99 protein-coding genes and 2 pseudogenes (2 of these 101 running past the window's edge) are annotated in these 115,343 nt (G+C 74.6%); 53 read left to right on the plus strand and 48 right to left on the minus strand.

From position 1 onward, the window contains the following. Positions 1–344, plus strand: partial view of a hypothetical protein gene (locus tag FB458_RS16660; RefSeq protein ID WP_141849493.1) — the end only. 3,970 nt of this gene lie to the left of the window's left edge; the window shows 344 of its 4,314 coding nt (coding positions 3,971–4,314); the start codon falls outside the window, past its left edge; it ends in the stop codon at positions 342–344. A 14-nt stretch (positions 345–358) separates the two neighbouring features. Here FB458_RS16660 and FB458_RS16665 read toward each other — a convergent pair whose 3' ends face one another. The 12 genes from FB458_RS16665 to FB458_RS16720 form a co-directional block, all read right to left on the minus strand. Beyond that, entirely contained in the window at positions 359–1,168 is an 810-nt protein-coding gene (locus FB458_RS16665) for an MBL fold metallo-hydrolase (protein ID WP_141849494.1), read from the minus strand. A 106-nt stretch (positions 1,169–1,274) separates the two neighbouring features. Then, a complete protein-coding gene (locus FB458_RS16670) occupies positions 1,275–6,497 on the minus strand; it encodes a peroxidase family protein (RefSeq protein WP_141849495.1) in 5,223 nt (1,740 codons plus the stop codon). 156 nt (positions 6,498–6,653) lie between these two features. After that, entirely contained in the window at positions 6,654–9,299 is a 2,646-nt protein-coding gene (locus FB458_RS16675) for a PKD domain-containing protein (RefSeq protein WP_141849496.1), read from the minus strand. A 122-nt stretch (positions 9,300–9,421) separates the two neighbouring features. After that, positions 9,422–11,653 (minus strand): multicopper oxidase family protein, encoded by a 2,232-nt coding sequence (locus tag FB458_RS16680; protein WP_141849497.1) that lies wholly within the window; start codon positions 11,651–11,653, stop codon positions 9,422–9,424. Positions 11,654–11,794: 141 nt separating this feature from the next. Next, on the minus strand, positions 11,795–14,002 hold the full coding sequence (locus tag FB458_RS16685; RefSeq protein ID WP_141849498.1) for a chemotaxis protein CheA: 2,208 nt from the start codon (positions 14,000–14,002) through the stop codon (positions 11,795–11,797). Beyond that, positions 13,999–14,295, minus strand: a complete 297-nt coding sequence (locus FB458_RS16690) for an STAS domain-containing protein (protein ID WP_170185713.1) — start codon at positions 14,293–14,295, stop codon at positions 13,999–14,001. The genes FB458_RS16685 and FB458_RS16690 overlap by 4 nt, the downstream gene beginning before the upstream one ends. After that, positions 14,292–14,660 (minus strand): response regulator, encoded by a 369-nt coding sequence (locus FB458_RS16695; protein ID WP_141849500.1) that lies wholly within the window; start codon positions 14,658–14,660, stop codon positions 14,292–14,294. The genes FB458_RS16690 and FB458_RS16695 overlap by 4 nt, the downstream gene beginning before the upstream one ends. A 46-nt stretch (positions 14,661–14,706) precedes the next feature. Continuing rightward, entirely contained in the window at positions 14,707–15,774 is a 1,068-nt protein-coding gene (locus FB458_RS16700; RefSeq protein WP_170185714.1) for a methyl-accepting chemotaxis protein, read from the minus strand. Beyond that, entirely contained in the window at positions 15,771–16,922 is a 1,152-nt protein-coding gene (locus tag FB458_RS16705) for a protein-glutamate methylesterase/protein-glutamine glutaminase (protein WP_246061297.1), read from the minus strand. Before FB458_RS16705 ends, FB458_RS16700 begins: the two co-directional genes overlap by 4 nt. Position 16,923: 1 nt before the next feature. Continuing rightward, entirely contained in the window at positions 16,924–17,772 is an 849-nt protein-coding gene (locus tag FB458_RS16710; protein ID WP_211356074.1) for a CheR family methyltransferase, read from the minus strand. Next, the gene (locus FB458_RS16715) at positions 17,769–18,368 is read right to left on the minus strand and encodes a chemotaxis protein CheW (protein ID WP_141849502.1); all 600 of its coding nucleotides are present in this window, start codon (positions 18,366–18,368) and stop codon (positions 17,769–17,771) included. The genes FB458_RS16710 and FB458_RS16715 overlap by 4 nt, the downstream gene beginning before the upstream one ends. 8 nt (positions 18,369–18,376) lie before the next feature. Next, the gene (locus FB458_RS16720; RefSeq protein WP_211356075.1) at positions 18,377–20,389 is read right to left on the minus strand and encodes a methyl-accepting chemotaxis protein; all 2,013 of its coding nucleotides are present in this window, start codon (positions 20,387–20,389) and stop codon (positions 18,377–18,379) included. Positions 20,390–20,546: 157 nt separating this feature from the next. On the opposite strand from FB458_RS16720, the gene FB458_RS16725 reads away from it, so the two are divergent. Next, complete coding sequence (locus tag FB458_RS16725) at positions 20,547–21,428, plus strand: oxygenase MpaB family protein (protein WP_211356076.1); 882 nt, start codon at positions 20,547–20,549, stop codon at positions 21,426–21,428. Between the two features lie 71 nt (positions 21,429–21,499). Then, entirely contained in the window at positions 21,500–22,549 is a 1,050-nt protein-coding gene (locus tag FB458_RS16730) for a metallophosphoesterase family protein (RefSeq protein ID WP_170185715.1), read from the plus strand. 96 nt (positions 22,550–22,645) lie between these two features. Here FB458_RS16730 and FB458_RS16735 read toward each other — a convergent pair whose 3' ends face one another. The 3 genes from FB458_RS16735 to FB458_RS16745 all read right to left on the minus strand — a co-directional run bounded on the left by FB458_RS16735 (position 22,646) and on the right by FB458_RS16745 (position 27,911). Further along, the gene (locus tag FB458_RS16735; RefSeq protein ID WP_141849503.1) at positions 22,646–23,980 is read right to left on the minus strand and encodes an FAD-dependent oxidoreductase; all 1,335 of its coding nucleotides are present in this window, start codon (positions 23,978–23,980) and stop codon (positions 22,646–22,648) included. 18 nt (positions 23,981–23,998) lie between these two features. Continuing rightward, the gene (gene treS, locus FB458_RS16740; protein ID WP_141849504.1) at positions 23,999–26,272 is read right to left on the minus strand and encodes a maltose alpha-D-glucosyltransferase; all 2,274 of its coding nucleotides are present in this window, start codon (positions 26,270–26,272) and stop codon (positions 23,999–24,001) included. A 106-nt stretch (positions 26,273–26,378) separates the two neighbouring features. After that, positions 26,379–27,911 carry an MFS transporter gene (locus tag FB458_RS16745; protein WP_246061299.1) on the minus strand — a complete coding sequence of 511 codons (1,533 nt, stop codon included), beginning with the start codon at positions 27,909–27,911 and terminating at the stop codon, positions 26,379–26,381. 75 nt (positions 27,912–27,986) lie between these two features. On the opposite strand from FB458_RS16745, the gene FB458_RS16750 reads away from it, so the two are divergent. Next, on the plus strand, positions 27,987–29,723 hold the full coding sequence (locus tag FB458_RS16750) for an AMP-binding protein (protein WP_211356077.1): 1,737 nt from the start codon (positions 27,987–27,989) through the stop codon (positions 29,721–29,723). Positions 29,724–29,799: 76 nt separating this feature from the next. Here the strand turns inward: FB458_RS16750 and FB458_RS16755 are convergent, their stop codons facing one another. From FB458_RS16755 to FB458_RS16765, 3 genes are read right to left on the minus strand one after another with little or no spacing between them, the layout of a single operon-like run. Beyond that, positions 29,800–31,866, minus strand: coding sequence for a DUF5107 domain-containing protein (locus tag FB458_RS16755; protein WP_141849506.1), 2,067 nt, complete (start codon positions 31,864–31,866; stop codon positions 29,800–29,802). Then, positions 31,863–32,438: a universal stress protein gene (locus FB458_RS16760; RefSeq protein WP_141849507.1), complete on the minus strand. Its 576-nt coding sequence runs from the start codon at positions 32,436–32,438 to the stop codon at positions 31,863–31,865. Before FB458_RS16760 ends, FB458_RS16755 begins: the two co-directional genes overlap by 4 nt. A gap of 5 nt (positions 32,439–32,443) precedes the next feature. Beyond that, positions 32,444–33,904 (minus strand): MFS transporter, encoded by a 1,461-nt coding sequence (locus tag FB458_RS16765; protein WP_246061301.1) that lies wholly within the window; start codon positions 33,902–33,904, stop codon positions 32,444–32,446. A 303-nt stretch (positions 33,905–34,207) separates the two neighbouring features. On the opposite strand from FB458_RS16765, the gene FB458_RS16770 reads away from it, so the two are divergent. Continuing rightward, on the plus strand, positions 34,208–35,500 hold the full coding sequence (locus FB458_RS16770) for an ROK family transcriptional regulator (RefSeq protein WP_141849508.1): 1,293 nt from the start codon (positions 34,208–34,210) through the stop codon (positions 35,498–35,500). Positions 35,501–35,546: 46 nt separating this feature from the next. Here FB458_RS16770 and FB458_RS16775 read toward each other — a convergent pair whose 3' ends face one another. Then, a complete protein-coding gene (locus FB458_RS16775; protein WP_141849509.1) occupies positions 35,547–36,590 on the minus strand; it encodes a formylglycine-generating enzyme family protein in 1,044 nt (347 codons plus the stop codon). Positions 36,591–36,599: 9 nt separating this feature from the next. Beyond that, positions 36,600–37,394, minus strand: a complete 795-nt coding sequence (locus FB458_RS16780; RefSeq protein ID WP_141849510.1) for a DeoR/GlpR family DNA-binding transcription regulator — start codon at positions 37,392–37,394, stop codon at positions 36,600–36,602. A gap of 77 nt (positions 37,395–37,471) precedes the next feature. On the opposite strand from FB458_RS16780, the gene FB458_RS16785 reads away from it, so the two are divergent. Genes FB458_RS16785 through FB458_RS16795 form a run of 3 tightly spaced genes read left to right on the plus strand, consistent with a single transcriptional unit; the run spans position 37,472 to position 40,409 of the window. Beyond that, positions 37,472–38,389 (plus strand): SIS domain-containing protein, encoded by a 918-nt coding sequence (locus FB458_RS16785; protein WP_141849511.1) that lies wholly within the window; start codon positions 37,472–37,474, stop codon positions 38,387–38,389. A 23-nt stretch (positions 38,390–38,412) separates the two neighbouring features. Continuing rightward, entirely contained in the window at positions 38,413–39,357 is a 945-nt protein-coding gene (locus FB458_RS16790; protein ID WP_211356078.1) for an ROK family protein, read from the plus strand. A 59-nt stretch (positions 39,358–39,416) separates the two neighbouring features. Further along, positions 39,417–40,409 (plus strand): 1-phosphofructokinase family hexose kinase, encoded by a 993-nt coding sequence (locus tag FB458_RS16795; RefSeq protein WP_246061303.1) that lies wholly within the window; start codon positions 39,417–39,419, stop codon positions 40,407–40,409. 6 nt (positions 40,410–40,415) lie between these two features. Here FB458_RS16795 and FB458_RS16800 read toward each other — a convergent pair whose 3' ends face one another. Further along, on the minus strand, positions 40,416–41,645 hold the full coding sequence (locus FB458_RS16800; protein ID WP_141849513.1) for an N-acetylglucosamine-6-phosphate deacetylase: 1,230 nt from the start codon (positions 41,643–41,645) through the stop codon (positions 40,416–40,418). Between the two features lie 113 nt (positions 41,646–41,758). On the opposite strand from FB458_RS16800, the gene FB458_RS16805 reads away from it, so the two are divergent. After that, positions 41,759–44,239, plus strand: coding sequence for an FUSC family protein (locus FB458_RS16805; RefSeq protein WP_141849514.1), 2,481 nt, complete (start codon positions 41,759–41,761; stop codon positions 44,237–44,239). On the opposite strand, the gene FB458_RS16810 is transcribed toward FB458_RS16805, so the two are convergent. Then, positions 44,206–45,051 (minus strand): helix-turn-helix transcriptional regulator, encoded by an 846-nt coding sequence (locus FB458_RS16810; protein ID WP_141849515.1) that lies wholly within the window; start codon positions 45,049–45,051, stop codon positions 44,206–44,208. The genes FB458_RS16805 and FB458_RS16810 overlap by 34 nt on opposite strands. A gap of 48 nt (positions 45,052–45,099) precedes the next feature. On the opposite strand from FB458_RS16810, the gene FB458_RS16815 reads away from it, so the two are divergent. Further along, positions 45,100–45,561, plus strand: coding sequence for a DUF2000 domain-containing protein (locus FB458_RS16815; RefSeq protein ID WP_246061305.1), 462 nt, complete (start codon positions 45,100–45,102; stop codon positions 45,559–45,561). 334 nt (positions 45,562–45,895) lie between these two features. Here FB458_RS16815 and FB458_RS22100 read toward each other — a convergent pair whose 3' ends face one another. After that, on the minus strand, positions 45,896–46,027 hold the full coding sequence (locus FB458_RS22100) for a hypothetical protein (RefSeq protein ID WP_281286132.1): 132 nt from the start codon (positions 46,025–46,027) through the stop codon (positions 45,896–45,898). Positions 46,028–46,085: 58 nt separating this feature from the next. Here FB458_RS22100 and FB458_RS21660 point away from each other — a divergent pair. Beyond that, positions 46,086–46,473 (plus strand): annotated as a pseudogene (locus FB458_RS21660) (aldehyde dehydrogenase family protein); the annotation flags it as partial. Here FB458_RS21660 and FB458_RS16825 read toward each other — a convergent pair. Further along, a complete protein-coding gene (locus FB458_RS16825) occupies positions 46,443–47,306 on the minus strand; it encodes an IclR family transcriptional regulator (RefSeq protein ID WP_141849516.1) in 864 nt (287 codons plus the stop codon). The pseudogene FB458_RS21660 and the gene FB458_RS16825 sit on opposite strands and share 31 nt — an antisense overlap. Before the next feature lie 24 nt (positions 47,307–47,330). On the opposite strand from FB458_RS16825, the gene FB458_RS16830 reads away from it, so the two are divergent. The 5 genes and pseudogenes from FB458_RS16830 to FB458_RS16850 all read left to right on the plus strand — a co-directional run bounded on the left by FB458_RS16830 (position 47,331) and on the right by FB458_RS16850 (position 53,498). Beyond that, the gene (locus FB458_RS16830) at positions 47,331–48,653 is read left to right on the plus strand and encodes a DUF6986 family protein (protein ID WP_141849517.1); all 1,323 of its coding nucleotides are present in this window, start codon (positions 47,331–47,333) and stop codon (positions 48,651–48,653) included. Further along, positions 48,654–49,868: a glycerate kinase gene (locus FB458_RS16835; protein WP_246061307.1), complete on the plus strand. Its 1,215-nt coding sequence runs from the start codon at positions 48,654–48,656 to the stop codon at positions 49,866–49,868. Beyond that, positions 49,865–51,202 (plus strand): allantoinase AllB, encoded by a 1,338-nt coding sequence (allB, locus tag FB458_RS16840; protein ID WP_141849518.1) that lies wholly within the window; start codon positions 49,865–49,867, stop codon positions 51,200–51,202. Before FB458_RS16835 ends, allB begins: the two co-directional genes overlap by 4 nt. A gap of 79 nt (positions 51,203–51,281) precedes the next feature. Beyond that, positions 51,282–52,127, plus strand: a pseudogene (locus FB458_RS16845) (bifunctional allantoicase/(S)-ureidoglycine aminohydrolase); the annotation flags it as partial. Between the two features lie 15 nt (positions 52,128–52,142). Beyond that, positions 52,143–53,498: a M20/M25/M40 family metallo-hydrolase gene (locus FB458_RS16850; RefSeq protein ID WP_141849520.1), complete on the plus strand. Its 1,356-nt coding sequence runs from the start codon at positions 52,143–52,145 to the stop codon at positions 53,496–53,498. A gap of 111 nt (positions 53,499–53,609) precedes the next feature. Here FB458_RS16850 and FB458_RS16860 read toward each other — a convergent pair whose 3' ends face one another. Next, entirely contained in the window at positions 53,610–53,795 is a 186-nt protein-coding gene (locus FB458_RS16860) for a DUF5703 family protein (RefSeq protein WP_141849521.1), read from the minus strand. Positions 53,796–53,836: 41 nt separating this feature from the next. Between FB458_RS16860 and FB458_RS21665 the strand changes: the two genes are divergently transcribed. After that, positions 53,837–54,340 (plus strand): hypothetical protein, encoded by a 504-nt coding sequence (locus tag FB458_RS21665; protein ID WP_211356079.1) that lies wholly within the window; start codon positions 53,837–53,839, stop codon positions 54,338–54,340. Between the two features lie 34 nt (positions 54,341–54,374). Here the strand turns inward: FB458_RS21665 and FB458_RS16870 are convergent, their stop codons facing one another. Together FB458_RS16870 and FB458_RS16875 are read right to left on the minus strand one after the other, a co-directional pair. Then, positions 54,375–56,015: an HNH endonuclease signature motif containing protein gene (locus tag FB458_RS16870; protein ID WP_141849522.1), complete on the minus strand. Its 1,641-nt coding sequence runs from the start codon at positions 56,013–56,015 to the stop codon at positions 54,375–54,377. Positions 56,016–56,115: 100 nt separating this feature from the next. Next, on the minus strand, positions 56,116–57,060 hold the full coding sequence (locus FB458_RS16875; protein ID WP_141849523.1) for an aldo/keto reductase: 945 nt from the start codon (positions 57,058–57,060) through the stop codon (positions 56,116–56,118). A gap of 73 nt (positions 57,061–57,133) precedes the next feature. Between FB458_RS16875 and FB458_RS16880 the strand changes: the two genes are divergently transcribed. Both FB458_RS16880 and FB458_RS16885 read left to right on the plus strand, forming a co-directional pair. Next, entirely contained in the window at positions 57,134–58,183 is a 1,050-nt protein-coding gene (locus tag FB458_RS16880; protein WP_141849524.1) for an LLM class F420-dependent oxidoreductase, read from the plus strand. A gap of 322 nt (positions 58,184–58,505) precedes the next feature. Then, a complete protein-coding gene (locus tag FB458_RS16885) occupies positions 58,506–59,360 on the plus strand; it encodes an undecaprenyl-diphosphate phosphatase (protein ID WP_141849525.1) in 855 nt (284 codons plus the stop codon). Positions 59,361–59,432: 72 nt separating this feature from the next. Here FB458_RS16885 and FB458_RS16890 read toward each other — a convergent pair whose 3' ends face one another. Genes FB458_RS16890 through FB458_RS21440 form a run of 6 tightly spaced genes read right to left on the minus strand, consistent with a single transcriptional unit; the run spans position 59,433 to position 63,453 of the window. Further along, entirely contained in the window at positions 59,433–59,891 is a 459-nt protein-coding gene (locus FB458_RS16890; protein ID WP_141849526.1) for a MaoC family dehydratase, read from the minus strand. A 10-nt stretch (positions 59,892–59,901) separates the two neighbouring features. Further along, positions 59,902–60,912, minus strand: coding sequence for a magnesium/cobalt transporter CorA (gene corA, locus FB458_RS16895; protein WP_141849527.1), 1,011 nt, complete (start codon positions 60,910–60,912; stop codon positions 59,902–59,904). Then, on the minus strand, positions 60,909–62,255 hold the full coding sequence (locus FB458_RS16900) for a DUF2254 domain-containing protein (RefSeq protein ID WP_211356080.1): 1,347 nt from the start codon (positions 62,253–62,255) through the stop codon (positions 60,909–60,911). Before FB458_RS16900 ends, corA begins: the two co-directional genes overlap by 4 nt. A gap of 11 nt (positions 62,256–62,266) precedes the next feature. Further along, positions 62,267–62,701 (minus strand): PRC-barrel domain-containing protein, encoded by a 435-nt coding sequence (locus FB458_RS16905; protein ID WP_141849529.1) that lies wholly within the window; start codon positions 62,699–62,701, stop codon positions 62,267–62,269. After that, a complete protein-coding gene (locus FB458_RS16910) occupies positions 62,702–63,289 on the minus strand; it encodes a PRC-barrel domain-containing protein (protein WP_141849530.1) in 588 nt (195 codons plus the stop codon). It abuts the gene before it with no gap. Continuing rightward, positions 63,286–63,453, minus strand: a complete 168-nt coding sequence (locus FB458_RS21440; RefSeq protein ID WP_170185717.1) for a hypothetical protein — start codon at positions 63,451–63,453, stop codon at positions 63,286–63,288. The genes FB458_RS16910 and FB458_RS21440 overlap by 4 nt, the downstream gene beginning before the upstream one ends. Positions 63,454–63,531: 78 nt before the next feature. Here FB458_RS21440 and FB458_RS16915 point away from each other — a divergent pair, with 78 nt between their 5' ends. Genes FB458_RS16915 through mshC form a run of 4 tightly spaced genes read left to right on the plus strand, consistent with a single transcriptional unit; the run spans position 63,532 to position 67,036 of the window. Then, positions 63,532–64,320 carry an MSMEG_4193 family putative phosphomutase gene (locus tag FB458_RS16915; RefSeq protein WP_141849531.1) on the plus strand — a complete coding sequence of 263 codons (789 nt, stop codon included), beginning with the start codon at positions 63,532–63,534 and terminating at the stop codon, positions 64,318–64,320. A 20-nt stretch (positions 64,321–64,340) separates the two neighbouring features. Next, positions 64,341–64,880, plus strand: coding sequence for a DUF3090 domain-containing protein (locus FB458_RS16920; RefSeq protein WP_141849532.1), 540 nt, complete (start codon positions 64,341–64,343; stop codon positions 64,878–64,880). A 16-nt stretch (positions 64,881–64,896) separates the two neighbouring features. Continuing rightward, positions 64,897–65,745 carry an SCO1664 family protein gene (locus FB458_RS16925; RefSeq protein WP_141849533.1) on the plus strand — a complete coding sequence of 283 codons (849 nt, stop codon included), beginning with the start codon at positions 64,897–64,899 and terminating at the stop codon, positions 65,743–65,745. A gap of 22 nt (positions 65,746–65,767) precedes the next feature. Beyond that, a complete protein-coding gene (gene mshC, locus FB458_RS16930; RefSeq protein WP_141849534.1) occupies positions 65,768–67,036 on the plus strand; it encodes a cysteine--1-D-myo-inosityl 2-amino-2-deoxy-alpha-D-glucopyranoside ligase in 1,269 nt (422 codons plus the stop codon). Between the two features lie 53 nt (positions 67,037–67,089). On the opposite strand, the gene FB458_RS16935 is transcribed toward mshC, so the two are convergent. Continuing rightward, complete coding sequence (locus FB458_RS16935) at positions 67,090–67,941, minus strand: PAC2 family protein (protein WP_141849535.1); 852 nt, start codon at positions 67,939–67,941, stop codon at positions 67,090–67,092. A 117-nt stretch (positions 67,942–68,058) separates the two neighbouring features. Between FB458_RS16935 and FB458_RS16940 the strand changes: the two genes are divergently transcribed. Next, the gene (locus FB458_RS16940) at positions 68,059–68,772 is read left to right on the plus strand and encodes an HAD family hydrolase (protein WP_281286111.1); all 714 of its coding nucleotides are present in this window, start codon (positions 68,059–68,061) and stop codon (positions 68,770–68,772) included. 12 nt (positions 68,773–68,784) lie between these two features. Here FB458_RS16940 and FB458_RS16945 read toward each other — a convergent pair whose 3' ends face one another. From FB458_RS16945 to metH, 6 genes are all read right to left on the minus strand, one after another. Beyond that, positions 68,785–69,687: a RecB family exonuclease gene (locus tag FB458_RS16945; protein WP_141849536.1), complete on the minus strand. Its 903-nt coding sequence runs from the start codon at positions 69,685–69,687 to the stop codon at positions 68,785–68,787. A 474-nt stretch (positions 69,688–70,161) separates the two neighbouring features. Beyond that, positions 70,162–70,698: a hypothetical protein gene (locus FB458_RS21445; RefSeq protein ID WP_170185718.1), complete on the minus strand. Its 537-nt coding sequence runs from the start codon at positions 70,696–70,698 to the stop codon at positions 70,162–70,164. A gap of 11 nt (positions 70,699–70,709) precedes the next feature. Continuing rightward, the gene (locus tag FB458_RS16960) at positions 70,710–71,129 is read right to left on the minus strand and encodes a hypothetical protein (RefSeq protein ID WP_141849537.1); all 420 of its coding nucleotides are present in this window, start codon (positions 71,127–71,129) and stop codon (positions 70,710–70,712) included. Positions 71,130–71,194: 65 nt separating this feature from the next. Beyond that, positions 71,195–71,806: a hypothetical protein gene (locus FB458_RS16965; RefSeq protein ID WP_141849538.1), complete on the minus strand. Its 612-nt coding sequence runs from the start codon at positions 71,804–71,806 to the stop codon at positions 71,195–71,197. Next, on the minus strand, positions 71,803–72,153 hold the full coding sequence (locus FB458_RS16970; protein WP_141849539.1) for a hypothetical protein: 351 nt from the start codon (positions 72,151–72,153) through the stop codon (positions 71,803–71,805). Before FB458_RS16970 ends, FB458_RS16965 begins: the two co-directional genes overlap by 4 nt. 41 nt (positions 72,154–72,194) lie before the next feature. Further along, entirely contained in the window at positions 72,195–76,028 is a 3,834-nt protein-coding gene (gene metH / locus FB458_RS16975) for a methionine synthase (protein ID WP_246061309.1), read from the minus strand. Between the two features lie 139 nt (positions 76,029–76,167). Between metH and FB458_RS16980 the strand changes: the two genes are divergently transcribed. From FB458_RS16980 to FB458_RS17015, 8 genes are all read left to right on the plus strand, one after another. Next, positions 76,168–77,328: a site-2 protease family protein gene (locus FB458_RS16980; protein ID WP_141849541.1), complete on the plus strand. Its 1,161-nt coding sequence runs from the start codon at positions 76,168–76,170 to the stop codon at positions 77,326–77,328. A 161-nt stretch (positions 77,329–77,489) separates the two neighbouring features. After that, a complete protein-coding gene (locus FB458_RS16985; protein WP_246061312.1) occupies positions 77,490–78,035 on the plus strand; it encodes a single-stranded DNA-binding protein in 546 nt (181 codons plus the stop codon). A 71-nt stretch (positions 78,036–78,106) separates the two neighbouring features. After that, positions 78,107–79,237, plus strand: a complete 1,131-nt coding sequence (locus FB458_RS16990) for a tRNA (adenine-N1)-methyltransferase (RefSeq protein ID WP_281286112.1) — start codon at positions 78,107–78,109, stop codon at positions 79,235–79,237. A 61-nt stretch (positions 79,238–79,298) separates the two neighbouring features. After that, the gene (arc, locus tag FB458_RS16995) at positions 79,299–81,134 is read left to right on the plus strand and encodes a proteasome ATPase (RefSeq protein WP_141849542.1); all 1,836 of its coding nucleotides are present in this window, start codon (positions 79,299–79,301) and stop codon (positions 81,132–81,134) included. Between the two features lie 145 nt (positions 81,135–81,279). Continuing rightward, positions 81,280–81,654, plus strand: coding sequence for an ArsR/SmtB family transcription factor (locus tag FB458_RS17000; RefSeq protein ID WP_141849543.1), 375 nt, complete (start codon positions 81,280–81,282; stop codon positions 81,652–81,654). Then, on the plus strand, positions 81,651–82,133 hold the full coding sequence (locus FB458_RS17005; protein ID WP_141849544.1) for an SRPBCC family protein: 483 nt from the start codon (positions 81,651–81,653) through the stop codon (positions 82,131–82,133). Before FB458_RS17000 ends, FB458_RS17005 begins: the two co-directional genes overlap by 4 nt. Position 82,134: 1 nt before the next feature. After that, positions 82,135–82,563, plus strand: a complete 429-nt coding sequence (locus tag FB458_RS17010) for a VOC family protein (protein WP_141849545.1) — start codon at positions 82,135–82,137, stop codon at positions 82,561–82,563. A gap of 143 nt (positions 82,564–82,706) precedes the next feature. Beyond that, positions 82,707–83,699: a hypothetical protein gene (locus FB458_RS17015; protein ID WP_141849546.1), complete on the plus strand. Its 993-nt coding sequence runs from the start codon at positions 82,707–82,709 to the stop codon at positions 83,697–83,699. On the opposite strand, the gene FB458_RS17020 is transcribed toward FB458_RS17015, so the two are convergent. The 3 genes from FB458_RS17020 to FB458_RS17030 all read right to left on the minus strand — a co-directional run bounded on the left by FB458_RS17020 (position 83,680) and on the right by FB458_RS17030 (position 86,185). Continuing rightward, positions 83,680–84,075 (minus strand): DUF3054 domain-containing protein, encoded by a 396-nt coding sequence (locus FB458_RS17020; RefSeq protein ID WP_141849547.1) that lies wholly within the window; start codon positions 84,073–84,075, stop codon positions 83,680–83,682. The genes FB458_RS17015 and FB458_RS17020 overlap by 20 nt on opposite strands. A gap of 23 nt (positions 84,076–84,098) precedes the next feature. Further along, complete coding sequence (locus tag FB458_RS17025; protein WP_141849548.1) at positions 84,099–85,076, minus strand: ribose-phosphate diphosphokinase; 978 nt, start codon at positions 85,074–85,076, stop codon at positions 84,099–84,101. A gap of 92 nt (positions 85,077–85,168) precedes the next feature. Continuing rightward, on the minus strand, positions 85,169–86,185 hold the full coding sequence (locus FB458_RS17030) for an alpha/beta hydrolase (protein ID WP_170185719.1): 1,017 nt from the start codon (positions 86,183–86,185) through the stop codon (positions 85,169–85,171). Between the two features lie 51 nt (positions 86,186–86,236). On the opposite strand from FB458_RS17030, the gene dop reads away from it, so the two are divergent. Genes dop through prcA form a run of 4 tightly spaced genes read left to right on the plus strand, consistent with a single transcriptional unit; the run spans position 86,237 to position 89,750 of the window. After that, a complete protein-coding gene (gene dop, locus FB458_RS17035) occupies positions 86,237–87,763 on the plus strand; it encodes a depupylase/deamidase Dop (RefSeq protein ID WP_141849550.1) in 1,527 nt (508 codons plus the stop codon). 48 nt (positions 87,764–87,811) lie between these two features. Then, the gene (locus FB458_RS17040) at positions 87,812–88,018 is read left to right on the plus strand and encodes a ubiquitin-like protein Pup (protein ID WP_141849551.1); all 207 of its coding nucleotides are present in this window, start codon (positions 87,812–87,814) and stop codon (positions 88,016–88,018) included. Then, a complete protein-coding gene (prcB, locus tag FB458_RS17045) occupies positions 88,015–88,842 on the plus strand; it encodes a proteasome subunit beta (RefSeq protein WP_141849552.1) in 828 nt (275 codons plus the stop codon). The genes FB458_RS17040 and prcB overlap by 4 nt, the downstream gene beginning before the upstream one ends. Continuing rightward, positions 88,839–89,750 carry a proteasome subunit alpha gene (prcA, locus tag FB458_RS17050; RefSeq protein ID WP_141849553.1) on the plus strand — a complete coding sequence of 304 codons (912 nt, stop codon included), beginning with the start codon at positions 88,839–88,841 and terminating at the stop codon, positions 89,748–89,750. Before prcB ends, prcA begins: the two co-directional genes overlap by 4 nt. Positions 89,751–89,807: 57 nt before the next feature. Here prcA and FB458_RS17055 read toward each other — a convergent pair whose 3' ends face one another. Together FB458_RS17055 and FB458_RS17060 are read right to left on the minus strand one after the other, a co-directional pair. After that, entirely contained in the window at positions 89,808–90,818 is a 1,011-nt protein-coding gene (locus FB458_RS17055) for a DivIVA domain-containing protein (RefSeq protein WP_141849554.1), read from the minus strand. A gap of 185 nt (positions 90,819–91,003) precedes the next feature. Beyond that, complete coding sequence (locus FB458_RS17060; RefSeq protein WP_141849555.1) at positions 91,004–92,038, minus strand: Rossmann-fold NAD(P)-binding domain-containing protein; 1,035 nt, start codon at positions 92,036–92,038, stop codon at positions 91,004–91,006. 83 nt (positions 92,039–92,121) lie between these two features. On the opposite strand from FB458_RS17060, the gene pafA reads away from it, so the two are divergent. The 3 genes from pafA to FB458_RS17075 all read left to right on the plus strand — a co-directional run bounded on the left by pafA (position 92,122) and on the right by FB458_RS17075 (position 95,117). Beyond that, complete coding sequence (pafA, locus tag FB458_RS17065) at positions 92,122–93,483, plus strand: Pup--protein ligase (RefSeq protein WP_141849556.1); 1,362 nt, start codon at positions 92,122–92,124, stop codon at positions 93,481–93,483. 117 nt (positions 93,484–93,600) lie between these two features. After that, the gene (locus tag FB458_RS17070; RefSeq protein WP_170185720.1) at positions 93,601–94,662 is read left to right on the plus strand and encodes an FKBP-type peptidyl-prolyl cis-trans isomerase; all 1,062 of its coding nucleotides are present in this window, start codon (positions 93,601–93,603) and stop codon (positions 94,660–94,662) included. A gap of 68 nt (positions 94,663–94,730) precedes the next feature. Beyond that, the gene (locus tag FB458_RS17075; RefSeq protein ID WP_141849558.1) at positions 94,731–95,117 is read left to right on the plus strand and encodes an FKBP-type peptidyl-prolyl cis-trans isomerase; all 387 of its coding nucleotides are present in this window, start codon (positions 94,731–94,733) and stop codon (positions 95,115–95,117) included. A 96-nt stretch (positions 95,118–95,213) separates the two neighbouring features. On the opposite strand, the gene FB458_RS17080 is transcribed toward FB458_RS17075, so the two are convergent. After that, positions 95,214–96,311 (minus strand): DUF3866 family protein, encoded by a 1,098-nt coding sequence (locus FB458_RS17080; protein ID WP_425460854.1) that lies wholly within the window; start codon positions 96,309–96,311, stop codon positions 95,214–95,216. Between the two features lie 31 nt (positions 96,312–96,342). Here FB458_RS17080 and FB458_RS17085 point away from each other — a divergent pair, with 31 nt between their 5' ends. The 7 genes from FB458_RS17085 (at position 96,343) to FB458_RS17115 (ending at position 105,059) form a co-directional block, all read left to right on the plus strand. After that, a complete protein-coding gene (locus FB458_RS17085; protein WP_141849560.1) occupies positions 96,343–97,350 on the plus strand; it encodes a helix-turn-helix transcriptional regulator in 1,008 nt (335 codons plus the stop codon). Further along, complete coding sequence (locus tag FB458_RS17090) at positions 97,347–98,369, plus strand: helix-turn-helix transcriptional regulator (protein WP_246061314.1); 1,023 nt, start codon at positions 97,347–97,349, stop codon at positions 98,367–98,369. The genes FB458_RS17085 and FB458_RS17090 overlap by 4 nt, the downstream gene beginning before the upstream one ends. A gap of 11 nt (positions 98,370–98,380) precedes the next feature. Beyond that, a complete protein-coding gene (locus FB458_RS17095; protein WP_141849561.1) occupies positions 98,381–98,701 on the plus strand; it encodes a hypothetical protein in 321 nt (106 codons plus the stop codon). A gap of 33 nt (positions 98,702–98,734) precedes the next feature. After that, positions 98,735–99,127, plus strand: coding sequence for a Sec-independent protein translocase subunit TatA (tatA, locus tag FB458_RS17100; protein WP_141849562.1), 393 nt, complete (start codon positions 98,735–98,737; stop codon positions 99,125–99,127). An 80-nt stretch (positions 99,128–99,207) separates the two neighbouring features. Next, positions 99,208–100,041, plus strand: a complete 834-nt coding sequence (gene tatC / locus FB458_RS17105; protein WP_246061316.1) for a twin-arginine translocase subunit TatC — start codon at positions 99,208–99,210, stop codon at positions 100,039–100,041. 26 nt (positions 100,042–100,067) lie between these two features. Beyond that, positions 100,068–100,988 carry a diacylglycerol kinase family protein gene (locus tag FB458_RS17110; RefSeq protein ID WP_141849563.1) on the plus strand — a complete coding sequence of 307 codons (921 nt, stop codon included), beginning with the start codon at positions 100,068–100,070 and terminating at the stop codon, positions 100,986–100,988. A gap of 162 nt (positions 100,989–101,150) precedes the next feature. Then, a complete protein-coding gene (locus tag FB458_RS17115) occupies positions 101,151–105,059 on the plus strand; it encodes a DUF11 domain-containing protein (RefSeq protein ID WP_141849564.1) in 3,909 nt (1,302 codons plus the stop codon). Positions 105,060–105,146: 87 nt separating this feature from the next. Here FB458_RS17115 and FB458_RS17120 read toward each other — a convergent pair whose 3' ends face one another. Beyond that, positions 105,147–105,758 (minus strand): flavin reductase family protein, encoded by a 612-nt coding sequence (locus FB458_RS17120; RefSeq protein WP_141849565.1) that lies wholly within the window; start codon positions 105,756–105,758, stop codon positions 105,147–105,149. A 17-nt stretch (positions 105,759–105,775) separates the two neighbouring features. Here FB458_RS17120 and FB458_RS17125 point away from each other — a divergent pair, with 17 nt between their 5' ends. Then, the gene (locus FB458_RS17125; RefSeq protein WP_141849566.1) at positions 105,776–108,673 is read left to right on the plus strand and encodes a DEAD/DEAH box helicase; all 2,898 of its coding nucleotides are present in this window, start codon (positions 105,776–105,778) and stop codon (positions 108,671–108,673) included. A 100-nt stretch (positions 108,674–108,773) separates the two neighbouring features. On the opposite strand, the gene FB458_RS17130 is transcribed toward FB458_RS17125, so the two are convergent. After that, positions 108,774–109,265: a MarR family winged helix-turn-helix transcriptional regulator gene (locus FB458_RS17130; protein WP_141849567.1), complete on the minus strand. Its 492-nt coding sequence runs from the start codon at positions 109,263–109,265 to the stop codon at positions 108,774–108,776. Positions 109,266–109,350: 85 nt separating this feature from the next. On the opposite strand from FB458_RS17130, the gene icmF reads away from it, so the two are divergent. The 6 genes in view from icmF to FB458_RS17160 are tightly spaced (at most 46 nt apart) and all read left to right on the plus strand, a layout consistent with a single transcriptional unit that may run on beyond the window. Next, the gene (gene icmF / locus FB458_RS17135) at positions 109,351–112,614 is read left to right on the plus strand and encodes a fused isobutyryl-CoA mutase/GTPase IcmF (RefSeq protein ID WP_141849568.1); all 3,264 of its coding nucleotides are present in this window, start codon (positions 109,351–109,353) and stop codon (positions 112,612–112,614) included. Beyond that, positions 112,611–113,111: a thioesterase family protein gene (locus FB458_RS17140; protein ID WP_170185721.1), complete on the plus strand. Its 501-nt coding sequence runs from the start codon at positions 112,611–112,613 to the stop codon at positions 113,109–113,111. Before icmF ends, FB458_RS17140 begins: the two co-directional genes overlap by 4 nt. After that, positions 113,108–113,899: a helical backbone metal receptor gene (locus tag FB458_RS17145; RefSeq protein ID WP_141849570.1), complete on the plus strand. Its 792-nt coding sequence runs from the start codon at positions 113,108–113,110 to the stop codon at positions 113,897–113,899. The genes FB458_RS17140 and FB458_RS17145 overlap by 4 nt, the downstream gene beginning before the upstream one ends. A 46-nt stretch (positions 113,900–113,945) precedes the next feature. Further along, the gene (locus tag FB458_RS17150; RefSeq protein ID WP_141849571.1) at positions 113,946–114,356 is read left to right on the plus strand and encodes a TOBE domain-containing protein; all 411 of its coding nucleotides are present in this window, start codon (positions 113,946–113,948) and stop codon (positions 114,354–114,356) included. Positions 114,357–114,395: 39 nt separating this feature from the next. Then, on the plus strand, positions 114,396–115,190 hold the full coding sequence (gene modA / locus FB458_RS17155) for a molybdate ABC transporter substrate-binding protein (protein WP_141849572.1): 795 nt from the start codon (positions 114,396–114,398) through the stop codon (positions 115,188–115,190). Further along, positions 115,187–115,343: the 5' end (the start) of an ABC transporter permease gene (locus tag FB458_RS17160; RefSeq protein WP_141849573.1), read on the plus strand. 722 nt of this gene lie beyond the right edge of the window; only the first 157 of its 879 coding nucleotides appear in the window; the start codon lies at positions 115,187–115,189; its stop codon lies beyond the right edge, outside the window. The genes modA and FB458_RS17160 overlap by 4 nt, the downstream gene beginning before the upstream one ends.

The following is a 115,343-nucleotide window of genomic DNA, read 5'->3' on the forward strand; positions in this document are numbered from 1 at the left end:
CCCTCACCATCCCGGGGGAGGGAACCTACACCGTCGACCCGGCCACCGGGCGGCTCACCTTCACCCCCGTGGCCGGCTTCACCGGGTCGGCCCGCCCCGTCGACTACCGCGTGACGGACGCCTACGGGCAGAGCACGACGTCCACCTACCGGGCCACGGTGGTGCCGTCGGCGGCGCCGGCGCCCACCCCCGCGCCCGTACGACGCCCCGCCCCCGTCCCCGTCCACGCCCCCGCCCACGGTCTGCCGCACACCGGCGCCGACCTCGCCCCGCTGCTCGCGCTGGCCGCCGGTCTCGTCCTGCTCGGCTCGACCCTCACGGTGGTGGCGCGCCGGCGACGCTGAGCCGGCTGCGTGGCTCACTCCATGAGGTCCACCCGCTCGCCGGGCGCGACGGCCCGCACGCCGTCGAGCCCGGCGTCGCGGGCGCGGTCGAGGAAGTCCTCCAGCGGCGAGGCGAAGACGCCGTAGTCGCTGTGGTGCACCGGGAGCGCGCGTCGGGGCCGCACCCGGCGCAGCGCGTCCACGCCCTGCACGTCGTCCATCGTCACGGTGTGCAGCAGCACGCGCGTGCCGCCGAGGTGGACGACGGCCGTGTCGAGGTCGGGGAACCGCGCGTGCACCTCGTCGAGGTGGGGCCCCGTGAGGGTGTCGCCGGTGACGTAGACGCGGTGCCGCACCTCATCGCCGACCCGGTGCTCGAGCACCGTCCCGATGACGGGCGGCAGCAGCCGGCCCATGACGCCGCGGGCGTGGACCGCCGGGACGGCGACGACCCGGACGGACTCGCCGGAGCCGGGCGGACCGTCGACGACGGTGTCCTCCCACGGCTCGAGGGCCCGGGTCGTGAAGCCCCACGACCGCAGCCGCCGGGCGGCCGGCCCGGTCGTCACCACCGGCGCCTCGCGCGGAAGACCGCGTCGGGCGACCCGGTCGAAGTGGTCGCCGTGCAGGTGCGAGAGGAGCAGGGCGTCGTACGGCGGCAGCTCGTCCACCCCGAGCGCGGGCTCGGTGAGGCGCCGCGACCACAGGCCCTTGCCGAGGTAGGCGCGCTGTCCCCGGTGCAGGAAGTTCGGGTCGGTCAGCAGGGTGAGCGAGCCGAGCTCGATGAGGGTCGTCGCGGTCCCGACGAAGGTCAGGGCCGCCGTGCGGGTCGCGGTGTCGTCCATCAGGTCTCCCAGGCAGGGTGACGGCGGTCCGTCACGGGAGCACCCCCTGCCCGCCCCGGTGCGCGCGCACACCGGGGCGGGCCCCCTCATCCCCCGGTCGCGCGCCTCATTGCGCGACGACCGCGTTCGAGCGGTCGGAGGCCAGGCCCGTGCCGATCGCGTTGGTGGCGCGCACCTCGAAGCGGTACGTGCCGGGGGGCAGCACGACGAACGTCTTGCGCAGCGTCGCGGCGACGGTGACCGTGACGGGGGTGCCGACCGGGGTGACGCCGTCGGCGTCCATGAGCAGCGCGGTCACCTGGTAGCCGGTGATCTTGCTGCCGCCGGTCGAGGCCGGGGCGAGCCAGGTGGCCAGCGCCGACACCTCCCCACCGACCACGCCGGGCGCGGCGTTGCCGATGACCGGTGCACCGGGGGCCGTCTTGGGGGGTACGGCCTTGATGCCGCTCGTCGCGGTCGACCCCTTGCCGACGCCGGCGGCGTTGACCGCCTTGACGACGAAGGTGTACGTCGTCCCGCTGACGAGCCCGCCGATCGTCGCCGACGAGACCGCCCCCTGCACCGTGTCGGTCCGCACGAGCACCCCCGAGACCCGCACGAGCACGAGGTAGCTCGTGATCGGCGACCAGCCGTTCGCCCCCGGGGTCCAGCTGAGGGTCACCGACTGCACGCCGCCGACCCCGGTCACCCCGGTCGGCGCGGCCGGCACGGTGTAGGGCACGACCGGCGCGGAGACCGGGCTGACCAGCGTCCCGCTCGCGGTGAGGCCCTGCACCTGGAAGGTGTACGGCGTCCCGGCCGTCAGCTTGGAGACCTGCAGCGTGGTCGTCGTCGCCGGGACCGTCGCCGTCGCGACGACGGCGCCCCCGGTCGACGTGAGGACGGTGTACGACGTCACGGGGGAGGTGTTGCCGACGGGCGGAGCCCAGGCGAGGCGGGCGCTCGTCGTCCCCGGGACGGCCGTCGTGATCGTCGGGTAGGCCGCGACGGGCAGGGTCGCCACGTCGACGCTCTGGTCGGAGAAGCGCAGCTTCTCGACGTGGAACAGGGTGTCGCTGCCGTCGGAGACGGTCTGGCCGGCGACGAGCGGGCCGGTCTGCGTGACGGTGACGCGGTCCCCGGTCGGGACGATGCTGTAGCTGCCGCGGGGTCCGGAGAACACGGCGGTGTCGACGGCGGTGGGGTCCGACGGCGTGATGATCTCGCGCACGGTGACGAGGTGGCCCGGCGGGACCAGTCCCGCCCCGACGGCCTGCTGCAGCGTCATGCCCGCGGTCCCGGGGCCGAAGGTGCCCGACGTGGCCGGGTGCTCGACGAGGTCGGTCGTCCCGGTCTCCGTGGCCGGGTCGGCCGGGTCGGTCCGCACGCTGATCCGCACCTGGAGGGCCTTGTCGCCGTCGATGACGTCGTTGCCCCCGCGACCGGTGATGGTGTCGCTGCCGGCGCCGCCGAGGAGGATGTCACCCTCGCCCCAGACCGGGCCCGAGAGCGGGCAGCGCCCGGCGGCGGAGCGGGCGACGACGGCGCCGAGGTCGCCGGTGAGCGGCTGCGGCAGCAGCGCCGACAGCCCGGCGATGCGGTCGACCCCGGCCTGGTCGAGCACGTCGCAGCCGAGGAGCCCGGCGCCGCCGACGGTGCGGGGCACCGTGTTCGTGCCGCCCAGGACGTCGTCGTACGGCGACCCGGAGTCGCCCTCGACCTCCTGCCACCGGTCGCGGTTGGCCGTGATCGGGATCGGCAGACCGGCCTGCGCGTTGTTGATGTTCATGTCGTCGTTGGCCGGGCCGGCGTCGTACTGGTGGGTGGCCCAGTCGAACCCGGCGGCTCCGACGTTCCGGTCGATGCCGGTGGACTGGGCGATGACGTCGTCGCCACCCTCGGCCTCGTTGTCGTTGTCGCCGGACTGGCCGATGAGGACGTCGTGGCCCGGGGCGAGCTCGCCGGGGTCGTCGAGGAACGGCGCGCCGTGGTCGCCCTGGAGCAGGTCGACGCCCTGCCCGCCCTCGATCCAGTCGTCGCCGCCGTCACCGAAGACGGTGTCGGCGCCCTGCCCGGCGACGACGTAGTCGTTGCCCGGTCCGGCGAAGGTCTCGTTGTCGTTCGCGCCCCCGTTGATCAGGTCCTGACCGTCGCCGCCGAGGAGGATGTCGTTGCCGAGGCCCCCGTCGAGGTAGTCGTCGCCCGGCCCGCCCTTGAGCGTGTCGTTCCCACCCGAGTCGGTGACGATGTCGTCGCCCTCGCCGGCGAGGACGACGTCGTCGCCGCCGGAGCCGTCGACGACGTCGTTGCCGGCGCCGCCCCAGACGGTGTCGTTGTCGTTGCCGCCGACGACCCGGTCGACGCCCGCCGTCCCCTGGTAGACCGACTGCCCGTTGATCCCGGGCTTGTCGACCGTGTTGGTCTGCCGGTAGGACAGGGTGCCGTCGGGGCTGCGCACGAGCAGCCTGCTCTCGTCGCAGTCGGTCGTCGACGGGTCGTCGGCGACGCCCGCCCCGAGCTGGGCGAAGCCGGCCGCCGTCCCCGCCAGGTGCGCGAGGTCGAAGCGGCAGTCGGCCGTGGCGAAGGAGTCGGCCTTGAGCGCGCGGGTGCCGTCGGTGTTGCGCTGCACGAGCTCGGCGAACGAGTTGCCCTCGAGCTGGCTGCGCAGGTTCAGCCCCACGGTGCGGGCGATGTAGTAGAACCGGTCGCCGTCCTGGAGCGCCTCGAGCTGGCTCTGGAAGACGTAGTTGAAGGTGCTGCCCAGCAGACCGCCGAAGAGGTTGGTCTGCTCGGCCAGCCCGCCCACCCACAGGTCGACGTCGTCGACCCCGGTGGTCGTCACCCCGGCCGGGGTGCTCGCCCACGCGCCGGTGCCGAGCAGGAAGTCGGTGGCGTCGAGCGGGGTGGGGTCGCCGGGGGCGGGGGCGACGATGGCGCGGGCGGCGGCACGCTTGGCCGCCACCGTGGTGGCGGCGACGACGGTCGGGTGGTGGCCGTAGGCGGCCACGAGGTTGACCAGCGTCTCGGGGTGCTTGAGGTGCTGCCCGAGGTCGCTCCAGCTGGTGTACGGCGTCAGCTGCCCGTCGGAGGTCTTCGCGTAGAGCTGGCGACGGACCTCGTTGAGCCGGGGCAGGCCGACCTCGCGGCCCCGGGCGATGTTGAGCGTGGCCAGGTCGAGCGGCAGCCCGAGCAGGTTGTTCCGCAGCGTCTCGGTGACGAACTCGTCGAGCTCGTTCCCGACCTGGTCGGAGGAGCCCATCATGATCGCCCCGGCAGCCTTCTCGGGCGTGAGGGTCCCGGCCGCGCCGCCGTCGAAGTAGGTGGGGGGCGACAGGAACGCGTCGAGCAGCGGGAGGGACGCGTCCGTCTTCGTCACCGTGCCGTCGGGCGCGACGTCCTCGACCCGGCGGGCGACGACGTCGTCGAGCATCGAGTGGCCGAAGCGGTAGACGGCGGAGGCGAACTCGGCCGACACCCGCGGGTCGATGTCGGGGGAGTAGGCGTGGAACGGCTTGATGAGCGGCTGCATCTTGCGCGCGAACTCCTCGAAGACCGTGTGCTGGTACTCCATCTCGGTGACGTAGCGGGCGGCTTGGAACAGCCGCTCGCCGTACCCGTAGCCGGAGCCCGACGAGGTGTCCTGCCACGCGGCGAGCGCGGCCACGCCGGCCGGGCTGGTGTCGCCGTGCAGGGTCGCGTCGATGTCGTCGACGAGCCGGTCGTGCTCGGAGTGGAAGACCTGGTGCACGGCCGACAGCGCGATGTTCTCGTTGCACCGGCCGTCGCCGCAGGCGAAGTGGGCTCCCAGCAGCTCGTCGTCGTACGTGCCCGCGGGCTGCGGGTCGGCGGCGGTCGAGACGGTCGTGTCCGCGTCGGCCACCGGGGGGACGGGTGGGGTCGCCGGGTTGTGGTCCGTGTCCTGGGGCGACGGGTCGGCGTCGTGCGCGATGTCGGTGACGAAGGGGGCGCCGACGTGGAGGACGTCGGCGGGGACGGCGACCGGTGCGGCCGTGTCCCCCTCGACGAGCCCGGAGGCCGTGACGTACTGCGGCAGCCCGCGGGCGGGCCCGGGCAGGAAGCGGCCGTAGGGGTCCGTGGCGATCATCGGGACGTCCAGCACGTCCGCGTCCGTCAGGCGCAGCCCGAGGAGCCGGGCCGCCTGGTCCTTGACCGAGGCCCAGGTGGCCAGCCCGGAGCGCCCGTCGGGGGAGCCGGGGTAGGTCTGACCGGCGCCGAGACCGCCCAGCAGGCGGCCGGCCGCCACGGGACGACCGGCGCCGTCGCGCGCGTACTCGCGCAGGAAGACCTGGTGCGAGGCGTGCGAGGCGTAGGTCTGGCTCTGGTCGACCCACGGGGTGTCGGTGTTCGAGGCGTCCGGCACGTCGTCGGCGGTGCCGAGGGCGCCGTCGGGTCCGGGCTGGACCGAGCCGCGGGTGAGGACCATGAAGCGCCGGCTCGCCGGCAGGTCGTCGGCCGTGCCGAGCACGTGGTCCGGCCCGGCGACGAGCGGGTCGTCCGCCTTGAGCGGCACGAAGACCGTCCCGCCGCCCTTGGTGGTCTGGTCCAGGCCGTGGTCGAAGAACTGTCCGAAGAACGTGAACAGGCTGTTGTACGGCGGCGACAGGCCGACGTCGGTGGTGATGTTGGGGATGAACAGCGTCTGGTGCGACGGGGTGCAGCCCGCCGGGACGCCGGCCACCGGCGGGACCGCGTCGAGCTGCGGGTCGGTGGTGCACGGCACCGCGGTCGGGGCGGCGCTCTGCGCGCGCACCGGGTGGCCGGCGGCGGCGACGGCGGCCGGGTTGGCGCTCGTCTGGTCGACGACGAGGTTGCTCACGACGCGCGGTTCGGCGTCGACGACCACGTTGCCGGGAGCGGTCTGCGCGTACGACGTCGCCCCGGGCGGACCGACGGGGAAGGATGCGGTCACCGGGTCCGCGGCGCGGAACGACGGCGTCGTCAGCCGCGGGAAGGTCGCGTCCGCGGCGCCCAGCCCGGCGTTGCCGGCCTTGAGGTTGTTGCACGTCCCGTCCACCGTCCGCAGCCCGTACGGCGTCACGGTGTCCGGGACCTGCTCCGCGTCGGGGATCCCGTCGCCGGGCTGGTTGAGCAGGGTGCCGCAGGGGTTGGCCGGCGTCCGGGTCATCGAGTGCCGCTCGGCGATCTTGATCTGCTTGAGGATGTAGGCGAGGTCGCCGGTGGTGACGGTGAAGCCCTGGCCGACCGGGGCGGTCGTGGCCCGGGCGGGCAGGAGCCCGGCCTGCGCGAGGAGCACGGCACCGGTGAGGACCGCGCCGACGGCGGCGCGCGCGGGACGGGAGCGGCGGGGCGATCGGGTGGAGCGCGGCATGTCGACCTGCCTTGTCGGTGGACGGACGTCGGTGGCGTGGTGACCACGGTCCCGGTCCGACCTTGAGGATTGCTTGCGCGGACGGCCGGGAGCCCCGGTCGCACGAGGCGACCGGGGCCCCCGGGTCGAGGGCGGCTCGTCAGAGCCGACCGGTGGTCACTGCCGGATCGTGGTGAGGGGCGACGGCGGGCTGGTGCCGATCACCGCCCCCACCCCGTTGAGGGCCTTGACCGTCAGCGGCTGCTGCGAGCAGGGGGTGGCGTACGTGCCCCCGAGCTTGCAGGCCGGCGGCGGTGCGCCGACCGCGGTGACCGTGAACGACCCGGGCGCCACGACCGAGACCGTGAGCCCCGCCGCGCCGAGGGTGGCCGGGTCGAACACCGTGCCCGTCTCCGTGAGGTACGGCAGCAGCTTCATCGACGAGACGGTGACGTCGGTCGAGGTGGCCGTGATGACCAGGCGCTGCTTGCTCGTGCGGTACACGTTGTTGAGCGTGATGTTGACCGGCACCGACGGTGCGACGTTGACCTTGACCGTCGTCGGCGACGAGGTGCCGTTGGCGTTCGTGGCCGTCACCGAGTAGGTGTACGTCCCCGCCACCGTCGGCGTGAACCGCAGGGTGGAGGTGCCGGTGGCCGTCCCGGCCGACGGGGTCTGGGTGAGGACCGGACCGGCCGGGCCCGCCGTCTGGGTCCACGTCCAGGTGGGCGCGGGGACCGCCGGGCTGGTCGCCGTGAGGGTGACGAGCGCCCCCGCGGTGACGTTGAGGTCGGTGATCGGGTTGATCGACGGCGGAGGGGCCGGCGTGACCGTGAGCTTGGCCGTGGTCGTCTCCACGCCGCACGGGTTGGCGGCGCTGAAGGTGACGACGTAGTCGCCCGCGGGGATCCCGACCGCCGACAACGTCGGCGTCGTCGTCGTCGCCCCGGTGAGCGCGCCGGTCAGGGAGGCATCGCCGGCGATCGTGCCGACCGTCCACTGGAGAGTGACCGGCGTGGTCACGCCGTCGGCGACGCTGCCGGACAGCTTGAGCGAGCCGCCGTTGGCCACCGAGAGCGGCGCCCCGTTGATGGCGGGGGCCGGGCAGGTGCGCACCGGGGGCGGGACGCTGCTCGGCCACGGTCCGAGCACCCCGGCGAGGGTGCCGGTGACGCTCGTGTAGCCGCCGTAGGCGAGGAACGGGATGGTGTTGAAGTTGTTCTCCGGCACCGCGGACCCGGGGACGTTCTCCGGGAAGATGTACTCCCCGATCGGGGCGTGGTACTGGCCCCAGTAGATCCCGTTGGCGTAGGTCGTGGCGCCGAGGGTGCCGGGGACCTGGCTGCCGGGGTTGGGCACGAGGCCGCCGGGCTGGTACTGAGAGTGCCCGTCGACGACGGCGCGCACCTCGCGGGTCACCGGCAGGAACTGCCCGGCGGCGGGCGGCGTGCAGGCCTTCGTCGTGGCCACGGCCGCGGTGCACGGGGGCCGGAAGCGCCAGCGGCCGCGGACCGCCCCGGTCGGCGGGCCCTGGTCGGGCAGGACGGTGCCCCAGTCGCGGTCGCTCGTGGCCCCGGTGGTGGGGTCGACGTCGACGCCGTACAGGCGGATGAGGCGCGACTCGTCGGTGCTCATGCCCTCGATCCGGGTGCGCACCGCCGCCTCACCGGCGCCGAAGACCGTCAGGCCGCCGGTGCCGAGGAGGGAGACCTCGACCGACACGTAGGCCGGGTCGACGCCGGGCGCGGTGTAGATGCCGAGGCTGGCGGTGATGGTGTGCGCCGACACGTAGCTCGTCCCGGCGGCGTCCTTCTCGAGGCTGCCGGCGAAGCTGACGAAGTCGCCGATCTCGAAGGGGGCCTGCTTGCGCGGGTCGGCGCAGGTGCCGCGGACGCAGGTGTTGCTGTCCACGTTGGCCGGGGTGTCCATCCGGAAGAGGGTGTAGTAGCCGCCCGCGACCGGCAGGGCGACCTGCGGCGTGATGCCGGAGGTGTCCTGGCCCGTGTAGACCGGCCGGTTGGCCTGGGGGCACTGCGGGTCGTCGGGGTTGCCGGCGACGGTCGGGTCGGCGGTCACGCGCGGCAGGCACATGGGGAAGCCGGTCTCGGCGAGGATCGTCGGGTTGTCCTGGTCGACCTGGAAGCGGTCGTCCGGGGAACCTGCGCGACCGTAGCGGCCGCTGCCCGACGTCCCGTGCTCGTCGAGCGCGGTCGGGTTGCCGGGGTCATTGATCCGCACCCGGGTCCCGGTGCCCTGCACCCCGAGCCGACCGCCGACCTCCATCTCACCGACGGAGTAGTCGATGTAGCTGATGTAGCCGGTGCCGGTGTTGAGGTCCTGCTGCGAGATGTGGACCAGGCCGGCGACGTACCGGTCACCGGTGCCGTCGATGACCCGGTTGCCGATGACGTTGACCTCGTAGGTCGTCGGCGGCTTCGGGTCGTCCTCGAGCGCGAGCCCGCTGCTCCCGGCCGTCTTCCACGGGTCCGGCGCGTGGGTGAAGAGCTCCTGCCAGGTGAGGGCGCTGGCGGGGAGGATGGCGATCGTCTCCCGGGGGATGACGATGGAGTGGCCGTTGACCTTGAGCACCCCACCGGAGTGCGGGTCGTCGGGGGTGTCGAGCGTCGCCGACTGGATGAAGCCGGTGATGTCGAACTGGGTGCTCGTCGCGAGGGTGGGCAGGACGGCCGCCGGGGCGAGGGCCCCCACCGCGCCGGCGCCCGGCCCGCTGGCAGCCAGGGCCGTGCCCGCGACGAGGACCCCGAGCGCCGTGAGCAGGCGACGCCGCAGGGGTGGATGGGGTCTGGGTAGGGGTCGGAGCATGGCGGGTCGCCTTCTTCCTTGGGTGGGGTCCTGCCAGGGGTGCTGCCAGGGGTGCTGCTGTGGTTGCTGCTGTGGTTGCTGCATGGACCGCTGCGTGCGCGCCGTCGCGCGCCCCGCCCACCTCACGTGATCTCCCAGCCGAACATCATGGCGTGGTCCTCGTGGGCGAGGTTGTGGCAGTGCGCGACGTAGGGACCGGTGAAGTCGCGGAAGCCGCGGTAGACGATCACGGACTCACCGGGGTCGAGGGCGACGAGGTCCTCGCGCGAGACGTCGTCGGGGTGGTCGGAGGTGCCGGCGGCGGTGACGTCCTTGCCGTCCCGCATGACCGTCCGGTGCTCCTCCATGTGCAGGTGGAACGGATGGACCCAGCCACCCCCGCCGTTGCGGATCTCCCACAGGTTGAAGCTGCCCTTGGGCTGCGACGCGGGCAGGACCTGCCCGGCCGGGTTGACGAGGCTGGTGGCGACGGCGTTGGGGGTGAAGGGCGAGCCGTTGACGAGCCACTCGACCTCGCCGCCCCCGGACCCGCGCTGGACCTCGAAGACGAGCCGGTTGTCCAGCAGGCTCTGCCAGTTGCTCGGCAGCGGGGGCAGCTCGCGCAGCGGCGTCATCGGCGACGGCATCACGCTGTTGTCGACGGCGGCGTCGCCGATGACGAACTTGAGCACGGGGACCATGTAGGCCGGGTCCGGGGTCGAGCGCGAGCTGTTGGTCCACATCCGGCCGTCGGGCATCTTCATGACGTTGGTGAGGTAGACGACGTCGCCCTTGGTCGTCGGGGTCCCGTCCTGGTAGCGGGTGAAGTCGATGATGACCTCGCGCCGCTTGGCCGGCCACAGCTCGAACGAGTCACGGGTGATCGGGAACGGCAGCAGGCCGCCGTCCGAGGCGATCTGGGTGAACTGCATGCACTGCTGGCCGTCGGGGATGCGGTACTGCCCCTCGAGCTCGGTGTTCTGATAACCCAGGCTCGCCGACGACCTCGGTCCCCGCGTCGAGCTCATGAGCTTGAACTCGTAGATGCGCGAGACGGACGCGTCGAGGAAGCGGAAGCGGTACTTGCGGCGCTTGACCTTCATGACGGGGTACGCCGTGCCGTTGACCGCGAAGATGTCTCCCACGAAACCGTGGTTGGGCATGTGCTTGTAGAAGCTCTTGCCCCACCACTCGGGGTGCGTCGCGGGGTTGTGCGCCTGGGGGAAGTCGCCCTGGGTGTCGTGCACGTCGAGGTGGGTCGTGACGCCGTCGTCGAGGCGGACGTCGGAGAAGACGAGCGGGACGTCGTACAGGACGTCGAAGGCGCCGTCCGGGCGGTTCTTGCGCACGCCGGGCAACCGCAGCCCCTGGCGCTCGTCGCCCATGTCCATCCCGTTCTTCGGGTCGTAGATGGGGTAGATGCCGACGAGGCCCTTGTAGACGTTGGACCCGGTGTGGTCCATCCGGTGGTCGTGGAACCAGAAGAAGCTCTGCTTCTCGCGGTCGTCGCCGCCGGCGGGCCAGTTGAGGTAGAGGTTGTCGACCCACATGCCCGGCAGGTAGCCGCTGAGCTTGGGCCCGCGGGTCATCGAGTAGTGCGGGTTGCCGTCGCTCTCGGGGGCGGTGTGCGCGTTGTGCAGGTGCGTGAGGAAGGACCAGTCGGGGGCGCCGAAGTCCTGACGGTCCAGGCCGAGCGGGTTCTGGTCGAGCTGGTTGACGAAGCGCACGAGGGCCGGGCGGCCGTACTCGGCGTTGATCCGCGGACCGGGGAAGGTGCCGTTGAAGCCGTAGATCGTGCTGGGGGGCAGCGTCCGGCGGGTCCCGGCGGCGTACGTCGCCCCGGCGGCGTCGAAGGAGACGGTGGGCTTGCCGAAGGCGTTGATCGGCAGCACCTGGGACGTCGTGAAGCTGTGCTGGCCGACCTTCACCTCGATCTTGTAGACGATCGGGTCGACCGAACCGACCTGGCTCGGCCACAGCTGGTGCTGCTCGTTGCCGAGCGAGTTCTGCTGTCCCGAGCCGGGGCCGGGCGGCTGGGCCCACGCCGAGTACTCCAGCCGCGACGTCGGTGCGAGGGCCTGCGGCACGGGCAGCGGGTCGCGGAAGGGGGAGACGATGAGCGGGCTGGTCGGGAACATCTCGAGGTAGAGGGCGTCGCCGACGATCGTCGACGCTGCCGCGAACGCGCCGTCGGCCGTCAGCAGTCCTCGCTGGGCGAGGAACGGGTTCGCCGCGTTCTGCCAGCCGGCGACCGCCAGGCCCAGGCCCCCGGCCGCGCCGAGACGCAGCAGCGTGCGCCGGGCGACGCCGCTGCTCGGCGGCTCGAGGTCCGGCGGCGCGACCAGGCCGGCCGTGTCGTCGAGGTGAAGGGTCATGGCGGTCCTCCGGCGGAGAGTGGTGGTCTCGCGCCGAGCGTGACGAGCCGACCCTGAGGAAACCTTGGACGGCGGCGCTACGCGCGCGTGCGTCCCCGGCCCCACAGGGCCGAGGACGCACGGGAGGGTGTGTGGTCGGGTTCAGGAGGCGACGGCCTGCGGCCTGCGTGCCGGGGCGGTCGAGGGCGGCCGGGTCGTCGAGGCGTGGCGCACGAGCGCCGGGACGTCGAGGATCAGCGCCACGGCGCCGTCCCCGAGGATGGTGGACCCGCCGATGCCCTCCGCGCCGGCGAAGAGCGACCCCAGCGGCTTGATGACGGTCTGGAACTCGCCCCTGAGCGTGTCGACGACGAGCCCGGCCTTCGAGCCGGCGCACTCGACGACGACCACGTTCTCCCGCCGGGGGGTGAGGCCGTCCACGTCCAGGACCCGGCGCAACGGGATGAGCGGGAGCACCTCCCCCCGCAGGTCCATGTAGTCGCGGCGCAGGCCCCCGGGTGGCAGCTCGACGCACTCGAGGACCTGGCTCAGGGGGACCACGAACGTCGTCGCTCCGACCCCCACCATGAACCCGTCGATGATGGCCAGGGTCAGGGGCAGGCGGATGCGCACCGTGGTGCCCTCCCCGGGGCGGCTGTCGATGTCGATGGTGCCGCGCAGCGCCGACACGTTCCGCTTGACCACGTCCATCCCGACCCCGCGCCCGGAGAGGGTGGAGACGGACGACGCGGTCGAGAAGCCGGGCTCGAAGACGAGGGCGAGGACCTCCTTGTCCGACAGCTGGGTGCCCGGCTCGACCAGCCCGCGCTCGACGGCCTTGGCGTGGACGGCGGCGACGTCGATGCCGGCGCCGTCGTCGGCGAGCTCGACGACGATCGCCCCCGAGTCGTGGCGGGCGCGCAGCTCGAGCGACCCGCGGCGCGGCTTGCCGAGCGCCACCCTCCGCTCCGGGGACTCCAGTCCGTGGTCCAGGGCGTTGCGCACGAGGTGCATGAGCGGGTCGCCGATGTGCTCCACGAGGGCCTTGTCGACCTCCGTCTCCCCGCCGGTGACGGTCAGCGCGACGTCCTTGCCCAGGGACGCGCTGACGTCGCGGACCACCCGGGTGAAGCGGCTGAGCGTCGAGCCGATGGGGACCATGCGCAGCCGCAGGGCGTCGTCGCGCACGTCCTCGATGAGTCGCGTCACCTCGCTGACCGCGGCGCTCAGGGCCTCGTCCCCGCTGCGGGAACCGAGGCCGGCGACGGCACCCGCCCCCGCGATGACCAGCTCGCCCACGGTGTCGATGAGGCGGTCGAGGCGGGCGGCGTCGACCCGGATCGTCCGGACCTCCGAGGTCTCCGCCGTCCGCTGGGGTGCGGACCCCACGCGCGCGGCGGTGGGGGAGGGCCGGGCCGCGGCCCCGGGCGACGCGGTCGGCTCGGTCGGCTCGGTCGGCGCGGTCGGCGCGGTCGGCGCGGCCGACCCTGGGGTGTCCGTCCCGGCCGGTGCGGGACCGAGCAGCGCCGATCGGACGACGTCCTGGTGCGGTGCGAAGGACTCGACCAGGTCGTCGTACGCCGCCGTGGCCCCGGTGTCCCCGGTGTCCCCGGTGTCGCCGGGGTCGCCCTCGAGGACGCGGATGTCGCTCTCGTCGCGGACGAACTCGAACACCGCGTCGACCTCGTCGGGGCTGCGGTCGGTGCGCAGGGTGACGAGGAAGGCGAGGTAGGTCGACTCGGGGTCGAAGGAGTCGCCGCCCGGCAGGAAGGGGGCGAGGGTGCGCACCTCGACGACGTCGCCGAGGCCCGACAGGTAGTGGATGAACGACAGGGGGTCCATGCCGCTGCGCAGGCAGTCCGGCCCGAAGCGCAGGCTGAGCCGCAGGAGCCGTGGGCCCAGCGGGCTCGGCGCGTCGTCGGCCGCCGTGTCCGGGGACGTCGGGGGCGCCGGCTCGGCGCCCTGCGCGGAGGACAGGTGCTCGAGCTCGGCGACCAGCCGCCGTCCCGTGGCGGACTGGGCGTCGGACAGCTCCTGAGACCCGCCGGCGGCCGAGTCCAGGAGCGTCGCGATGTGGTCCTTGCAGGGCAGCAGCACGGTGATGAGGGCGGGGGTGACCGCGACCTCGCCGGCGCGCACCCGGTCCAGCACGGTCTCGAGCACGTGGGTGAACGCCACGACGTGCTCGAGCCCGAAGAGCCCGGCCGAGCCCTTGATGGTGTGGGCGGCCCGGAAGATCGAGTGGACGACGTCCTGCGTGTCCCCGCCGCGGTCGAGGTCGAGCAGGCCCGCCTCCATCTCCTCCAGCAGCTCGCCGGCCTCGACCAGCAGCGTGGCGAGCGCGTCGGCCATCTCCTCCTCGAGCGTCATCGCACGTCCACCGAGCCGAGCCGCGTCGCGTCCAGGCCGACCGACGCCAGCACCCGTCCGGCCTCGTCCGACGGCTCGACGGTGAGCCGCACGCCCCGGCCGTCGGCCTCCCGGGCCACCCAGATGAGCACCTGCAGGCCGGCGGTGTCGAGCTCCGTGACCGCGCGGAGGTCGAACCGCAGCGACTCGGGGGCCGTGTCGAGGGCCGCGGTCAGCCGGGTGACGGTCTCGGCGGCGTAGGCGATGGTGAGCTCTGCGTCGACGCCGACCGTGGCGCTCCCGCCGCCGGTCACGGGGCGACCAGCTTCGACACGGCGGCCAGCATCTGCTCGGGCCGGAACGGCTTGACGACCCAGGCCTTGGCGCCGGCGGCCTGGCCCTCCGCCTTCTTGTCCTGGGCGGACTCCGTGGTCAGCATGATGACGGGCGTGAAGCGGTAGCCGGCCAGCTTCTTCGCCTCCTTCACGAAGGTGATGCCGTCCATCCGCGGCATGTTGACGTCCGAGATGATGAGGTTGACGCGGCGCCCGTCGAGCTTGGACAGGGCGTCGCTGCCATCCGTCCCCTCGATGACGTCGTAGCCGGCACCCCGCAGGGCGATGCCCACGACCTGCCGCACGGACGGCGAGTCGTCGACGATCAGGATGGTCTTGCTCATCGGGTCCCCCTCGGGAGATCGGTGTCGTGACGGGTGGGAGGGCGGGCTAGAAGAAGGTGATGTCGCAGTCGTCGGCCGCAGGCGCGGGCCCGGCCGTCCCTCCGGGGTGGGCGAGGTGCTCCTCGGCCATCGTGTAGCTGCTGCGCAGCTGCTCGAGCAGCTGCTCGACGTCCACCGGCTCGAGCGCGGCGGGTCCCGCGCCCTGGGCCCGCTCCAGGACCTGCGGGAAGGCGTCGATGCCGTCGCTGACGTGGCTGAGCTTCTGGCTCACCCGGTCCTGGAACTGGAAGTGCACCAGGGACTCGGCGATCTCGCGCCGGATGCTGTCGGCCGTCGCGCCGAGCTCGGCGGAGGAGCCCTGCAGGGCCTCGACGAAGCGTCGCAGGTCCTCGAGCACGCGCTGGACGTTCCGGTTGGCGTCGTCGACGATGGTCGTCTCGACGACGGCCGTCTCCTCGGCCATGGCCAGCGCCCCGCTGATCGCCTCGCTGACCTGGTCGACCATCTGCTCGATCCGCTGTCCCGTCGCCCCCGAGAGGTCGGCGAGCTCACGCACCTCGATGGCCACGACGCCGAAGCCGCGGCCCGCCTCCCCGACCCGCGCCGCCTCGATCGCGGCGTTGAGCGCGAGGAGGCGCGTCTGCGAGGCGATCTTCGCCACCTCGACCGTCATGGCCCGCATCTGGTCGTTGACGGCGATGAGGGCGCGCAGGCCCTCGAGCGTGCGCCTCTTCTGCTCGACGGCGCTGTTGAGGGCGGCGACGACCTCGTCGAGCGCCTCGCGGCTGCTGTGGAAGATGCTGTCGTCCCCCTCGCTGACGCTCGCGCGTGAGGCCCGCACGGAGACCTCGAGCAGCTCGGCGATGCCGGCGAACTTCGCCGTCAGCTGTGTCACCGACTCCTCGGAGTGCCGTCGCGAGTCCTCGATCTGGGCCGCCCAGACGGGCGTCACCTGCTGCCCGAACTCGCTGAGGCTGCGCAGGTAGGCCCCCACGGGCCCGGCGTCGACGACGGCGGCCTGGGGGACCCGGTGACGGCCGCGCCCGACCAGGTAGCCCGCGAGCGCTCCGACGGCGAGGGCCAGCACCGCCGCGACCACCGCGAGGGCCGTCACGACGCGCTCGCGAACTGCTGCATGACCCGGCCCACGTCGCCGAGGGCGACCTCCTGCTCGACGGCCCCCATCCCGCGGGCGGCGAGGGGCATGCCGTAGACGACGCAGCTCGCCTCGTCCTGGCCGAGCGTCCGGGCCCCGGCCTGCCGCATCTGCAGCAGCCCGCGCGCCCCGTCGTCCCCCATCCCCGTGAGGATGATGCCGAGCGCGTTCGGTCCCGCGTGGTGGGCGACCGACCCGAAGAGCACGTCGACCGACGGCCGGTGACGGTTGACCCGGGGGCCGTCGTCGATCCGGGCCCGGTACTGGGCACCGTCCCTCTCGATCCTCAGGTGCCGGCCCCCGGGGGCGACGAGGGCCCGGCCGGGGAGGACGCGGTCCCCGTCGGCGGCCTCGACCACCTCCGTCGAGCAGACGGAGTCGAGCCGCGCGGCGAAGGCCGCGGTGAACTTCTCGGGCATGTGCTGGGCGATGACGATGCCCGCGCCGATCCGGGGCAGGGCCGTGAGCACGACCTCGAGCGCCTGGGTGCCCCCGGTGGAGCAGCCGATCGCGACGACGCGCTCGGTCGTGACCTCGAGGGCCGGGGCGCCGACGCGGTCGCCCGTCCGGGCGCCCGGGGCGGCGGTGGAGCGCGGGGCGGGCCGGGATGCGTGCGACGCCAGGGCCACCGAGGCGGCCTTGACCCGGCGCATGTCGCCCGCGGCCGCCGACTTGATGGTGGCGACGAGGTCGGCCGACTCCTCCTGGAGGAAGTGCTTGAGCCCCTCCCTGGGCTTGGCCACGACGGCCATCGCGCCGGCGGCCATGGCCCGCATCGACGTCGTCGCGTTCTCCTCGGTGAGGGTGGAGCAGATGACGACCGGCGTCGGGCGCACGGCCATCAGCCGGCGCAGGAAGGTCAGGCCGTCCATGCGTGGCATCTCGAGGTCGAGGACGACGACGTCCGGCCAGTCGCGGTTCATCCTGGCCATGGCGAAGATCGGGTCGGCGACGCTCCCGACGACCTCGATGCCGGGGTCCGCGGAGAGGACGGCCGTGAGGACCTGCCGGACGACGGCCGAGTCGTCGACGATGAGCACCCGCGTACGGGTCGTCCCGGCCGTCCGGCCGCGGGTGGTGGCGGGGGTGGACCCGATCGCGGACACGTCAGACCTGCTCTCGTCGGCGGTAGACCGAGGGCGCGAAGCTCTCGAGGGTGGTCTCCAGCCCCATGAGGGTCTCGGCGTGGCTGGTCAGCAGGTAGCCGCCGGGCCGCAGCGTCGTCGCCACCCGGTCGACGACCTGGCGCTTCGTGTCGCTGCTGAAGTAGATGAGGATGTTGCGCAGGAAGACGACGTCGAACGTCCCGAGGTCCGGCAGGGGCCGGGTGAGGTTGAGCTGGCGGAAGGTGACGCGCGAGCGGAGGCCCGCGTCGAACGTGAAGAACCCCTCGTGCTCCCCGCGACCGCGCAGGCAGTAGGCCGTCCGCAGGTGCCCGGGCACGCGCTGGGCCGCCTCGATCGGGTAGAGCCCGCGCGCGGCCGTGTCGACGATGCGGTGGCTGAGGTCGGACCCGAAGACCTCCCAGAGACCGCTGGGGTCGTGCTCGGCGAGGGTGAGGGCGATCGAGTACGCCTCCTCGCCGCTCGAGCTGGCGGCGCTCCAGACCCGCAGGGGCCGCTGACCGGCGACGGAGGGCAGGAGGCGCGGCAGCATCTCGAAGTGCTGCGGCTCGCGGAAGAAGTACGTCTCGTTCGTGGTCATGAGGTCCAGGGCGATCCGGGCCTCCTCGCCCCTGCCCCCCGAGATGAGGGCGAAGTACTCCTTGTAGCTGGCCGCCGAGTGGTGCCTCAGCCGGCGATCGAGACGGCTCATCACCAAGGCCTGCTTGCCGTCCTTCAGCTCGATCCCGGTCCGGCCGCGCAGGAACGTCGTGAACCACGCGAACTCCTCGGGGGTGATCGGGATGCTCACCCCGTCCTGGATCCCGACGTGCACCGTCTGCGCCGGCGTCACAGCTCGTGTCCCGGCTCGGGCGCGCCGGTGACGGCGGGCGTGGGGTCCTGCATCGCCAGGACGCGGTCGATGTCGAGCACGACGGCGAAGTCCCCGTCGAGCCTGGCCATCCCGCTGATGAACCCGGTGCGCGGACCGGCGCCGAAGCTCGGTGGGCCCGCGATGTCGTCGTCGCCGAGCTGGACGACCTTGCTGACCGCGTCGACGAGGATGCCCACCCCGAGCGCGACGTCCGCGCCCGGGCCCTCGCCGTCAGCCACCGGCGTCGGCAGGCGGCCCTCGACGACGAGGATGGCGGTGCGGCGGGCGACCTGGGTGACGCCCTGGCCGAACCGCGCCGCGAGGTCGAGGACGGGCAGGACCCGTCCACGCAGGTTGATCACCCCGCGGATCGCGGACGGCATCATCGGGACCACCGTGAGCGGCCGGAACCCGATGATCTCGGTGACCCGCATGATGTCGAGGGCGTAGACCTCGTCGTGCAGGGTGAAGGTCAGGTAACGCCCCGCGGCGCTGCGCGGGGTCGGGTGGTCGCTCGTCGAGGCGCGGCCGACGAGGGGGTCGGTCGCGACCGCGGGACCGGTCGTGGAGGTCATGGTCGCCCTCAGAAACGCTCGAAGGCGGCGTCGTCGAGGTCGAAGGCCGCGTCGGAGTCGCGGGTCAGCACCGGCAGCGGGCTCGTGCGGACGAGGGGCTGGGCGGCGGCCGGGGCCAGCGCACGGCGTGCGGCTCCACCCGCGGTCTCGACGGTGAAGAACCGCATGAGCTCGCGCAGGCTCTGCGTCTGGCTCGACATCTCCTCGGCGGTGGCAGCGAGCTCCTCGCTGGAGGCGGCGTTCTGCTGGGTGATCTTGCTGATCTGGGCCATGGCCAGGCTGATCTGCGCGGCGCCGCTCGACTGCTCCGACGAGGCGGCCGAGATCTCCTGCACGAGGTCGGAGGTGCGTCCGATGCTGGGGACGATCTGACCCAGGAGCGTCCCGGCGCGCTCGGCGGTGCGCACGCTCCCCGTGGCCAGCTCGCCGATCTCCTCGGCGGCGACCTGGCTGCGCTCGGCCAGCCGGCCGACCTCGGTGGCGACGACCGCGAAGCCTTTCCCGTGCTCGCCGGCGCGAGCGGCCTCGATCGTGGCGTTGAGGGCGAGCATGTTGGTCTGGAAGGCGATCTCGTCGATGATCGCGATCTTGCTCGCGATCGTCTTCATGGCGGCGACGGTCTCCTCGACCGCGCGGCCCCCCTCGTTGGCCTCCTGGGCCGCCGTGGTGGCGATGCCGTCGGTGACGCTGGCGTTGTCGCTGTTCTGGTTGATGCTGGCCGCCATCTGCTCGGCGCTGGCGCTCGTCTCCTCCACGCTGGCGGCCTGCTCCGTCGTCGCCTGGGACAGGGACTGCGACGCCCCGCTGATCTGGGCCGAGGCGTTGCCCAGCTGCTCCGTCGCGTTGATGACCTCGCGGACGGTGTCCGCCAGTCGCAGCACCGTGCTGTTGGCGGCCACCCGCAGCTCCTCGAGCTGACCCCGGTACGGCGTGGCGACTGTCTGGGTGAGGTCGCCGCGCTCGATGGCCTTGAGCACCCGGCCCACCTCACCGACCGGCCCGATGACCGCGTCGAGCGTGGCGTTGACGCCCTCGACCACGGCTCGGAAACCGCCGTGGTGCCGCGAGACGTCGGCCCGCACGTCGAGCCGACCCTCGACCCCGGCCGCGGCGAGCGCGCTCGCGTCGGTGACGAGGCTCTGGAGGTTCGCCCGGACCTGCTCGACCGTGTCGTTGATGAAGGCCTTCTTGCCCGGCAGCTGCGGCATCGGGGCGTCGAAGTCGCCCTCCCCGAAGGCCTGGAAGACCGCCATCGCCTGCTTCTTCACGGCGATGTGGCTGCCGACCATGTTGTTGACGCCCTGAGCCATCGTGCGGAAGCCGCCGTGGAACCTGGTCGTGTCGATGACGACGTCGATGTCCCCGGCCTCGTGCGCGGTCGACATGGCGTCCATGTCGGCGATGAGGCCCCGCAGGTTGGTGCGCACCTGCTCGATCGTGTCGTTGATGAAGGCCTTCTTGCCCGGCAGCTGCTCCAGGGGCGCGTCGAAGTCCCCCTCGCCGAAGGCGGCGACGACGGCCATGGCCTGCTTCTTCACGGCGATGTGCGCGCCCACCATCTCGTTGACGCCTCGGGCGATCGTCGCGTAGCCGCCCCTGAAGGCGGCGGGGTCGACGACGACGTCGATGTCGCCGGCCTCGTGCGCGGCCGCCATGGTCGCCATCTGCTGCGTGAGGGCGTGGGCGCTCGTGTCGACGGCCACGAGGGCACGCCGTGCGGCGGTGAGCGCCTCGTCGCCGGTGGTGTCGAGGGCGACGGCCACCTGGGCGGCGCCGAAGTCACCGTCCGCCAGGTGCCCGGCCGCGACGGCGAGGCTCGCGAGCCCGGCTCGCCGGCGCCCGGCCGGTCGCAGCACCCCGACCCACAGGAGCAGGGTCTGCGCGACGGCGGCCACGGCGGCTACCGCCACCGTCACCGCGGGGTAGAGCCTCGCGCTGGCGACCGCGCCGACCAGCAGGAGCAGGCTGCCGGCCAGGACGAGGAGCTCCGGACGGGTCACGGAGGGGTGCCGCGGGTTCATGTGCGACGGCCTTTCGGTTCGATGGCGGAGCGTCGTGCCGGCCTACGGACAACCGTTCAGGCTATAGGCACGTACTGCGCACGTGTCATCGGACAAGCCGCTCGATATATGAGCGGAAAATCTCGCGCATACCTCGGCCGCCATCTAGGCTCAGCACGTGGGTCCCGCCCGTCTGGTCGCCACCTTCCTGCCGCCGCTGCCGCGCGAGCACTGGCGGCGCCGTACGGACGCGCTCGACCCCGAGACGTCGTACGAGCAGGTCGTGCGGGTGGTCGCCCAGCACGAGTTCCCGTGGGACGTCCAGCAGGCGCTGTCCTTCGCGCTCTTCCGCACGTACGCCGTCCCGTCGATCGGCGGGCTGCTGCACGAGACCCGCGCGTTCGCCGACGACGCGCAGCGCCGGCACGACGACACGGTGCTGCTCCTCGCGGCGCCGCTGGAGTCGGGGCTGGACTCGGGGGAGGGGCGGGCCGCGGTGCGGCGGATCAACCGGCAGCACGGGCACTACGACATCGCGGACGAGGACCTGCGCTACGTCCTCGCCGCCTTCGTCGTCACCCCCGTGCGGTGGCTGGAGCGGTACGGCTGGCGGCGGCTGACCGACACCGAGGTGCGCGCCAGCGTGCGCTACTACCAGCGGCTCGGCGCGCTGATGGGGATCCCCGACCTCCCGGCCGACTACGCGGGTTTCGCCCGGCTGCTCGACGACCACGAGGCGGAGCACGTGCGCCCCGACCCGCGCACGCGCGAGGTCGCCGACGCGACGATGGACCTGCTCTGCTCGTTCTACCCGCCGCCGCTGCGCCCGGCGATGCGGCTGTTCTCCGTCGCCCTGCTCGACCCGCACCTGCGCGACGCCTTCGGGTACGACGCCCCGCCGCGCGCCGTCGTCGCCGCCGCCCACGCCGGGCTGCGCCTGCGCGGGCGCGTCGTACGGTGGCTGCCGCCCCGGCGGCTCCCGCGGCTGACGTCCGACTCGTCGCGGATCCGCAGCTACCCGGGCGGTCACCTCGTCGAGCAGCTGGGCGCGATCCCCTGAGACGGGTCTGAGAGCCGCCTGTTCACCTCCTGGACGAGCGGGCGCCACGTGCGCCGACGAGGATCGCGGGCATGCGACGTCACCTCACCCGCCGTCCCCGCCGCCTCGTCGGCACCGCGCTGCTCGCGGCGGCCGCCCTGGTCCCCACCGCCCTGTCGTCCGCGACGGCGCAGGCCGCCCCGACCGCCTCCGGCCCGCGCGACAGCTTCGCCGTCATCGGCGACCTGCCGTACGGCGACGAGGAGCTGGCGCAGCTGCCGGGCTGGATCCGGGACCTCAACCGGGCGCAGCCGATGTTCACCCTGCACCTGGGCGACATCAAGAGCGGCTCGCAGCGGTGCGACACGTCGTACTTCCAGACCATCCGCGCCGCCTTCGACACGTTCCGGGCGCCGCTGGTCTACACGCCGGGCGACAACGAGTGGACCGACTGCCACCGCGAGAACAACGGCGGCTACGACCCGCTGGAGCGGCTCGCGACGGTCCGGGACATCTTCTTCGACCGCCCCGGCGTCACCCTCGGGCAGCGGCCGATGACCGTGACGAGCCAGGCCTCGCTCGGGCTGCCGGAGAACGTGCGCTTCCGCAAGGACGGCATCTCGTTCGCGGCGCTGCACGTCGTTGGCTCGAACAACGACCTCAAGCCGTGGGACGGGATCGGCCACACCACCGCCACGCGCCTGCAGAAGGCCGAGGAGCGCTACCGGATGGCCGCGACGCTGCAGGAGGTCCAGCAGACGTTCGCCGACGCCCGGGCCCGGGGCGACCGCGCCGTCGTCCTGTTCCAGCAGGCCGACATGTTCGACCCGACGTACACCCCGGCTCCGGAGGACATCTCCGCCTTCACGCCGCTGGTGCGGCTCATCGTGCGCGAGTCGGCGCGTTTCGACGGCGAGGTCTACCTGCTCAACGGCGACAGCCACCTCTACAACGCGGACCGCCCGGTCGCGACCGGCTCGGTGTGGCTCGAGCGGTACGGCGTCTCCGGGTCGGCCGACAACCTCCAGCGGCTCACCGTCGACGGCTCCGACCAGGCCGGCCAGGACTGGCTGCGGATGACCGTCACCGCCCCCGGCACCACCCCCGCCCTCACCTGGGAGCGGGTGCCCTACTCCGGCTGACGGCGAGCTCGGGACGGCGCTCCGCCGGAGAACGTTGACCTTCACCGGACAACGGTTCTCCGGCGGGGCCGGACATTATCGGGCGACCCGATAAAGTCAACGTCCCTTCAGAGCGCGGGTGACGGCGTTGGCGACGCGTCGGCCGGAGACCATGGCCCCCTGCAGGGACGGGGTGTCGACGTGGTCGCCGGCGACCCACAGGCCGTCGCCGCGCGACTGGCCCGCGCGCAGCGAGCGGTCGGGGGTGCTGACCGGCAGGGCGTGCGGCAGGTCGTGGGCGACGAGCAGCTCCCAGCCGGCGGCCTCGGAGGTGTCGGTGCGCCAGAGCCGGGCCAGCTCGGACCGCACGCGCGCCTCACCCACGGACCCGTCGTCCGCCCCTCCGCGACCGTGCACGGTCGTCGCCTCGACGAGCAGACGGCCCGGCGGGGCGTACGACGGCGCGACGGCCGAGACCACCGCGGTGTTGACCACCGGGCCGCGCCGGGCGTCGACGAGCAGGACGCCGTCGCCGCGCCCGGGCCGCTCGGCGTCCGTGCCCGGGTCGGGCAGCGAGAACCACCACGTCGTCAGGCCGCCCGCGGCGGGGGCCGGACCGAGCCCGAGCCGCTCGGCGCCCCACCCGTCGGTGGCGACGACGACGTGCCGCCCGCGGTACTCCCCGTCGGAGGTCTCCACGACCCCGGGCCGCACGGCGCGGGCCCGCACCCCGAGCCGGGCCGGCGCGCGGAGCCGTCCGGCCAGCTGCTGCGGGATCGCCCCCATGCCGAGCGTGGGCACGGCCGGCGCGCCGAGCGCGAAGCTGCGGGCCACCAGCCGTGCGTAGGCGTCGGACGTCGCGGCCAGCCCGCCGTCGGCGAGCACCCCGGCGAGGAACGGCTCGAGCACGTGCCGGCGCAAGGGCCCGTCGACCTCGAGGGCGTCGAGCCGCCGCGCGAGCGTCGCGTCGCGACCGCTGCCGCCACGACGCCGTACGGCGGCCGGCCTCGCCAGGACCGGCGCGACCCACCGGGCGAGCCCGGCGACCTCGCGCCCGAGGGCGGGGAGCGACCCCGGGTGCGCCGCGCTCAGCCGGGCGAGGGTCCGCGCGGTCGGACCGGCCGAGCGGGCCAGGGCCGCGGCGGACCGCACCGGGTCGGCGAGCACGAGGTCCCCGTCGTCCGTCCACACCCGTGCGCCGCGCGGGAAGGCCCGCAGCCGCAGCGCCTCGAGGTCGAGGTAGCGGCGCGCGGCCGGGTAGGCGGGGTTGAGCAGCTGGAACCCGACGTCGCAGCGGTGCCCGTCGACGACGTCGGTCGCGACCCGACCCCCGACGCGGTCGCCCGCCTCGAGCAGGACGGTGTCGACCCCCCGCGACTGCAGCGTCGCCGCCGCGACGAGACCGGCCAGGCCGGCCCCGACGACGACGACGTCCGCGTCACCATCACCCACGGTGGTAGGCCACCCGGGTCAGCCACCCACGACCGGGATGCTCGTCGTGACCGGCTCGTAGTCGACCGGCGGCTGGCACAGCAGCGCCACGCCCTCGTGCGGGCCCAGCTCGACGTGCAGGCTGTGCAGGTCGTCCACCTCGCCGTACGACGTGTCGTCGAGCAGCTCGGTCACGGCGCTCCCGGGTAGCAGCGTCGCCGACTGGACGGTGCCCGAGATGCGCTCCCCGGAGAAGTTGAGGACGGTCACCTGGGTGCCGGCGTCGACCTCGTGGATCATGACGATCATCCCCTTGTGCGACACCTGGGGGATGTCGAGCTGGCGCCCCGTGGCGATGCCGTAGCGCGAGCGGACGGCGAGGATCCGCGCCAGCCGCGAGGCGAACGAGGCGGGGTCGTCGAGCTGCGCGGGCAGGGCGCCGTACAGCGTCGTGCCCTTCGGCATCTTCGAGGTCGACTCCCGCGCGCTCGGCTGGTAGTCCATGAGGTCGTACGCCGACCGGTGGATCCACCGGGTGTCGCCGTCGCGGATGAGGTCGGCGACCTGGCTGCGCTCGAGGGTCAGCGCGCCCACGAGGTCCCACCCGGAGAGGGCGAACACGCCCGGCTGCCAGGCGTTGTACATCGCCAGCAGCAGGTGGGCCTGCTTGATCCGCTCGACGTCGTCCTCCTCCAGGCCCCCGAGCTCGGGGTAGCCGAGCGACGCGGCGATGACCGTCGCGGTCGTCGAGGCGATGCCGTTCTGGACGAAGGCGGCGTTGTACGGCCCGTGCGCGCCGGTGAGGGCGTCGGTCAGCTCGGAGCGCACGAGGACGGCCAGGTCCGCGCCGGTGATCTTGCGCCGGCGGAACCGGTAGAGGTCGGCGGCGTGGACCGCGGCGAAGTGGACCAGCTCGTAGGTCATCTCGTCGTGGTTCTGCAGGGCGTGCACGAGCGAGGCCGCCTCGACCCCGGCGCGCCGGGCGAGGTTCATCGTCAGCCGCAGGAACTCCGTGTCGCCGGTGGCCAGTGCGTGGTGGTACGCCGGCCGGGTGACGAAGTCGTACGACAGGTCGGCGCCGCGCTCCTGCTGGTCCTTGATGTCGTCGATCGAGAGGTTGAGCTCCTGGAAGGTGAAGCCGCCCACCTTGCGGACCATGCTCGCGATGAGCTGGTTGGCCGCCTCCGACAGCGGGTGGCCCTCGGACCACGCGGGCCCGCCCTCGACGCTCTTCTCGACACCGAGGAAGCCGTTGGCGTCCAGCCGCAGCGCCCCGCTGCCGAGGTCGCTCAGCGAGTGCAGGGCGTCGCCGATGACCAGCCGCATCGCGGCGAAGGTCGGGTCGAGCCAGTTGAGCGACGGCTGGCCCTCCTTGAAGTAGTGCAGGTAGACCCAGCGGTGCTCCTCGCCGTCGGGGCCGAGGACGGGGGCGGTGGCCGACCAGTTGGTGTCCTTGACGCCCGGCTCGTAGAAGATGACCCGCTGGAGCTCGCCGACGATGTAGCCGGCGCTCGAGAGCCGGTCCTCCTGCTCCTTGTCGAGGTTGGCCGAGTCGCGGCCGCGGGGGACCTTGGGCAGCAGGTTCCAGTCCTCGCGCGGGATCTCGACCATGTGGTAGATCCCGGGGTAGTCGCCGACCTTCATCTCGGCGAGGCGGAAGTCAGCGCCCTTTCCGGTGTGGCCGGGGACGATGTCGTCGATGACCGTGCCGTCGTGCGCGGAGGCCACCTCGCACATGGCCCGGAACTCGTCCTCGGTGCCGAACTGGTCGTCGATCTGGGTGCTGATCCGGTCGAAGTGCCCGTCGATGCTCGGGGTGGTCTCCCAGCCCGAGAGGCCGCCGGCCTTCTTCACCGGCCCGGTGTGCAGGGCCGTGATCCCGATGTGCTGGAACGCGTCCCACAGGTCCTCGTCGCCGAGGGTGCCCAGGAAGGAGGTGCCCGGCTTGGTGATCATGGAGATCGGGTAGGCCGTGAACCACACCGGGGCCTTCTCGATCGCGGCGCGCGCGTCCGGGTCGGCGTACGGGTTCTGCCACATGCTGCCCTGGCCGGTGAACTGCGTGGCGAAGGTACGGGCGTCGCTGAGCATCGACTCGCCCTCGAGCCACTCGACGTACGCCGGGTTGTCGCCGGTGGGGGAGCCCTCGCCGCGGTCGCGGCGCTGCCACGGGAACAGCCGCAGCCGTCCGCGGGGCCGCAACCGAGCGGGTCGGGCGGGGTAGAAGTGGCCGTCGAACGTGACCTCCTCCGGGACGGGTGCGTCCTCCGCGTCGCTGGGCGCGTCACCCGTCTGCCGGGTCGTGTCGGTCATGCGTCCTCCTTGTCGGGGTCGACTCCCGATCTTGCCGTAGTCGGGGGTCCGTCGCCGCCTCGGGTGGGTCCGGGCGCGGCGTGGCGGGTCGAGCGGGAAGCAGGGCTCAGCCGAGGTGCTGCGCGTGCTCCCCGTCGTCCTGCCGGGACTCCCCGTCCTGCCCGGTCTGCTGGGCCTGCTCACCCTGGGTGCGCAGGGCGCGCACCGCCATCACGAGGCTGAGGGCCAGCAGCGCGACCCCGGTGAGCAGCGCCGCGCGCAGCCCGGCGCCGGGGGAGACCCGGTGGGCGACGGCCTGGTAGACGGCCATGAGCACCGCGGCACCGATGGCCGCGCCGACCCGCTGACCGGTCTGCAGGGCCCCGCCGACGGCGCCGCCCATCCGCGGAGGGACGTCGGCGAGGGTGAGGGTGATGTTGGGGGACACGACGGCGCCCCCACCGATGCCGGCGACGAGCAGCGTCGGCATGGCCACGACCCACAGCCGCGCCGGGTCGGCCATCGGCAGCAACCACGCGGCGGCCGCCGCGCCGAGCATGATCGTCGCCAGCGCGGCGACGGTCAGCCGGCGGCCGATCGTGGTGACGAACCGGCCGGCGACGGCGGCGCTGACCGCCGACCCGCCCGCGAAGGGGACGAGCAGCAACCCCGCCTCCAGCGGCGAGTAGCCGAGGCCCTCCTGGAACCACACGGACAGGACGAGCAGGACGCCGGTGAAGCCGACGAAGTAGAGCCCCCCGACCAGGAGCCCGCTCTGGAAGCCGGCCAGGCGGCGCAGCAGCCCCAGGTCGAGCAGCGGGGCGCGGTCGCGGGCGACGACGTGCCGCTCCCAGCGCACGAACGCCCAGGCGAGCACCGGCACGAGGACCAGCAGGAGCAACGGGCCCTTGGAGCCGCCCTCGGCGCTGACGACGGGCAGCAGCAGGCAGAAGACCGTCAGCCCCAGCAGCACCGCTCCCCACAGGTCGATCCGGACGGTGGCCCGGCTCTCCCGCGGGCGCTTCGGCACCATCCGGGCCACCGCGACCAGCCCGGCCAGACCGATGGGGACGTTGACCAGAAAGAGGTATCGCCAGCCGGTCTCCTCGCCGGCGACCGCGAGGATGAGGCCGCCGAGCACCGGCCCGATGGCCGACGCGAACGACACGGTGAAGCCGAACGCCCCGAACGCCTTGCCCCGCTCGGCCCCGGTGAACAGCTGCTGGATCAGCCCCGAGTTCTGGGGGGTGAGCAGCCCCGCCGACGCCCCCTGCAGCAGCCGCGCCGCGACGACGAGCTCGGCCGTCGGGGCCACGCCGACGAGCGCGCTGGTGAGGACGAAGAGCCCGAGGCCGATGAGCATCATCGTCCGCCGGCCGTAGGCGTCGCCCAGCCGCCCGCCCGCGACGAGGGTGAGCCCGAAGGTCAGCGCGTAGCCCGACACGACCCACTGGATCGTGCCCGGGCTCGTGTGCAGACCCTGCTGCATCGACGGGACGGCGACGTTGACGATGGAGACGTCGAGCAGCGACATGAAGCCGACGACCAGCGTCACCCCGAGGATGCGCCACCGCGCCGGGTGCGGGTCGCCCTGCCCGGGTCCGTCGTGCTGGGGGCCGGTCGCGCGCTGGTCCCGGGTGCCGGTGGCGTCGGAGGTCACCGCTCCACCATGCCCCTCCGTGGGCCGGGCCACACGACGGCGTACGGCGCCCCGGCCGGTGTCAGGATGACCGCCGTGCCGACGCCGCCCCGCTGGTCCGCTCCTGCTCGCCCCGTCCCGCTCGCCGGTCCGCTCCGGTCGGTCCCGGACGCGGTCCGGGCCCGGGCGGCGGCGGTCCAGCGGGTGACGGTCGGGACGGCCCGGGCCGCGGTCGCGCTGACCCGGTCGGGCGTGGTGCGCCCGGTGCGCCCCGACCGGGTCGCCGGGATGGGGGCCTTGCTGTGGCGCTGGGGCAACAGCGTCACCGCGGCCTTCGCCGTGGGGGCCCGGCGCCACCCCGACCGGTGCGCCCTCGTCGACGACGAGGGCCGGCTGACCTACGCCGAGCTCGAGCAGGCGACCCACCGGCTGGCCGTCGCCCTGCTCGCCGACGGCGCCGGCGCGTCCGGCGCCGTCGGGGTGCTCTGCCGCAACGGCCGCGCCCCCGTCCTCACCCTCTGCGCGGCGGGGCGGGTCGGCGCCGACGTCGTCCTGCTCAACCCGGGCCTGTCGTCGCAGCAGCTGGCCGGCGTGCACGAGCAGCAGCGGCTGCACACCGTCGTCGTCGACGACGAGCTGGCCGGGCTGCTCGACGCCCTGCCACCGGCGGACGACGGGGGACCGCGCGTCGTGCGCAGCGAGGGGGAGGGGCCGTCGACGCTCGCCGCCCTGCTCGAGCGCGGGGCGGACCCGACGCTGCCGCCACCGCCGCTGCGGCCGCCGTCGAGCCGCACCGTCGTCCTCACCTCGGGGACGACGGGCACGCCCAAGGGCGCGCGCCGTCCGCACCCGTCGAGCCTGGGCCCGGCGGCGTCCGTCCTCTCGGCGATCCCGCTGCGGATGGGCGACGTCGTCCACGTCGCCGCCCCGCTCTTCCACACCTGGGGCAACGCGGCACTGCTGCTCGCCGGGCTGCACGGCGCGACGCTCGTCCTCAGCCGCCGCTTCGAGCCGGGGCCCTTCCTGCGCCTCGTGGAGCGCGAGCACTGCGACACGGTGTTCGCGGTCCCGGTCATGCTGCAGCGAGTGCTCGAGCACCAGGACGCGACCGGGGCGAACGGCTGGGCCGGGACCTGGCGGCCCCGCGTCGTCGCGGTGAGCGGGTCGGCCCTGCCCAGCGGCTTCGCGACGCGCTTCCTCGACGGCTTCGGCGAGTGCCTCTACAACCTCTACGGGTCGACCGAGGTCTCCTGGGTGAGCATCGCCGGTCCACGGGACCTGCGCGAGGCGCCGGGGACGGCCGGTCGGGCACCGGCGGGGACGAGGCTGGTCGTGCTCGGCGACGACGACCGGCCCGTGCCGGTCGGGCAGGAGGGTCGGGTCCTCGTCGGCAACGACCTGCCCTTCGACGGCTACACCGGCGGGCAGGACGCCCCCGAGGTGCGCGACGGGCTCGTCGGCACCGGAGACCTCGGCCGACTCGACGAGCAGGGTCGCCTGCACCTCACGGGCCGCGCCGACGACATGATCGTCTCCGGCGGTGAGAACGTGCACCCCGGTCCGGTCGAGGACGTCGTCACCGCGCTGCCCGGCGTCCGCGAGGCCGCCGTCCTCGGGGTCCCCGACGAGGCCTTCGGCCAGCGGCTCGCCGCCTGGGTGGTCCCCACCGACGACGCCGCCGGCGCCGCGCTCACCGCCGACGCGGTCCGGGACGCGGTGCGCGAGCGGCTCTCGCGCTTCGCCGTCCCCCGCGACGTGCACGTCCTGACGCAGCTGCCCCGCAACCCCACGGGCAAGGTCCTGCGCGGGCAGCTGCCCGGCTGGTCCAGCTGACCCCTGCGAATCGGGTTCGGCCCGCTCGGCTCGGGTCACGACCCGAGCCATGCGGGCCGAATCCGATTCGCGGGGGCTAGGTCGCCCCGACGTCGGCAGCCATCCGGAAGTCGAGCTCGCGCGGCACCGGGTCGGCGGCGAGGGCACGCCGGCGGACGTCGTCGTCGACGGGCACGCCCTCCCGGTCGGCCAGCTCGCGCGCGACGAGGTCGCCCCACACCTCACCGAGCGCGGTGACGCCCTCGCGCAGCCCCGGCCAGACGAACCCGGGGTGCAGCGTCCGCCGCGCCCGCGCGGTGTCCCCGCGCCGCACCGCGGCGACGGCGTCGAGCAGGGCCACCTCGGGGTGCGCCGCGACGTCGGCGGGCAGGGCGTCGACGAGGCGCCGTACGGCGTCGTCGTGCCCGGGATCGTGCGCGCCCTCGGCGACGAGCAGCCGCAGGTGCTCGACGACCAGCGGCCGCAGGCCCGGGGCGCTGCGCTCGGCGGCGTCGTACGACGCGAGGGCGCCGGCGACGTCGCCCGCGACCCGGTGCGCGACGGCGAGCAGCCGGTGCGCCCACGGCTGGTCGGCGGCGTCGAGCGAGCGGTGCCAGGCGGTGACGGCACCCAGCCGGTCACCCGCCTCCCACCGCGCCACCCCGGCGTGCAGCCAGGCGACCCAGCCGGGCCGGGCCGCGGGACGCACGGCGCGCTCGAGCAGCGGCGCCCAGTCCGGCCCGACGACGTACGACGCCGGCGCGAGCGACGGGTCGTGGTCCGGCAGCCGCCCGGACGCGAGCAGCGCCGTCCACGGGTCCTGCTCGGGTCCGAGGACGGTGCCCGGGAACAGGGCGCCCAGGAACGGGGTGCCGGCGCCGGCGAGCCGCGGCCGCCCCGCGGCGGACCGACGCTGCTCCTCCAGCGCACCCCACCCGGACCCGGCGTGCAGCAGCCGCTGCGGAGCCCGGTCGGCCAGGGCGTCGGCCTCCACGGCCCGCTCGGCGAGCCACGCGTCCGGCGCGAGGCGCTGCACGTCGGCCGCCACCGCCGCGCGGGCGGCGTCCCAGCCGCCGTGCACCGCGGCCGGGTCCACCTCGCCCAGACCGTAGGTCTCGACCCACGCCAGGCTCGAGCGGGCCGCGAGCGGGACGTGCTCGAGCTGGGTCGCGGCCACGCCGGCCTGGATCTCGAGGTAGCGGCCGCCCTGCGGGGAGAGCCACTCCTGCCACCGGTCCCCGCCCCGGCCACGGCCCCAGACGAACAGCTTGCGACCGCGCAGCGGCGCGGTCGAGGTCTGGACGAGGCCGCGCCCCTCGGCGTCGAGCGCGGCGACGTAAGGGCGCCGCTCGTCACCCACGTCGAAGAACCAGTCGGCGGCGCGCGGGCTGCGCGCCGGGTACGTCGTGTCGCCCTGCCCGGGCACCGGCACCCGCGCCAGCACCCGGTCCTCGCCGAGGTGCCAGGCGGCCCGGGCCGGTGCGACGACGCGCACGTCGTCGGTCTCGGGGACGGCGGTGTTGGACCACCAGTAGAGGGGCACCTCGACGTCACGGGGGTTGCGGACCCGGACCGCGACGACCAGGACGGGGGAGCCGGCGGGCAGCCACAGGTCGAGCTGCTGGACGAGCCCGCGCAGCCGCTCGAGCTCCCACAGCCGCAGCACCGGCTCGCCGCCGGGCCCCTCGACCAGCCCCGCGTGCAGCGGCGCGCAGGTGAGCGGCGAGTGACCGGTCGTGCCGAGGTTCCACTCCGTGCCGCCGGCCACCCACGCGTCGCGCAGGGCCAGGTTGCCCGGCTGCACGACAGGGTTGGCGTGCAGCAGCTCCCGCCCGCTGGGCCGGTGCAGGAGCGAGACCAGCCGCCCACCCAGCCCCGGGAGCACGGTCGCGCGCAGCACCTCGTTCTCGAGGACGAGCGCGGGGTGCTCGAACGGCACGCGGTCGCGTCCGTAGTCGTCCTGCAGGAGGTACGGCGCCAGCCCGGTCACCCGTCCGTACGCCATCCGCTCGCGCATGGCCGCGTCCACGCCGTCGCCCGCCGCGACGTGCGCGTGCAGGTCGAGCGCCGAGGCCCCGGTGACGGGCGGGAGCGGGTTCGGCGGGCCCAGCCGGGCGGTCGGCAGGGTCAGCGGGGCGACGGTGAGGGTCGAGGTCGCGGTCATCCGCCGGTGACGGGCGGGCGCACGCCCGGACGGCCCGCCGTGGCAGCGGCGCGGGCGACGTTCTCGGCGAGGTGCCGTCCGGCCCGGGCCAGCGGGGTCGGGGCGGTGCCGGCGACGTCCGGCGGCATGACGACGACGGGGCATGGTGCCGTGTAGACCAGCCGGTGGGCGAACATCGGTCCGACGCTGAGGTCGGTGCGGCGGGGGGCGTCGAGGACGAGGAGCTCCGCGCCCCGGGCCGCCTTGACCAGCACCTTGCGGCGGCCGCCGTGGACCAGCCGGCACTCGAGCCCGCCGGGGACCGCGGCCGCGGCGTCGTCGCCGAGGGCGGCGGCCACGTCCCGCTCGAGGGCGGCCCGCCCGTCCGCCTCGTCCTGCGTGGCGTCGTACGTCGTCAGGCTGGGGTGGGAGCCGCTGGTGCCCGGTCCCGAGGCGGGCCGCCACGCCCGGACGGCGACGAGGCGGGCCCCGCGGTGGCGGCACTCGTCGGCGGCCCAGCGCAGCGCCTGCGTCGAGCCGCTGCGGCTGACGCCGACGACGAGGAACGGGGGTACGGGTCGCAGGTCGGCCATCGCGCTCAGGCCGCCTGCGTCGCGGCGTCGTCGTCGACCTTCGACAGCGGGTCGGCGATGTCCTCCAGCCCCTTGCCCTCGGCGTCGATGCCGTAGAACCACGCCACCACGCCGCCGACGACCATGATCACCGACCCGAGGACGTAGCCCCAGAACAGCGGGGTGCGGTCCTTGCCGTCGCCGATGAGCAGGCCGTAGATCGTCGGCGCGAGCGCGCCGGCGCCCTGGCCGATGGCGAAGAAGTACGAGATGGCCTGGCCGCGGACCTCGAGCGGGAAGATCTCGCTCACCGTGAGGTAGGCGGCGGACGCGCCGGCCGAGGCGAAGAAGAACGACACGCACCAGAACACCGTGTGGGTCGTCGCGCTCAGCGTGCCGTTGTGGAAGAGGAACGCCGAGACGAGCAGGACGGCGCCCGCGATCGAGTAGGTCGCGAAGATCATCCGGCGCCGGCCGATGGTGTCGAAGAGGTGACCGAGCAGGAGCGGGCCGAGCAGGTTGCCGACGGCGAACGGGTAGAAGTACACGCTCGTGCCGGACTTGCTGATGCCGTAGAAGTTCTCCAGCACGAGGGCGTAGGTGAAGAAGATCGCGTTGTAGAGGAAGGACTGCGTGATCATCATCGTCAGCCCGAGGAACGTGCGTCGCGGGTACTTGTGCAGGAAGACGTCGAGGAGCTGGCGGAACGGCACCGACTCGTGCGCCTTGACGAGCATGGCGCGCTCCTTCGGCACCGGCGTCAGCGTGGCGCCCTCGGACTCCACGCGCCGCTCGATCTCGTCGACGGTCCGGTCGGCCTCCTCGCTGCGCCCGTGCGTGACGAGCCAGCGCGGGGACTCGGGGATGTGGCGTCGCAGGAAGATGATGACCAGGCCCATGACCGGGCCGATGAAGAAGCCGATGCGCCAGCCCCAGCTCTCCGACACGTTGTCGGGGTTGAGCAGCCAGGAGCTCGCGATGGCGCCGAGCAGCGCGCCGCCCCAGTAGGTCCCGTTGACGGCGATGTCGACGCGGCCGCGGTACTTGCTCGGGATGAGCTCGTCGATGGCCGAGTTGATCGCCGTGTACTCGCCGCCGATGCCGAGACCGGCGACGAAGCGGAACACCCACAGGAACCACATGTTCGGAGACAGGCCGGCGATGCCGGAGCCGATGAGGTAGATGGCGAGGGTGAGGATGAAGAGCTTCTTGCGGCCGAGCTTGTCGGTGAGGCGGCCGAAGGTCAGCGCGCCGACCACCTGGCCGATGAGGTAGATCGTGCCGGTCAGGCCCACCTCGGCGGCGCTCATGCCGAGGTCGGCGGCGTAGCCGTTGGCGGCGACGAGCTGGATCTCCAGGCCGTCGAGGATCCAGGACACCCCCAGACCGACGACGACGGACCAGTGGAACCGGGTCCAGGGCAGCCGGTCCATCCGCGCGGGGACGAGACTGCGGACGGGGCCGGGATCGACGGCGGCGACGCTCATGGGGCTCCTTCGGCCGGAGGGTCGGGGGTGGGGCGGCCCCGCCGCGGTGCGAGCGGTCGGGGTGGCGGCTGCCTGCTACCCCGCGAGGGCCTGATCCGCACCGTACCCACGCGGTTGGCCTTCGCAACCGAGCACGCCGGCCGGTGTCCTGACGTGCCGGCCCGGCCCCTCCGGCGCCTGCGTCCGACGACCGTTCCGCGACGCGCCCGTCCGCGTTCGACATTAGTTCGACCGCTTACCGAACAATCACGACGTCAGGACCGTAGAGTGTCGCCACCCACCGGCTCGGCGAGGAGGACCACCGTGGCAGCAGCGCGTCCGCAGGGGGTGCGGGACACCACCCGCCTGACCGAGCGCGGCGAGCGGGGCGGGGGCGCCGACCAGGCCTCGATGCGCCGGACCAACCTCGGGCTCATCCTGCGCCACCTGCGCGACCACGGCGGCCAGTCCCGCGCCCGGGTCGCCTCCGAGACCGGGCTGTCCAAGGCGACGCTCTCCAGCCTCATCGCCGACCTCGTCGACCGGGGACTGGTCACCGAGGGCGAGCTCGAGCGCGGCGGCAGCGTCGGCCGGCCCGGGCTGACCCTGCACGTCGACGGCCGGCACGTGGCCGGGCTCGGCCTCGAGATCAACGTCGACTTCCTCGCCCTCACGGCCGTCGACCTCACCGGGCGGGTGCTCGTCGAGTCGACCCGGCCGCTGGACACGGCCGCGCTGCCGGTCGCCGAGGTCGTCGAGGCCGCCGCCGAGCTGCTCACCCGGGCGACCCGGTCCCTGCGCGCCCGCGGGGTGCGGCCCGTCGCGGTGACCGTCGCGGTCCCGGGCAGCATCGACCCCGCGGCCGGCCGGGTGATGTTCGCCCCCAACGTCGGCTGGCGCGACGTCCCGCTCGTGCGCGAGCTGACCGCCCGCCTCGGACGCTCGGCCCCGCCCGTCGTCATCGAGAACGACGCCAAGCTCGGCGCGGTCGCCGAGCACACCCTCGTCGCGGCCTCGGGCATCGACGACCTCGTCTACCTCACCGGCGACGTCGGCGTCGGCGCCGGGATCATCGTCGAGGGGCACGTGCTGCGCGGCGCCTCGGGCTTCGCCGGCGAGGTCGGCCACATCCCGCTCGACCCGGCCGGCGGCGCCTGCGCCTGCGGCCGGCGCGGCTGCTGGGAGACGATGGTCGGCCTCGGCGCCTTCCTTCGGCTGGCGGCCGACGAGGGCGACCCGGTGCGTGACCCGCGGCGACCGCTGGAGGAGCGGCTCGGCGAGCTGCACGCCCGCGCCGCCGGCGGCGACGACCGCGCCGTCGCGGCGGTCGACCGGGTCGGCCGCGACCTCGGGGTCGGCCTGTCGGTCCTCGTCGACCTCTTCGACCCGCGGCTGGTCGTCCTCGGCGGGTGGTTCGCCTACTTCCGTGACGCGCTCGTCCCGCCGCTGCAGGCGACGCTCGCCGCGCGCGCGCTCACCGACTCGGTCCCGCACGTCACCGCCTCCGACCTCGGCCTCGCCGCGGCCTCGCGCGGCGGCGCGCACCTGGCCCTCGGGTCGGTCTTCCGCGACCCCGGCGGGATCGACCCGCCGAAGCCGTCGAGCCGGCCGGCCTGAGGCCGGCCCCGTGACCCCCGTGACCCCCGTGACCCCCGTGACCCTCTTACGACGCGTCGACCGCGACCCGGAACCCGGTGTGCCCCAACGAGGACTCGGGGGTGCTCGACGTGCGCGCCGAGACGCGGTAGCGGTGGCAGTACGACGCGTGGCACAGGTAGGACCCGCCGCGCACGACCCGGCCGGGGCCGACCGACGGCCCGCGCGGGTCCTGCCGGGTGGCCGGCCGCTCGGGCCGGTGCCAGCGGGGCGAGAACCAGTCGGCCGTCCACTCCCAGGTGTTGCCGGAGGTGTTCCACAGCCCGAGCCCGTTCGGCTCGTACGCCGTCACCGGGGCCGTCCCGACGTACCCGTCGGCTCCGGTGTCGTGTCCCGGGAACACACCCTGCCAGACGTTCATCCGGTGCCGACCGCCGGGCTCGAGCTCCTCCCCCCAGGGGTACGTCGCGCCCTCGAGCCCGCCCCGGGCCGCGCGCTCCCACTCGGCCTCGGTGGGCAGCCGGCCCCCCACCCAGGCCGCGTAGGCGGTCGCGTCGTGCCAGGAGACGTGGACGACCGGGTGGTCGGCGCGCTCCCCGACGTGCGAGCCGGGTCCCTCGGGCGCCGACCAGCAGGCCCCGCGGACCCGGCGCCACCACGGGGCGCCGGGCACGCCGCCGTCGAGGACGTCCGCGCGCGCCGAGGGCGCCAGCAGCCCCGCGAAGACGAAGGACCAGCCGAAGACCTCGGCCTCGGTGACGTAGCCGGTGGCCGCGACGAACGCCGCGAACCTCTCGACGCTCACCGCGGTGGCCCCGATGCGGTACGCCGACGTCGTCACCGTCCGCGCCGGCCCCTCACCGTCGGCGGCGAAGGCCACCGGGTCGTCGGTGCCCATCCGGAACGACCCGGCAGGGACGGTCACCAGGTCGTCGGGCGGTGCGCCGGGGGCGACGTCACCGCGGTCCAGCGCGGCGGTGAGCGCGGCCGGTGTCGAGAGTCGCCCGGTCCCGGGGCCGGGCAGGCGGGTGGTGCGCGGGCCGGGCGTCGTACGGGCGGGGGAGGCGTGCTCGCCCGGGTCGCGGCCGGGGGTGCAGCAGCCGGACGTCATCGGCGCACTCTAGGCGAGCACGACCTCGACGCCCCTGTCCCGCAGGGCGTCGAGGGCGCCGGCCGGAGCGGTGTCGTCCGTGACGAGGGTCGTCACCGCGTCGACCGCGCAGATCCGCGCGAAGACGGTGCGGCCGACCTTGTCGCCGGTCGCGACGACGTGCACCCGCGCGGCCCGGCGGACCATGGCCGCGTTGACCCCGGCCTCGTCGTCGTGCCGGCAGGTCGCCCCCGACCGGGCGTCGACGCCTCCGACGCCGAGCACGAGGTCGTCGACCCACAGCTGCTCCATCACCTCGACGGCGACCGACCCGGTCAGCTCGTAGGACTCCGCGCGGGCCACGCCGCCGAGGCTCACGCAGCGCACGCCGGGTCGCAGCACGAGCTCGGTGGCGATGTTGAGGGCGTTGGTCACCACCGTCGTCGTCCCGGCGGACCCGTCGGCGACGCCGGGGCGGGAGAGCAGGTGCCGCACGGTCGCGGTCGTCGTCGTCCCGCCGTTGAACCCGACGACCCCGCCGAGCGGCAGCCGGTCCGCGGCCGCCGCGGCGACCCGCGTCCTCGGCGAGTCGGGGTCGCTCTTGTAGCGGGTCGGCAGGTCGTAGGCGACGGCGGTGGCGACCACGCCCCCGTGGGTCCGGGTCACGAGCTGCTGGGCCGCGAGGTCGTTGAAGTCGCGGCGGACGGTCGCGGGCGAGACCTCGAGGGCCTGCGCCGCCTCGCCGACGCCGAGCCGCCCGCGCTCGGCGAGCAGCGCGAGCAGGGTGCTCCAGCGGGGGGCCCGGTCGCGTTCACCCGTCGTCATGCGGCGATCATACGCGAGGCGATGATAGGTTGATGCTCGAAAAACCCCTTGATCGATCATTAAACGTCAGGAGCAGCATGGCTGGTACGACGACGCCGGGCGCCTTCCTCGCGGCGGAGGTCGCCAGCCAGCCGGGCCTGTGGCCCGCGGTGGTGGCCCGGCTGCCCGAGGTCGCGCCGGACCTTCCCGCGCCCGGCGCGCGGGTCGCCGTCCTCGGCTGCGGCACCTCGCTGTTCATGGCGCGGGCGTACGCCGCCCTGCGCGAGGGCGCCGGTCTGGGGGAGACCGACGCGTACGCCGCCAGCGAGGCCCCGCTGGGGCGCCCCTGGGACCACGTCGTCCTGCTCTCCCGGTCGGGCACGACCACCGAGGTCCTCGACGCCCTGCGCGTCCTGCGCGACCGGGGGGTGCCGACCACCGCGGTCGTCGCCACCGCGGGCACGCCGATCGCCCTCGAGGCCGACCGGACCGTCCTGCTGACCGAGGCCGACGAGGAGTCGGTCGTGCAGACCCGCTTCGCCACCTCGGCCCTCGCGCTCCTGCGCGCGTCCACCGGCGAGGACGGAGCGGCCGCGGCCGCCGACGCGCAGGCCGTCCTCGACGAGCCCGAGGAGAGCGCGGTCGGGCACCTGCTCGACGCCGAGCAGACGACCTTCGTCGGCCGCGGCTGGACCGTGGGGCTGGCCGAGGAGGCCGCGCTCAAGCTGCGCGAGTCCACCCAGTCGTGGGCCGAGTCGTACCCGGCGATGGAGTACCGCCACGGGCCGATCGCTATCGCCGGACCCGGACGGGTGACCTGGGCGCTGGGCGGGGTCCCGGACGGGCTGGCCGAGCAGGTCGCCGCCACCGGGGGGCGGCTCGAGCACCGCGACGTCGACCCGCTCGCCGAGCTGGTCCGGGTGCACCGGCTGTGCCTGGCCCTCGCCCGGCGGCGTGGTCTCGACCCCGACCGGCCGCGGCACCTGACCCGGTCGGTCGTCCTGGCGTCCTCGTGACCCCGGCGCCCTCCGCGTCCTCCGTGCCGTCCGTGCCATCGGTGCGGGTCGTCGCCGCGGTCGACATCGGCGGCACGCTGACCAAGGCGGCGCTCGTCGACGAGGGGCTGCTCGAGGTGACCCGCGTCAGCGTGCCGACGCCGCCCGACGTCGCCCACGACCTCGGCGCCCACGTCTCGGCCGTCGTGGACCGGCTGCTCGTCGGGGCGACCGCGGCGGGTCGGGCGGTCGAGGCCGTGGGGTGCGGCGTCGTCGTCCCCGGTCTCGTCGACGAGCGCGCCGGCGTGGGGCTGCTCTCGGTCAACCTCGGCTGGCGCGACCTGCCCATCGGCGACCTCGTCGGCGTGGCGACCGGGCTGCCCACGGTCGTCGGCCACGACGTGCGGGCGGGTCTCGTCGCCGAGACCCGGCTCGGGGCCGCGCGGGGCGCCCGGCACGCGCTCTTCGTCCCGCTCGGCACCGGCATCGCCGGCGCCCTCATGGTCGACGGCCACGTCCTCACCGGGGGCGGCTGGGCCGGCGAGCTCGGTCACGTCCCCGTCGACCCCGACGGCCCCCCGTGCCCCTGCGGGGCGACCGGCTGCCTCGAGGTGCTCGCCTCGGCCTCGGCCGTGTCGCGGGCGTACCGCGAGCGCACCGGTCGTCCCGCGGAGGCCCGCGAGGTGGCCGCCCGCGTCGAGGCGGGGGAGCCGGACGCCGTCGCGGTCTGGTCCGTGGCGGTCTCGGCCCTCGCCCGGGCGGTGCTGGCGACGGTGACCATCACCGGCGTCGACCTGGTCCTCGTCGGCGGCGGCCTCGCCCAGAGCGGCGAGACGCTGCTCGCGCCGCTGCGCCGCGAGATCGACGCCCGGCGCACCTTCCAGCGACCGCCGCGGGTCGTGCACGCCGCGCTCGGCGACCGCGCCGGCTGCCTCGGGGCCGCGTGCCTGGCCTGGGACGCCGCGCGGTCCGCGGTCGCCGTCGGGTGAGCGGGCCGGGGACACGGGGCCGGGTCACGGGTCCCGTCGTCACGGGTCCCGTCGTCACGGTGACCCTCAACGCGGCGCTCGACGTGACCTACCGGGTGGCGCGGCTCCGCGCGGGCACGAGCCACCGGGTCGAGGAGGTGCTCGAGCGGGCCGGGGGCAAGGGCGTCAACGTCGCCGCGGTCCTGCACGGGAGCGGGGTCCCCGTCCTCGCCACGGGCCTGCTGGCGGGGGAGGCCGGCCGCCGGGTCCGGGCCGACCTCGATGCCCGGGGTGTGCCGCACCGGTTCGTCGACGTGCCGGGGGAGACCCGGCGCACGCTCACCGTCGTCGAGGGCGCCGGCGGGACGGGCGACGCGACGGCGCTCAACGAGCCCGGTCCCGTCGTGGGCCCGTCCGACGCCGCCCGGGCCCTCGACGAGCTCGCCGCGGTGCTGCGCGACGCGCGGCCGGCGGTCGTCGTCGTCTCCGGGTCGCTCCCGCCCGGTCTCGACGAGGCGGTCGTCGCCCGGCTGCTGGACGTGGCCGCGCAGCTCGGCGCGGCGACGGTCCTCGACACCGGCGGGAGGTCGCTCCTGCGCACCCTCGAGGGGCTCCACGACGCCGGCGCCCCCGGCCCCGACGTCGTCAAGCCCAACCGGCCCGAGCTCGCCGAGCTGCTCGCCGTCGCGCGCACCGGCTCGAGCGACGAGCAGGGCGCCGAGGAGGCCACGGACGAGAGCGTCGCCGAGGGGGCGGGCGTCGCCCTGCTCCGCCGGCTCGGGGCCCGGACCGTCGTCGTGTCCTCCGGGGGTGCCGGGCTCACGCTGCACCCCGTCGACGGCCCTCCGCTCACCGCCCGGCTGCCGCAGCCGCTCACCGGCCACCCGACGGGCGCGGGCGACGCCGCGGTCGCGGCCCTCGCGGCCGGGCTGCGCGCGGGCGCGCCGTGGGCCGACGTCGCCGCCGACGCCGTCGCCCGGTCCGCCGCCGCGGTCCTGCGCCCGGTCGCCGGCGAGGTCGACCCGGCCGACGTGGCCCGGCTGCGCGGCCAGGTCGTGCTCGACGGTGCCTGAGGGGGGTCAGGCCACCCACTCGCCGTGCGACATCACCGCGACCCGCTGCAGGTCGTCGTCGACGACGAGGACGTCCGCGGCCATCCCCGGCCCGAGGCGGCCGACCCCGTCCAGCCCCAGGCTCGCGGCCGGGGTCGCCGACGCCGCGGTCACCGCGTCCACCAGCGGCACCCCCGCCTGCTGCACGGCGAACCGCAGGACGTCGAGCAGGGTCGCGACCCCACCGGCGATCGATCCGTCCGCGGCGAGCCGTGCGGTGCCGTCGGCGACGACGACGTCCTGCCCGCCGAGGGTGTAGTCGCCCTCCGGCATCCCGCTCGCGGCCATCGCGTCGGTGACGAGGTGCAGCCCGTGCGGCCCGACGACCTCGAACAGCATCCGCACCGTGCCCGCCGCCAGGTGCACGCCGTCACCGATGACCTCGAGCACCGCGTCGCCCGCCGCCGCCCGCCCGAGGCACGCCGCGACCGGTCCCGGGGTGCGGTGGTGCATCGGCGCCATCCCGTTGAAGACGTGGGTGACGAGCGGACGACCGCCGTACGGCGCCACCTCCCGCGCCGTCCGCAGCGCGGCCACGGCGGTGTCGACGTCGCTGTCGGTGTGCCCGAGCGCCGGCACGACGCCGAGCTCGGCGAGGACGCGCGGCAGGACGTCCCCGCCGGGCAGCTCCGGGGCCCAGGTCATCTGCCGGAAGGCCCCCTCGGCCCCGCCGTCGCGCGCGGCGCCGACCAGGGCCTCGACGAGCGAGGGGTCCGGGTCGACGAGCGCCGCCGGGTTCTGGGCCCCTCGCCGGGCGGTCGAGAGGAACGGCCCCTCGAGGTGGACGCCGGCGAGCTCGCCGTCGGCCACGAGCGGCGCGCAGGCGGCCATCCCGTCGAGGAGCACCTGCCGCGGCGCGGAGACGAGGCTGGCCAGCAGGGTCGTCGAACCGGCCCTGCGGTGGTGGCGGGCGGCGCGTCGTACGCCCTCGGGGTCGGGACCGAACTCGCCCCCCGCGCCGCCGTGGCAGTGGGTGTCGACGAGCCCGGGGAGCAGGGTGCGCCCCGGCGCCCAGCCGTCCGGGGTGGCCCCGCCGGCGAGGTCGGCGGGCAGGTCGCGGGCCGCGCCGGCCCACAGCACCCGCTCGCCCTCGACGACGACGACGCCGTCGGCGACCACCCCCTCGGGGGCGACCACCCGTCCGGTGAGGGCCGTACGGCGGTCGTCGGTCGGTCTGCTCGTCGCGTCGCTGCTCACGCGCCCATCATGCCGACCCCGGGCGGGCGGGCCGCGCCGGACGGGCGCGCGGGACCGCCGGACCGGACGGGCGCGCGTGACGCCGGTCCGGCCGGGACCTACAGTGACGTGACGTGAGCACCCCGGTCCGCACCCGATCGCGGGACCTGCTCGTGTCCGGCCGCGGACGGCTCGCGGTCGAGGTCCGCGACCTGCGCGACCGCGTCGTGGCCAGCGACCCCGGGCTGGCCCACCTGCGGCGCGGGATCGGGGCCGTCGTCGCCGTCGGGACGACCGCCGCCGTGGAGGCGCTCGTCGTCCGGGTCATCGGCGCGCCGTCGCGCAGCGCGCTGCTGGCGATCATGCTCGGCGCGGTGATCGCCATGACTCTCGCGACGTCGGTGCGCGAGAACGACCGGCGGGTCGCCGGCGTCACCATCGCCCTCGGCGCCGTCGCGGCGGCCGTCGGCGCCACGGTCGGCGTCGTCACCGCGCAGGTCCACGTCGTCGGCCTGGTCGCCTTCACCATCGTGTCCTTCGTCGCCGTGTGGATGCGGCGCTTCGGTCCGCGGTGGTTCGCCCTCGGCTTCGTCGGGTGGCAGGCCTTCTTCTTCAGCCTCTTCCTCGACCCGCCGGTCGCCGCGCTGCCCCTCATGGGGATCTCGGTGCTCGTCGCGACGGCGTGGGTGGCGCTGCTCATGGCGACGGTGCTGCACATCGACCCGGCGGGGGAGCTGCGGGCGACGGTGACCGCGCTGCGCGCCCGCGCGCGGGCCGCCGTGTCGGCCGCCATCGAGGTCCTCGACGACCCGGACGACCTCGGCGCGGTGCGGGCCATGCGCGGCCAGCTCATCGGCCTGTCCGAGGTCTCGCTGCTCCTCGACGGCCAGCTGAGCCGCCCGCACGCGCTGCCGGCCGGGTTGAGCGCCGGGTTCGTGCGCCGCTGGGTCGTCGACGTCGAGATCGGCATGGACGAGCTGTGCGGCGCCGTCCTCGAGCTGGCGCGGGCGCGGGGCGAGGGCGAGCCACCCCCGGAGCCGGTGCTGCGCGAGGTCCGCGAGGTGCTCGCGTCGCTCGGGTGGGAGGAGGGCCGTCGCGCCCTCGGGCTCGCCCAGCGGCTGCGGACGACGACGTACGGCGGCGTCGCCGCGGCCCGGCGGGTCGGTGCGGCCTCGGTGCTGCTGCTCGAGACCGTCGACCAGTGGGACCACCCGGCGCTGCGGGGGGACGCGAGCGACGAGGTGCTCGACGACGCGGACGACGCGGAGGACGCGGACGACGGCGGCGACGCGCCGCGCGGGGCCGACGACCGCGACGGCGGCGAAGGCGGCGACGACCACGACACCACCCGGACCCGGGGCCGCGGTCGCTACCGGGGACGGCACGAGGCCCCGCGGCCGGCCGGGCGCACCCGCCCCGGCACGGCGGAGCCGGAGTTCGAGCCCGTGGTCACCCTCTTCTCGGGAAACCTTCCTGGGACGGCACCGCTGGCCGAGCGGACGCACGAGAGCGAGGGCGTCAGCCGGTGGTCGCCGTCGCGGTGGCGGCTGACGACGCGGCAGGCGGTGCAGGCGGCCGTGGCCGCGGGACTGTCCATCGTCCTGGGCGAGCTGATCTCCCCCCAGCGCTACTACTGGGCCGTCATCGCCTCCTTCATCGCCTTCACCGGCACGGCGACCACGAGCGAGACGATCCGCAAGAGCATCGGGCGCATCGTCGGCACGCTCGCCGGCCTGGTCGCCGCCGTCGGCCTCGCCGCGCTCAGCTCGGGCAGCAGCACCCTGAGCTTCGGGCTGCTCCTCGTCTGCGTCTTCCTCGCCTTCTACCTCCAGACGCTGAGCAACACCGCGCTGACCTTCTTCATCACCCTGATGCTCGGCCAGCTCTACGCGCTGCTGCACACCTTCAGCGACCAGCTGCTCCTGCTGCGGCTGGCCGAGACCGCCGTCGGCGCCGTCGTCGGCATCGGGGTCTCGCTCGTCGTCCTGCCGTCCGGGTCGCGGGCCACCCTCAAGGTCGCGCGGCAGTCCTTCCTCACCAGCCTCGGCGCCACGCTCGACGCCTGCGCCGACCGGCTCGCCGGGCGGGCCGACCACCCCGACCTCATCGCCCTCGTCGTCCAGGCCGGCGCGGACGCCCGCCAGGTGGTGCGCACCCACCGCGCGCTCACCCGGGGCCGGGTCTTCGGGGCCGGTCGGGAGCAGCTGCGCCGGCGGATCTCCGTCCTCGGCTCGGCCGACGCCGTCGCCCGCACCCTGGCCGCACGGGTCGAGGCGACGCCCCTGCCGGTCGAGCCCGGCCACGTCGAGCTCGCCGAGGCCTGCCGCCTCGTCGCCGACGAGGCGCGCCGTCTCGCCGCGCTGCCCACCCTCGTCACGGGTCCGCCCCGCGGGGAGCACGACGGACAGGTGCTGGCCCGGGTCGGCGCGCTGCTCGACGCGGCCCCACCGGACGAGGCCACGGAGCGGCTGCGCCCGCTCGTGCGGCGGCTCGCCGACACCCTCGCGCTCCTCGTCCCCCGGACCGACCCGGTCCGGTCCGGCTCGACCGCCGCGACGTCCGGCGGTCGGGCGCCCGACCCTCAGCCCGGGCGCACCGTCGCCGAGCGCGCGTAGGCGCCCGGCGTCACCCCGAGCACCCGCCGGAAGTGCCGGGTGAGGTGGGATTGGTCGTGGAACCCGGTCTCGGCCGCGACCTGCGCCGGCGGCACACCCTCGAGGAGGAGCCGCCGGGCGGCGTCGACGCGCCGGCCGACGAGGTAGCGGTGCGGCGCCACGCCCACCTCCCGCGCGAACGCCCGGACGAGCGACGTCGCCGCGACGTCGAGCTCGGCCGCGAGGTCGGTCAGCGTCGGCGCCGCGCGGATCCCGGCGTCGAGCCGCTCGCGCGCGACCGCCACCGTCCGCCGGTCGGGGCCGCCCGGGCGCCCCGGGCGCCCCGGGCGGGCCCTCGGGCCGTCGTCGGCCCCGCCCGCCGAGGACGGCACCAGCGCGACGACCCGGTCGCGCACGAGGGCGAGCCGGGTCTCCGCCTCGAGGTCGTCGCCGGCGCCCAGCGCCGCGTGCAGCGCGTCGACCGCGGTGACCAGCCCGCGGTCGGCGAGGGCGGGGCGGCGTACGGCGACCCCCAGCGCCGCCCGCGGCAGCCACCCGTCCTCGAGGTAGACCACCCGCTTGCGGAACCCGTCGCCGGTCGCCGCCCGCCCGTCGTGCGGCACCCCCGGCGGGAGGAGGGTGACGGCCCGGCGGTCGGCGTCGTGGTGCGCGCGCTCGAGGTCGTAGAGCACCCCGCCCGTGTCGACGAGCAGCAGCGTCCACGCCGCGTGGGTGTGCGCCGGGTAGGCGTGCCGCACGAACCGGGCGTGCAGCACCTCGGTGACGCCGGGCACCGCGGCCGGCCGCCACGCCCGGACGACGTCCCGCGACATGTCAGGAACGTACAAGACCCGCCGCCGCGGGCGCCGCAGGATCGGGGCGTGCCCGACCTCACCGACCTGGTCCCCGACGACGTCGCCGACGCCGCTCCCGTCCGCTTCCCGACGAAGATCGCCGTCGTCCTCGCCACCGACCTCGCCCCGTGGCAGTCGCTCAACGTCACGGCCTTCACCGTGTCCGCCGTGGCGGCCGCCGACCCCACGCTCATCGGCGAGCCCTACGCCGACGCGGACGGGACGTCGTACCTGCCGATGGTCGGCCAGCCGATCCTGCTCTTCGAGGCGGACGGCGCGCGGCTGCGGCAGGTGCACGCGGCGGGCCTGGCCCGTGGGTTCGCGATGGCGGTCTACACCCGCGAGCTCTTCTCCACCGGCAACGACCGCGACAACCGCGCGGCCGTGGCGGCGGTGCGCCGCGACGACCTCGACCTCGTCGGGCTCGCGCTGCGCGGTCCGCGCAACGCCGTCGACAAGGTGACCAAGGGCCTCGCGCTGCACCGCTGACGGTCCGCGACCACCGTCCGGCGCAGCAGCCGACCACCGGCCGGGACCAGGGACCAACCATCCGGCCGACGGCGTCCGGGACCCGGCACGCTGCCGGGATGGAGGCGGGGAGCGCCGGCGCGGCGGTGCGGCCCAGCGTCGCCGACTCCTGGCTGCGGTCGGCCGCCGCCGGTGTGCAGCCCGAGGCCGACGCGCTCATCACCCTCGACACCGCCGGGGTGCGCGACCAGCGCGAGGCGCACCCGCTCGCCGCCGTCTTCCCCCTGCTCGACGACGTCCTCGGCCGCGCCGCCCGGGAGTGCGACGCCGTCATGGCCGTGTCCGACACGATGGGTCAGCTGCTGTGGGTGTGCGGCACCCCGGCGACGCTGCGGCGCGCCGAGCGGATCGGCTTCGTCGAGGGCTTCACCTGGGACGAGCGCGTCGCCGGCACCAACGCGCCCGGCACCGCCCTGGCCACCGACACCGCCACGAGCGTGCGCGGCGCGGAGCACTTCCGGCGCTCGGTGCGCGACTGGTCGTGCGTCGCCGAGGGCTACTACGTCACGCCGACGGTGTTCGAGGGCCGCAACTCGATGCGGATCTTTCAGGAGGAGATCTTCGGCCCGGTCGTGTCGGTGACCCGGTTCGCCGACGAGGCCGAGGCGCTGTCGATCGCCGACGACACCCTCTACGGCCTCGGCGCCGGCGTGTGGAGGCGCGACGGCGCCCGCGCCTACCGGATGGGCCGCGGCATCCAGGCCGGACGGGTGTGGACCAACTGCTACCACCAGTACCCGGCGCGACGCCGCGTTCGGCGGCTGCAAGCAGTCCGGCATCGGCCGCGAGAACCACAAGATGATGCTCGAGCACTACCAGCAGACGAAGAACCTGCTCGCCAGCTACTCGCCGGAGCCGCTCGGGTTCTTCTGAGCCGTCTCCTGAGCCGTCTCCTGAGCCGTCTCCTGAGCCGTCTGCCGAGCCGTCTGCCGGGCCGACTCCTGGCCCGGGTCGAGCGCGCGCGCCAGCCGGTCCGCCGCGTCCTGGAGCAGGGGGACGACGCGCTCGACGGTGTCCGGGCCCATCCGGTCGGTGGGCCCGGACACCGACATGGCCAGCGGGGTGCTCGCCCCGGGGACGGTGACGGCGACGCACCGCACGCCGGGCTCCTGCTCGCCGTCGTCGAGCGCCCAACCGCGCTCGCGCACCCGGGCCAGCTCGGCGACGAACGCGTCCGGGTCGGTGGCCGTCCGCTCCGTCGCGGCCGGCATCCCGGTCCGCGCCAGCAGGGCCCGCACGCGCTGCTCGTCCTCGTCGGCGAGCATCGCCTTGCCGACGGCGGTGCAGTGCGGCAGGACCCGCCGCCCCACCTCGGTGAACATCCGCATCGACCGCCGCGACGGCGCGTGCGCCACGTAGGCGACCTCGTCGCCGTCGAGGACGGCGAGGTTGGCCGACTCGCCGAGGGCGTCGGCGAGCCCGACGAGCAGCGGCTGCGCGCCGGACCGCAGCGCGCGGGCGCTGGCCTCGCCGAGCCGCACGAGCCGCGGCCCCAGGCTGTACTCCCGGCTGCGCTCCTGGCGCACGTACCCGAGGTCGACGAGCGTGCGCACCAGCCGGTGGATCGTCGGCAGCGGCAGACCGGAGTCGGCCGCGAGCCGGGTCAGGCTCGCCGTACCACCCGCGTCGGCGAGCCGCTCGAGCACGTCGAAGGCGCGACCCAGGCTCTGCACGCCGCTGCGGCGACGTCCGGGCTCCTCCGCCATGCGGAAAGTATCGTGCACAGGGCCATGGACACCCACCCGCCCACGCCGCCCGCCGTCCCGTCCGCCGCGCCCGCGCACGTGCAGGACCTCGCCGCCCGCCTCGACGCCGAGCTGGCCGCCGCCGACGCGCGGGTCGCCGCGCGCTACCCGGGCGACCCGGGGACGCGTCAGCCCGTGCACACCCTCTACGTGCCGGCCGACCGCGTCGACGCCGGCCTCGTACCCCGGTACGGCGCCGCGGCCCTCGAGGTCCTCGCCCGGTACCTGCCCGACGCGGCCGCGCTGGCCGACGTCGTCGGCACGACGCCGGACGTGGCCGACGCGGTGCTGCCGCTCGTGCGGGCCAAGCTCGAGCGCGAGCCGGTGGAGGACCTGCGGGTCGACCTCGAGGACGGGTACGGGACCCGCCCGGACGCCGAGGAGGACGCGGCCGCGGTCGGCGCGGTGCGGGCGCTGCTGGCCGCCGCGACGGGGGGCACCGGGACGCCGTACGGCGGCGTGCGGGTCAAGTCGCTCGAGCAGGCGACCCGGCACCGCGGCCTGCGCACCCTCGACCTCGTCCTCGGCGAGCTGGCCCGGGCCGGGGCGGCCGGGGGGTGCGGCGGGCGGCGGCTGCCGCACGGGTTCGTCGTCACGCTGCCCAAGGTCACCGCGGTCGAGCAGGTCGCGGCCATGGTCACCGCGTGCGAGGTGCTCGAGGAGCGGCACGGGCTGGCGCCGGGGGAGGTCCGCTTCGAGATCCAGGTGGAGACGCCGCAGTCGGTCGTCACCGCCGACGGGGTCGGCGCGGTCCCGCTGATGATCGCCGCGGCGCGCGGACGGTGCATCGGCCTGCACTACGGGACCTACGACTACTCGGCGTCGCTCGGCATCGCCGCGGCCCAGCAGAGCCTCGAGCACCCGGTCGCCGACCACGCCAAGGCGGTGCTGCAGGTGGCCGCGGCGGGCACCGGGGTGCGGCTCTCCGACGGGTCGACCAACGTCCTGCCGGTGGGCGACGACGCGGCGGTGCTCGCCGCGCTGCGGCAGCACGCCCGGCTGGTCCGGCGGGGGCTGGAGCGCGGGTTCATGCAGGGCTGGGACCTGCACCCGGCGCAGCTGCCGACGCGGTACGCCGCGACCTTCGCCTTCTACCGCGAGGGCCTGCCCGACGCGGCCGCGCGGCTGCGGGCCTGGGCGGGGGAGGCGTCCGGCACCGGGGTGCTCGACGAGCCGGCGACCGTGCGCGCCCTGGCCTGGTACGTCGTCCGCGGGCTCGACTGCGGCGCGGTCCGCCCCGAGGAGCCGGCCGCCTGGGGCACGGACGAGGCGACGCTGCGCGCGCTGGCCCACCCGCGGGGGCGCTGAGTGGGCGCCGACGTCCGTCCCGCCGCAGAGGCCGCGGGTCGGGCGCCGCTGCGGGTGCTCCTCGCCCCGGACAAGTTCAAGGGGACGCTGACCGCCGCGCAGGTCTGCGCGGCGGTCGCGGCCGGCGTCGCCGAGGCGGCCGACCGGGCCGGCGTCCCGGTCGTCGTCACCACCGTCCCGGTGGCCGACGGCGGGGACGGGACGCTGGTCGCCGCGGTCGCCTCGGGGTTCGAGGCGGTGCCGGCGAGGGCGACCGGCCCGGACGGCGCGCCGCGGGCGGCCGCGTGGGCCCGGCGCGGTGACGAGGCCGTCGTCGAGCTCGCCGCCGTCTCGGGGCTGGCCCTGCTCCCGCGCGACGGCCTGCGGCCGCTGACCTCGACGAGCCGGGGCACCGGCGAGCTGGTCCGGGCCGCGCTCGACGCCGGCTGCCGCCGGGTCGTCCTCGGCATCGGCGGCAGCGCGAGCACGGACGGCGGCGCCGGTCTCGTGTCCGCGCTGGGGGCCCGGGTGCTCGGCCCCGACGGCGCGCCGGTGGCCGACGGCGGCGCGGCGCTGCAGGACGCCGTACGCCTCGACCTGTCCGGGCGGCACCCGGCCCTCGCCGAGGCCGACCTCGTCGTCGCCTGCGACGTCGACCGGCCGCTCACCGGGCCGACCGGCGCGGCCGCCGTCTTCGGCCCGCAGAAGGGCGCCGGTGCGGCCGACGTCGCGGTCCTCGACGCGGCGCTGGGGCACTGGGCCGACCTCGTCGCCGACGCGACCGGCGGCCCGGACCACCGCGACGACCCCGGCGCGGGGGCCGCGGGCGGCGTCGGGTTCGGCGCGGTCGCCGTCCTCGGCGCCCGGCTCGCGCCCGGCGCCCCGCTGCTGCTCGCCCTGACCGGCCTCGACGCGGCCCTGGCCCCGCTCGGCCCCGACGACCTCGTCGTCACGGGGGAGGGGTCGCTCGACGCGCAGACGCTGCACGGCAAGGCGCCCGCCGGGGTCGCCGCCGCGGCGCGGGCGCACGGCGTGCCGGTCGTCGCGGTGTGCGGGCGGCTGGCCCTCGACCGGGCCGGGCTGGACGAGGCGGGGCTCGCCGCGGCCTACGCCCTCACCGACCTCACCCGGGACGAGGCGACCCTGTACGGCGACCCGGAACCGCTGCTCACCGAGCTCGGCCGACGGCTCCTGCGTGACCACCTCGGCCGCCGGCCGTACGGTGACCTCTCGTGAGCGACCTCGTCCTGCGCGCCCGCCGCGTCGTCACCCCGCGGGGGGAGCGCGCGGCCACGGTCGTCGTCGAGGACGGCCGGATCACCGCCCTCCTGCCGTACGACGCCCCGCCGCCGGACGTCGCCGGCCCGCCCGTCGAGCTCGCCGACGACGAGGTCCTGCTGCCCGGGCTGGTCGACACCCACGTCCACGTCAACGAACCCGGCCGCACCCCGTGGGAGGGCTTCACGACGGCGACCCGGGCGGCGGCGCGCGGCGGCGTCACGACGATCGTCGACATGCCGCTCAACAGCATCCCGCCCACGACCACCCTCGCCGGGCTGCGGGCCAAGCAGGAGGCGACGACCGGCCAGACCTGGGTCGACGTCGGCTTCTGGGGCGGGGCGGTCCCGGGCACCACCGCCGACCTCGGACCGCTGCACGAGGCGGGCGTGTTCGGCTTCAAGTGCTTCCTGCTGCCCTCGGGCGTGGACGAGTTCCCGCCCCTCGACGCGTCGGGGCTGGCCACCGCGCTGGCCGAGGTGGCGCAGCTCGGGTCGCTCATGGTCGTCCACGCCGAGGACCACGACGCCATCGAGCACGCGCCGGCGCCGTCCGGGCCGCAGTACGCCGGCTTCCTGCGCTCGCGCCCGCGCGACGCCGAGGACCTCGCGATCCGGCGGCTGGTCGACCTCGCGCGCGCCACCGGAGCCCGGGTCCACGTGCTGCACCTCAGCAGCAGCGACGCGCTGCCGATCGTGCGCGCCGCCAAGGCCGAGGGGCTCGCCCTCACCGCCGAGACCTGCCCGCACTACCTGACCTTCAGCGCCGAGGAGGTGCCGGCCGGGGCGACGCAGTTCAAGTGCTGCCCGCCGATCCGCGAGGCCGGCAACCGCGAGTCCCTGTGGGCCGGGCTCGCCGACGGGACGGTCGACCTCGTCGTCACCGACCACTCGCCGTGCACCCCCGACCTCAAGCACCTCGACACCGGCGACTTCGGCACCGCGTGGGGCGGGATCGCCTCGCTGCAGCTGGGGCTGGCGGCGGTGTGGACCGGCGCGCGGGCCCGCGGGCACTCGCTCACCGACGTCGTGCGGTGGATGGCGCAGGCCCCGGCGCAGCAGGCGGGTCTCCTTCGCAAGGGCGCCGTCGAGGTGGGCCGCGACGCCGACCTCGTCGTCCTCGCGCCCGACGAGACGTTCGTCGTCGACCCGGCCCGGCTCGAGCACCGCAACAAGGTGACGGCGTACGCCGGCCGCGAGCTCACCGGCGTCGTGCGCCGGACCTACCTGGCCGGCCGAGAGGTCGACCTCGACGCGCCCCCGCGCGGGCGCCTGCTGAGGAGAGGCGACTGAGATGTCCGGAGAACCTGCTACCCACGATCCTGCTTCCCTTGCTACCACTTCCAGCGCTACGACCTCCCGAGAAGCGACCTACTTCGCGCCGCGCGGTGGTCTTCCCCCGCAGACCCAGCTGACGACCGAGCGCGCCCGGTTCACGACGTCGTACGCCGTCCTGCCGGCCCGGACGATGACCGACATCGTCACGAGCCGGCTGCCGCACTGGACCGGGATGCGGATGTGGGTCCTGGCGCGGCCGCTGAGCGGCTTCGCCGAGACCTTCTCGCAGTACGTCGTCGAGGTCTCCCCGGGCGGTGGCAGCGACCGGCCCGAGCTCGACCCGGGGGCCGAGGCGGTGCTGTTCGTCGTGGACGGCGAGCTCGAGCTCACCGTCGGAGGGAGCGAGGGCGACGGCGCCGGCGGTGAGGGGGCGTCGTACGGGCTGGGGCCGGGGGGCTACGCCTTCCTGCCCCCGGGGGAGCGCTGGACGCTGCACAACCGGTCGGCGGCGACGGCGACCTTCCACTGGATCCGCAAGGCCTACGAGGCGGTCGACGGGGTGGACGCGCCGGAGGCCTTCGTCACGAACGAGCGGGACGTCGCCCCGACGCCGATGCCGGGGACGGACGCCTGGTCGACGACGCGGTTCGTCGACCCGGACGACGTGCGCCACGACCTGCACGTCAACATCGTCACGTTCGAGCCGGGCGGGGCCATCCCGTTCCCCGAGACGCACGTCATGGAGCACGGGCTCTACGTCCTCGAGGGCAAGGCCGTCTACCTGCTCAACGAGGACTGGGTCGAGGTCGAGGCGGGCGACTTCATGTGGCTGCGCGCCTTCTGCCCGCAGGCCTGCTACGCCGGGGGGCCGGGCCGGTTCCGCTACCTGCTGTACAAGGACGTGCACCGGCACGCGCACCTCGGTCGGTTCGCGCGCTGACCTAGGGTGGGGAGCATGGCCGACACGAGCACCAGCACCGGCACGTCCGACCTGCGCCCCGAGGACGAGGTGGCCCGCATCTGCGCCGACCTCATCCGCATCGACTCGAGCAACTACGGCGACGGGTCGGGGCCGGGGGAGCGCAAGGCGGCCGAGTACGTCATGGGCGAGCTGACCGAGGTCGGGCTCGACCCGGTGCTGCTCGAGAGCGAGAGCGGCCGCGCCAACGTCATGGTGCGCCTCGAGGGTGCGGACACCTCGCGCCCCGGGCTCGTCGTGCACGGCCACCTCGACGTCGTCCCCGCGAACGCCGCCGACTGGCAGGTCGACCCGTTCGGCGCCGAGGAGCGCGACGGGTGCGTGTGGGGTCGCGGCGCGGTCGACATGAAGGACATGGACGCGATGATCGTCGCCGCGATCCGCGACCTGGCGAGGACCGGGGCCAAGCCGGCGCGCACGACGACGTTCTGCTTCTTCGCCGACGAGGAGGCCGGCGGCACCAAGGGCTCGCACTGGGCGGTCGAGCAGCACCCTGAGTGGTTCGAGGGGGCCAGCGAGGCGGTCAGCGAGGTCGGCGGCTACAGCGTCACGGTGCCTCGCCGCGACGGGGCGGGCGAGCAGCGGGCGTACCTGCTGCAGACCGCCGAGAAGGGGATCGCCTGGCTGCGGCTCACCGCCCGCGGGCGCGCCGGGCACGGCTCGGTCCCCAACGACGAGAACGCCGTCGTGCGCCTGGCGGAGGCGATCGCCCGGATCAGCGCGCACCCGTGGCCGCGCCGGTACGTCGCCTCGGTGCAGGGTCTGCTCGACGGCCTGAGCGACCTCACCGGGATCACGCACGACACCGACGACGCCGCCCTGGAGCGCCTGCTCGAGGCGATCCCCGGAGCGGCCGGCTTCGTGCGGGGGACGCTGCGCGACACGGCGAACTTCACGATGCTCGACGCGGGCTACAAGCACAACGTCATCCCGCAGACCGCGTCGGCGAACCTCGACTGCCGGTTCCTGCCGGGTCACGAGGACGAGCTGATGTCGACCGTGCAGCGGCTGGCCGGCGAGTTCGTCGACGTCGAGGTGCTGCACCGCGACATCGCCCTCGAGGCGCCGTTCGAGGGGTCGCTCGTCGACGCGATGAAGGACTCGCTGCTCAGCGAGGACCCGGATGCGGCGGTGCTGCCGTACTGCCTGTCCGGCGGGACGGACAACAAGGCCCTGCAGCTGCTCGGGATCACCGGCTACGGCTTCGCGCCGCTGCGGCTGCCGGCCGACCTGCTCTTCGCGCCGATGTTCCACGGCATCGACGAGCGGGTGCCGGTGGAGTCGCTGCGCTTCGGGGCGCGGGTGCTGCGCACCTTCCTCGACCGCGCCTGACCGTCGAGCGGCGTCGGGTCGCAGGCCGGGTCGCAGGCCGGGTCGCAGGCCGGGTCGCGGGTCGGGTCGCGGGTCGGGTCGCGGGTCGGGTCGCGGGTCGGGCGGTGCGGCTCAGGCCGTGCGACGCACCCGGATGATCTTGCGGCGCAGCCAGGCCTTGCGCAGACCACCGATGTAGACGACGCTGCGCGCGAGCTCCCACTGGCCGTACTCGGCGTGCTCGCTCAGAGCACGCCGGACGTCGGAGCGCGACACGGTGCGGGGGAAGCTCAGGACGCGGTACTCGTACTCAGTCATCGTGAGACCCATTCTGTCCCACGAGCCGCTACGGTCGAGACATGACCGCCGACCCGCGTGCCGCGCTGTCCCTGCTCGTCGCTGCACTGGAGCGTCACCTGGAGGTCGCCACCTCCCGGCGTGACCCCGACGACCCGGCGGTCGTCGCCGCCGCCCTCGACCTCGCCGACGCGTTCGACGACTACGACGAGGCCCTCTTCCTCAACACCGAGGTCATGACGCCGCTCGTCGTCGACGCCGACGACGACGAGGACGACGAGGACGAAGAAGACGACGACGACGAGGACGACGACGACTTCGACGGGGACGTGGACGACGCCGCCGCCGGCGGGGTCTACTCCGGCCTCGAGGACGACGACCTCGACTACGGCGACGACGCGGACGACGACGACGACGCGGACGACGACGCTGACGACGACGACGATGACGACGCGGACGACGACGCGGATGACGACGACGACGATGACGACGACGACGCGGACGACGACGCGGACGAGGACCACCCCGGTGCCCGCCGGCCCACCTCGCCGGACCCGACTCGCTGACCGACCCCGCCGCGGCGCCCGCTCGCCCTCCTGCTCAGGTCGCCACCGACGGGTCACCTCCTGATCCGTCCCCGCCGTGGTCCGACGACACCGTGGGCCGGGACCCGTCGTCGTGCCAGCGGCCCTCGGCGATGAGGTCGAGCACGCTGGTCAGCCGGTGAGGGACGGGTGCGGGGCCCCGGCCCGGCGGGTCCCCCGAGGTCACCTCCGGGGCGTCAGGACGCACGTGCTCACGCCAGGCGTCGGCGCGGGCGAGATCGTCGTTGGTGGGCAGGTCGACCAGGCGCAGGTGCAGGACGTCGCCGCTCGGGCCGGCGTACGGAACCCCCTCGCGGTCCACGGCGTCGACGACGGCCGGCAGCGGACCGAGCCGCCGTCCGTGCGCGTCGGTGAACGTCAGAGGGTGTCGACCCCCGGTCCCGACCGGGCCCGGGGGCGAGGTCTCGCCCTGCGGTGACGCCGACATCGTCAGTGTCGGGTCACCCGACATCCTGTACTCGCCCCGGTGGTGGGCGTCGTGGTGGCGAGGACACAGGCACACCAGGCGGTCGAGATCGGTCCGTCCGCCGTCGGCCCAGTGGTCGAGGTGGTGCACCTCGAGGTGCCTGGTGGTCGAGCAGCCCGGGTACCGACAGCCGCGGTCGCGGTCCTCGACGAGCCGCCGGGTGCGGTCGGGCACGATCCGCAGCGCGCGACCGACGCTGATCGGGACCCCGTCGCGCTCGTGGACCGCCTGGGCCGTGCCGTCGCACGCGAACCGGGCCGCGAGGGAGGGCGGGATGGCTCCCCGACCGTTGACCCACGCGCCGTCGGCGGTGAGGTGCACGTAGACGCGGTAGTGCTCGCGCCGGGACCCGGAGGAGCACGAGGCCAGCGAGCGGCGGGCGAGCTCGGTCATCGCGTCGGCCAGCGTCACGCGCGGTCGTCGAAGGACCTCGTCGGTCGGCGCGGTGCCGGGCGTCGCCCCGGTCGACGCCGCGTCCTGCGGGTCCGCGCCGGTGGCCAGCCGGAACAGCGCGTCCTTGGCCTCGAGCAGCGCCTGCTCGACGAGCGCCCCGACGTCAGACGGCGCGTCGTACCGCAGGAAGAAGCGGCCGTCCGCGTGGTGCATCGCCAGCGACGGCTCGGCCGCCGCCCACGCGGGGCTCCCGACGGGGGGAGCGGTCCCGTCGGACGGACTCGGAGCGGACACCGGCTCGTCCGCCACCGGCTCCTCCGCCACCGGTTCCTCGACCGAATCGGGGGAGACGGGCTCCTCGCTGAACCGGTACCGCGAGAGCGCCCGCCGCAGCTGCGGCACCGTCGCGTGCACCGCGAGCTCGGCCGCCGCTCGCTCGTGGTGGGCGGGGACGTGCCGGGCCACGACGACGGCCTGGTCGAGCGACAGGCCGCCGTCGTCCAGCGACGTCGCCACGGTCGGCAGCTCGCCTCGGCGACGGGCGAGGGTGACGACGTCCCGGGCCCGGGACGGGGACACCCCGACACGCAGGACCAGCCAGTGCTCGGCCGAGACGACGCCGCCCCCGGCCCACCGGTCGCCCTCGAGGAGCCGGACGGTCAGCGCGACGAGGTCCGCGTGCGCCCGGTTGAGCCGACCCGCCACCTCGGCGGCCAGCACCAGCAGGTCGTCCACGGGCGGGGCAGGCAGCGGGGTGGCGAGCGCGAGGGACGACATGCGTTCATCGAACACCTGTTCGAATCAGGGCGCAACGAGCCGAGCGCCCAAGGGACCCGATGCGGCTTTCGTCCCTTTCGGCACCGGCCGCCCATGCCGGTCAGCCCGCCGCCGACACCTCGTCCAGTGCCTCGACGAGCTCCGCCGGCAGCTCGAGCTCCTCGCTCGCCAGCGACGTCCGCAGCTGGCCGACGGTCCGCGCGCCGACGACCGGCGCGACCACGCCCGGCCGGTCCCGCACCCATGCCAGGGCCACCTCGGTCGGCGTCACCTGCAGCCCGCGCGCCGCCGTCGCGACGGCGTCCGAGATCCGCATCGCCCGCTCGTCGAGGTACCGCTCGACGAACCGCGGGAACGCCGCCGACCCGGCCCGGGACCCGCTCGGCACCCCCGAGCGGTACTTCCCCGTGAGGATGCCGCGCCCCAGCGGCGACCACGGCAGCAGCCCGAACCCGAGCGACGCCGCGGCCGGCGCGAGATCCGCCTCGGGCGCGCGGTGGATGAGCGAGTACTGCACCTGGTCGGCCACCATCGGCAGCCCCTCGCGCTCGAGCAGGCTGAGCGTGCGGGCGGCCTGCCAGCCGCGGTGGTTGGACACGCCGACGTACGTCGCCCGTCCGGTCGCCACCGCGTGGGCGAGCGCCTTGACCGTCTCCTCGAGGGGCACCTCGTCGCTCCAGGTGTGCACGAGCCACAGGTCGACGTGGTCGGTACTAAGGCGGCGCAGCGAGGTGTCCAGCTGCCGCAGCAGCTCGCGCCGCGACGTGTCCCGGACCCACCCGTCGGCGCGCTCCTCGAGCCCCGACTTCGTGCACAGCACCACCTCGTCCCGGGGCACGACGTCGCCGAGGAGCGAGCCGAGCAGCTCCTCGGAGGCACCGGCGCCGTACGGGAAGGCGGTGTCGACGAGCGAGCCGCCGGCCTCGACGAACGCGGTCAGCTGGTCGCGCGCGTCCTCCGCGTCGACCGTCGAGCCCCACGTCATCGTGCCGAGCCCCAGCCGCGAAACCCGCAGACCGGACCGACCGAGAGCTCTGTGGCGCATGTCTCGCAGGCTATCCCGCACCGTCGCGGGCTCGCCCTCGTGCCCGCTCGCCGCGCCGGATAGCCTGCGGACCATGCGACTGGGAATCAACCTCGGCTACTGGGGCTCGGGCAACGACGCCGACAACGTCCTCCTCGCGCAGGAGGCCGACCGGCTGGGGTACGACGTCGCGTGGGTCGCCGAGGCCTACGGCTCGGACGCCCCCACGGTGCTCTCCTGGGTGGGGGCGAAGACCGAGCGGATCGGCCTCGGCGCCGCCGTCATGCAGATCCCCGCGCGCACGCCCGCGATGACGGCGATGACCGCCGCCACCCTCGACACCCTGTCCGGGGGCCGCTTCCACCTCGGCCTCGGCGTCTCCGGCCCGCAGGTCTCCGAGGGCTGGCACGGCGTGCCCTTCGCCTCGCCGCTCGGTCGCACCCGCGAGTACGTCGACATCGTCCGCGCGGCCCTGCGCCGCGAGACCGTCGCCTACGACGGGAGGCACTTCACGCTGCCGCTGCCCGACGGTCCGGGCAAGGCGCTCAAGCTCACGGTCCACCCCGTGCGCGAGCACATCCCCGTCTACCTCGCCTCGGTCGGCCCGAAGAACCTCGAGCTCGCCGGCGAGATCGCCGACGGGTGGCTGGCCATCTTCTTCAGCCCCGAGCACTCCGGGGAGCTCGTCGAGTCGGTCCGCACCGGTGCCCGCCGCGCCGGCAAAGGGGCCGACGGCGGCGACCCGCTGGCCGGGTTCGACATCGTGCCGACCGTCCCCGTCGTCATCGGCGACGACGTGCAGGCCTGCGCCGACCAGGTGCGGGCGTACGCCGCCCTCTACGTCGGCGGGATGGGCTCGCGCGAGAAGAACTTCTACAACCAGCTCGCGGTGCGGATGGGCTTCGAGGAGGCCGCCGCCGAGATCCAGGACCTCTACCTCGCCCGCCGGCACCGCGACGCCGCGGCCGCCGTCCCGTTCGAGTTCCTCGACGCGACCGCGCTGCTCGGGCCGAAGGAGCGCATCCGCGAGCGGGTGCAGCGGTACGCCGACGCCGGGGTCACCACCCTCACGGTGTCGAGCACGGCGCCGACCACCGACGAGCGGCTCGACGTCGTCCGCACCATGGCGGACGTCCTGTCCTGAGCACCCGTCCCCCCGGGTCCGTCGCGCGGCCCGGGGACCGCCCCGGCCGCGGGGGGAGCCGGGGCGGTCGTCCGGTGGGGGAGTCGGACGTCCACCGCCCCTGCCGCGGCGTGCCGTCCTCCCTACTGTGACGCCTGACGGCACCGACGGCGACCGCTGGGGACGCCTCAGCAGGGGCAGGAACCTGTCACGGGGTCGTCATCCCTCCTCGGCGGGTCCCTCAGCCCCGCCTCAGCGGGCGTGCGCGAGGATGGGCGCCGTCACGCGCCCCGATCCACCACCACCCCCGCCACCACCCCCCGACCGAGAGCGACCTGCTGACGTGTCCGACCTGTCCTACACCGCCGCCGTCGTCCTCGGGATCGTCGAGGGGCTGACGGAGTACCTGCCGGTCTCCTCGACCGGCCACCTCACGGTGGCCGAGAAGCTGCTCGGGCTGCAGGTCGACGACCCGGCGGTGACCGCCTACACCGCGATCATCCAGCTCGGCGCGATCGCCGCGACGGTCCTGTACTTCTTCCGCGACATCGTGCGCCTGCTCGTGGCGTGGGTGCGCGGTCTCGCCTCGGCGGAGGCCCGCCGGCACCACGACTACGCGCTGGCCTGGGCCGTCATCGTCGGGTCGGTGCCCGTCGGCGTCGTCGGTTTCCTGGGCAAGGACCTCGTGTCCGGTCCGCTGCGCAGCCTGTGGGTCGTCGCGGTGGCCCTGATCCTGTGGAGCGGCGTCATGGTCGTCGCCGAGCGGGTGCACGCCCGTCGGGCGGCGACGTCGGGGGAGCGCGGCGAGGGGGACGTCACCGTCCGTGACGGCCTGCTCATCGGCCTGGTCCAGTGCTTCTCGCTCGTCCCGGGCGTCTCGCGCTCCGGCGCGACGATCTCGGCCGGGCTGCTGCGCGGCCTCGACCGCGTCACCGCGACCCGCCTGTCGTTCTTCATGGCCATCCCCGCGCTCACCGCCGCGGGTCTGTACGAAGCCGCCTCGACCGACCTCAGCGCGCTGGGCAAGGGGCAGATGGCCGTCGGCATCGTCATCGCGTTCGTCGTCGCCCTGGCCTCGATCGCGTGGCTGCTGCGCTTCGTCGCGCACCACACCCTGACCTGGTTCGTCGGCTACCGCATCGCGGCCGGCGTCGTCATCGCCGCGCTCCTGCTCGCCGGCACGGTCACCGCGACCTGAGTCACCGCGTGCGTCCGCACCGGTGCGGCACCGGTGCCGCACCGGTGCGGACGCGGGGGATGCCCTGCGGGCTCAGCCGGCCATGACGTAGAGCACGTCGGCGACGCAGACCGGCTTGTCGCCGCCGTCGCGCTCGACGACGAAGGTGATGCTGGCCTGCGTCCCGACGGGGATGTCCTTGACGGCGGTGAGCGTCGCCGTGGCGCGCACCCGCGAGCCGACCGGCACCGGCGAGGGGAAGCGGACCTTGTCGGCGCCGTAGTTGACGCCCATCGTCAGGCCCTGGACGTCGTACACCTCCTTGGCCAGCATCGGCAGGAGGGACAGCGTGAGGTAGCCGTGCGCGATGGTGCCGCCGAACGGTCCGGCGGCGGCGCGCTCCGGGTCGACGTGGATCCACTGGTGGTCGCCGGTGGCCTCGGCGAAGGTGTCGACCTGGGGCTGGGTGACCTCGTGCCACTCGCTGGTGCCGAGCTCCTCGCCGACGGCGTCGCGGAAGGCCTGCAGGGACGGGAAGACACGGGCTGCCATGAGCCCGAACCTACAGCCAGTGCGACCGCTTGAACGCGCGGTACAGCCCGACGCAGACGGTGACCATCACGGCCAGCACGACGAAGTAGCCGTAGTAGAACTCGCGCCCGTCGACGTGGACGCTCGCCTCGAGCTCGGGGATGTACTGGAAGTTCATCCCGTAGACGCCGGCGACCATCGTCGGCACCGCGGCGATCGCGACCCACGCCGAGATCTTGCGCATGTCGTCGTTCTGCTGCACCGAGATCTGCGCGAGGTAGGCGTTGAGGATGTCGGTGAGCAGCCGGTCGTAGGACTCGACGTGGTCGTTGGTGCGCAGCAGGTGGTCCTGGACGTCGCGGAAGAACTTCAGCGTCTCCCGGTCGTCGTTCTCGACGATCGCCTTCTGCGGGTGGAAGAAGAGCCGCTCCATCGCCGACGCCAGGGGGCCGGTGGCGCGCTTGATCTCGAGCACCTCGCGCTTGAGCCGGTAGATGGCGGTCGCGTCCACGTCGCGGGCGCCGCCGAAGACCTGCCGCTCGATCTCCTCGAGGTCGACGAGGATCTCCTCGTCGACGTGGGTGTAGTTGTCGACGACCGAGTCCATCACGGCGTGGAGCACGGCGGCCGGGCCGAGCTGGAGGTGCTCGGACTCCTGCTCCAGACGGCGTCGGACGTCGGCCAGCGGGTTGCCGTCGCCGCGCCGGACGGTGACCACGAAGCGGTCTCCCAGGAAGACCATGACCTCGCCGGTCTCGACGTCCGAGGTCTCCTCGATGTAGCGCAGCGTCTTGAGGACGACGAGCAGGCTCCCGTCGTAGTGCTCGATCTTCGGTCGCTGGTTGCCGCGGACGGCGTCCTCGACGGCCAGCGGGTGCAGCCGCAGCTCGTCGTTGACGAGGGCGAACTCGGCGTCCGTCGGGTCCTTGAGCCCGATCCAGAGGAAGCCGTCGTCCTCGTCGCGCAGCGACGCCAGCTCGTCACTGAGGTCGCCGCACACCTGGCGGCGTCCGTCGCGGTAGATGGCCTGGTCGATGATCACGGCCGCATCCTGTCGTGTCGGTGCAGGGTGGCGTCGACCGCCTCGACCGCGTTGTCCAGGTCCCGGCGCTCGTCGTGGTCCAGCTCGGCGGCGGCCAGGCTCCGGCGGACCCGGCCCAGGTGGTCATCGACCGCCTGACGGTGCTCGTCGCCGGCGAGCCAGGCGAGCTCACCGAGCAGCTGCAGCAGGCGTCGGGCGACCATGGGGTCGGACACCCCGTAGCGACGCGGCTGGGTCAACGCCTCGTCGACGAGGTCGGCGAAGGTCGGCAGCCGCAGCGCCGCCCGGACGGTGCCGGCGTCGTCGCGTTCGACGAGGGGGCGCAGGTCCAGCCGGGTCATCGAGCCCAGCATGGCGCTGAGGTGACCCAGCCCGTGCACCGCGGTCGTCGGGTCGTTGACGCCCGGCGAGAGGGCCTTGGCGACGATGTCCGTCACCTGGCGCAGTCCGTAGCCGAGGTCGCCCACGGCCGTGCGCTCGTGCCCCGTGCGCAGGTGGCCGGCGAGCTGGTCGAGCACCTGCCGGTCCCCGGCCGCCGCGCCGCCGACGCGGCCGACCGGCGTCCCCGCGACGACGGCGCTGCCCACGGGGCGGTCGACCACGCACACCAGGTCGTGGTCGCCGGCGCACCGGGCCAGCCCGGGAAGGTCGACCGCGGTGACGAACCCCGATCGGGCAGCCAGCAGCGGCCGCACCTGCGTCGCCGCCCCCAGGACACCGTCGACGTCGGCGTGCCGGGCCGGCTCGGACCGGTCGAGCTCGGCCCAGTCGCGCACCAGCCGGGAGGTGTCGGCGTGCACCTCGCGCATCATGGTCTCGACCCGGACCTGCCCGGCGAGGTGCGCGAGGAACAGGACGAGGGTGACGACCCCCGCGATCCCGAGGACGAAGGCGAGGCTGACCGCCAGTCGGGGAACGAACTCGGGGTGGGTCCCGTTGCTGCTGCGGACCTGGCGCAGGACGACGAGGGCGTAGGCGAAGGTGCCGAGGAACAGACCCAGGGTGCCTTGGACGAAGACGTCCCCCGTGAAGGTGCGCAGGAGGCGCGGGGAGAACTGGCTGCTGGCGAGCTGCAGGGTGACCACGGTCAGGGAGAAGGTCAGCGAGGTGACCGTGATGAGCGAACCGGAGACGGCCTGCAGGACGGTCCGCGCCGCGTCCGCGTCCCCGGCGAAGAGCCACCCGGCCAGCATCCCCGCTGTGCTCCCGAACTGGTCGTCGACCGCGGCGTCGAGGACGGGCAGGAGCAGGCCGAGGAGGACGGCCAGGGCCACCGCCAGGACGGGGAGCGGCCACAGCCGCGACCGGACCGCGTCGGTGGTCGTCGCCACCTGCTGGCGCACCGGGGAGCTGCTCAGTCCTGGGCCGCCACGACGACGGCGTACGAGCCGACGCCGCGCACGTCACCGGCCGGGACCGAGCGTCGCTCGAGGACCAGCGAGACGAGCGCGCCGGTGGACGGCTCGACGTCGAGGTCCTTGACCGTGCCCAGCTCGTCGCCGAGGACCGAGAGCACCCGCTTGCCGAGCACGGCGTCGCGCTTGTCGTGCAGCGCGTCGACCCGCTCGTCGGCGTCGACGACGACCTCCGCCGACGCGACGGTCACCGCGTCGGCGCCGAGGCCCTGCACGTCGGGCCAGGGCAGGACCGAGCCGTTCTTCGTCCGCTTGAGCAGGAAACCGACGACCTGCCGGCCGGGACCGTCGACGACGACGTCCTTGACCTTGCCGACGCGCTCGGCCGAGGCCGTCGAGACGACCTTGCGGCCCTTGATGTCCGACCAGAGCATCTACGCCCCTCCCTCGAGACCGCGGCGGAAGGCTTCGACGGCGGCGCCGAAGCCGGCCAGGTCGTTGCCCACGAAGTCGCGCGCCCCGTCGGGCACGACGAGGTACTCCTGCGACGCCGAGATCGTCGACGGCAGCGGGATGAGCAGCCGCTTGCCCTTGGACTCGAGCGCCTCGGCGGCGGCGATCTCGTAGCCGACGACCTCGCAGGAGCTCGAGTCGTCGGCGACCTGGACGACGACGTCGACGACCGTGCCGAGCTCGGTGCCGGAGTCGGTGAGGACGCGCGAGCCGAGCACGTCCCCGCCGGAGCCGCCCGAGCGCGCGGACTTCTCGAGCACGGCGTCGCGCGCCTCGAGCACGTCCTGCGACTCGACCATGACCGCCTCGGCGCCGAGGGCCGCGACCGACTCCCAGGCCAGGGCCTCCTTCCTCGGTCCGGCGAACAGGCCGCGCCCGGCCAGGGTGAAGCCGCCGACGCGGCCGCCCGCGGCGGCGAAGACGACGTCCTTGACCTGGGCGACGTCCTCGCCCTGGTAGGTGACGACCGGTCGGCCCTCGATCTCCGAGGTGCGCATGAGCCGGCTCACGGGGTGCCCCCGGGTCCGCCGCCCTGCGGTCCGCCCGGCTTGCGGCCACCCGACGGGTCGACGATGACGCCGCCCCGGCGCCGGCGCGCCTGCACGCCCAGGAACAGGGCGACCGCGAGGACGGCGACGCCCAGCACGACGACCAGCCAGGTCCACCACTCCACGACGTCCGCCTCTCCTGAAGTCCTCGTCCTCACGACCCTGCGGCCGCGAGCCTATGCGGTGCGACCTAGCATTGTCCGGTGCCCACCGTCCTGCTCGTCCGACACGGCCGGACGGCGGCCAACGCCTCCGGCACCCTCGCCGGGTGGACCCCCGGCATCGGCCTCGACGACCACGGTCGAGAGCAGGCGACCAAGGTCGCCGAGCGCGTCGCCGCCGCGGGGCTGACGATCGCGCGCGTCGTCGCCTCGCCGCTGCAGCGCTGCCAGGAGACCGCGGCGGCCCTCGTCGCGACAACGGCGCCCGGCGTCGCCGTCGAGAGCGACGAGCGGCTCGGGGAGTGCCGGTACGGCGCCTGGACCGGCCGGAAGCTCTCCGAGCTCACCAAGGAGCCGCTCTGGCGCACGGTGCAGGACCAGCCGTCGGCGGTCCGCTTCCCCGACGGCGACGACTTCCCGGGCGAGTCGATGGCCGGGATGCAGTCCCGCGCCCTGGCCGCGATCCGCGAGGTCGACGAGCAGGTGCGCGAGGCGCACGGGGCCGACGCGATCTGGGTCGCGGTCTCGCACGGCGACGTCATCAAGGCCGTCCTCGCCGACGCCGCCGGCTCGCACCTGGACCAGTTCCAGCGCATCCAGGTCGACCCGGCGTCGGTCTCGGTGGTGCGCTACACGTCGCGCCGGCCGTTCCTGCTGCGCAGCAACGACACCGGTGGCGACCTCGCCGGTCTGCTCCCGCCACCGCCGAAGCCCGCCGCCGAGGGGGAGGGCGACGGCGAGCCGGACGCGGCAGCGGGGAGCGACCCCGACACCGAGGGTGACGCGATGGTCGGCGGCGGCGCGGGTGCCCCCTCGGCGAGCGGCGCCTGAGGGCGGTTAGGCTCGGGCTCATGCCGGTCCACGACTTCGACCCGCCCGACCGGTTCGTCGTCGGCACCGTCGGGCCGCCCGGAGGGCGCACCTTCTTCCTCCAGGCCGCCGAGGGTCGCCGGCTCGTCTCCGTCTCGTGCGAGAAGGAGCAGGTCTCGGTCCTGGCCGAGAAGGTCGGCGAGCTGCTCGACCAGTTCGCCGGGGGCGCGACGTCCCCGTTCGACGGTCCCGAGGACCTCGAGCCGCTCGCGACGCCGATCGAGGACGAGTTCCGCGTGGCGACACTGTCGCTCGCCTGGGACCCGGCCCGCGAGGTCGTCGTCATCGAGGCCTTCGACTCCGACCTGCCCGAGGCCGAGGAGGGCGAGGCCCCGGACGCGTTCGAGGTCTCGCCGGAGCGTTCGGCCGTGCGCGTCGTCCTCACGCCGCTGCTGGCCCGCGGGTTCGCCCGCCGCGCCCGCACGCTCGTCTCCGCCGGCCGGCCGCCGTGCCCGTTCTGCGGGGGACCGCTGGACCCGACCGGTCACGTCTGCCCGCGCGCCAACGGCTACAAGCGCTGACGGACCCGACGAGGACGTGGACGGACCGAGGACGCCCGACGAGGTCGAGGTCGTCGCGCTCGCGCTGGCGACGAGCGAGCTCGAGGTCGTCGGGCGCGTCACCGACTCCTCCAACGTCGCCCTGCTCGTCGAGGCCAAGGACGCCGACGAGGCCGCCGGGCTGACCGGCGGGCCCGTCTTCGCCATCTACAAGCCGGTCCGCGGCGAGCGGCCGCTGTGGGACTTCCCCGACGGCACCCTCGCGGGTCGCGAGGTCGCGACCTTCGAGGTGTCGCGCGCCGGGGGCTGGGACGTCGTCCCCCCGACCGTGCTGCGCGACGGCCCGATGGGCGAGGGGTCGGTGCAGCTGTGGATCGGCGACCCCTTCGGTCTCGAGCCGGACGTGCGACCCGTCGACGTCGTCCCGCCCCGCCGGGTGCCCGAGGGGTGGATCAGCGTCGTCGACGGCGAGCTGGGCGACGGGGCCGCGGTGAGCATCGTCCACGAGGACAGGGACGACGTGCGCGACGTCGCCGTCCTCGACGCCGTGGTCAACAACGGCGACCGCAAGGGCAGCCACCTCGTGCGCGACCCCGCCGGCCGGCTGTGGGGCTACGACCACGGCGTGACCTTCAGCCCCGACCCCAAGCTGCGCACCGTCCTGTGGGGCTGGGCCGGGGACCCGCTGCGCGACGTCGACCTCGAGCGGCTCGAGCGCCTCCAGGACGCGCTCGGCGGGCCGTCCGAGCTGATGGCCACCCTCGTCGGGCTCCTGCCCGCCCTCGACGTCGACGCCCTCACCCGGCGCGTGCGCCAGCTCCTGCGCACGAAGCGTCACCCGAGCCCCCGCGGCGGCTGGCCCGCCATCCCGTGGCCGGCCCTGTAGTCCCGCCGCGTAGGCTCTCGTCGTGATCGCGTGGCCGTCCCCCTCCCTGCCCGTCGTGCCCGGCTCCGGTCGACCGGTCCGCCTGCGGGACACCGCCTCCGGTGAGGTGCACGAGGTCTCGCCGACCGACGGGCACGCGCGGCTCTACGTCTGCGGCATCACGCCGTACGACGCCACCCACATGGGCCACGCGGCGACGTACGTCACCTTCGACCTGCTGGGCCGCGCCCTGCGCGACGCCGGGCACCGGGTCACCTACGTGCAGAACGTCACCGACGTCGACGACCCGCTGTTCGAGCGGGCCGAGCGCGACGGGGTGTCGTGGGAGGAGCTGGGGCAGCGCGAGACCGCGCTCTTCCGCGAGGACATGACGGCGCTGCAGGTCATCGCGCCCGACCACTACGTCGGGGCCGTCGAGGCCGTGCCGCTCATCGTCCCGGCGATCGAGAAGCTCGTGGCCGGCGGGACGGCGTACGCCGTGCCCGTCCCCGACGACGAGCTCGGCGACGGCGTCGCCCGCGACGACTGGTACTTCGACGCGACGGCGCAGCCGCGGTTCGGCGTCGTGAGCGACCTCGACCACGCGCAGATGCTCGCGCTCTTCGCCGAGCGGGGCGGAGACCCCGACCGCGATGGCAAGCGCGACCCGCTCGACCCGTTGCTGTGGCGGGCCCGCCGCGACGGCGAGCCGTCCTGGCCCGGCAACGACCTGGGCGAGGGTCGCCCCGGCTGGCACATCGAGTGCACGTGCATCGCGCTCGAGCACCTCGGCATGCCGTTCGACGTCCAGGGCGGCGGCGACGACCTCGTCTTCCCGCACCACGAGATGAGCGCGTCGCACGGCGAGGCGCTGCGCGGCACCGAGCCGTTCGCCCGCACCTACGTGCACCAGGCGATGGTCGGGCTCGACGGCGAGAAGATGAGCAAGAGCAAGGGCAACCTCGTCCTCGTCTCCCGGCTGCGGCGCGACGGCGTCGACCCGATGGCGATCCGGCTGGGGCTGCTCGCGCACCACCACGCGTCCGCGTGGGACTGGAGCGACGCCGTCCTGCAGCAGGCGCAGGAGCGGCTCGCGCGCTGGCGCGAGGCGCTGTCGCGCGACGGCGGCCCGTCGAGCGAGGCGACCGTCGCGGCCGTGCGCGAGCGGCTGGCCGACGACCTCGACTCGCCCGGCGCGCTGGCCGCCGTCGACGCCTGGGCCGAGCAGGCCCTCACCACCGGTGGCGAGGACCGCGGCGCCCCGGGCGTGCTCGCGCGCGCCCTCGACGCGCTGCTCGGCGTCCGGGTCTGAGACCGGGCCATTCCCGGGCCGGCCCGGGCCGGCTCGGGCCGGCTTGCGGCGCTTCAGGCCGGCGGGTCGTCCCCTCGGCGGCGCAGGTAGCGCTCGAACTCGCGGGCGATGGCGTCGCCGCTGGCCTCGGGCAGGTCGGCCGTGTCGGTCTGCTCCTCGAGCGACTGGACGTACTCGGCGACCTCCTCGTCCGACTCGGCGAGCTCGTTGACGCCGCGCTCCCACGCCCGGGCGCTCTCGGGCAGGTCGCCCAGCGGGATGGTGACGTTGAGCACCGCCTCGAGCTTGCCCAGCAGGCTGAGGGTGGCCTTCGGCGAGGGGGAGCCGCCGGCGTAGTGCGGCACCGCGGCCCAGCAGGTGATGCAGGTCAGCCCGGCCTGGGTCGAGACGTCGGCGAGGACGCCGACGATGCCCGTCGGGCCCTCGTACCGGCTCGCCTCGGCCTCGTAGCGGGCGCGGACCTGCTCGTCGTCGGCGGTGGTCGTCACGGGGATGGGACGGGTGTGCGGGACGTCGGCGAGCAGCGCGCCGAGGATGACGACGGTGTCGACCCCGAGCTCCTGGGCGTACTCGAGCAGCTCGATGGTGAAGGTGCGCCAGCGCACCGACGGCTCGATGCCCTCGACGAGGACGACGTCGCGGTCGAACCCCGTGCGGCGGGCCAGGAGGATCCGGGTGGTCGGCCACTGCACGCGGCGGCGGCCGTCCTCGGTGACGACCCGGGGCCGGTTGACCTGGAAGTCGTAGTAGTCCTCGGGGTCGAGCGAGGCCACGGGCTCGGCGTCCCAGACGTCGGCCAGGTGCGCGACGGTGGCCGTGGCGGCCTCGCCGGCGTCGTTCCAGCCCTCGAACGCGGCCACGAGGATGGGGTCGCGCAGGGGCGGGACGTCCTCGAGCTCGAGCACGTGGACCTCCGTCCGTCGGTGGGGCTGTGGGGTGCGGCGGGACGCCGTACGGCGACCTGCTCCCTCACCCTATGCCGGGTGGTCGGGGCGTCGTCGGCGCATCCCTAGACTGCCGGGGTGTCGAGCCCCGCCCCCGCCTCCGCCCGCGCGACCGGTGAGCCGACCGGCGGGCGCCTGCCCGCGGCCGTCCTGTGGGACATGGACGGCACCCTCGTCGACAGCGAGCCCTACTGGATCGCCGAGGAGCACGCGCTGGTCGAGGAGTTCGGCGGCACGTGGAGCGACGAGCACGCCCACGCCCTCGTCGGGAACCCGCTCGAGGTGTCGGCGCAGTACATCCTCGACCACTCGCCGGTGACGCTGTCGGTCACGCAGGTGGTCGAGCGGCTGATGGGCGGGGTGATGGCGCGCGTCGAGGCGCAGGTGCCGTGGCGGCCCGGAGCGCCCGAGCTGCTGGCCGCCTGCCGCGAGCGGGGGGTGCGCACCGCCCTCGTGACGATGTCCTGGCGACCGTTCACCGACCTCCTGACGCGCGTGCTGCCCGCCGGCTCCTTCGACGTCGTCGTCCCCGGCGACGCGGTCACCCACGGCAAGCCGCACCCGGAGCCCTACCTCACCGCCGTGCGGGAGCTCGGCCTGCGCGCCGCCGAGTGCGTGGCGCTCGAGGACTCGCCCTCCGGGGTGGCCTCGGCCGTCGCGGCCGGCGTGCCGACGATCGCCGTCCCGCACGTCGTGCCCGTGCCGCGCACCGTCGGGGCGGTGCAGGTGCCCACCCTGGCCGGCCTCGCCCCCGAGGACCTCCTGCCGCTGCTCGACGCGGCCGCGCGGTAGCCGTCGCCGGCGCTAGTCCTCATCCTCCAGCGCCGCCGAGCCGTGCGGGTCGACGGCGAGGTCGACGGCGTGGGTGGGCAGCGGCGGCGGGGTGCCGCCCCAGGCCGGGCACAGGGCCTTGAAGTCGCACCAGCCGCACGTGCGGCCCCGGCTGGGGCGCCAGTCACCGGTCGCGGCGGCCTGCTGGATCGCGGCCCACACGGCCGTGACGTTGCGCTCCGTGGCGCGCAGGTCGTCCTCGTCCGGCTCGTAGCGCAGGACCTCCTGGTTGCCGAGGTAGACCAGCTGCAGGACGCGCGGGACGACCCCGTGCATCCGCCACAGCACCAGTGCGTAGAAGCGCAGCTGGAACAGGGCGCGCTGCTCGTAGCTCTCGCCGGGGGAGCGGCCCGTCTTGTAGTCGACCACCCGCATGGCACCGTCGTCGGCGACGTCGAGCCGGTCGACGATCCCGCGCAGGGTGAGCGTGCCGTCGGGGGTCGGCACGTCGGCCTCGACGTAGAGCTCGCGCTCGCGCGGCTCGAGCGCGGTCGGGTCCTCGAGGGTGAACCACTGGTCGAGCAGCCGGCCCGCCTCGGCGAACCACGACTGCGGCGTGCGCTCCTCGTCCGCCTCGATCATCCGGGCGAGCTCGGGCTCCTCCTCGACGAGCCGCTCCCACTCGGGCTCGACGAGCGCGCGGGCGGCCTCGGTCGTGCGCTCGGGCGCGGGGAGGTCGAAGAGCCGCTCGAGGACGGCGTGGACGAGGGTGCCGCGCGCGGCGGCCGGGGACGGCGGGGCGGGCAGCCGGTCGACGACGCGGAACCGGTAGAGCAGCGGGCACTGCTTGAAGTCGGCGGCCCGGCTGGGCGAGAGCGCCCGGGAGCGGCCGGGCAGCGGCTCGCGCAGCGGCACGGGCTGCGCGGTCGTCGTCATGGCCCGAGGGTACGTCGCGCCGCCGACAGCGCTCCCGCGGGACACCCGTCGTGCTGGGATGGGGCGGTGGACGAGGACGACCAGGACCTGGTGCTCGTCGTCGACGGTGCCAACGTCGTCGGCTCCCGGCCGGACGGCTGGTGGCGGGACCGTCCGGGCGCGGCCGTCCGGCTGCACCGCCGGCTCACCGACGCGGTGGGTGACGGGCGGGTCGCCGTACGGCGGCTCGTGCTCGTCCTCGAGGGGTTGGCGCGGCGCGGGGTGGAGGCGGGCGAGCTTGACGGGGTGACCGTCGTGCACGCTCCCGGCTCGGGCGACGACGAGGTCGTCGGGCAGGTCGCGGCCCTCGTCGGCGCCGGGGAGCGGGTCGAGGTGGTCACCGCCGACCGCGGCCTCACCGAGCGGGTCGAGCGGGCGGGGGCCTCCGTACGGCGCCCCGGCCGGCTCCTCGAGGTCCTCGACGCCCTCTCGGGCTCAGGGCAGCAGCCCCGCGGTCCGCGCGCTGGTGAGCAGGCGACGCCGCATCCACCAGCGCGGGCCGACGGTGGCCCCGGCGACGAGCGCGACGGCCACGACGCCGGGGGTCCCGGGGAACTGCGGCAGGAACACCACCGCCGGACCGGCGACCGCGCCGAGCGCCTCGACCAAGGACGCGACCTGCCCCGGCGGTGAGGACTCGGCGCGGACGAGCGCGGCCGCCACGGCCCGGTCCTCGGGCGGCAGCGGCATCCGCTGCACCAGACGGGCCCTGACCTCACCGACCCGGTGGCGGTCCGCCCCGGACCACAGGGCGCGCCCCTCGGGCGAGCGCAGGTCCGCCCACCACCGGCTCGCCACCGTGGCGACGACGCCGAGGGCGGCGACTCCGAGGACGAGGGCGAACGGCACCCGGTCCGGCCCGGACGTGGCCGGCCACCGGCCCCGCAGCACCAGGAGGAGGACACCGACGGCCACGAGGACGACGGCGGCGACGACGGTCTGGCGCACCAGGTAGCGCCGTCGGGTCGTCACGCCCGCCGTGCTCACCACAGCCGTTCCGGCCGGACGCCCTGGCGGCGGGCCACCAGGGTCTGCCGCCCGATCGTCACCAGGGCCGAGAGCGCGATCGAGGCCGCGGCGGCGAAGAGGACGAGCAGCAGCCCGCCGTCGGGCTGCCGGGCGGCGTACGCGATCTGCGCCGCGCAGAGCACGAGCAGCCCCGCCATGGTCAGCGCGGTGAGCGCTCCCTGCTCGACGACCGCCACGGCCAGGGGGCGCTGCTCGGGGGTCAGCCGGTCTCCACGACGCAGCACCCGGGTCACCTCGCTGAGGCGGCCCGGTCGCGGCACCTGCGCCGCGTGCCGCGCGCGCCAGCGGGCGTGACCGACGAGCGCGACGACACCGGTGGCGACGCAGACCAGCGCCGCCACCACGTCGACCAGCGAGGTCGTCCGGCTGTCCACGGCCCACCCCCCAGAGCTGCGCCGCACGAGGTGGCGCGGCTGCCCCGGACGCTACTCCTGCGCGGTCAGCCGCGCCGCGTCGCGGCCAGCAGGTCGGCGCGCACGGAGCGGGTGCGGCGCACCTCGGCGACGCCGACGGCGACGAAGACGACGAGGTGGGCGATGGTCGCGACCAGCTGGCTCTGGCCGGCGACCTGGCGGCTGAGCGCGAACGAGACCCCCACGACGAGGAACGCCAGCACCACGACGAAGCCGATCGACCGGCCGAGCCCGAGGCGCCGGCTGACGACGCGAGCCAGGTCGTCGGCGACCTCCTGCGCGGCGGCGTCGAGCGGCTCGCCGCGCCGCAACCGCTCGCGGACCGCGCCGACCTCGGCGAACCCGGTCCCCGAGCGCGCGGCGACCCGCTGCTCGGTCCGACTGGGCAGCCGCAGCAGGGCCCAGGCGCCGAGGACGACGGCGAGGTCGACCACGACCCCCTGCGCCACCGACCCGGCCGCGGTGCCCTGACCGCCCGCGAGCAGCACGAGGGCACCGACGCCGCCGACGACGAGCAGGAGCAGCGCGGCGAGCCGCAGGTCGCTGCACAGGAAGTAGCGGGCGGCGAGGCTGCGCGGCTGTGACACGGCGTCGTCAGCGGGCCCGCCGGCGCCGGGCTGGTGGGCGATGCGGCTCACGCCTTGCGCGTCGACGCCGAGGACGCTGACGAGGCCGTACGGAGCCGTCGAGGGACCAGGCCGATGCGCGCGCCCTGGGTGAGCAGCCGGTGGGTGCGCTGGATCCACCACACGACGGCGACGACGAGCAGGACCGCGGTGCCGGCCAGCAGCCACCAGGCCTTCAGCACGACCGCGAGGACCGCGACGAGGACGGCCAGGCCGACCCACACCAGGGCGACGTACCGCTGCGCGTCGGCGCGCTCGACGACCTGCTGCGCGACGCGGCGGTCCGCGGCCGACATGGGGGAGCCGGCCCGCAGGGCCTGCCGCACGCGTTGTTCCGACCGCCAGTCGCTCGCCATCACGCCTCCGTCCTCATGCGCTGATCCTGCCGCATCGGCCCCGCTCAGTCCTCCGGCTGGTAGCCGAGGTTGGGCGAGAGCCAGCGCTCGGCCTCCCGCAGGGTCCAGCCCTTGCGGGCCGCGTAGTCCTCGACCTGGTCGCGCGCGAGGCGGCCGACGACGAAGTACTGCGACTGCGGGTGGCTGAAGTACCAGCCGCTCACGGACGCCCCCGGCCACATGGCCATGCTCTCGGTGAGGGTGATCCCGGTCTGCTCCTGCGCGTCCAGCAGCTCCCACAGGGCGAGCTTCTCGGTGTGGTCGGGGCAGGCGGGGTAGCCGGGGGCGGGACGGATGCCGCGGTACGTCTCCTTGATGAGCTCCTCGGGGGAGAGGTGCTCGTCGGTGGCGTAGCCCCACAGCTCCTTGCGGACCCGCTGGTGCATCCGCTCGGCGAACGCCTCGGCGAGCCGGTCGGCGACCGACTCGAGCAGGATCGCGTTGTAGTCGTCGAGGTCGGCCTTGAGACCGGCCACTCGCTCCTGCGAGCCGAGACCCGCGGTGACGGCGAAGCCCCCGACGTAGTCGGGCAGCCCGCTGTCCTTCGGGGCGACGACGTCGCTGAGCGAGCGGTTCGGCACCCCCTCGCGGTGCTGGCCCTGCTGGCGCAGACCGTGCAGGACGGTGCGGACCTCGCTGCGCGTCTCGTCGGTGTAGACCTCGAGGTCGTCGCCGATGCTGTTGGCCGGCCACAGCCCGACGACCCCCTTGGCCGTCAGCCAGCGCTCGGCCACGATCCGGTCGAGCATGGCGTTCGCGTCGTCGAACAGCCGGCGCGCCGCCTCGCCCGAGGCGGGGTTGTGCAGGATGTCGGGGTAGCGGCCCTTCATCTCCCACGCCGCGAAGAACGGCGACCAGTCGATGAAGGGGCGCAGCTCCTCGAGCGAGTAGTCCGCGTAGGTCCGGGTGAACTGCCGCGCGACGTCGTGGCGGTGGTCGCAGGCCGGGCCCTGGCAGACGTCCTTGGCCTGCTGGGCCAGCAGCCGCGGACGCGGCGGCCGGTACGACGACCAGTCCAGGACGGGGGCCGCCGCACGGGCCTGCGCGAGGGTGAGCATCCGCCGCTCTCCGTGCTTGGCCTCGTGGCGGGCGCGGACGCCCTCGTAGTCGGCGGCGGTCCGCTCGAGCAGCCCCGGACGCTGGTCCTCCGACAGCAGCGCCGCCGCCACCGGGACCGAGCGCGACGCGTCCTTCACCCAGATGACCGGGCCGTGGTAGCGCGGGGCCACCTTGACCGCGGTGTGCGCCTTGCTCGTCGTCGCGCCGCCGATGAGCAGCGGCAGGTCGAGACCCTGGCGCTCCATCTCCTGCGCGAAGCCGACCATCTCGTCCAGCGACGGCGTGATGAGCCCGGACAGGCCGATGATGTCGGCCTTCTCGGTCCTGGCCGCCTCGATGATGCGGGCCGTCGGCACCATGACGCCGAGGTCGACGACGTCGTAGTTGTTGCACTGGAGCACGACGCCGACGATGTTCTTGCCGATGTCGTGCACGTCGCCCTTGACCGTCGCCATGACGATCTTGCCCTTGGGCTTCTCCTCGGTGTCGCCGGAGGCGAGCTTCTCCTCCTCGATGAACGGGATGAGGTAGGCGACGGCCTTCTTCATCACCCGGGCGCTCTTGACGACCTGGGGGAGGAACATCTTCCCCGCGCCGAACAGGTCGCCCACGACGTTCATGCCGTCCATGAGCGGGCCCTCGATGACCTCGATGGGCTTGCCCCCGCGGGCGGCGATCTCGGCGCGCAGCTCCTCGGTGTCGGTCTCGGCGAACTCGTCGATGCCCTTGACCAGGGCGTAGGTGATCCGCTCCGAGACCGGCTTGGTCCGCCACTCCTGCTCGACGGCCTCCTGCTTGGTGTCGCCGGTGTTGTAGCGGTCGGCGACCTCGAGGAGCCGGTCGGCGGCGTCGGGCCGCCGGTTGAGGACGACGTCCTCGATCCGCTCCCGCAGGTCGGCGTCGATCTCGTCGTAGACGACGAGCGCGCCGGCGTTGACGATGCCCATGTCCATGCCCGCGCGGACGGCGTGGAACAGGAAGACGGCGTGGATGGCCTCGCGGACGGGGTTGTTGCCCCGGAACGAGAACGAGACGTTGGAGACACCGCCGGAGACCAGGGCCCCGGGCAGGTTCTCCTTGATCCACCGGGTGGCCTCGATGAAGTCGACGCCGTAGTTGGCGTGCTCCTCGATGCCGGTCGCGACGGCGAAGACGTTGGGGTCGAAGATGATGTCCTCGGCCGGGAACCCCACCTGCTGGGTGAGGATCTCGTACGCCGTCGCGCAGATCTCCTTGCGGCGCTCGAGGGTGTCGGCCTGGCCGTCCTCGTCGAAGGCCATGACGACGACGGCGGCGCCGTACTTGCGGCACAGCCGGGCGTGCTCGAGGAAGGGCTCGACGCCCTCCTTCATCGAGATCGAGTTGACGATGGGCTTGCCCTGCACCGTCTTCAGACCGGCCTCGATGACCTCCCACTTCGAGGAGTCGACCATGACCGGGACCCGCGAGATGTCCGGCTCGGACGCGATGAGCTTGAGGAAGCGGTCCATCGCCGCGACCCCGTCGATCATCCCCTCGTCCATGTTGACGTCGATGACCTGCGCGCCGGACTCCACCTGCTGGCGGGCGACGTTGAGCGCGGTCGGGTAGTCCTCCTCCTTGATGAGGCGGCGGAACCGGGCCGAACCCGTGATGTTGGTGCGCTCGCCGACGTTGACGAAGAGCGAGTCCTCGTCGACGGTCACCGGCTCGAGACCGGACAGCCGCAGCGCCGGCCGCACCTGCGCGGGCACCCGCGGCTCGCAGCCGTCGGCGGCCTTGGCGATCGCGGCGATGTGGTCGGGGGAGGTGCCGCAGCACCCACCGAGCAGGTTGACCAGGCCGTCGGACGCGAACGCGCCGACCACCGAGGCCATCTGCTCGGGGGTCTCGTCGTACTCCCCGAACGCGTTGGGCAGACCCGCGTTGGGGTAGCAGGAGACGAAGGTGTCGGCGACCCGGGCCAGCTCGGCGACGTACGGGCGCATCTCGTCGGCGCCGAGGGCGCAGTTGAGGCCGATGGCCAGCGGGCGGGCGTGCCGCACGGAGTTCCAGAACGCCTCGGTGACCTGCCCCGACAGGGTGCGCCCGGACGCGTCCGTGATGGTGCCGGACAGGATGACCGGCCAGCGCCGGCCGGTCTGCTCGAAGAGCGTCTCGACGGCGAAGATCGCCGCCTTGGCGTTGAGGGTGTCGAAGATCGTCTCGACGAAGAGCAGGTCGGCGCCGCCGTCGACGAGGCCGCGCGCTGCCTCGAGGTAGGCCTCGACGAGCTCGTCGAAGGAGACGTTGCGCGCCCCGGGGTCGTTGACGTCCGGGGAGATCGACGCCGTCCGGTTCGTCGGGCCGAGCGCGCCGCCCACCCAGCGCGGCCGGTCGGGCGTGCGCCGCGTCATCGCGTCGGCCTCGGCCCGGGCCAGCCGCGCGGACGCGAGGTTGAGCTCGTAGGCGAGGTCCTGCATGTCGTAGTCGCGCATCGAGATGCGGTTGGCGTTGAACGTGTTGGTCTCGAGCACGTCGGCGCCCGCCGCGAGGTAGTCGCGGTGGATCCCGCCGATGACGTCGGGCTGGGTCAGCGAGAGCAGGTCGTTGTTGCCCTTGAGGTCGCTCGGCCAGTCGGCGAAGCGCTCACCGCGGTAGTCCGCCTCCGAGAGCCCCTGGCGCTGGATCATCGTCCCCATCGCCCCGTCGAGGACGAGGATGCGGCGGTGCAGGTGCTCGGTCAGCTCCGGCGTCGCGTCGGGGCGCCAGGCGGTCTCCGGCCGGGCGGTGCCGTCGGCCGTCGTCGGAGTGTGGGTCACAGGCAGGTCAGCGTCCTCAGCAGTCGGTCCGGCCAGGGGTCGCGCCGGTCGAGCACCCAGTATGGCGCGGGGCACCGACGCCCCCCGCGGCCCGTCCGCTCCGTGACCGGGCCGGACGGCCTGTCGTAGGGTCGTGCCCATGACCGCCGGCCCGACCGCCCCGTCGTACGGCTGGCGGGTCGGGAGCCTGCGAGGCGTGCCCGTCTTCATCGGCCGCTCCTACCCGCTCATCGCGCTGGTCGTCGTCGGGCTCACCGCCTTCCGGGTCCCCGACCCGCGCACCGGGCAGACCGGCGGCCTGTACGGCGTCGCCGTCGGCGTGGCGAGCGCGCTGCTGCTCCTGGTGTCGGTGCTCGTCCACGAGGGTGCGCACGCGGTCGTCGCCGCCCGGCTCGGGCACCGCGTCGACCGCATCGTGGCCGACGTCTGGGGCGGCCACACGGTGTACGACGGCGGGGTGGCCCGCCCCGGGTCGAGCGCCGCCATCGCCGTGTCGGGCCCGGTCGCCAACCTCGTCGTCGCCGGCCTCGCGTACGCCGCCCGGGGGCCCGTCGGGGACGGGACGCCCGGTCTGCTGCTCTCCTACCTCTTCCTCGGCAACCTCCTCCTCGGGGTCGTCAACCTGCTGCCGGGCCTGCCCCTCGACGGCGGCTTCGTCGTCGACTCCCTCGTGTGGAAGGTGACCGGCAGCCGCCACGTCGGCCTCCTGGTCGCCGGGTGGCTCGGCCGGCTGCTCGTCGTCGCGGCCGTGCTGCTGCTCGTCGGCCTGCCGCTGCTGCGGGGGGCGTCGCCGGCGCCGTTCACCGTCGTCTACGTCGCCCTCATCGGCGCCTTCCTGTGGAACGGGGCCACCGCTGCCGTGCGGGCCGGCGGCAACGGACGGGCCATGGAGCGGGTGCCGGTCGGGCAGGTGCTGAGGCCGGTCGCCTCGGCGGGCGTCCACGAACCGTTGGGGCAGGTGCTCGCCCGGCTCGACGGCTTCCCGGGCGCCGTCGTCGTCCACGCCCCCGACGGACGGCCCGCCGGCCTGCTCGACCGGGAGGCGGCGCACGCCGTCCACCCCGCCGACCTCACGGCCGGGCTGACCACCGCGGCCGTGCTGCTGCGCCAGCCGCCCGGGTGGGCCGTCGTCGTCGACCCGGCGGCCGACAGCGCGGTGCTCGTCGACGCCGTCGTGTCGGCGGGTGGTGGTCCGGACGACCCGGTGCCCGCGCTCGTCGTCGTCCTCGACCCGTCCGGTCGGCCGGTCGGGTCGGTGTCGCTCAGCGAGCTCGACGCCGCCGTTCGCGCGCGACGCTGACCACCGCCGGGCGCCGGACGGCCCGTCCGTCCACAACCCCCCGCGCGGCCGCGCGTCGTCCACAGGATCCTCGCGTTCGCTGGCGGCGACGCGTCCGATGCGGTGTGATTTGTTCCGCTCGGGACAGTCACCCGCGGGACGCGGGGAGAGGGGTGGAGACGGTGGGGGCGGAGAGCACGATGGTGGGCGACCCGGGGGTCGTCGAGGCGCTGGTCGGTGACGCGCAGGTGGCGCCGGTCGGCCCGCGGGTGCGGGTGTCGCGGGAGGGGGCGGTCGCCCCCATGGGTCGGGCCGCCGAGGGCCTGCTCGCCCCCGGGGTGCCGGGGGTCAACCAGGTCCTGCTCGTGGGGCGGGTCTCGACCTCGGCCCACGAGCAGGAGATGCCGAGCGGGGACGTGCTCGTCACCCTGCGGCTCGTCGTCCCGCGGCCGGCGAGCAGGACGCTGGGCGACCGACGACGACCGCGGGTCCCGGTCGACACCATCGAGATCGCCTGCTGGTCGGCGGCGACCCGGCGGCGGGCGCTGCGCTTCTCGGGCGGTGAGCTGGTCGAGGTGAGCGGGGCGCTGCGCCGCCGCTTCTACCGGGCGGGCGCGGTGGCCCTCAGCCGCTACGAGGTCGAGGCGCGGTCGCTGCGCCGGGTCCGCGAGGTCACGGCGGCGAAGGTCGTCGTGGGGGACGTCGTGGGGGAGGCCGTGGGGGAGTGAGCCCGGTGGGTGGGCGGGCCGTGACGGGCCGTGATCCGGGGTCGGGTGCCGCGACCCTAGACTGACCCGCCGTGACGAGCAGCGTGCCCCCGACCCCGCCGGCCCCGGACGAGGACGAGCGCCGGGAGGCGGGCGGGTCGGGCGCCGTCCCGGCCCCGGCGCACGGGGCCCTCTCGGTCGGCGACCGGGTGCAGCTGACGGACCCGAAGGGCCGGCTGCACACCATCACCCTCGAGGCGGGCCGGGAGTTCCACACCCACCACGGGATCCTGCGGCACGACGACGTCCTGGGCCGACCCGACGGGTCGGTCGTGGCCAACACGGCCGGTGTGGAGTACCTCTGCCTGCGCCCGCTGCTGGCCGACTACGTCATGTCGATGCCGCGCGGGGCCGCGGTCGTCTACCCCAAGGACTCGGGGCAGATCGTCATGATGGCCGACATCTTCCCCGGGGCCCGGGTGGTCGAGGCCGGTGTCGGGTCGGGGGCCCTGAGCATGTCGCTGCTGCGCGCGGTCGGCGAGTCCGGGCGGCTGGTGTCGTTCGAGCGCCGCGAGGACTTCGCCGACATCGCCCGCGGCAACGCCCGCGCCTTCTTCGGGGCGGACCACCCGGCCTGGGAGGTCGTCGTCGGTGACCTCGTCGAGGCGCTGCCGCGCACCCTCGAGCCGGGCACCGTCGACCGCGTCGTCCTCGACATGCTCGCCCCGTGGGAGTGCCTCGACGTCGTCGGCGACGCGCTGGCGCCGGGTGGGGTGCTCATCTGCTACGTCGCCACCGCGACCCAGCTCAGCCGGGTCGCGGAGGCGATCCGCGAGCACGGTGGCTGGACCGAGCCGTCGGCCTGGGAGTCGCTCGTGCGCGGGTGGCACCTCGAGGGGCTCGCGGTCCGGCCCGAGCACCGGATGCACGGCCACACCGGGTTCCTCATCACCACGCGCCGGCTCGCCCCCGGGGTCTGCGCGCCCCGTCGCTCCCGCCGTCCGGCCAAGGGCGCGTACGGCGACGCGTCGGGCACCTCGGGCGCCTCGGGCGCGGCGGGCGCGTCCACCCCCGCCGACCCGTCCACCCCCGACGGGGTCGGGACCGAGCTGCGCGACGTGCCGGCCCAGGAGTGGACGGCGGAGGCGCTGGGGGAGCGGACGGTGTCGGAGAAGCGGATCCGACGCGTGCGCCGTTCTGTGACCGAAACCTCCGAGAGTTGAGCAGGGCGGCGGGTTAGGGTCGTAAGGGCCCGCTGATCCGCCCCCTCCCGGAGGTGTGCCGATGTCCGACCCCACCCAGCCCGACCCCTCGCGCCACGAGCGCGAGCAGCGCCGCGGGGTGGCCGGCGGTCCGGACCACCCGGGCCCCGGCGCCGGCGGTGACCTCGGCCCTGACCTCGGCGCCGACCTCGAGCGTCAGCGCGACCGCCTCCAGGAGGAGGTGCGCGACCTGCGCGACGCCCTGCGCTCCGGACCGACCCGGGCCCGCGAGCTGGAGAACCGCGTCCTGCAGCTGCAGACGTCGCTGTCGACGCTGTCCAACCAGAACGAGCGGCTCGTGCGCACCCTCAAGGAGGCCCGCGAGCAGATCGTCACGCTCAAGTCGGAGGTCGACCGCCTGGCCCAGCCGCCGTCGGCGTACGGGCTGATCCTCGAGTCGTACGACGACGCGACCGTCGACATCCTCACCTCCGGTCGCAAGATGCGGGTGGCGGTCAGCCCGTCGGTGGACCCGTCCCTGCTGAGCCAGGGCCGGGAGGTCATGCTCAACGAGGCGCTCAACGTCGTCGCGGCCTGCGGGTTCGAGCGGGTCGGCGAGGTCGTCATGGTCAAGGAGCTGCTCGACGACGACCGGCTGCTCGTCGTCGCGCACGCCGACGAGGAGCGGATCGTGCGCCGCGCCGAGTCGCTGACCCTGCAGGGCGAGCCGGTCCGCATCGGTGACGCGCTCATGCTCGACACCCGCTCGGGGTTCGTCTACGAGCGGATCCCCAAGGCCGAGGTGCAGGACCTCGTCCTCGAGGAGGTCCCCGACATCGCCTACGAGGACATCGGCGGGCTCGGCGACCAGATCGAGGCCATCCGCGACGCCGTCGAGCTGCCCTACCTGCACCCCGACCTGTTCAAGGAGCACCGGCTCAAGCCGCCGAAGGGGATCCTGCTCTACGGCCCGCCCGGCTGCGGCAAGACGCTCATCGCCAAGGCGGTCGCGGCCTCGCTGGCCCGCAAGGTCGCCGAGCGCACCGGCCAGCAGCTGGAGAAGAGCTACTTCCTCAACATCAAGGGCCCCGAGCTGCTCAACAAGTACGTCGGCGAGACCGAGCGGCACATCCGGCTGATCTTCCAGCGCGCCCGCGAGAAGGCGTCCGAGGGCACCCCGGTCGTCGTCTTCTTCGACGAGATGGACTCGCTCTTCCGCACCCGCGGGTCGGGCGTCTCCAGCGACACCGAGACGACGATCGTGCCGCAGCTGCTGTCGGAGATCGACGGCGTCGAGCGGCTGGAGAACGTCATCGTCATCGGCGCGTCCAACCGCGAGGACATGATCGACCCGGCCATCCTGCGTCCCGGCCGGCTCGACGTGAAGATCAAGATCGAGCGCCCCGACGCCGAGAGCGCCCGCGACATCTTCAGCAAGTACCTCACCGCCGACCTGCCGCTTCACGACCACGACCTGCGGGTCAACGGCGGCAGCGCGAGCGAGACCGTCGACGCGATGATCCAGGCGACCGTCGAGCGGATGTACTCCGAGATCGACGACAACCGGTTCCTCGAGGTGACCTACGCCGGCGGCGACAAGGAGGTCCTCTACTTCAAGGACTTCAACTCCGGCGCGATGATCCAGAACATCGTCGACCGCGCCAAGAAGATGGCCATCAAGGACCTGCTCACCACCGGAGCCCGCGGCATCCGGGTCGAGCACCTGCTCGAGTCGTGCGTGGCCGAGTTCAAGGAGAACGAGGACCTGCCCAACACGACGAACCCCGACGACTGGGCGCGCATCTCGGGCAAGAAGGGGGAGCGGATCGTCTACATCCGCACCCTCATCAACACCAAGGACGGCACCGAGCCCGGCCGCTCGATCCACAACGTCGCCAACACCGGCCAGTACCTGTAGCGACCTCCGGCACCTGTCGCACCCGCTCGACCCTCGGGCCCGTCGCCACCCGGCGACGGGCCCGTCGTCGTGCCCGGCCGTTGACAGCCGTCGGCGACCGGTGCATGATCAACCGATCAGTTGATCAATGGTGAGGTTGAACACGATGGCGGGTCGACGGACCACCGACGAGGGTGGGGAGGCGGGTCTCGACCGCGCCTTCCTCGCCCTCGCCGACCCCGTACGACGTGCCCTCGTCGCCCGCCTCAGCCTCGGTCCGCTCACCGTCGGGGAGCTCGCCGCCCCGCACCCGATCTCCTTGCAGGCGATCTCCCAGCACATCCGCGTCCTCGAGGAGGCGGGGCTGGTCAGCCGCACCCGCGACGCGCAGCGCCGCCCCGTCCACCTCGAGCCGGCCCGCCTCGAGGAGCTGACCGCCTGGATCGACCGCTACCGCCTCGCCGCCGAGCAGCGCTTCCGCACGCTCGACGCCCTGCTCGCCACCCCGCCCGCCATGCCGACCGAGGAGCCACCGTCATGAGCAACGCCCTGCACGTCACCGCCCCGCAGGGGCAGCCGAGTCTCGCGTTCGTGCGCGAGGTCGACGCCCCCGTCGCCGCCGTGTTCGCCGCCCACCGCGACCCCGACCTCCTGGCCCGCTGGCTGGGGCCGCACGGCTACGAGATGGTCGTGACCGAGTACGACTTCCGCTCCGGCGGACGCTGGCGCTACGTCCACCGCAACCCCGCCGGCGACGAGTTCGGCTTCCACGGCTGCTTCCACACGGTCCGCGACGACGAGCTGGCCGTGCAGACCTTCGAGTTCGAGGTCGCCCCCGACCACGTCAGCCTCGACACCGTGCGGTTCGAGCCGCTCGAGGGCGGGCGCACCCGGCTGCGGGGGTCCTCGGTCTTCCAGAGCGTCGAGGCCCGCGACGCCATGGTCGCCTCCGGCATGGAGCGCGGGATGCGCGAGGGCTACGAGCGTCTCGACGTCGTCCTGACCGCGCCGGGGGCCTGACGTGGACTGGACCCTGGAGGTCGTCGTCCTGCCGGTGTCGGACCTCGACCGGGCCATCACCTTCTACCGGGACCGGGTCGGCTTCCACCTCGACCACGACGTGCACACCGAGCACATGCGGATCGTGCAGCTGACCCCGACGGGGTCCGGCTGCTCGCTGGTCCTCGGCGACCTCCCGGCACAGCGGCAGATGGAGCCGGGGTCGATGCGCGGCCTGCAGCTCGTCGTCGCCGACGCCGCCACCGCCCGGGCGGAGCTCGTCGCGCGGGGTGTGGACTGCGACGAGATCAGCGTCATCGACCCGCGCGACGGGGGGACGTTCTTCGGGTTCTCCGACCCCGACGGCAACACCTGGGCCGTGCAGGAGCTGCGCGTCCGGGCGGACCGGCCGCTCATCCCGGTGGACCACCGGGACCGCAACGGGGGGTGAGCACGGCGGCTTCCCGCCAGCGACGTCGGGAGGGCGACCGGACCGTTCCCAGCCACCTCCCGGAGTCGCTATCGTGCGGGCGCCGGAGCCCCGGCCGGCGCCGTGGTCCCGGCGCCGCACGACCCGACGTGGAAGGTCCTGCCATGCGCCGTCCCCTGTCCCTGCGCACCCTCGTCCCGGTCGTGGCCCTCGCGGCCGCGGCTCTCGCCGTCCCGGCGACCGCGTCGCAGGCCGCCCCGTCGGCGGGGGTCGGTGCCGCCGTGCCCGTGGCCTCGGGCGTCCGCGCCCCGGCCCCGGTCGTCCCGCTCACCGTCGGCGACGCCCCGGCCGTCCCGACCTCCGTCGCCGAGCCCGCCGCGAAGGCCGTCACCGCCCGGTTCGTCGTGACCTACCACGGCTTCAGCGCGCCGGCCCGGGCCGCCTTCCAGCGGGCCGTCGACTACTGGTCGACCCAGGTGACCTCGTCGGTGCCCATCACCGTCGACGCGACGTACACCGCCCTCGGCCCCGGCATCCTCGGCTCGGCCGGGCCGTCGTCGGTCTGGCGCGACTTCGCGGGGGCCCCGAAGGCCGGCACCTGGTACGTCGACGCGGTCGCCAACAGGCGGCACGGCAGCCAGCTCGACCCCAGCCCCGACGTCGTCGCGCGCTTCAGCAGCTCGTTCGGCAACTGGTCCTTCGGGACCGGGAGCGCGCCCGCCGGCACCTACGACTTCCAGTCCGTCGTCACCCACGAGCTCGGCCACGGCCTCGGCTTCCTCGGCGCCGGCATCGTCTCCAGCGGCCAGAGCAGCGTCCGGCTGCTCGGCTTCCCCATCGCCTACGACCTGGCGACGAGGAAGGGCACGACGAAGCTCCTCTCCCTCCCCGACGGCTCCGCGACGCTGGCGTCGGCGCTGACCAGCAACGCCGTCACCTTCGACACGACGAAGGTCCGGGGCGTCAACGGGGGCAAGCCGGCCTCGCTCTACGCGCCGTCCACGTGGCAGCAGGGCAGCAGCTACTCGCACCTCGACGAGGCGACGTACCGCGCCGGGGACCGGGACTCGCTGATGACCCCGAAGCTGGGCTCGGGGGAGACGATCCGCTCGGCCGGGCCGATCACGAAGGCGGTGCTCAAGGCCGTCGGCTGGTGACCACCGGCGCCAGCAGGCGCCACCCCAGCAGCGTCAGCGCCAGGAACAGCCCCGCCACCACGACGAACGACGGGGCCGTGCCCGCGCCGCTGACGACGCGCAGCAGCATCCCGAGGACCAGCGTGCTCGCCCAGACCAGCACGCCGTCGCACCGCACGTCGAGCGGCCACCGCCCGCGCAGCCGGGCCACGGCCCAGCCGACCGCGGCACCGGCGAGGAACGGCCACGCCACCGCGAGCACGCCGGTCACCGCGTCCTGCTCGCCGTGGCTGGCCCGGCCCACGGCGGCGAACACGAGCACGACGACGACGTCGAGCAGGGCGGCGACGGCGACGGGCGTCGTACGGCGGGTGCGGGTGCGGTCGACGAGGCTCACGGGCCCCAGCCTCGCACGACCGCTCAGAACGGCAGGCGCGGCTGGGGCGGTGCGTGGGTCGGGTCGACGCCCTCGAAGAGCGACGACACCGAGCGGCCGTGGTGGATCCGCGAGATGGCCTCGGCGAAGAGCCGGTCCACCGAGCGGATCCGCAGCTCGGGCCAGTCCGCCGGCGGCGGGACCGTGTCGGTCGTGACGACCTCGCTGATCATCGGGTGGTCGCGCAGCCGCTCGACGGCGCGCCCGGCGAACAGGCCGTGGGTGCAGGCCACCGACGCCTCGGTGCAGCCCTGGTCCTTGAGCCGCTCGAGCAGCTCGACGATCGAGCCTCCGGTGGCGATCTCGTCGTCGAGGACGATGGCCCGGCGGCCGGCGACGTCACCGACGATCGAGTCGATGACGACCCGGTCGTCGCCGAGCCGCTGCTTGTTGCCGGCGGCGACGGGCAGGCCGAGCAGCCGCGCGAACTGGGTGGCCGTCTTGGCGTTGCCGAGGTCGGGGGAGACGACGACCGTGTCGGTGAGGTCCTCGTCGCGGTAGTGGTCGGCGAGCACCCCGATGGCCGTGAGGTGGTCGACCGGGACGGAGAAGAACCCGTGCACCTGCGGGGCGTGCAGCGCCATCGTCAGCACCCGGTCCGCGCCGGCGGTGACGAGCATGTCGGCGACGAGGCGGCCGCCGATCGAGATCCGCGGCGCGTCCTTCTTGTCCGAGCGCGCGTAGGCGTAGTGCGGCATGACGACCGTGATCTGCGAGGCCGACGCCCCGCGGGCCGCGTCGATCATCAGCAGCAGCTCCATGAGGTGCTCCTGCGTCGGCGGCACGAGCGGCTGGACGAGGTAGACGTCCTGCTGCCGGCAGTTCTCCAGCAGCTGCACCTGGAGGCAGTCGTTGCTGAACCGCTTGATGTCGACGGGGGAGCGGCGTACCCCGAGGTGCTCGCAGATCCGGTCCGCGAGGGCGGGGTGGGCGTGGCCGGAGAAGACGACGACGTCGTTCACGCAGGCACCTCTCGTCGGGTGGCGTCGGGACCGCGGGGTGGGGCGCCGGTCCCGCGCGCCACCCTAGCCGCCCGGCCAGCCGTACGGAGGGGTCAGGGGCCCGCCGGCTGCTGAGTCGGCTGCTGAGTCGGGTGCAGCGCCCGCCGCAGCTCGGTGACGAGCTCGGCGCGGGCCTGGGCGCCGACCCGGGTGGCCCCGGGGAAGCTGTGGAAGCCGTGGGGCACGCCGACGTACCGCGTCGTGCGGACGGGCACCCCCGCGGCGGCCAGGGCCGCGCCGTACGCCTCGCCCTCGTCGCGCAGCGGGTCGTGCTCGGCGGTCTGGACCAGCGCGGGCGGCAGGCCGGCCAGGTCGGCGTAATAGGGCGACACGAGCGGGTCGTCGCGGGTCAGCCCGCTGTCGTCGACGTAGGCGGCGAGGAAGGCGTCGATCTGCCGCGTGGTGAGGACGGGCGCGTCGGCCTTCTCGCGCACCGAGGGGAAGGTCTGGCGGGCGTCGACGCCCGGGTAGAGCAGCGCCTGGAGCGCGATCGTGGGGCCGCCCTCGTCGCGCAGGACCTGGCAGGCGACCGCGGAGAGGTTGCCGCCGGCCGAGTCGCCCCCGACGGCGAGCCGGTCGGGGTCGCCGCCGAGCGACCCGGCGGCCTCCGCGGCCCAGCGCAGCGCGTCGACGCTGTCCTGCGCCGCCCGCGGTGCCTTGTGCTCCGGGGCCATCCGGTAGTCGACGTTGAGCACGAGGGCGCCGACCTGCGCGGCGAGGTGGGCGCACAGGGCGTCGTACCCCCGCACGTTGCCGAGGACCCAGCCGCCGCCGTGCAGGTAGACGAGCACGGGCACCGGGCCGCGGGCGTCCGCCGGCGCGTAGGTGCGCACCGACAGCGGGTGGCCGTCGCGGGCCCGGGCGGTGGCCCAGCCGAGCCGGACGCCGCGCGGGACGGCGCCGGTCACCCAGGTGACGGGCGGCACCGCCGGCGGGACGCGCCGGCGCTGGGCGACGATCTCCTCCTGGCTCATCGCGCCGACGTCGAGGCCGCCGGTGCGGTCCAGCAGGCCGGTGAGCAGCCGGGTGGACAGGGGCATCGGGTAGCGCGAGGAGCGCGAGCGGGCCACGGCGCCATCCTGCCCCGCCCGCTGTCGGAGGGCGCGCATAGGGTGACGAGCATGACGGTGCGTCGGGTGATGGGGGTCGAGACGGAGTACGGCATCTCCGTGCCCGGGGACCCGGGGGCCAACCCGATGGTGCTGTCCGGGCACGTGGTCAACGCCTACGCCAGCACGCACGGCGTCCGGTCGGGGCGCGCGGCGTGGGACTACGCCGACGAGGCGCCGCTGCGCGACGCGCGCGGGTTCGAGATGGGGCGCGGGGTCGCCGACCCCAGCCAGCTGACCGACGTCGAGGACCCGACCCTGGCCAACGTCGTCCTCACCAACGGCGCCCGGCTCTACGTCGACCACGCGCACCCGGAGTACTCCTCGCCCGAGGTCACGACCCCGCGCGACGCCGTGCGCTGGGACCGCGCCGGCGAGCTGGTCATGCTCGAGTCCGTACGACGCCTCGCCGCCTCCCCGGGGGAGCCGGGGGTCAACCTCTACAAGAACAACACCGACGGCAAGGGCGCGTCGTACGGGACCCACGAGAACTACCTCATGCGGCGCGAGACCCCGTTCGCCGAGGTCGTGCGCCACCTCATCCCGTTCTTCGTCGCGCGGCAGGCGATGTGCGGCTCGGGCCGGGTCGGCATCGGCCAGGACTCGCGCACGGCGGGGTACCAGCTGAGCCAGCGGGCCGACTTCTTCGAGGTCGAGGTCGGGCTGGAGACCACGCTCAAGCGGCCGATCATCAACACCCGCGACGAGCCGCACGCCGTCGCCGACCTCTACCGGCGGCTGCACGTCATCATCGGCGACGCCAACCACGGCGACGTCGCCAACCTGCTCAAGCTCGGCACGACCTCGCTCGTCCTGGCGATGGTCGAGGACGGTGCGGTCGGGCGCGACCTCACCCTCGACAAGCCGGTCGCCACGCTGCACGCCATCTCGCACGACCCGACGCTGCGGACGACGGCGACGCTGCGCGACGGGCGCACGCTCACCGCCGTCCAGCTGCTGTGGGAGTACTTCCACGCGGCGGCGTCGTACCTCGAGCAGCGCGGGCACACCGCGGCCGACGACCCCGACACCGCCGAGGTCATGGGCCTGTGGGAGTCGGTGCTGACCCGGCTCGAGCGCGACCCGATGGAGTGCGCCGCCGACCTGGACTGGGTGGCCAAGCTGTCGCTGCTCGAGGGGTACCGCGAGCGCGACGGCCTGTCCTGGGGCGACCCCCGGCTGCGGGCCATCGACATCCAGTGGAGCGACGTCCGCCCCGAGAAGGGGCTCTTCCACCGGCTGCGCGAGCGCGGACGGATCACCCGCCTCGTCGAGGACCCCCTCGTCGCCGACGCCGTGACGCAGCCGCCGACCGACACCCGGGCCTGGTTCCGCGGCAAGTGCCTGGAGAAGTTCGCGCCGCAGATCGCCGCGGCCTCGTGGGACTCGGTGATCTTCGACGTCCCCGGTCGGCACGCCCTGCAGCGGGTGCCGATGCTCGAGCCGCTGCGCGGCACGCAGGCGCACGTGGGCGAGATCATGGACCGCTCCCCGGACGTCGTCACGCTCCTTCGTGAGCTGGACGCCGCCGCCGGTTAGGGTCGAGGGAGCAGGGCCCACCAGCACGCACGAGAGAGGGAGGGCGCCATGCCCAGCCAGGAGCAGAGCCGGCCGCAGCGCCGCGACGACGAGCCCGCCGACGCCCCGGAGCCCACTCCCGCGTCGCCGGAGGCGAGCGCCCGCAAGGAGGCGCTCGACGACGACATCGACAGCATGCTCGACGAGATCGACGGCGTGCTGGAGAGCAACGCCGAGGAGTTCGTCCGCGGCTTCGTCCAGAAGGGCGGCCAGTGACCGACCCGTTCGCCTCCGGGCGCCTGCCGGGCGCCTTCACCACCCCCGGGTCGTCGTCCTTCACCGAGTTCGTCGGCCGGGTGTCGCCGCAGCTGCTGCCGGGCGGCCGCTCGCTGCCCGTGGGGGCGAGCATCGACGCGCCGCACGGCACGACGATCGTCGCCGTGGAGTACGCCGGCGGGGTGCTGCTGGCCGGTGACCGCCGCGCGACGATGGGCAACCTCATCGCCAACCGCGACATGGAGAAGGTCTTCGCCGCCGACGAGTACGCCGTGGTCGGGATCGCCGGCACCGCGGGGCTGGCCGTCGAGCTGGTCAAGCTCTACCAGGTCGAGCTCGAGCACTACGAGAAGATCGAGGGCACGCTGATGTCCGTCGAGGGCAAGGCCAACCGCCTCGCCTCGATGATCCGGGCCAACCTCGGGATGGCCATGCAGGGCCTGGCCGTGGTGCCGCTCTTCGCGGGCTACGACCTCGACGAGGGCGCCGGGCGGATCTACTCGTACGACGTCACCGGCGGCTGCTACCGCGAGCACGACCACCACAGCGTCGGGTCGGGGTCGATCTTCGCGCGTGGCTCGCTGAAGAAGCTGTGGCGGCCGGGGCAGGACGAGGCGACGGCCGTCCGCAACGCCGTCGAGGCGCTGTACGACGCCGCCGACGACGACTCCGCGACCGGCGGCCCCGACCTCGGCCGGCGGATCTGGCCGACCCTCGCCGTCGTCGACGAGGCCGGCGCGCGGTTCCTCGGCGACGACGTCCTCGCGCAGGTGGTCGAGCAGGTCGTCGCCGGTCGTCAGGGCAACCCGGGAGGTGCGCGATGAGCATGCCGTTCTACGTCTCGCCCGAGCAGCTGATGAAGGACAAGGCGGACTACGCGCGCAAGGGCATCGCCCGTGGCCGGTCCGTCGTCGTCCTCGGCTACGACAAGGGCATCGCCTTCGTCGCGGAGAACCCGCAGTCGCTGCGGAAGATCTCCGAGATCTACGACCGGATCGCCTTCGCCGCGGTCGGGATGTACTACGAGTTCGAGAACCTGCGGGTCGCCGGCATCCGCTACGCCGACCTGCGCGGGTACTCCTACGACCGCTCCGACGTGTCGGCGCGCGGGCTGGCCAACGCCTACGCGCAGACCCTCGGCACCGTCTTCACCCAGGAGCCGAAGCCCTACGAGATCGAGCTCGTCGTCGCCGAGGTCGGCGAGGACGAGGAGCACGACCAGATCTACCGGCTCACCTACGACGGCTCGGTCGCCGACCAGCACGGGTACGTCGTCATGGGCGGCACCATCGGGCAGGCCGAGGAGCTGCTCCAGTCGCGGTGGCGCCCCGGGCTCAGCCTGGGGGAGGGGCTGTCGCTGGCCGTCGAGGCGCTGGCGCTCGACCCGGCCGGCGGCCCGTCGCGCGAGCTCGAGCCGCGTCAGCTCGAGGTGGCGGTCCTCGACCGGCAGCGGCCGCGGCGGACCTTCCGCCGGATCGGCGGGCAGCTGCTCGCCGACCTGCTCGACTCCGCGAGCCCGGTCCACGACGCCCCGCAGACCGACGGCCCGCCCGGGCACCACGACCTGCTCACCGGCGACCGCCCGGTGGCGCCCCACGCGGGGTCCGCCGCCGGCGCCGAGCCCGACGACGGCGACCCGAGCACGCCGGGCTCCGCCCGGCCGGGGAACCCGCAGGGCCGCGAGGACGAGCTGCGCCGCCCCGAGCCGGGGGACGACACCCCCGCCGGCTGACCGACGCCGCCCACGACGACGCCCCCGCCGAGCGGCGGGGGCCTCGTCGTCGGTCCGTCAGCGGCTGCGGGCCGGCTCGTCCTGCTGCTCGTCGTCCTGCTGCTCGTCGACCTGCTCCTGGGCCTGCTGCTCGGCGGCCTGCTGCTCGGCGGCGGCCTGGTCCGGCGCCGGCTCGGCGCCGGGCTCCGGGGAGAGCGCGGCCCCGCCCAGGGTGGCGAGCATCTGCCGCACGTTGGCCAGCTGGGCGTTGATGCTGTCGCGGCGGGCGGTCGCGGCGGCCAGCTCGCGCTCGGACTCGGCGCGGACGCGGGCGGCCTGCTCGCGCGCCGCCGCGACGACCTGCTCGGCCTCGACACGGGCGCGGTCGAGCGCGGCCTGGGCGGCGCTGCGGGCGTCGGCGTGGGCGGCCTCGGACTGCTGGGCCAGCGCGGAGGCCCGCTCCTCGACCTGGGCGAGCCCCTGCTGGTGCGCGGCGAGCTCGGCGGCGAACTCCTCGGCCGCCTTCCGCCGCCGGGTCCCCAGGGTCGTCTTGAAGTCGGCGGCGGCCGCGGCCATCGTCGCCCGTTGGCTCTCGGCGAGCGCCTCGGACTCCTCGCGGCGGGCGAGAGCGGACCGCTCGGCCTCGTCGCGCACGCCCTCGGCGCGGCGCTGCGCGTCCTCGAGGGTCCGGGCGGCCTGCGTCTCGGCCTCGGCGCGGACCTGCGCGGCGTACCGGTCGGCCTCGGCGGCCTGCGCCGTCGCCTGCGCCTGGGCGCGGCCGCGCAGGTCGGCGGCCTCCTCGTCGGCGAGGGTGAGGATCTGCCCGATCCGCTCCCCGAGGTCGGCGTACGTGGGTGCGGCGGCCGCGCGCTGGGCCTCCTCCAGAGCCGCCACCTGCCGGCGGGCCTGCTCCAGGCGCGCGCCGAGGTCGGCGTAGGCGCTCTGGGTGCGGCTCAGCTCGGCCGTCCGGTCGCCGGCCTCGCGCCGGGCCGCGTCGAGCTCCTCGCCGAGCTCGTCGAGGTGCGCCTCGACCTGGGCCGGGTCGTAGCCGCGCATCACGGAGCGGAACGCGGGTGTCCTGTCGGTCATCGTCAAGCCGTTTCTGCGCGGTCGGTCGCGCCTCGGGTGCTCGGGGGCTCGGGGGGAGGGGGCGGGGCGGCCTGTGGGGACGGCACAGGGAGGGCCCTCGCGGAGAGGCTACCCGCGCGCCCCGACCCACCCCAGCGTCCGCAGCGCGGGGGCACCGGTGCCTCGACGGTGCGGACGCGAGGACGTCAGCGGGGGGCGAGCCGCTCGACGAGGGCGAGCTCGTCGGCGCGGTCGAGCCCGGCGCGGCGGCCGGTCCGGTGCAGGCCCTGCTCACGCTCCCACGCCAGCGCCGCCGTCGTGGTCCCCTCCAGCGGCCGGGCGACGAGCCCCGCCCGGCGTGCGGAGACGTCCTCGTGCGCGGCGAACCCGAGCCAGGCCGGGTCGGCGAGCCACAGCGCGAGCGAGCGCGGCCCCATGAACTCATCGACGCCGGCCCCGCGCAGCGCGTCGTCGTCGACGACGACCCGCTCACCGTCGAAGCCCGCGACGGCGGCCGCCACGTCGACGACCTCGCCCAGGGTGCGCCGCGGGCCGTAGGCGTCGACCGTCCCGGTCGTCCCGGCCAGCCCGGCGTCGACGAGCCACGCGGCGAGGTCGAGGACGTCGAGCACCTGGGCGCCCTGGCCCAGCGAGGCGGGCACGAGCAGCGGCCGGCCGTCCTGCCCCGCCAGGGCGCACCGGCCCACCCAGTAGCCGAACCGGTCGCTCGGGTCGCCGTACCCGGCGATCAGCCCGCTGCGGGCGACGAGCGCGTCGTCCCCCCGCCGCGCCCGTACGGCGTCCTCGCACGCCACCTTGGCCTCGCCGTACTGCTCGGGCCCGCCCGTGTCGCCCTCGAGCGGCGGCAGCAGCGGCAGCGGGGTCCCGCCGAGCCCGCCGCCGAGGACCGAGTGGTCGGCGTAGACCGAGCCCGAGGAGACGAAGACCCACCGCGCCGCCCGGTCGGCGAGGGCGTCGAGCGCGCCGCGGACCTCGCCCGGCTGCCGCGAGACGTCGACGACGAGGTCGTACCGGTCGCCGGCCGGGTCGGTCCCCGCGCCCAGGGCGTCGTACGCCCCCTCGGTGGAGCGGTCGCCGACGACCAGGCGGGCCCCCTCGGGGACGCGGCCGCTGACCCCGCGGGCCAGGCAGTCGACGGCGTGGCCGGCGGCGAGGGCGTGGCGGGCGACGGCGCCACCGAGCCACGCCGTGCCGCCGAGGACGAGGACGCGAGCGCTCATGCCGACCACCGTGGCACAGGCGCGGCCGCCCGCCGGCGGCGCGGGGCCCGGCGCGAGCGGACGCGGCGACCTAGAGTGTGGTGATGGAGCGCCGCATCGTCGGGATCGAGAACGAGTACGGCGTCACGTGCACGTTCGAGGGACAGCGCCGGCTGACGCCCGACGAGGTCGCCCGCTACCTCTTCCGCAAGGTCGTCTCCTGGGGTCGGTCGAGCAACGTCTTCCTCGGCAACGGCTCGCGGCTCTACCTCGACGTCGGCTCGCACCCGGAGTACGCGACGCCCGAGTGCGACGACCTGCGCGAGGTCGTCATCCACGACAAGGCCGGTGAGCGCATCGTCGAGGGCCTCGTCGAGGACGCGCAGCTGCGGCTGGCCGAGGAGGGCATCCAGGGCGAGATCTACGTCTTCAAGAACAACACCGACTCGGCCGGCAACTCCTACGGCTGCCACGAGAACTACCTCGTCGGCCGGGCGGGGGAGTTCCAGAAGATCTCCGACATCCTCATCCCGTTCCTCGTCTCGCGGCAGATCACCTGCGGTGCGGGCAAGGTCGTCACCGGCAGCACCGGCGCGAAGTACTGCGTGAGCCAGCGCGCCGACCACATCTGGGAGGGCGTCTCCTCGGCGACGACCCGCAGCCGCCCGATCATCAACACCCGCGACGAGCCGCACGCCGACGCCGAGAAGTACCGCCGGCTGCACGTCATCGTCGGCGACTCGAACATGTCCGAGACGACGACGCTGCTCAAGGTCGGCTCGGCGGACCTCGTCCTGCGGATGATCGAGGCCGGCGTCGTGCTGCGCGACATGGCCCTGGAGAACCCGATCCGGGCGATCCGCGAGATCAGCCACGACACGACGGGGCGTCGTACGGTCCGGCTGGCCAACGGCCGCGACCTGTCCGCCCTGCAGATCCAGCAGGAGTACTACGAGCGGGCGATGGGGTTCGTCGAGCGGGAGGGGCTGACGGCGCCCGTGCAGAAGCAGGTCCTCGACCTGTGGGGTCGCACCCTCACGGCGATCGAGACCGGGAACCTCTCGATGGTCGACACCGAGATCGACTGGGTCATCAAGAAGAAGCTCATCGACGCGTACGTCGCCCGCCACGGCCTCGAGCTGTCCGACCCGCGGGTGCTCCAGCTCGACCTGGCCTACCACGACGTCAACCGCCGCCGCGGGCTGTTCTACCTGCTCCAGCGGCGGGGGATGGCCGCGCGGGTGTGCACCGACCTGGAGATCTTCGAGGGCAAGGTCCGACCGCCGCAGACGACCCGGGCCAAGCTGCGCGGCGACTTCATCCGGGCTGCGCAGGCGCACCGGCGCGACTTCACCGTCGACTGGGTGCACCTCAAGCTCAACGACCAGGCCCAGCGGACCGTGCTGTGCAAGGACCCCTTCGCCTCGAGCGACCCGCGGGTGACGAGGCTCGTCGAGAGCATGTGATCGGTGGTGGGGCCGGCGGGGCCCCGTACGGCGTCGCGCCGGGCCACCTGGTCGGGCGGCACAGCGGGCCGGGTTACCGTGGTCGACGGCCCTGCCCCCGATCGTGAAGGCTTCCTCGTGCCCCACCCCCTGACGTCCCCCCGCCGCCGCGCCGCCGGTCTCGGCGCCGCCGCCCTGGTCGCGACGCTCGCGCTCGCCGCCTGCGGGTCGACGAGCTCGAGCACCACCTCGCAGGCGAGTGGCGGCGCGACCTCGTCAGCCACCCCGTCGGACGGGGCCTCGACCGCCGCGGACCAGGGCGTCCACGCGCCGGCCAACAAGGCGGCCGACCTCGCCCTGCTCGACTCGGTCAAGGTCACCGACAACGGCAGCGGCAAGGCCCCGACCGTGGCGCTGACGACCAAGCCGCTGCGCGTGTCGCAGACGGCGGTCAAGGTGCTCAAGCCCGGGACCGGCGCCAAGAGCGACGCCAAGAGCAAGGTGACGATCACCGAGGCGCTCTACCTGGGCTCGAGCGGCAAGGAGCTCGACTCGACGTACGGCAAGCCGGCGCAGTCCTTCACGCTCGCGGACAACAACACCATCCCCGGCCTGCGGATCGCCCTCGACGGCGTGCAGGCCGGCTCGCGCATCCTCGCGGGCATCTCCGCGGCCGACGCGTTCGGCGCGACGGGCAACAGCCAGGCCGGCATCGCCGCCAACGAGACGCTGCTGCTCGTCGCCGACGTCGTCGCGGTCGGCACCCCGCTGACCGAGGCGAAGGGGACGGCCGTCGCGCCCGTCGCCGGGCTGCCGACGGTGACGTTCGCGTCCGGGAAGGGCCCGACCATCACCGTCCCGAAGACGGCCGCCCCGACCACGCTCGTCAGCCAGCTGCTCGTGGAGGGCACCGGTGCGACGGTGAAGGCCGGCCAGAACCTCACGGTGCAGTACACCGGTGCGACCTGGGCCGACGGCAAGGTGTTCGACTCCTCGTGGACCAAGGGCTCGCCCTTCAGCTTCCCCGTCGGGCAGGGCCAGGTCATCAAGGGCTGGGACACCGGGCTGGTCGGCAAGAAGGTCGGCTCGCGCGTCCTGCTCGTCGTCCCGCCGGCGCAGGGCTACGGCGCCCAGGCCCAGGGCAGCATCCCGGCCAACTCGACGCTCGTGTTCGTCGTCGACGTGCTCGACGCCTCTTGAGCGGGTAGAACCCGTCCCACACGTCCGGACCCAGCACCACCTCCACCAGCAACGAGAAGGAGCCCTCCGTGCCCCTGCCCGACGACCGCAGCAAGCCCGAGCTCGACTTCCCCGGTGACGAGGCGCCCAGCGACCTCGTCGTCGAGGACCTCATCGACGGCACCGGCGACGAGGCCACCGCCGGCAAGACCGTCAGCGCCCACTACGTCGGCTGGGCGTTCTCGTCCGGTGAGGAGTTCGACTCCTCGTGGAACCGCGGCGCCCCGCTCGACTTCCCGGTCGGCGCCGGCCGCGTCATCCAGGGCTGGGACCAGGGCCTGCTCGGCATGAAGGTCGGCGGCCGCCGCAAGCTCACCATCCCGGCGCACCTGGCGTACGGCGACCGCGGCGCCGGCAACGTCATCAAGCCCGGTGAGACGCTGATCTTCGTCGTCGACCTCGTCGACGTGCGCTGAGCCCTACGGCCTGACGGACGACTTCGTGCTCCTGAGGTGCCCGGATCCGGCCGCCCGCGGTCGGGGAACGGCACATCCGGAGCAAGGAGTCGTCTGCTACGTCAGGGGCGTCGCTGCGTGCCTGCCCGCGGCGGCGGCGGCGAGGAACGACGCCGGGTCGTCGTCGTAGCCGCGGCCCATCGTCCGCAACGGGACGGGGCAGGCGCGCAGCGCGGGCTCGAGGTCGGTCACGGGGACGTCGTACGGCGTGAGGCGACCGGCGGAGCCCGCGACGAGCTCGTCCACGTGCGCCCGCACGAGCGCGCCCACCTCGCCGTCGAGCACGGGGACCGGGACGTCGGCGGGCAGCAGCGCGACCCGCCCGTACGCCGTCCGGCTGTGGTGCGACACGCCGCGGTGCCGCTCCCGGGCGTCGGCCTGCGAGACCCGCAGCGACGCGACCGGCCGCCCGCCGAGGGTGCCGGCCGCGTTGACCGCCTCGCCGGCGACGACGCCGGAGAACCCCCAGCGCGTCCCGGTCCCGAGGTTGCCCGGGCCCTGCGCGACCACGGCGACGTCCGCGCCCACGACGAGCCGGGCCGCGAGCAGCGCCGAGTGCACGGTGACCGCCTCGTGGTCGCCGCCCCACGCCTGGCCGACGGTGAGGCACGCGGCCAGCCACCCGGCCTCGCGCAGGCCCGCGACGGTCGACGAGAACGCCGCCGGCAGCGCCCCGCCGTCGGTCATGACGTAGGCGACCCGCGCGTCCGGGCGGTCGTGCCGCAGCCCCGCGACGACGGCCGGGAGCGCGGAGTGCAGGTCGGCGACGACGACGGGCATCCCGCCGAGGTCGTCGGCGTCCGCCAGCGCCGCGTGGTGCGGGCTCTCCTGCTCGTCGACGCCGAGCACCATCGTCTGCAGCGGCGTGTAGCGCGCCTTGACCACGTGCCCCGGAGCGCCCCGCGGCCCGGCGGGCAGCGCGTCGTCGTCGCGGTCGGGCAGGGCGGCGACGAGGGCGAGCCCACCCGTGCCGAGCCCGCGCTCCAGCGCCGTCGTGTTGAGCAGGGCGCTCTCGCCGACGACCGGCTCGCCGGTGAGGTCGGGGTAGGCCAGCGCGCGCACGGCCGTGCCGTCACCGAGGCGCACGTCGAGCTCGACGGCGCCCGGCCGCCGGCCCCGCACCGCCACGACCTGCCCACGCCGCAGCCGGATCACGTCGGCGAGCGTAGTCGGGTAGCGTCGCGGCGTGAGCGCCCCCACGTCCGCCTCGGCCAAGACGGAGCGCCTGCTCAACCTCGTCATCGCGCTGCTGTCCACGCGCCGGCCGCTGACCAAGTCGCAGATCCGCTCCGCCGTCCCGCAGTACCGCCAGACCGCGTCGGTCGAGTCCTTCGACCGGATGTTCGAGCGCGACAAGGACGAGCTGCGCGACCTCGGCATCCCCCTGCAGACGCAGGTCGTCGACGCCGTCTTCGAGGACGAGACCGGCTACCGGATCGACCGCCGCGAGTACGCCCTGCCCGAGATCTCCCTCGAGCCGGACGAGTTCGCGGCGCTCAGCCTGGCCGCCCGGGCGTGGCAGCGGGCCAGCCTCGCCGGCCCTGCCGCCGAGGCGCTGCGCAAGCTGCGCTCGTCCGGGGTCGAGCTCGACGACACCTCGCTCGTCGGCATCGAGCCGGTCGTCCGGACCACGGAGGAGGCCTTCGAGCCGCTGCGCCGCGCCGTCGTCGCCCGCCGCGCGGTCACCTTCGGCTACCGCAAGCCCGGTGGCGAGAGCACCCGCCGCCACCTCCAGCCGTGGGGCCTGGCCCAGTGGCACGGCCGGTGGTACGTCACCGGCTTCGACCTCGACCGCGACGACGCCCGCGTCTTCCGGCTCGGGCGGATCGACTCGCCCGTCGTTGCCGAGGGCCGCCCCGGGGCGTACGACGTCCCCGCGGGTCACGACCCGTCGTCGATGGTCGCGACCTCCCAGGTCGAGCCGCCGCCCACCACGAGCGCGACGGTCCGGGTCCGCTCCGGCGCCGGGCACACGCTGCGCCGCCGGGCGAGCGCGAGCGAGGAGCTCGACGGCGACGCCGCCGGCTGGTCGCTGCTCACCGTCCCCGCCGGCGACCTGGACCGGCTCGCCGACGAGGTCGCCGGCTTCGGCCCCGACGCCCTCGCCCTCGACCCGCCCGAGCTGCGCGAGCACGTCGTACGGCGGCTCACCGGCGCCCGGGCGCGGCACACCGTCGCCGGGAGCGCGTCGTGACCCCCCCGACGCCCGCCACCCCCGACGGCCCGACGCGCCGTACGCCACCCGAGACCGCGACCGCGCGCCTCTCCCGCCTGCTGACGATGGTGCCGTGGCTGCTGGCCCACCAGGGCGTCGAGCTCGGCGTGGCCGCCCGCGAGCTGGGGGTCACCGACGAGCAGCTGGTCGCCGACCTCGAGCTGCTGTTCCTCTGCGGCCTGCCCGGCGGGATGCCCGACGACCTCATCGAGGCGTCCTGGGAGGACGGCCACGTCGTCGTCGGCAACGCCGACCACCTGGCCCGGCCGCTGCGCCTCACCGTCGACGAGGCGCTCACCCTCATGGTCGGCCTGCGCGCGCTCGAGACGACGCCCGGTATCGCCGAGCACGACGCGGTCGCCCGGGCCCTGGCCAAGCTTGAGGAGGCCACCGGCGCCGTCGGCGAGGCCAGCGGCCGGCTACGGGTCTCGATGGACGACGGCTCGCGCGAGTCGACCCTGTCGGCGGCGCGCGACGCGCTCGCCCGGCACCGCCGCGTCCACCTGCGCTACCTCGTGCCCGGTCGGGACGAAGTGAGCGAGCGCGACGTCGACCCCATGCGGGTCGTCGGCATCGACGCGAAGTGGTACCTCGAGGGCTGGTGCCACCTCGCCGAGGACGTGCGCCTCTTCCGCCTCGACCGGGTCGAGCGCCTCGACGTCCTCGACGTCGACGGCACCCCGCCGCCCCAGGCCGTCCCGCGCGACCTCGGCGCCGCCGCGTTCACGCCGCACGACGACGACCTCGAGGTCGTCGTCGAGGTCGACCGCTCCGGCGCGTGGGTCGCCGACTACTACCCCACCGAGGAGGTCGTCGAGCTGGGGGAGGGCCGTCGCCGGGTCACCCTGCGGGTCGGCGACCCCTCGTGGGTACGACGCCTCGCCTGGCGGATGGGCGGGCACGTCACCGTCCTCGCCCCCGACGACCTGCGGGCCTCGGTCGCCTCCGGCGCCGACGAGGCGCTGGCCGCGTACGCCGCCCTCGACCCGGCCCCGTAGGCTGCGCCGCGATGCGAGTCCTCGTCTGGATCCTGGTCTGGGTCGTGATCGTGGCCGTCTCCGCCCTCTACCTGTGGGGGACGGTGCGGACCGCGTGGAAGAGCGCGCGCCGGCTCGGCACCGAGCTCGCGGACGCCGAGGAGCGGCTCAGCGCCGTGCGCGAGCAGGTCGACCGGCTCGGGGAGGCGAACGAGCAGCTCGAGCTGGCGGTCTTCGCCGACCCGACCACCATCGCCCGGGAACGCCGGACCACCCGCGAGTCGTTGCGACGCGAGAGCCGGGAACAGCGTCGTCGGGGGCTCCCGACGTGGGCCCGGCACGTAGACTCCTGATCGACCCATCCCGACCGGAAGGCCAGCCGCGCCATGTGGAGAGACCTGTTCCAGCCGAGCCACCTCATCATCATCCTGGTGCTCGTCGTCGTCCTCTTCGGGTGGAAGAAGCTGCCCGACGCCGCCCGCAGCGTGGGCCGCTCGATGCGCATCTTCAAGTCGGAGATGGGGGAGATGAAGAACGAGGGCAAGGAGTCGCGCCCCAGCCCGGCGGCCAGCGACACCATCCCGGGCCAGGCCGCGCCCACCGCAACCACCGCGCCCACCGCGCCCACCGCGCCCACCGCGCAGACCCCGCCGCCCGCCCAGCCGTACGTCGCCCCGCACGACGCCTCCGTGCCCCCCTCCGCCACGACGCCGCCCGAGGCCCAGGCCCCGCCGCAGCCCGCGGACGCGCCGACCCCGCACGACACGACGGCGCGCTGAGCGCCGCGCTGCGGCGCGGCCGGCCCGTCCACCACCGCGAGGGGACCTCGACGACCATGCACGACGAAGGGCGCTGACCCATGGCCCGGGATGGGATCCGGCGACGGCTGCGCAAGGAGCGCGACCCCGAGGGGCGGATGTCCCTCGGCGACCACCTGCGCGAGCTGCGCCGCCGCACGCTGATCTCGATCGCGGCGATCCTCGCCGGCGCGATCGTCGGCTGGTGGAAGTACAACGACCTGTTCAAGGCGGTCACGAAGCCGATCCAGGAGATCGCCGGCAAGCGCGGCCAGGCCATCGCCACCATCACCTTCCCGGACCTCACCGGGTCGTTCTCGCTGCTCATCACCGTCGGTCTCTTCACCGGGCTGATCATCGCCTCGCCCGTCTGGCTGTTCCAGATCTGGGCCTTCATCGTCCCGGGGCTGAGCCGCAAGGAGAAGCGCACCGCGATCTTCTTCCTCGGTGCCGCGGTCCCGCTGTTCCTCGTCGGCTGCGTGTGCGGCTACCTCACGCTGCCGCGCGCGGCCGAGGCGCTGCTCTCCTTCACCCCCGACACGGCGAGCAACATCCTGCCGGCCAACGAGTACTTCGACTTCGTCCTGCGCTTCATCCTCGCCTTCGGCCTGGCCTTCCTGCTGCCCGTCTTCCTCGTCGGGCTCAACGCCGCCGGCATCCTGCCTGCGCGGATCCTGCTCAAGGCGTGGCGCCCGGCCGTCTTCCTCATCTTCCTCTTCGCGGCGATCATGACGCCGACCCCGGACGCCTGGACGATGCTCGCCCTGGCCGGGCCGATGGTCGCGCTGTTCTTCGCCGCCGTCGGCATCGGGTTCCTGCTCGACCGGCGCCGCGCCAAGCGCAGCCCCACCGCGCAGTGGGCGGACCTGGCCGACGACCAGGCCTCGCCGCTCTGACCCCCTCCCGAGAGAGCGGGGAGAGCGTGAACGGCGCGGACGGTCGACCCCGCCGGGTCGGGCTGCTCGTCAACCCGACCGCGGGCAAGGGCCGCGGGGCGTCGTACGGCGACCGGGCGCACCGCCGGCTGAGGCGTGACGGGCACGAGGTCCTCGACCTGTCGGGCACCGACCTCGCGGCGGCCCGCGCGCACGCGGCCGACGCGATCGCGGCGGGCCGCGTCGACGTGCTGTGCGTCGTCGGCGGCGACGGGATGGCGCACCTCGGCGCGGGCCTGTGCGCCGGGACCGACGTCGCGCTGGCCCTCGTCGCCGCCGGCACCGGCAACGACAACGCCCGAGAGCTCGGGCTGCCGCGGCGCGACCCCGAGGCGGCGGCCGCCCTCGTCACCTGCGGCCGGCCGCGCCGGGTCGACCTCGGCCGCGCCCGGTGGGGGAGCGGGGACGAGGCGGGCGAGCGCTGGTTCCTCGGCGTCCTCGGCGCGGGCTTCGACTCCGTCGTCGCCGAGCGCGCGGCCGCGCTGCGCTGGCCGCGCGGTCCGCGGCGCTACGAGGTGGCCATCGCCCGAGAGCTGCCCCGCTTCCGCCCCATCCCGTACGCCGTCGTCGTGGACGGCGGGCGCCTCGAGACCGCCGCCATGCTCGTCGCCGTCGGCAACGGGCCGGCCTTCGGCGGCGGGATGCGGATCTGTCCCGGGGCGTCGTACGACGACGGGCTGCTCGACGTCTGCGTCGTCCACGCTCTGTCGGTGCCCGCCTTCCTGCGGCTCTTCCCGACCGTGTTCCGGGGCACCCACGTGCGCCGCCGCCCGGTGCAGGTCCTGCGCGGGCGCCACGTCCGGCTCGAGGCGGACGGCATCGTCGCCCAGGCCGACGGCGAGCGGGTCGCCCCGCTGCCCCTCGACGTCGAGGTCGTCCCCGGCGCGCTCAGCCTCCTCGGCCCCTGACCCGGCCGTTTTCCACCGTTTCGCGGTAATCATCCTGGGAAATGGCTGACAGTCGGCCGTCAGCCCTCCCGGAACACGCCACCCCGGGACGACGATGCGCCTCGGGCCCCGCGGCGCCCCGCCCGACATCCGCCGGCCACCGCGGGTCCCGGACGGAGAACCATGCGCACACGTGTTGCGGCGCCGCTGGTCGCGGCGGCGCTGCTGGTGGGGTTCGGTCCCACCCTGACCACCGCCGCCACCGCGGCGGCCGGCCCCCCGAAGGACGACGCGCCGACCCTGCTGGTCCCCAAGGGGGAGCGCGAGGACGGCTCGGACGAGGCGGGCAACGCCAAGCTCCTGGACGCCTACTACTACACCGACCTGCTCGCCGGCGACGAGAAGCTCAGCCTCGGCCAGGCCGCCGCGCTGCGCGAGGCCGCGACGGCGAAGGCCGGCGCCCTGCCCACCGCGACGACCGCCGGCGCCGCGCGCGGCGGCGCCTGGACCTCGGTCGGTCCCGACCCGATCGTCCAGGTGGTGCGGACCTCGAACACCTTCGCCGCGATGGCCGGCCGCGTGAGCGCGCTCGCCATCCGCAAGGACGGCACCATCCTGCTCGGTGCCGCCCAGGGCGGCGTGTGGACGTACGACGCCGCCGCCGGCACCTGGACCTCGCGCACCCGCGACGCCAGCACCCAGTCGGTCGGCGCCCTCGCGCTCGCCCCGAGCGACGACCGCACCGTCTACCTCGGCACCGGGGAGGCCAACCTCGCCGGCGACAGCTACTACGGCGACGGCATCTGGCGCTCCTCCGACGGCGGCGTGACCTGGCGGCACGTCTCCACCCTCTTCACCGGCCAGTCGGTCTCGGCCATCACGGTCGACCCGACGAACGCCCGGCACCTCTACGCCTCCACGCTGCGCGGCCGCGCCGGATCGCACCGCACGACGGCGCCGACCGACCAGCCCTACGGCGTCTGGGAGTCCAGCGACGGCGGCCAGAACTGGACGCTGCGCAAGGGCACCCGCGACGAGTTCGCCGGCGCCACCAACCTCGTCATGGACCCCCAGGCGCCCTCGCACCTCTGGGCGTCGTTCTGGGGCCACGAGATCGACGCGTCGACCGACGGCGGCCGCACCTGGGCGCCGGCGATGAGCGGTCTGCCGGACGGGCAGTTCCTCCAGGGGGGCACCCGGTTCTCGCTCGGCATCTCGCACCCGAAGGGCCAGGCGCAGCCGACGCTCTACACCGGGTTCGACTGGTACGACCAGGCCGGGACCTACCACCCGTCCCGCGTCTTCAAGAGCGTCGGGGGGACGTCGTGGACCGACGCCACCGGCTCCCCGCAGACCGGTCCGGACTCCGTCGTCGGCTACTGCGGCACCCAGTGCTTCTACGACAACGTGCTGCAGCCCGACCCGACCAACCCCGACGTCGTCTACGCCCTGGGCCTCTACGGCTACAACAACTCGCCGCAGTCGGGCGGCATCTACCGCTCCACCGACGGCGGCGCGACCTGGCTGAGCCTCGGCTACGACCTGCACCCCGACTACCACGCCATCGCCATCGAGGCCGACGACCCGTCGCACGTCGTCATCGGCAACGACGGCGGCGTCTGGCAGTCGCACAACAAGGGCGGTCGGCACACCGGCGGTCCGCTGTCGACGGCGACCTGGGAGAACCTCAACGGCACGGTCGACCCGGCCACGGGAACCCTCCTGCACTCGACGGGTCTGGCCATCGGCCAGTTCGTCTCGGTGGCGACGGTCCCGCAGGTCCCCGGCCAGTACTGGGGCGGCACGCAGGACAACGGCACGATGCGCAAGTCGCTGCTCAACGGCCGCTGGTTCGACCAGTCCAGCGGTGACGGCGGCAACGTCATCGTCGACCAGACGACGACGAACCCGCTCAACCCGAGCGCCGCGGCCTACGTCTTCGGCGAGTACTTCGGCATCAGCCCCTACCGCTTCGACCCGAGCAAGGTCGGCACGATCTTCGGCAACGAGACGATCGACGGCGGCATCGACACGAAGGACCGGGCCGAGTTCTACGTCCCGTGGACCCAGAACCGCGCCAACCCGAACCAGCTCTTCCTCGGGACCTACCGGCTCTACCGCACCGACAACGCCGAGGCCCCGTCCGGCGGCGACGTCACGTGGTCGCCGGTCTCCGGTGACCTCACCACGGGGTGCACCGGCGCGGCGCCCAACGGCGCCCGCGGCTGCCTCATCTCCGCGGTCGGCGTCGCCGACGGCGGCGACGGGGTGTGGGTCGGCACGGACGACGCCGTCGTCTCGGTCAGCCCCGACGCGGTGACCGCGGCGCAGCCGCACTGGCAGCGCGTCGGCCGCGCCGTCCTGCCGAACCGTCCGGTCAACGCCATCGCGGTCGACCGGTCGAACTGGCGGGTCGCCTACCTCGCCTACGGCGGCTTCTCGGCCTCCACGCCGAAGCGCACCGGCCACGTCTTCGCCACGACCGACGGCGGCCTGACCTTCCGCGACGTCACGGCGAACCTGCCCGACGTCCCGGTCGACACCATCCAGATCGACCCGTCGGACAACCGCGTGATCTACGTCGGCACCGACGTCGGCGCGTTCGTCTCGACCAACGGCGGGACGTCGTACTCGCGGCTCGGCTCCGGCCTGCCGCAGGTCGCCGTCTGGCAGCTGGACTACGACGCCACGAACGGGGTGCTGCTCGCCGGCACCCACGGCCGCGGCGCCTACACGCTGGCCAACCGCGGTCGGTCGGCGGCGCTCGTCGTCTCCACCGCCGACGCGGGCGTGCCCGTCGGGCCGGCCAGCACGCTCGACTACACGATCACGGTGCGCAACATCGGCAACGGCCCGGCGTCCGACGTCACCATCACCGACCCGGTCCCGTCCGGCACGACGTTCCGGTCGGCCGACCAGGGCGGGCGCCTCACGGCGCGCGGGGTCGTGTGGTCCGGTCTGCGCATCCCGGCCGGCGGGCAGAAGCAGGTGCACCTGCGGGTGCAGGTCAGCCCGTCGCTGCCGCGGTCGGTCAAGGCCATCGTCGACGACGGGGTCACCGTGCGCACCGGGGACGGGGTCCGCACCAGCGGCAGCCCGCACACCACGCCCATCGCGCCGCCGTACGACGTCGCGGTGACGTCCACCGCGCAGACCGGCGGCGCCCGGGTCGGCACGTCGGCTTCGTACCACGTCACGGTGACCAACACCGGGTACCGGTCCGACGACTACACCGTCAGCGGCTCCGGCACCTGGCCCACCACGGCGTACGACGCCTCGTGCACGACCCCGCTGTCGGCGACGCCGACCATCGCGGCGGGGGCGAGCACCCACGTCTGCGTGAAGGTGGCGGTCCCGGCGACGGCGACCGACGACCAGCGCGACACCGAGAGCGTCACGGTCACCTCGGCCGGGGCGTCCGGGGCCGTCGGGGCGGGGCTGTCGCTGACGACCATCGCGGTCCGCAGCGACACCGTGCTCGTCGACGGTGACGGCAACAGCCCCGACACGTCGGGGCTGTACAAGGCCGCCATGGGTGGCACGCCGTACGGCTACTGGGACCTCGCGGCCGACGCGAACCTGCCGCAGTCCTACCTGCTCGCGCACGAGAACGTCGTCTGGTGGACCGGGAACAGCTACCCCGGCCCCGTGTCGCCGTACGAGGCCGAGCTGAAGGCGCTGCTCGACGGCGGCGGCCGGCTCTTCCTCTCGGGCCAGGACATCCTCGACCAGGCGGCGGGCACGACGAGCTTCGTGCACGACTACCTGCACGTGGCCTGGGACGGGTCGGAGACCCAGAACGACAAGGCCACCGTCGCGGTCCACGGGGTGCCGGGGAACCCGGTCTCCGGCGCCGCCGGCACCGTGGTCCTCGACCACTCCGTGCTCGGGGCGAACTTCGAGGACCAGGTCACCCCGATCGACCCGGCGGCCAAGGCCTTCACCGACGACACCGGGGCCACCGACGCCCTGACGGTGTCGACCGGCGGGTACAAGGTCTTCTTCGCCGCCTTCCCGGTCGAGGCCTACGGCACCGCCGCCGACAAGGCGACGCTCGTCGGTAACGCCCTCACGTGGTTCGGCCAGCCGTGACCGGCTGACCCACCGCCGCACCATCCGGCTCACAGCGCGGGGCCGCCCCCTCCCCGGGGGGCGGCCCCGCGTCGTCGCGGCGCGGGGTCAGCGCGGGCGGCGCAGGTCGAAGCGCAGGTCCTCGCTGATGCCGTAGTAGGCGCTCGGGCCGCCGGCCCGCATCACCGGCTGCGCCTTGGCGGTCTGGTAGATCCCGTCCTGCAGGTAGTCCTCGTCGATGTGCACGCCGACGACCTCGCCGAGGGTGAGGACGGCCCCGTTGGGCGTCCCGTCCGCGCCGGTGAGGGGCAGGATCTGGCTGACCCGGCACTCGAAGCCGACCGGCGAGTCCGCGACCCGCGGCGGCGCGACGACGCGGGACGGCGCGGGCTGCAACCCGGCCCGCTCCCACTCGTCGACGCCCTCGGTCGTCGACGTCTCGTTCATCCGCTCCGCCAGCGGCCGGGTCACGAGGCTCCAGGTGAACTCGCCGGTCTCGCGCGCGTTGCGCGCGCTGTCCTTCTCCTCGGTGCTGGAGAAGCCGACGATCGGCGGCGTGTAGGCGAAGGCGTTGAAGAAGCTGTACGGCGCGAGGTTGCGGGTGCCGTCCGGCGCGACGGTCGAGATCCACCCGATCGGGCGCGGCGCGACGATGGCGTTGAACGGGTCGTGGGGCAGGCCGTGGCCCTGCGACGGTCGGTAGAAGTGGACGCTGCTCACTGACGTAGTGTGACGGCATGTCCGCTGCCGACCGGTACGCCGCGGCGATGGAGCGGTCGCGCCGCGAGCGCGAGCAGCCCTCCCACGCCGAGCTCGACCGGTTCGCCGCCGGGTTCGACTTCCCCCTCGACGACTTCCAGCTCGAGGGGTGCCGAGCCCTCGAGGCCGGGCGCGGGGTCCTCGTCGCCGCCCCGACCGGGGCCGGCAAGACCGTCGTCGGGGAGTTCGCCGTCCACCTCGCACTCGCCACCGGCCGCAAGGCGTTCTACACGACGCCGATCAAGGCGCTGTCGAACCAGAAGTACCAGGACCTCGCGCGCCGCCACGGCGCCGACAAGGTCGGGCTGCTCACCGGCGACTCGTCGGTCAACAGCGAGGCGCCGGTCGTCGTCATGACGACCGAGGTGCTGCGCAACATGCTGTACGGCGCCTCGCCCACCCTCGAGGGGCTCGGCTACGTCGTCATGGACGAGGTGCACTACCTCGCCGACCGGTTCCGCGGCGCCGTCTGGGAGGAGGTGATCATCCACCTGCCCCCGCAGGTGCTGGTCGCCTCGCTGTCGGCGACGGTGAGCAACGCCGAGGAGTTCGGCGCCTGGCTGAAGGAGGTGCGCGGCGCGGTCGACGTCGTCGTCTCCGAGCACCGTCCGGTGCCGCTGTGGCAGCACATGATGGTCGGCCGCGACCTCTTCGACCTGTTCGTCGACGAGGTGTTCGACCCCAGCAACGCCGACGACGGCCGCGAGGACGAGCTGCGCGCCGGTGCGACCGCCCGGGTCAGCCCCGACCTGCTCGCCGCCGTGGGCGCCGTCTCCCGGCGCCAGCGCGAGGAGCAGGGCGGCTGGCAGCGCGCCGTACGGCAGGGGCGGGCCGGCCGCGGCGGGCCACGGGGCCGCGGTGGCCCCGGGCCGTCGCACGGCTCGTCGTACGGCGCCTCGTCCTCGCGCTCGTCGGTCAACGCCTCCGTGGGGTCGCGCCCGGGTGGCGGGCCGTCGCGGGCCGAGGTGCTGTCGCGGCTCGATCGCGACGGGCTGCTGCCGGCGATCACCTTCATCTTCAGCCGCGCCGGCTGCGAGGCCGCCGTCGCGCAGCTGCTCGCCGACGACGTCCGGCTCGTCGAGGAGGCCGAGGGCGAGCGGATCCGGCATCTGGTGGAGGAGCGGGTCTCGGCACTGGCCGACGAGGACCTGTCGGTCATCGGCTACTGGGACTTCGTCGAGGGTCTGACCCGCGGGTTCGCCGCCCACCACGCAGGGATGCTGCCGACCTTCCGCGAGGTCGTCGAGGAGCTGTTCACCGCCGGGCGGGTGCGGGCGGTGTTCGCCACCGAGACCCTGGCGCTGGGGATCAACATGCCCGCGCGCACCGTCGTGCTCGAGCGGCTGGTGAAGTTCAACGGCGAGGCGCACGTCGACATCACGCCGGCCGAGTACACCCAGCTGACCGGTCGCGCCGGCCGGCGCGGGATCGACGTCGAGGGCCACGCCGTCGTGCTGTGGAAGCGGGGGCTCGACCCGCTCGGCGTCGCCGGTCTGGCCTCGACCCGCACCTACCCGCTGCGCTCGAGCTTCCGGCCGACGTCGAACATGGCCGTCAACCTCGTCGCCCGGGTGGGGCGCGAGCCGGCGGCGGCGATCCTCGAGACGTCGTTCGCGCAGTTCCAGGCCGACCGGTCGATGGTCGGGCACGCGCGCACGATCCGCCGCAACGAGGAAGCCCTCGCCGGCTACGCCGAGGCGATGACCTGCCACCTCGGCGACTTCTCCGAGTACGCCGCCCTGCGCCACCAGCTCCAGCGGCTGGAGAAGGACGCCGCGAAGCAGCGCGCCGCGAGCCGTCGGACGGAGGCGGCGATCAGCCTCGAGGCGCTCAAGGTCGGCGACGTCATCAAGATCCCGTCGGGGCGGCGCGAGGGCTGGGCCGTCGTCGTCGCGACCCCGCGCGGGGCGCGCGGGGAGCACGGCGCGCCGAGCGTCGTCACGCACGACCGCAAGCTGTGGCGGCTCACCCTCGACGACGTCCCGACCCCGGTCGAGCCGGTGACGACGCTGCGGGTGCCCAAGGGCTTCAACGCCAAGAGCCCCAAGGAGCGGCGCGACCTCGCGACGTCGCTGCGGGTCGCCGTGCCGCACGACCCGCCCCCGTCGCGCAGGGCCGTCGCGGCCACGGCGGCCGCCGAGGCGGCCGAGGTCGAGGAGCTGCGCCGGCGGATCCGCGCGCACCCGTGCCACCAGTGCCCCGACCGGGAGACGCACGCCCGGTGGGCCGAGCGGTGGTGGCGGCTCACCCGTGAGACCGACGGCCTGCGGCGCAAGGTCGAGGGGCGCACCGGCAGCGTCGCGCGGACCTTCGACCGGATCTGCGACCTGCTCGAGGAGCTGGGCTACCTCGACGAGGACGGCACCCGGGTCACGCCGGCGGGGGAGCGGCTGCGCCGCCTCTACGGCGAGAAGGACCTGCTCACGGCCGAGTGCCTGCGCCAGGGCGTCTGGCAGCGGCTCGACCCCGCCGGGCTCGCCGCGCTCGTCTCGACGCTCGTCCACGAGCCGCGCCGCGAGGAGGTCGAGGTCGCGCCGCGGATGCCGAACGACGACGTGGCCGAGGCCTGGCACGCGACCGTCGGGGTGTGGAGCCGGCTCGAGGACGCCCAGGACCAGCACGACCTGCCGCGCACCCCGGCCCCCGAGGGCGGCATGGCGTGGATGGTGCACCGCTGGGCCTCGGGCGCGCGGCTCGAGACGGTGCTGCGCGACAGCGAGATCGCCGCCGGCGACTTCGTGCGCCGGTGCAAGCAGATCGTCGACGTCCTCGACCAGCTCGCCGACGCCGCCCCGAGCCCGGTGTTCCGGGCCACGGCGCAGGCCGCCGTCGACAAGGTCCTGCGCGGCGTCGTCGCCGCCGACCGCGTCGACTGAGCAGCACCCCAGGAACACCCCACTTGTTGCTGCTTTCTGACCGTTCCGCTGTGGGTGCGCCGACCAGCTGAGCGTCAGAAAGCAGCAACAAGTGGGGTTCCTAGTCCCGGAAGTCGCCGGCCGCGGCGCGCAGGCCGCGCAGCAGGTCGAAGCCGCGGGTCTGGTCCTCGTCGTCGAGGCCGACGACGCCGAACTCCAGCCCCATGAGCGCGGCCGTCGCGTCGGTGACGACCTGCGTGCCGCGCGGGGTGAGCGAGGCGAAGACCCGGCGCCGGTCGGTCTCGTCGGCGGCCCGGTCGACGAGCCCAGCGGCGACGAGCCGGTCGATGGCGTTGGTCACCGACGTCGGGTGCACCTGCAGGCGCTGGCCGATCTTCGACAGCGGCAGCCGCCCGTCGCGCGAGAAGTGCAGGAGGACGAGGACCTCGTACCGGGCGAACGTGACGCCGTACGGCTTGAGGGTGGCGTCGAGGGTCGCCAGGAGGATCTGCTGCGCGCGCATCACCGAGGTGACGAAGCGCATCGCCGTGGCGTCACCGAAGTGCCGCTCCCACAGGTCGCCGGCGCGGTCGACCGGGTCGAAGTCGAGCATGGGGGCGAGCGTAGCCAGCCGATAGTTGGATGTCCTACTATCGACTGTCCGAGCACCGCTGCCGTACGACGCCCCGGAGGACCCCGTGTCCCAGCCCACCCCCGCCGAGCTGCACGTGCCGACCCGGCCCGTGCGCTTCGTCACCGCCTCGGCACTGTTCGACGGGCACGACGCGTCGATCAACATCATGCGGCGGATCCTGCAGAGCCAGGGCTGCGAGGTCGTCCACCTCGGGCACAACCGCGCCGTCCACGAGGTCGTCGACGCCGCCGTCGAGGAGGACGTGCAGGGCGTCGCGATCAGCTCCTACCAGGGCGGACACGTCGAGTACTTCGAGTACCTCGTCGAGCGGCTGCGCGAGCAGGGCGCGGGGCACGTCAAGGTCTTCGGCGGCGGGGGCGGGGTCATCGTCCCCGAGGAGATCGCCCGGCTGCGTGCGGCGGGCGTGACGATCTTCTCCCCGGAGGACGGCCAGCGCTGGGGGCTGGCCGGGATGGTCAACCAGATGGTGCGCCTGTGCGACACCGACCTCGTCGAGGCCGGCGCCCCGCACCTCGACGCGCTGCGCACGGGCGACCGGGCGGCGCTGGCCCGGGCGGTCACCGCGGCCGAGACCGGCCTGCTCGACGACGCCTTCGTCGCCGGGGTCCGCGAAGCCGCGGCGTCGGCCGGCACCAAGGTCCTCGGCATCACCGGCACCGGTGGCTCGGGCAAGTCCTCGCTCACCGACGAGCTGGTCCGACGCTTCCGCACCGACCAGCAGGACAAGCTGCGGATCGCCGTCGTGGCCGTCGACCCGACCCGGCGCAAGGGCGGCGGCGCGCTGCTCGGCGACCGCATCCGGATGAACAGCCTCGACGGCGACCGGGTCTTCTTCCGCTCGCTCGCCACCCGCGGCGGCCGCGAGGTCCCCGAGGCGCTGCCGCTCGTCCTCGACCTCGTCAAGGCCGCGGGCTACGACCTGCTCGTCGTCGAGACCCCCGGCATCGGTCAGGGCGACGCCGGCATCGTGCCGCTCGTCGACCACGCGATGTACGTCATGACGCCGGAGTTCGGCGCGGCCAGCCAGCTCGAGAAGATCGACATGCTCGACTTCGCCGACGTCGTCGCCATCAACAAGTTCGAGCGGCGCGGCGCCAAGGACGCGCTGCGTGACGTCGGCCGCCAGCTCGTGCGCAACCGCGAGGCCTTCGGGAAGCGCCCCGAGGACATGCCGGTCTTCGGCACGTCGGCGGCGACCTTCAACGACGACGGCGTCACCGCGCTCTACCAGCACGTCGCGGGGATGCTGCGCGAGGAGGGGATGCCGCTCGCCGAGGGCGTCCTGCCGCACGTCGACGTCCGGCACTCCAGCGGCTCGCACGCCGTCGTCCCGGCCGACCGGGTCCGCTACCTCGCCGAGGTCGCCGACACCGTCCGCGGCTACCACCGCCGCACGGGTGAGCTCGTGGAGCAGGCCCGCCGCGCGCAGCGGCTGCGCGCCGTCGCCGACGAGCTCGCGGCGGACGGGGTGACCGCGGCCGACGAGGTCGCCCGCCGCGCCGAGGCGTCGTACGGCGACCTGCCCCGCGAGGTCCGCGAGCAGCTCGACGGGTGGCCCGCGGTCGTCGAGGCCTACTCCGGCGACGAGCAGGTGGTCCGCGTGCGGGACAAAGAGATCCGCACGACGCTGCGCCGCGAGTCGCTGTCCGGCTCGCTCGTGCCGCGGGTGAGCCTGCCGCGCTACGCCGACCACGGCGAGCTGCTCTCCTTCCTGCGCCGCGAGAACCTGCCCGGCCACTTCCCCTTCACCGCCGGGGTCTTCCCCTTCAAGCGCGACGGCGAGGACCCGGCGCGGATGTTCGCCGGCGAGGGCGACCCGTTCCGCACCAACCGCCGCTTCCACCTCCTCTCCGAGGGGCAGCCGGCGACCCGGCTGTCGACGGCGTTCGACTCGGTGACCCTCTACGGCCGCGACCCCGACCCGCGCCCCGACATCTACGGCAAGGTCGGCACCTCCGGCGTCTCCGTCGCGACCCTCGACGACATGAAGGCGCTCTACTCCGGCTTCGACCTCGTCTCGCCGACGACGTCGGTCTCGATGACGATCAACGGCCCCGCGCCGACCGTCCTCGCCTTCTTCCTCAACACCGCCGTCGACCAGCAGATCGACGTGTTCCGCGAGCGCGAGGGTCGCGAGCCCTCCGCCGAGGAGGCGGCCGAGGTGCGCCGGTGCACCCTGCAGACCGTCCGCGGCACCGTGCAGGCCGACATCCTCAAGGAGGACCAGGGCCAGAACACCTGCCTGTTCTCCACCGAGTTCTCGCTGCGCTGCATGGCCGATATCCAGGAATGGTTCATCCAGGAAGGGGTCCGCAACTTCTACTCGGTCTCCATCTCGGGCTACCACATCGCCGAGGCCGGGGCGAACCCCATCAGCCAGCTCGCCTTCACCCTCGCCAACGGCTTCACGTACGTCGAGGCCTACCTCGCCCGCGGGATGGCGGTCGACGACTTCGCGCCCAACCTGTCGTTCTTCTTCAGCAACGGGATGGACCCCGAGTACACCGTGCTCGGCCGGGTCGCCCGCCGCATCTGGGCGGTCGCGATGAAGGAGCGGTACGGCGCCGCCGAGCGCAGCCAGAAGCTCAAGTACCACGTGCAGACGTCGGGGCGCTCGCTGCACGCGCAGGAGATGGCGTTCAACGACATCCGGACGACGCTGCAGGCCCTCACCGCGATCTACGACAACGCGAACTCGTTGCACACCAACGCCTACGACGAGGCGGTCACCACCCCGACCGAGGAGTCGGTGCGCCGCGCGCTGGCCATCCAGCTCGTCATCAACAAGGAGTGGGGCCTGGCGATGAACGAGAACCCGCTCCAGGGCTCGTTCGTCGTCGACGAGCTGACCGACCTCGTCGAGGAGGCGGTGCTGCGCGAGTTCGACGCCATCACCGAGCGCGGCGGCGTCCTCGGCGCGATGGAGACCGGCTACCAGCGCGGCCGCATCCAGGACGAGTCGATGCTCTACGAGCAGCGCAAGCACGACGGGTCCCTGCCCGTCATCGGCGTCAACACCTTCCGTAACCCGCACGCCGACGAGGCCGGGGCGCCCGCGCCGACCGTCGCCCTGGCCCGGGCCACCGAGGACGAGAAGCGCGGCCAGCTGGACCGGGTGCGCGCCTTCCAGGAGACGCACCGCGTCGACGCGCAGGAGGCGCTGGCCCGGCTCAAGGAGGTCGCGACCCACCCGCAGGGCGAGGGCAACGTCTTCGCCGCGCTCATGGACGCGGCGCGGGTCTGCTCGCTCCAGCAGGTGACCGAGGCGTTCTTCGAGGTCGGCGGCGCGTACCGTCGCAACGTGTGAGCGACCTCCCCACCGCCGACCAGGTCCGGGCCCTCCCGGCGCAGGCCGACCGCGAGGTGACGCCCGACGTCGTCGACGAGAACGGCCACCTCAACATCGCGCACTACTTCCACCCGGCGGCCTACGCCGTGTGGGAGACGATGCAGCAGGCCGGCGTCGACCGCGACTACATCGACCGCCGGGGCCTGAGCTTCTTCACCGTCGAGCACCACCTGCGCTACCTCGCCGAGATGCGGCTCGGCGACCGCTTCACCGTGCGGCCGCAGCTGCTCGACCGCTCGGACACGGTCCTGCACGCCCTGTCCTACGTCCTCGACGAGACCCACGACCGGCTGGCCTGCGTCCTCGAGGTCACGTACGTCCACGTCTCGATGGCGACGCGGCGGGCCACCCCGGTCCCGGACGACGTCGGCGGCGCGCTCGACCGCGGCATCGCGGCCGGCCGCCTCGGCTGGACCCCGCCGGTGACCGGGACGATGGGGGTCCGCCGGCGGTGAGCACGCCGTACGACGACCTCCGCGCACCGGTCCCCGTCGCGGGGCCGGCGGCGCGGGTGGTCTCGCTCGTCCCGTCGCTCACCGAGGCGCTGGTCGCCACCCGCCGCGAGGCCGTCGTCGGCGCGACCGACTGGTGCACCCACCCCGCGGACCTCGACGTCGTCCGGGTCCGTGGCACGAAGAACCCCGACGTGCGCCGCATCGTCGACCTCGCCCCCGACCTCGTGGTCGCCAACCGCGAGGAGAACCGCGAGCTCGACGTCCGCCGGCTGCGCGAGGCCGGGGTGCCGGTGTGGGTCACCGTCGTCGAGACCCTCGACGAGGCCTTCACCGCGATGCGCAGGCTGCTGCTCGAGGGGCTGCGGTGGGAGGTGCCCGAGTGGCTCGAGGAGGCCGAACGGGTGTGGGCGGCGCCGCCCACCACGACCCCGTCCGGCGCCCCGCGGGTCGCCGTACCGGTGTGGCGGGACCCGTGGATGGTCGTCGGGCCCGGCACCTTCACCGGCGACGTGCTCGCGCGGCTCGGGTGCCGCAACGCGTTCGCGGACGCGGGCGAGCGGGGGCGCTACCCCTCCGTCGAGGTGACCGAGGTCGACGACCCGGACCGGGTCGACCGCGTGCTGCTGCCCGACGAGCCCTACGTCTTCACCGCCGCCGACGGCCCCGAGGCGTTCCGGCGGGTGCCGACGGCGCTGGTCAGCGGGCGACTGCTCACGTGGTACGGCCCGTCGCTCGTCGGCGCTCGGGCCGAGCTCGAGCGGGTGGTGACGATCGCGGGCGGCACCTGAGGAGATATCCGCGCGCCAGCGCCGCATCTGCGGTTAGAGTGCCGTCGTGCCCACCTACCGAGTCCGCGAGGCCGCCGAGCTGCTGGGGGTCTCGGACGACACGCTGCGGCGCTGGGTCGAGGCCGGCCGGCTGCCGGTGACGAGCGACGCCGCGGGGCGGCAGGCCGTCGAGGGGACGGTGCTCGCCGCGTTCGCGCAGGAGCTGGCCGCGGGGACCGAGCACCCGTCGCCGGGCCCCGTGCATGCCGAGTCGGCCCGCAACCGGTTCGTCGGACTCGTCACCCGGGTCGTGCGCGACACCGTCATGGCCCAGGTCGAGATCCAGTCCGGCGGTCACCGGATCGTCTCGCTGATGAGCCGCGAGGCCGCCGACGAGCTGCGGCTCGAGCCCGGCGTCCTCGCCATCGCCGCGGTCAAGTCGACCAACGTCGTCGTCGAGGTCCCCTCGCGGCGCTGAGCCACCCCGTCCGAGTCCGTCCCGACCCTGGGAGCACCGTTGCGCCACCGTCTCGTCCTCGCCGTCCCCGCGGTCGCCGCCCTGCTGCTCGCCGGCTGCGGCGGCGGCAGCAGCCCCGCCGCCGGGGGCACCAGCGGCGCGGGCACCTCCTCGAGCGCGCTGTCGGGGACGGTCACGGTCTTCGCGGCGGCCTCGCTCAAGGAGTCGTTCACCGCGCTCGGCACGGCCTTCGAGCAGGCGCACCCGGGCGTGCAGGTCACGTTCAACTTCGGCCCGAGCTCCGGTCTCGCCACGTCGATCACCCAGGGCAACCCCGCCGACGTCTTCGCCTCCGCCAGCCCGACGAACATGGACGCCGTCGTCAAGGCCGGGGACGCGTCGAACCCGACGACCTTCGCCAAGAACGTCATGGAGATCGCCGTCCCTCCGTCGAACCCGGGGAAGGTCGCCGCCGTCGCCGACCTGGGGCGCAGCGGGGTCAAGGTGGCCCTCTGCCAGGCCCAGGTGCCCTGCGGCAAGGTCGCCCGCCAGGTCCTCACCAACGCCAAGGTCTCGGTCACGCCGGTCAGCGACGAGACGGACGTCAAGGCCGTCCTCACGAAGGTCCAGCTCGGCGAGGTCGACGCCGGCGTCGTCTACGTCACCGACGTCAAGGCCGCGGGCACCAAGGTCACGGGCGTCGAGATCCCGAGCGACGTCAACGCCTCGACGAGCTACCCCATCGCGACGCTGAACAAGGCGCCCAATCCGACGGCGGCGGCGGCCTTCACGGCCTACGTGCTGTCGTCCGCAGGGACCCAGGCGCTGACCGCGGCCGGCTTCGAGGCGCCCTGAGCGGGGTGCCGGCGCCGTCCCCGGAGCGAGCGTCCGCGGGCCGGACGGCGGAGCGCTCGGGCCGCGACGTCGCCGCCCTGCGCCGACGGGGCGCCGTACCGTGGCCGCTCGGGGTCCCCGCCGCACTGGGCGTCGCGTTCCTGCTGGTCCCGC

The sequence above is a fragment of the Lapillicoccus jejuensis genome (genome assembly GCF_006715055.1).
Lineage (GTDB): Bacteria > Actinomycetota > Actinomycetes > Actinomycetales > Dermatophilaceae > Lapillicoccus > Lapillicoccus jejuensis.

Bases quoted from the DNA above. Each gene is read 5' to 3' on its own strand.
- FB458_RS16665 (WP_141849494.1), bottom strand. From the start codon at position 1,168: ATGGACGACACCGCGACCCGCACGGCGGCCCTGACCTTCGTCGGGACC.
- FB458_RS16670 (WP_141849495.1), bottom strand. From the start codon at position 6,497: ATGCCGCGCTCCACCCGATCGCCCCGCCGCTCCCGTCCCGCGCGCGCC.
- FB458_RS16675 (WP_141849496.1), bottom strand. From the start codon at position 9,299: ATGCTCCGACCCCTACCCAGACCCCATCCACCCCTGCGGCGTCGCCTG.
- FB458_RS16680 (WP_141849497.1), bottom strand. From the start codon at position 11,653: ATGACCCTTCACCTCGACGACACGGCCGGCCTGGTCGCGCCGCCGGAC.
- FB458_RS16685 (WP_141849498.1), bottom strand. From the start codon at position 14,002: ATGACGCTCGAGGAGGAGATGGCCGACGCGCTCGCCACGCTGCTGGTC.
- FB458_RS16695 (WP_141849500.1), bottom strand. From the start codon at position 14,660: ATGAGCAAGACCATCCTGATCGTCGACGACTCGCCGTCCGTGCGGCAG.
- FB458_RS16715 (WP_141849502.1), bottom strand. From the start codon at position 18,368: ATGACCTCCACGACCGGTCCCGCGGTCGCGACCGACCCCCTCGTCGGC.
- FB458_RS16720 (WP_211356075.1), bottom strand. From the start codon at position 20,389: ATGAACCCGCGGCACCCCTCCGTGACCCGTCCGGAGCTCCTCGTCCTG.
- FB458_RS16730 (WP_170185715.1), top strand. From the start codon at position 21,500: ATGCGACGTCACCTCACCCGCCGTCCCCGCCGCCTCGTCGGCACCGCG.
- treS (WP_141849504.1), bottom strand. From the start codon at position 26,272: ATGACCGACACGACCCGGCAGACGGGTGACGCGCCCAGCGACGCGGAG.
- FB458_RS16755 (WP_141849506.1), bottom strand. From the start codon at position 31,866: ATGACCGCGACCTCGACCCTCACCGTCGCCCCGCTGACCCTGCCGACC.
- FB458_RS16760 (WP_141849507.1), bottom strand. From the start codon at position 32,438: ATGGCCGACCTGCGACCCGTACCCCCGTTCCTCGTCGTCGGCGTCAGC.
- FB458_RS16765 (WP_246061301.1), bottom strand. From the start codon at position 33,904: ATGAGCGTCGCCGCCGTCGATCCCGGCCCCGTCCGCAGTCTCGTCCCC.
- FB458_RS16775 (WP_141849509.1), bottom strand. From the start codon at position 36,590: ATGACGTCCGGCTGCTGCACCCCCGGCCGCGACCCGGGCGAGCACGCC.
- FB458_RS16780 (WP_141849510.1), bottom strand. From the start codon at position 37,394: ATGACGACGGGTGAACGCGACCGGGCCCCCCGCTGGAGCACCCTGCTC.
- FB458_RS16785 (WP_141849511.1), top strand. From the start codon at position 37,472: ATGGCTGGTACGACGACGCCGGGCGCCTTCCTCGCGGCGGAGGTCGCC.
- FB458_RS16810 (WP_141849515.1), bottom strand. From the start codon at position 45,051: ATGTCGCGGGACGTCGTCCGGGCGTGGCGGCCGGCCGCGGTGCCCGGC.
- FB458_RS16825 (WP_141849516.1), bottom strand. From the start codon at position 47,306: ATGGCGGAGGAGCCCGGACGTCGCCGCAGCGGCGTGCAGAGCCTGGGT.
- FB458_RS16830 (WP_141849517.1), top strand. From the start codon at position 47,331: ATGGACACCCACCCGCCCACGCCGCCCGCCGTCCCGTCCGCCGCGCCC.
- FB458_RS16850 (WP_141849520.1), top strand. From the start codon at position 52,143: ATGGCCGACACGAGCACCAGCACCGGCACGTCCGACCTGCGCCCCGAG.
- FB458_RS16860 (WP_141849521.1), bottom strand. From the start codon at position 53,795: ATGACTGAGTACGAGTACCGCGTCCTGAGCTTCCCCCGCACCGTGTCG.
- FB458_RS21665 (WP_211356079.1), top strand. From the start codon at position 53,837: ATGACCGCCGACCCGCGTGCCGCGCTGTCCCTGCTCGTCGCTGCACTG.
- FB458_RS16870 (WP_141849522.1), bottom strand. From the start codon at position 56,015: ATGTCGTCCCTCGCGCTCGCCACCCCGCTGCCTGCCCCGCCCGTGGAC.
- FB458_RS16875 (WP_141849523.1), bottom strand. From the start codon at position 57,060: ATGCGCCACAGAGCTCTCGGTCGGTCCGGTCTGCGGGTTTCGCGGCTG.
- FB458_RS16880 (WP_141849524.1), top strand. From the start codon at position 57,134: ATGCGACTGGGAATCAACCTCGGCTACTGGGGCTCGGGCAACGACGCC.
- FB458_RS16890 (WP_141849526.1), bottom strand. From the start codon at position 59,891: ATGGCAGCCCGTGTCTTCCCGTCCCTGCAGGCCTTCCGCGACGCCGTC.
- FB458_RS16905 (WP_141849529.1), bottom strand. From the start codon at position 62,701: ATGCTCTGGTCGGACATCAAGGGCCGCAAGGTCGTCTCGACGGCCTCG.
- FB458_RS16920 (WP_141849532.1), top strand. From the start codon at position 64,341: ATGCCGGTCCACGACTTCGACCCGCCCGACCGGTTCGTCGTCGGCACC.
- FB458_RS16945 (WP_141849536.1), bottom strand. From the start codon at position 69,687: ATGACGACGACCGCGCAGCCCGTGCCGCTGCGCGAGCCGCTGCCCGGC.
- FB458_RS16980 (WP_141849541.1), top strand. From the start codon at position 76,168: ATGACCGCCGGCCCGACCGCCCCGTCGTACGGCTGGCGGGTCGGGAGC.
- arc (WP_141849542.1), top strand. From the start codon at position 79,299: ATGTCCGACCCCACCCAGCCCGACCCCTCGCGCCACGAGCGCGAGCAG.
- FB458_RS17000 (WP_141849543.1), top strand. From the start codon at position 81,280: ATGGCGGGTCGACGGACCACCGACGAGGGTGGGGAGGCGGGTCTCGAC.
- FB458_RS17005 (WP_141849544.1), top strand. From the start codon at position 81,651: ATGAGCAACGCCCTGCACGTCACCGCCCCGCAGGGGCAGCCGAGTCTC.
- FB458_RS17015 (WP_141849546.1), top strand. From the start codon at position 82,707: ATGCGCCGTCCCCTGTCCCTGCGCACCCTCGTCCCGGTCGTGGCCCTC.
- dop (WP_141849550.1), top strand. From the start codon at position 86,237: ATGACGGTGCGTCGGGTGATGGGGGTCGAGACGGAGTACGGCATCTCC.
- FB458_RS17040 (WP_141849551.1), top strand. From the start codon at position 87,812: ATGCCCAGCCAGGAGCAGAGCCGGCCGCAGCGCCGCGACGACGAGCCC.
- prcA (WP_141849553.1), top strand. From the start codon at position 88,839: ATGAGCATGCCGTTCTACGTCTCGCCCGAGCAGCTGATGAAGGACAAG.
- FB458_RS17055 (WP_141849554.1), bottom strand. From the start codon at position 90,818: ATGACCGACAGGACACCCGCGTTCCGCTCCGTGATGCGCGGCTACGAC.
- FB458_RS17060 (WP_141849555.1), bottom strand. From the start codon at position 92,038: ATGAGCGCTCGCGTCCTCGTCCTCGGCGGCACGGCGTGGCTCGGTGGC.
- pafA (WP_141849556.1), top strand. From the start codon at position 92,122: ATGGAGCGCCGCATCGTCGGGATCGAGAACGAGTACGGCGTCACGTGC.
- FB458_RS17095 (WP_141849561.1), top strand. From the start codon at position 98,381: ATGCGAGTCCTCGTCTGGATCCTGGTCTGGGTCGTGATCGTGGCCGTC.
- tatA (WP_141849562.1), top strand. From the start codon at position 98,735: ATGTGGAGAGACCTGTTCCAGCCGAGCCACCTCATCATCATCCTGGTG.
- tatC (WP_246061316.1), top strand. From the start codon at position 99,208: ATGGCCCGGGATGGGATCCGGCGACGGCTGCGCAAGGAGCGCGACCCC.
- FB458_RS17115 (WP_141849564.1), top strand. From the start codon at position 101,151: ATGCGCACACGTGTTGCGGCGCCGCTGGTCGCGGCGGCGCTGCTGGTG.
- FB458_RS17125 (WP_141849566.1), top strand. From the start codon at position 105,776: ATGTCCGCTGCCGACCGGTACGCCGCGGCGATGGAGCGGTCGCGCCGC.
- FB458_RS17130 (WP_141849567.1), bottom strand. From the start codon at position 109,265: ATGCTCGACTTCGACCCGGTCGACCGCGCCGGCGACCTGTGGGAGCGG.